The sequence below is a fragment of the Streptomyces sp. NPDC006208 genome (assembly GCF_040613775.1).
GTDB lineage: Bacteria > Actinomycetota > Actinomycetes > Streptomycetales > Streptomycetaceae > Streptomyces.
On sequence record NZ_JBEXSW010000024.1, the window covers coordinates 1 to 112,108 of the forward strand.

Consider the following 112,108-nt stretch of genomic DNA (forward strand, 5'->3'; position numbering starts at 1 on the left):
CGGCGCTGCCCGGCGACCCAAAGCCCCACCGGCCGCAGAGGAAAGACGCCCTGCCCGGCAACGACCGGAGGCCCGCAAAGCACGGCTCCCCGCCGAGAACGACCGGCGGCCCGCGGGCGGGCGACCTCGTGAGGGGGACGGGGTCGCGCGGAGAGGGGTGCCCGGATGTGACGGGACGTCAGGCATCATGGGAAAGCAGTCCGGGTCGCCTCGCACCTCGGCGGCAAACGCGCGATGGCCGGCCAGCTCCCCAGCTGACCGGCCAAACGCTGCCGTCCGCCGCACCCCCGTCCCCACGGGGTTGTTGGCCGGATGTCCCCGACCCGGACCGCTCTTCCGGGTCCGGGGCGCCCTTCAGCGCCCCAGCATCACGCCCACGGACGACGCCTGTGTGACCACCGCATCCCAGCCGCCGAAGACGACCACGAGCAGGGCCGCGAGAGGGAGGACCATGGCCGTCGCCACCAGCGGGTGGCGCCTGCCGGACGGGCTGACGCCGAACGCGGTGAAAGCCCTGCGTCCTTGCGTGCGGATCATCGTCCGCGAAGCCGTGTCCGCCATGGTCCTTCTCCTGTCGTGGTTGGCAGCGGCGGGTGTCTGACCTCGGGGGACGAGTGCTGCACCCGCCGCTTGACATCAACATTAGGGAAACGACAATCCCCGGGCGTCATGCCCGAGTCCCGATTACCGGGCCTCCCGGAGGATGAGCCGTCAACCGGCGGCGTACTCCCCTGGGTGGAGACGCGGTCGCGGGACTTGGGGTCTTCCCGGAGGGGACACTCAGTCCTCCGAGGCGTCGTCGCGCGGAACGGGTTGTTCCACCAATGCCAGGACCCGGTTGGCCATGAACCGCGCCGTGCGCACCACTGATCCGGAACGCGTGACTTCGCTCACTTCGACCACCCCTCTGCGCACCGCCGTCTCGACCCGCCGGCCTGCCCTGCTTGCCACCACTTCGTAGGTCCGAGTGGTGTCTCCCGCGTCCACCACTATCTCCACGCGGTCACCCTTCATCGATCCAATCCCCCTTCTGCGACTGACCGTTGAGATCTCGCACGGGTCCGGGGCGCTGGATCCGCCGTCCCCTGACCACTCCTCAAGTTTCGCACCCGGCACTGACAATCGATGGAATCGCGAGGGCGCGGCCTATGAGCACACCGGCGCGCCGATACGTAAGCTGTGCCACGTCAAGCGACGGCGACCGGGCAGCGGGGTGGGGCACCCCACCGTAGGTAGGGGACGGACATGGCGATGATGCGGCTCCGGCGCGAGGACCCGCGTGTTGTCGGTTCGTTCAGGCTGCACCGGCGCCTCGGCGCGGGGGGCATGGGTGTCGTCTATCTGGGATCCGACCGCCGTGGGCAGCGGGTCGCTCTCAAGGTGATCCGGCCGGACCTGGCCGAGGACCAGGAGTTCCGGTCGCGGTTCGCGCGCGAGGTGTCGGCCGCCCGCCGTATCCGCGGTGGCTGCACGGCGCGGCTGGTGGCCGCCGATCTGGAGGCGGACCGCCCCTGGTTCGCCACCCAGTACGTGCCCGGCCCCTCCCTTCACGACAAGGTGGCCGAGGACGGCCCGCTGCTCGCCGCCGAGGTGGCCGCGATCGGCGCGGCGCTGTCCGAGGGGCTGGTGGCGGTGCACGAGGCCGGTGTGGTCCACCGGGACCTGAAGCCCTCCAACATCCTGCTGTCCCCCAAGGGCCCCCGGATCATCGACTTCGGTATCGCCTGGGCGACGGGCGCCAGCACCCTCACCCATGTCGGCACCGCGGTCGGCTCCCCCGGCTTCCTTGCCCCCGAACAGGTCCGGGGTGCCCTCGTCACCCCGGCCACCGACGTCTTCGCGCTCGGTGCCACGCTCGCATACGCGGCAACCGCCGACTCCCCCTTCGGACACGGGAGTTCGGAGGTCATGCTGTACCGGGTCGTACACGAGGAGCCGCACCTGTACGGGGTGCCCGACGCACTGGCGCCACTGGTGTCGGCGTGTCTGGCGAAGGACCCGGAGGAGCGGCCGAGCACGCTGCAACTGTCCATGCGGCTCAAGGAGATCGCGGCCAGGGAGACGCACGGCCTGACGGAGGCGCGCCCGCCCGCCCAGCGGGACAGGGAGCGGGAGCGTGTCGAGCCGGCGCGGCCGACCGCACGCTACGCGGAGCGCGCGGACCGTACGGAGCGCATGGAGCGGCGTACGGGAGGCTCGTCCGTGCCCCGTCCGCAGCCGTCGTCGCGCCCCAGCGGCTCACGGCCGCAGCCTGCGCGCAACACCAGCCGTCCGAACGGCCGTCCGGGCACCAGACCGGGGGTGCGCACCACGTCGGCCGGACGGCGGCCCGCCAATCCGCGGCTGCTGCGTCAGCGCATCGTGGTGTTCTTCGTCGTCACGCTGATCGTGGCGCTGGGCATCGCCGCCGCCCAGCAGCTGTAGACCGGGCAACGCCTCAGGACCCGGGGCGACCCGTCGCCACCGCGTAGAACGCGACCGCCGCGGCCGCGCCGACGTTGAGCGAGTCCACGCCGTGCGCCATCGGGATGCGCACCCACTCGTCGGCGGCCATCAGGGCCTTGGTGGAGAGGCCGTCGCCCTCCGCGCCGAGCATGAGGGCCACTCGCTCGAGCCGGTGCGGTGCGGCCTCGTCGATCGCCGCCGCCTTCTCGTCGGGGGTGAGGGCGAGCAGCTTGAAACCCGCCTCCCGGACCGCTTCGAGCCCCTTGGGCCAGGTGTCGAGACGGGCGTACGGGACGGAGAACACCGCGCCCATGGAGACCTTGACCGAGCGGCGGTAGAGGGGGTCGGCGCAGTCGGGTGACAGGAGCACGGCGTCCATGCCGAGGGCGGCGGCGCTGCGGAAGATGGCGCCGATGTTGGTGTGGTCGTTGACCGACTCCATGACGACCACCCTGCGGGCCGTACGGAGCAGTTCTTCGGCGGTCGGCAGCGGCTTGCGCTGCATGGAGGCGAGGGCGCCCCGGTGCACGTGGTATCCGGTGACCCGTTCGGCGAGGTCGGGGTGGACCGCGTAGACAGGGGCCGGGACCTCGTCGATGACGTCGCGCATGACATCGACCCACTTGGCGGACAGGAGCATCGAGCGCATCTCGTATCCGGCCTGTTTGGCACGGCGGATGACCTTTTCGCCCTCCGCGATGAACAGGCCCTCGGCGGGCTCGCGCTTGCGGCGCAGCTCGACGTCGGTCAGGCCCGTGTAATCGCTCAGGCGCGGATCGTCGGGGTCCTCGACTGTGATGAGATCGGCCACAGGGTGATACTGCCTTCTTCGGAGTGGGGTGCCAACGGCTCGCGCCGAGATCTGTAACCGCTGGTTACTCGGTCCGGTCCGCGCGGACGCCGACCACATCGCCGACGACGATCACGGCCGGCGGCCGCACGTCCTGCGCCTTCACGGTCTCACCGACAGTGGCGAGGGTGGCGTCCACGCGGCGCTGGGCCGCGGTGGTGCCCTCCTGGATCAGGGCGAGGGGGGTCTCCGGAGCCTTGCCGTGGGCGACGAGGGCCGCGGCGATCGCGCCGATCTTGTCGACGCCCATGAGGATGACGAGGGTGCCGGTCAGCTTGGCCAGCGACTCCCAGTCGACGAGCGAGCGGGGGTCGTCGGGGGCGACATGGCCGCTGACGACGGTGAACTCGTGGGCGACACCGCGGTGGGTGACCGGGATTCCGGCGGCTCCGGGCACCGAGATCGAGCTGGAGATGCCGGGCACGACGGTGCAGGGGATACCCGCCTCGGCGAGCGCCTGGGCCTCCTCCATGCCGCGGCCGAACACGAACGGGTCGCCGCCCTTGAGGCGTACGACCGCCTTGCCGGCCTTCGCGTGCTCGATCAGCGCGTTGTTGATGGCCTCCTGGGCCATGAAGCGCCCGTAGGGGATCTTCGCGGCGTCGATCACCTCGACGTGCGGCGGGAGTTCGTCGAGGAGGTCGCGCGGGCCGAGCCGGTCGGCGATGACGACATCCGCCTCGGCAAGAAGCCGGCGCCCGCGCACGGTGATCAGGTCCGGGTCGCCGGGGCCGCCGCCGACGAGGGCGACGAACGGGGCGCGGCTGCGGTGGTGGGGTGCGGCGAGGCTGCCGTCGCGCAGGCCTTCGACGATCGCGTCGCGGACGGCGGCCGAGCGGCGGGGGTCGCGTCCGGTGAGGACGGCGACGGTGACACCCTCACTGCGGCCGGTGGCCGGTGTCCAGGCGGTGGCGGCCTCGGCGTCGTCGCTGCGTACGCACCAGGTCTTGGTGCGGTCGGCCTCGGCGGAGGCGCGGGCGTTGGCCTCAGAGTCGCTCGTGGCGACGAGGGCGTACCAGGCGTCGGTGATGTCCCCGTCCTCGTACCGCCGCCGGGTCCAGGTGATCTCTCCGGATTCGGCCATCGCCTCCACGGAGGGGGTCGCGGAGGGCGAGATCAGGGTGACGTCGGCGCCGGCGGCGATGAGCGCGGGGAGCCTGCGCTGGGCGACCTGGCCGCCGCCGATGACGACGACGCGCCGCCCGGAGAGGCGGAGACCGACGGGGTAGGCGGGGTGCTCGGCGTGCTCGGCCATGGCGGTGCGGCTCCTCGTGCAGGGCGGTACGTGCGGTACGTATTGAGGCCGCTGCGGCGGTGAAGCGGCTGGTGGGGAGAGGGTAAGGGGCCCTGTGGACACCTTAAGGGTGCGGGCATTTTCCCTGCCCTCCCCCTGCGGCCTGGAGGCCGTGGAAGGTGCCCCGTCCCGTTCCCCGGCGCATCGTCCGGGGGACCGCCACGCGGCTGGCCTTGCCCGGGGTCGGGCAGGTCCAGACCGACCGGCGGTCGAGGACACTCTCCCTACGCCCTGCAGGCTGGGGAGGTACCCCCACCTCAGGCCGTACGGGTGCGGGGGCCTGCCCCCGGACACGGGACGGGCCGGGTGGGGCACAGCTCCACCCGGCGGAGAGTTACTTCTCCGTCACACCCGCCGAGTCGAAGGTCGCGACCTCGTGCATCGCGCGGGCCGCGCTCTGCACCAACGGGAGTGCGAGCAGGGCTCCGGTGCCCTCGCCGAGGCGGAGGTCCAGGTCGACAAGCGGGCGCAGGCCCAGCTTGTTGAGGGCCGCGACATGGCCAGGCTCCGCACTGCGGTGGCCCGCGATGCAGGCGGCCAGCGCCTCCGGCGCGATCGCGCGGGCGACCAGCGCCGCGGCGCCGGCGCTGACGCCGTCGAGGACGACCGGTGTACGCAGGGAGGCTCCGCCGAGGATGAAGCCGACGAGCGCGGCGTGCTCCAGGCCGCCGACCGAGGCCAGTACGCCGAGGGGGTCGGCGGGGTCCGGCCGGTGGAGTTCGAGTGCGCGGCGGACCACGTCCACCTTGCGCGCGTGCATCTCGTCGTTGATGCCCGTGCCCCGTCCGGTGATCTCCGTCGGGTCCGCGTCCGTGTAGACCGAGATCAACGCCGCCGAGGTGGTGGTGTTGGCGATGCCCATCTCACCTGTGAGCAGTGCCTTGTTGCCGGCGGCAACCAGGTCGCGGGCCGTCTCGATGCCGACCTCGATCGCGGCGAGCGCTTCCTCGCGGGTGAGCGCGGGACCGGTCGTGAAGTCGGACGTACCCGGCCTGACCTTGCGCGGCAGCAGGCCGGGGGTGGCGGGCAGGTCTCCGGCGACGCCCACGTCGATCACGCAGACCTCGGCGCCGACCTGGTTGGCGAACGCGTTGCACACCGCGCCGCCGCCGAGGAAGTTGGCGACCATCTGGGCCGTCACCTCCTGGGGCCAGGCCGTGACGCCCTGGGCGTGCACGCCGTGGTCGCCGGCGAAGATCGCGACGGCCGCGGGCTCCGGGATCGGCGGCGGGCACATCCGGGACAGACCGGACAGCTGTGCGGAGATGATCTCCAGCATGCCGAGCGCACCGGCGGGCTTGGTCATCCGCTTCTGGCGCTCCCAGGCCTCGCCGAGCGCCTTCGCGTCCAGCGGGCGGATGTTGGCGACGGTCTCCTGAAGCAGGTCGTGCGGCTCCTCTCCGGGCAGCGCCCGTCGGCCGTACGTCTCCTCGTGGACGACCCACGACAGCGGGCGGCGCTTGGACCAGCCCGCCTGCATCAGCTCGGGGTCCTGCGGGAACTCGTCGACGTAACCCACGCAGAGGTACGCGACCACCTCGAGGTGCTCGGGCAGGCCGAGGGCACGGACCATCTCGCGCTCGTCGAAGAAGCTGACCCAGCCGACACCGAGGCCTTCGGCGCGGGCGGCGAGCCAGAGGTTCTCGACGGCGAGCGCCGACGAGTACGGCGCCATCTGCGGCTGTGTGTGGCGGCCGAGGGTGTGGCGGCCTCCGCGGGTCGAGTCGGCGGTGACGACGATGTTGACCGGCGTGTCGAGGATTGCCTCGATCTTCAGTTCCTTGAACTGCTTGGCCCGGCCCTTGGGCAGCGACTTGGCGTACGCCTCCCGCTGGCGCTGGGCGAGTTCGTGCATCGTGCGGCGCGTCTCGGCGGAGCGGATGACCACGAAGTCCCACGGCTGGGAGTGGCCGACGCTCGGCGCGGTGTGCGCGGCCTCGAGAACGCGCAGCAGCACCTCGTGCGGGATGGGGTCGCTGCGGAAGCCGTTGCGGATGTCGCGGCGCTCGCGCATCACGCGCAGTACGGCTTCGCGTTCGGCGTCGTCGTACGCGGGAGCGGGGCCGGCGTCACCGTCGGGGGCCGGGGGGTCCTCGGCCTCGGCTTCCGGTGCGGCCTCGGAAACGGCGCCCGGCACGGTCTCGGACACGGCGGCGTCCGGTGCCGGCTCGGCTTCCGGTGCGGCCTCGGGCACGGTCTCGGCGGCTGGTTCGGGTGCCGGCTCGGACACGGCGGCGGGCTCCGGCGCCGGGCCCGCGACGGCCTCGGAAACGGGCGCGGCCTCGGTAGCGGGGGCGGCCTCGACCGGGACCTGTGTACCTGACTCGAGATCGGCCACAGGCTCTGCCGCAGCCACGGCCTCAGGCGCGGGCGCTGCTTCGGCCACAGGCTCTGCGGCGGCCATGGCCTCAGGCGCGGGCCCTGCTTCGGCCACTGCCTCAGGACCGGGCACGGCCTCGTCCACCGGCACGGGCACGCCCTCCGGCGCGACCTCGGGCTCCGGCTCCGGCGCGGCCTCGGCCACCGGAACCTCCGCCTCGGTCGCGGCGGTGGTCGCGGTCGCATCCACGAACTGCGGGACCTCTGCGGCGACGGGCTCCGGCTCCGGCGCCTGCTCGGCGGGCCGCTCCACAGCGGACGGGACCTCAGCGGTTTCGGCGGCGAGGGGTGCCGCTGTCTCCGCCACCGCGAGCGGGACCTCCGAGTCGCCGACACGCGGCGCCGGTACGGTCGCCTCGACCGCAGACTCGGCGGCTGCCACGGGCTCCGGCTCGTCGTGGGGCACGACCGTTTCTGCTCCGAACGGCGGCTGCGGGTCCCACGGAATCCCGGCCTGCGGCGGAATTTCACCGAGCTGCGGCCCCGGCAGCACCGCGGCGTCGTCACGCGGCCCGTCGAGGTACTCCAGGCCCATCGTGGGCGGTGCCGGGTTGTTGCGTACGACCATGGCGTGCGGCGGCGTGTCGGCCGGGCCGCGGTCGGCGAGGGAGCGCACGACACCGCCGGAGTTGTCGGGTACCGGAGGGCCCATGTGCAGCGGCCTGCGGGCGGGCGGCGGGGTGGGCATGGCGGAGGTCGCGGCCGCCGGCACTCGTACGGCTCCGAGGTCGACGGCGCCCGAGTCGCGGCCGCCTGCCTCGTGCGCTCCCCTTTCGTGGACGGGCGTCTCGTGGACGGGCATCTCCTGCGCGGCCTGCACGGGAGCCGGCGCCTCGGGGCGCGCCGGCTCCGCCGCGACCGCATCGGTCAGCGGGTCGGGGGCGACGCCCGGCATCACGGACATGGTGCCCTGCGCCTGAAGCAGCGGCTCCGCCGTGTATCCCGACATCTCGGGTGCGACCGGGGGCTGCTGAGCCTCGAACGCGACGTCCGGGGCCGACGGGGCCACGGGAGCTCCCGGAACCGCGTGTGCCACCGCCACGAACTCGGGCGCGGCCGGCGCTGCTGCGTCGGGCCCGGCCGGCTGGGCCGGCTCCGGGGCGACGGGCTGCATGTCCGGCGCGGCCATGGACTGCGGCCCCGCCGTCTGCGCGGGCGCACCGAGCCGGTCCAGCGCCGACTGTGCGGATCCTGTCAGGCCTTGCATCTGAAACTCCGGCTGGTACGCGGTGCTGTGGTACTCGCCGCCCTGGACGTCGGCCGCGTGCCCCGACGCCGCGTACTGCTCGGCGAGCGGTGCACCCGGCAGACCCGGCAGCTGCCCTGTCGGCATCTGGGTCACGGGCGCCCCGGGGGGCATCTGCTGGGGATCGCTCCAGGCGCCTTGCGCACCGGGCATCAGCAGCAGGTCGTCCTCTTCGGGACTGTGCTCGGAGGGGTCGAGGTAGGTGTACGCGCCGGGAGCGGGGATGCCCGGCTGCTCCACCATGCCTGCGTTCTCCGGCAGCCCCTCGCCCGGGATCTGGCCGGTGTCAGTCATGCGCGTACCCCTCGCCCATCGGTTGCTCCTTCGCCCATCGCCCAGGGCGCCCGATCGCGTCGCACCTGACGCCCGTCAACAAGAACGAGCGTGTGCGCCGCGCGGCACGATTGACCCACGGACCCCAAGCAATTGTCGCCGTCGTTCGCCACCGCGACAGTGAGATCCGCCGCGGTCCGCTGTGGGCTGCGCCACGTCGCGCGACCCCCCGGTTTCGACGTACCACATCCTGGGGCCAAAGCGACCCCCTTTTCCGGACATTGACGAACGAATCGACGAACGCCGGGGCGCGGTACAACGATCGGCCAGCCTACCTCGGACCGTCCTGCGACACGGGGCGGGGGCGCGGGTCGGACTGCCGGCCGCAGAGCAGGAAGACGACCGACCGCTCCCGTTCCGACCAGGCGGCGGTGTCCAGTTCGACGGACTGGAGCAGCGCGCATTCGACCGTGTACCCGCCGGCCACCAGGGCGGCGCCGACGGCCTCCGCCTCGTCTCGGGTCGAGGCGTGGGTGACGATGCGCTCCGGCCGCCGGTCGGCGACGGCCGTGACCACGGGTACTCCCCCGCCGCCGATCCGTACGACATCGGGCTCGGGCAGCCGTTCCAGCACGTGGGGCGCGCGTCCGTGCACCACCTGGAGCTGGACGCCGAGGCGCCGGCCCGCCGCCTCGGTCCGGGTGCAGGCGTCGGGGTCGTTGTCGACGGCGATCACCGCGGCGCCGAAGCGGGCCGCTTCGGCGGCCAGCGCGCCGCCGCCGGAGCCGATGTCCCACACCAGATCGCCGACACGGGGCCCGAGCCGTGCCAGCTGGGCGGCGCGCAGCCCGGCCCACTCGCCCTCTCCGGCCGTGGCGGCCGCCGCCTCGTCCGGGGGCAGGGCCCAGCCGCGCGGGGCGGGCGGAAAGCCGGGTTCGCGGCCGGCGATCCAGCCACCGGTGACGGTGCCTCCGGGGCTGCCGCTGCCTCCGATGACGATGACGACATTGGGGTCGCGCCACACATGGTCGACGACCTTGTCGGAGGTGAGGACGGTGACCTGCTCCCGTTCGGTGCCCAGCTCCTCGCAGATCACGAAGGTGCGGTGGACACCGTCGAGCAGCAGGGCGAGTTCTGCGGGGCCCGCGCCCGGGGAGGTGAGGACGGCGACCTTGGTGTGGGCCCGGCACACATTCACGGCCCGCCGCAGGGTCCGGCCGTGGGCGACGACGATCTGGGCGTCGTCCCAGGGCATGCCGGCCCTCGCGAAGGCTGCGGCCACGGCGGAGACGGCGGGGACGACCTCGACCTCCAGACCGTGCTCGGGGGCGCGCAGGGTGCGGACGACACCGAAGAATCCGGGGTCGCCGTCGGCGAGGACGACGGCGCTGCCGCGGTGTCCGGCGATCCTCCGGGCGGCGAGGTCGACGCTGCCGAGCCGGATGCGCTCGGCGCGGGGGGGCACCTCGGGCAGCGCCAGATGGTGGGCCGCTCCGGCCACCAGGGTGGCAGCGGTCAGGGCGGACCTGGCCGCCTGGGTGAGCGGCGAACCGTCCCAGCCGATCACCGTGACCCGGTCGGCCATCGTCGTCAGTCTCCTGGAGTTGTCGCAGGTCGGGGCTCCCGCGGACGCGGGCATGGCGAGCGTACCTGGAGTAGGGGTGACAGGGCCGGGAGCGGGGGTGCCGGGCGGCGTTCCGCCGGGGCGGGTCAGTTCCAGTCGGTGAAGGAGGCGTAGCCCGCCTGCGCCATCGGGTCCACGGCTCCGTCGAGGTCTTCGGGGAGCAGGCTCCAGATGATCAGGTCGGTGCGGATCTCGGTCCACGGGGCGCCGGGGTCGTTGTCGGGCCGGGTGCGCACGATCCAGGCGTTGCGCAGCACGCCCTCACTGATGCAGCCGATCTTCTGGGCGACCTGCTGGGAGGCGGTGTTGTCGGCGGCCGTGCGCAGCTCGATGCGCTCGAACCGCTGGGTGCGGAAGAGCCACCGGGCGACCGCGAGCACGGATTCGGTGGCGTACCCCTCACCGCGTGCCCAGGGCGCGGTGACATAGGCGACCTCGGTGGCGAGGGTGCGCCAGTCGGTGTTCCGCAGATGGACCGTGCCGACGAGCCGCTGGGTGAGGAATTCGGTGACGGCGAGGACGATGCCGCGGCCTTCCGCGCGTTCTGCAGGAGCGATCCTGCGCACCCAGTCCTCGGAGTCCTGCGTCGTGTACGGGTGGGGAACGGAGGTCCAGGCGGTGACCAGTTCGTCGTTCATCATCTCGGTGTGCGCCGCGATGTCGGCCTCCTCGAAGGGGCGCAGCACCAACCGCTCCGTGCTGATGGACACGTCCGGGAAGGTGGTAGTCATGCGCAGCTCCATGCCGAAGACCGTGAGACAAGGGTCGTAGCCGTAAAGGCACAGCATGCAACATCATGTGGCAGGTGTGCATGGCCGGGTACCGGTACGCCGAGGCCCCGCGCACCATGGTCGGTGTGCGGGGCCCGCGTCAAGTGCCGTGACAGCGGCTTTACTTGAGAGTCATGCCGGGCGGGAACCTTACTGCGCGGCACCGAAGGCCGGGATGACCGAGCCCTTGTAGGTGTCCTCGATGTACTGCTTCACCTCGGGGGAGTTGAGGAGCTCCGCGAGCTTCTGCACACGGGCGTCCTTCTCGTTGCCCTTCTTGACGGCGAGGAAGTTGGCGTACGGGTTGCCCTCGGCCTTCTCCAGTACCAGGGCCTCCGTGGCGGGCTCGAGTTCGGCCTCGATGGCGTAGTTGCCGTTGATGACCGCGGCGTCGACGTCGTTCAGGGCGCGGGGCAGCGTGGCGGCCTCCAACTCCTTGAACTTCAGGCCCTTGGCGTCCTCGATGTCGGAGAGCTTGGCGTCGGCGCCGGCGCCGTCCTTGAGGGTGATCAGACCGTTGTCGGCGAGGAGCGCCAGCGCGCGGCCCTCGTTGGTGGTGTCGTTGGGGACGGCGACGGTCTGGCCGGCCTTGATGTCCTTCAGCCCCTTGGCCGACGCGGAGTAGAGGCCGAGCGGCTCCAGGTGGACATCGGCGACCGGAACGATGGTGGTCTTGTTCTTCTTGTTGAAGTCGTCGAGGTACGGCTTGTGCTGGAAGAAGTTGGCGTCGACCTGGCCCTGCTGGGTGGCGGTGTTGGGCAGGACGTAGTCCGTGAACTCCTTCACCTCGAGGTTGAGCCCGGCCTTCTTCGCCAGGTTGTCCTTGACGTAGTTCAGGATGTCGGCGTGCGGCGTCGGGGAGGCGGCGACGACGAGCGCCTTGGACGCGTCGGCGTCGGCGTTGGCGCCGGATCCGGACGCGGCGCCCGGGTCGGAGGCCGTCCCGCAGGCGGTGAGGCCGAGAGCAAGGGCGGCGGTGGCGGCGGCAGCGGCGGTGAGCTTGGTGTTCTTACGCACGAAAAGTGCCTCTTTCTTGTGTGGAACGACGCCCGGACAAGGAGTGCGGGCCCATGGGGAGTGAGGTCTGGAGTCAGCTCGCGGTGCGGCCACGGCGGGCCAGCAGCCGTACGACGCCGTCTCCGATCAGCTGCACCGCTGTGACGATGGCGATCAGGATGACGACGGTGACGAGCATGAACTGGGTCTCGAAGCGCTGGAATCCGTAGGTGACGGCCTTGGATCCGAGGCCTTCGCCGCCGACCGCGCCGGCCATCGCCGAGTACCCGACGAGGACGATCACCGTGGTGGTGACGGCGGAGACGAGCGAGGGCAGGGCCTGCGGGAGCAGCACCTTGCGGATGATCGTGGGGATGGAGCCGCCCATGGACTGGACGGCTTCGATCAGCCCGTGGTCGACCTCCCGGACGGCCGTCTCCACCAGCCGGGCGAAGAACGGGACGGCTCCGACGGCCAGCGGCACGATCATCGCGGTGGGGCCGATGAAGGTCCCGACGACGAGGGTGGTGAAAGGGATCAGCGCGATCAGCAGGATGATGAACGGCAGTGAGCGGCCGATGTTCACGATCACACCGACGGCCTTGTTCACCGGTGTGTTCTGCAGCAGTCCGCCCTTGTCCGTGAGGACGAGCAGCACGCCGAGCGGCAGTCCCCCGATGACGGTGACCAGGGTGGACCACAACACCATGTAGAGGGTGTCGACGGTGCCCTGGCTGAGCAGGGGCTGCATCTCCGACCAGGTCACTTGGCGGTCTCCTTCGTGAGTACCGGACCCTGGGCGGGCAGGGTGATCTTCTCGGCGGGTTCGTCGCCGTCAACGACGTCGACCTGGAGGCCCTGCTCGCGCAGGAAGCCGACGGGGACGACGTTCTCCTCGTAGCGGCCGGGCAGTTCGATACGCATCCGGCCGATCTGCTTGCCGCCGACGGTGTCCATGGCGGCACCGAGGATCGATATGTCGATGTTGTAGGTACGCGAGAGCTGGGAGATCACCGGCTGGGTGGCGGCCTCGCCGTGGAAGGTGACGTCGATGACCGTGCGGTCGGGGCCGGAGGCCTCACCGCCCACCGGGAAGAGCTCGTCGGCGAGTTCGGAGCCGGGGGTTGCGAGCAGTTCGCTGACCGTGCCCGATTCCACGATCCGGCCCTTCTTCATCAGGGCGGCGGAGTCACAGATCGTCTTGACGACGTCCATCTCGTGCGTGATGAGGAGCACGGTCAGGCCGAGCTGCCGGTTGAGGTCGCGCAGCAGCTGGAGGATCGAGCGGGTGGTCTCGGGGTCCAGTGCGCTGGTCGCCTCGTCGGAGAGCAGGACCTTGGGGTCACCCGCGAGCGCCCTCGCGATGCCGACGCGCTGCTTCTGACCGCCGGAGAGCTGGGCCGGATAGGCCTTGGCCTTGTCGGCGAGGCCGACGAGGTCGAGCAGTTCGAGGGCCTTGCGGGAGCGTTCTGCGCCGGAGACGCCGAGAATCTCCAGGGGCAGCTCGATGTTGTCCTTGACTGTGCGCGAGGACAGCAGGTTGAAGTGCTGGAAGACCATGCCGATACGGCTGCGCGCCTCGCGCAGTTCCCTGGAGGCGCGGCGGCCGCGCCCGGCGAGCGCGGTGAGGTCCTGGCCGGCCACGGTCACGGTGCCGGCGGTGGGGCGCTCGAGGAGGTTGACGCAGCGGATGAGCGAGGACTTTCCGGCTCCGCTCTGACCGATGACTCCGAAGACCTCGCCCTCACGGACGTGGAGGTCGACGCCGTCCAGGGCGGTGACTTCGCGGGTTCGGGACTGGTGGGCCCGGTAGATCTTCGTCAGGCCCGTAGTGGTGATCACAGGGTTTCCGTCACTGTCGAGTGCACGGCGAGGTGTCCGCCGGGCACGGGGCATTTCTTCGTTCGGACAGTCGGCGCAGGAGGGCCGGTCCCGGCTCATGGCCGGGGGCGGCGTGTGCGCGGGGGCAGGCCGGTTCCGATGCGTTCCAGGTGGAGCTTCGGACGCGGCGCGGCTGTCGGTCTCGCTTCGGGGCGCGAGGCTCAGGCAGGGGCCCTCAGAAGGCGCACATTCGACACAGACAACGAGCACCGGGCGTCGTGATCGCCTCGGTCGCAAGGGTGCGGCTGCTCGTCCTGGTCATGGCGGCAAGTAAAGCAGACTGCATGCTGAACCTATCTCCGGTGTCCGTATACCGGACGCCGGATGTGCAGTATGTGGACGGATCACTCCGCTGTGGTGATCTCCACGCCATCCACCGTGGCCTGCGCGGACACGGACGAGAGGTCGGGGACGACGATGTCGGCGATCAGTGCCGACGCGGCGTGCGTTGTGGTCAAGGCCACGGTCGTCATACCGGCGGCCCGCCCCGCGGCGAGGCCGGCCGGCGCGTCCTCGAACACGACACAGCGGGCCGGGTCCACGCCCAGGAGCCGGGCGGCGCGGAGATACGGCTCCGGGTCGGGCTTGCCTCGGGTCACGTCGTCGGCGGCGATCATCGCCTTGGGCCGTATGCCCGCCTCCTCGAGGCGGGCCTCGGCCAGCCTGCGGGTCGCAGAGGTGACGACGGCCCAGCGGTCGGCGGGCAGCCGGCCCAGAAGCGCGGCGGTTCCGGGCAGCAGCTGCACTCCCCCGGCGACGTCCTCGACCTCCAGTTGCTCGATGCGGGCCAGGGCTTCGGGGACCACAGCGGGGGGCAGCAGGTCGGCGGCTATCTCCACGGCCGGCCGGCCATGGAGTTCGATACGGGCGAAGTCCTCCGCCGTGATGCCGTACTCGTGCGCCCATCGGGTCCAGCAGCGGTTCACCGACTCCATGGAGGAGACAAGGGTTCCGTCGTTGTCGAACAGGAGCGCTTCGGCGTGGATCTTCATGGTTCCCGACCCTAGGCCAACCCGAGGCGCGGCCTGGTGTCCGGCCCCCTGCGCACCCGGGGCCGGGCGCATCCGGCCCTTCGGCCCGTAATACTCTCGGAGCCATGCTTGACGCCCTGACGGTCGCGGTCGCCGTGGCCGCGACCGCCCTCACCGCGTGGTGCGGCTTCGCCGCCTTCCGCGATCAGCCCACCAAGGACTGGCACTTCATCGGCATGGCCGTGGTGTCGGTGCTCGCCTTCGCGCAGCTGGTGGTGGGGATCGTGCAGCTGGCGAGGGGCGAGAAGGCCGACGAGGGCACCGCGATCTTCCTGGCCTACCTGATCGGGGCCTTCGCCGCAGTGCCGGCGGCCGGCTTTCTGTCGCTGGCCGAGCGCACACGATGGGGATCGGCGACGGTGGCCGCCGGCGCGGTGGTGCTGGCGGTCCTCGAAGTACGCCTCTACGACATCTGGGGAGGCTGACGATGCCGGAGCCGCTCACCGACGGGACGCAGCAGCGGAACGGGCAGAGCGACCGCCCGGAGCGGGCCAGGCTGGTCGGGGGCCCGGGGCTGCTGCTGGTCTGGCTGTACGGAGTGATGTCGGTCGGCGCGGTGTCGCGCTCCGTCTACCAGATCCTGACCGACTTCGGCTCGGCCCCCCTGGCCCATGTGCTCTCCGCGGTCGCGGCCGTCGTGTACGCGTTCATCACCTACACCCTGGTGCGCGGCGGGGAGGCGGCCCGCAGGGCGGCGCTGGTGTGCTGCGCCGCCGAGCTCGCGGGCGTACTGATCGTCGGGACCTGGACCGTCCTCGATCCGTCGGCGTTCCCCGACTCGACCGTGTGGTCCACGTACGGGATGGGCTACCTCTTCATCCCGGTGCTGCTGCCGGTCACGGGCATGCTGTGGCTGCGCCGGGCGCGCAGCCTCGGGGCGTAGCGGCAGGGAGGGTCAGGCGCTGGCCGCGTATGCAGCGGCGGCGGCGTCCTTCTCCAGCGTGACGAGGGTGAGCCGGGGTCCGACCTGCTCGCTGGACACGGGGACGTAGCCGCGGCTGCGGTACAGCCGCAGATTGCCCTCGCTGCGGTGTCCGGTGAACAGCTGGAACCGCTTGGTGCCGGCGTCCCCGGCGAAGCGTGTCTCGATCGCGTCGAGCAGCCGGCCGCCCAGGCCGTGGCGCTGCATCCGCGGATGCACGATGAGCTTGGCGATCCGCGCGGTGCCGGTCTCGTCGACCCTGGCACGCACGGAGGCGACCACTTCGTCCCCGAGCTTGGCCACCAGGGCGTGCCCCTGGGCGATTTCGGCCGTGAGGTCGGCGAGCGACTGGGTGAGGGGCTCGATCCCGTAGTCGCCGTAGAGCTCGGCCTCACTCTGATAGCACAGATACTGCAGCTTGAGGATGTGCTCCGCATCGTGCTCAGCTGCCGCTGAGATGGTCACGCTCATGCCCATGTGCGCATGCCTCCCGCTCACCTGTCCCGCCGGTTGTCTACCGCTCCTTTCCCAAATGTTCAGGAGCTGCAACCTCTGCCGCGAGCATTCTGCGCAAACATCCCAGGCAGCGGGAACGCATGGGCCCCAGACTGCCTTGTGAGATTCCCAACGTCCCTGCGATTTCCCGGTAGGTGGGGTCCTGCGGGGACAGCATCGCGGTCAGCAGCCGGGGGCAGTTCCCGGGGGTGCGGGCCACCGCGGCACGCAGTGTGCGCCGCCGCTCCGCGCGGAGCACGGCCCGCTCCGGGGTGCAGGCCGGGTCGCCGGCGCGATCGGTGGACGGGTCGGTGGTGTAGGGCAGTTCACGCGCGGCCGTGCGGCGGGCGCGTCGCGCCTCCGCCCGTACCGCCGTCTTGACCCAGCGGGCGGTGTCCGGCGGCGGCCCGTCCCCGTCGAGCCGTTCCAGCAGCCGTACCCATACGGCCTGTTCCAGATCGTCCGGTTCGAGTGCGGTGCCGGGGGCCTCGGCCGTGGCCTCGGCGCTGACCAGTGGGCCGAGTGCGCTGACGACATGGGCGGAGGTGCCGACGGCCGGGACGGGGAGCTCATCGAGAACGGTCATGCCCCGCGGGACGTGCCGTCGAGGGCGCTCGGTTGCCCGGCGACGGCACAGTCACCCGTACGGGCGGCGGGTGACCGTGCCGTGGACGCTCGGCGCCCTCGTCGGGACTCAGCCGCGGAAGTCGGCGGCCGCCAGCAGTCCGGTGTCCGGATTGTCGGTGAAGATCCCGTCGATCCCGGTCTTGAAGTACACCTCGAGCGCACCGAACGCGTCGCCGTACGCGTTCGGGTCGGTGCCGCGCCGGAAGTCGGCGGGCAGGAAGCTGTTCTCGTTGCGCAGGGTGTACGGGTGCAGGATCAGACCCTTCGCGTGGGCGTCCCGGACCAGGGTGGTCGGCTCGGTGAGCCTGCCGGTCGCGTCCTTGGGGATGATCAGATCGAGCAGCGGGCCGATTCCCTGTGCGAACGAGGCGATCCACTTCAGCCCGTCGGGCTTGACCAGGTCGGCGACCGTGCGCGGGTCGCCCGACTCACGGAAGTCCCACGGCCGGTCGTCCGGGGTCCACAGCAGGACCACGCGCGGCGTGTCGACGAGCCCGGCCATGCGCTCCATGCTGGTCGGCTCGAAGGACTGCAGGAACTGCGGGGAGTTCGCGCGGTGGCGTCCGTAGCGGCGAAGCAGCCTGGCGAGCCGCTCCTCGAGGCCGAGACCGAGACCCCGGAAGTAGGTGGGGTGCTTGGTCTCCGCATGCAGCCAGACCGGAGCGCCGCGCCGGCGGCCCTCCTTCTCGGCCCAGCGCAGCACCTCCTCGAAGGTGGGCACGGCCCAGCGGCCGTCGTAGAGGGTGTTCTCCTGACGGGTTCCCGGGATGCGCTCCTTGGCGCGCAGCGTCTTCAGCTCGGCGAGCGTGAAGTCCTCGGTGAACCAGCCGGTGATGCTGACGCCGTCCACGGTCTTGGTGGCCTTGCGGGAGGCGAACTCCGGATGGTCGGCCACGTCGGTGGTGCCGGTGATGTCGTTCTCGTGACGGCATACGAGATGGCCGTCCTTGGTGGGCACCAGGTCCTGCTCGATGACATGGGCGCCCATGTCGAGGGCGAGCTGGTACGCGCCGAGCGTGTGCTCGGGCCGGTAGCCGCTGGCTCCGCGGTGGGCGATGACCGTCGGCACGGGCAGATCCCGGTACGACGGCCGGTGGCCTCCGTGGCGCTCACCGGCCGGTGACGCCTGTGCCGTACCCGCCCCCGCACCGACCCCTATCGCGGCGGTGCCGAGAACCGCGGCTCCCAGTACGCTGCGCCGGCCCGGACTGCTGCTCGCACCCTGTGTCATCGAGTTCCTCCGTGTGATGTCCCGCACCTGTCAGGCGGAGGCCTGATGGTAGGCAACTACGCCTTACCTACGGCGGATCCTGGGCCAACACCGTGAAAACACGGGTCAACACTGCGTATCTCCTGCGTGAACCCGACGTGCGAGGGGGTATGACCCGCGAGTATCGTCCTCACCTGCATGGACTTCTCGGCCGCCGCACACTGTGCCGGCCGTGGACCTCCCGCCGGCCCCTGATTGATCCGTCCCTGACACCGGAGGACCCGTTGTCCCGCTTGTCGCTCATCAAGGCAGTGCTCGGGCCGATCCTGCGCCTGATGTTCCGGCCCCGCGTGGAAGGCGTCGAGAACATCCCCGGGACGGGAGCGGTGATCCTCGCCGGCAATCACCTGACCTTCATCGACTCGATGGTCCTGCCGCTCGTGTGCGACCGGCCGGTCTACTTCATCGGCAAGGACGAGTACGTCACCGGCAAGGGCATCAAGGGCCGGCTCATGGCCTGGTTCTTCACCGGCGTCGGCATGATCCCGGTGGACCGCGACGGCGCGAACGGCGGTGTGGCCGCGCTGATGACCGGCCGACGCGTCCTGGAGGAGGGCAAGGTCTTCGGCATCTACCCGGAGGGCACCCGCTCCCCCGACGGCCGGCTCTACCGCGGCCGTACGGGCATCGCGCGGCTGACGCTGATGACAGGTGCGCCGGTGGTGCCGTTCGCGATGATCGGCACCGACAAGCTCCAGCCGGGCGGCGCGGGTCTGCCGCGCCCGGGCCGGGTGACGGTCCGCTTCGGCAAGGCGATGGAGTTCTCCCGGTACGAGGGGATGGACCGGGACCGCTATGTGCTGCGCGCCGTCACGGACTCGGTGATGGCCGAGGTGATGCAGCTGTCCGGCCAGGAGTACGTGGACATGTACGCGACGAAGGCCAAGGCTGCGTAATCCCCGCGTGGGACCTGAGGTGGCCCCCGGTGCCGTGTGCACCGGGGGCCACCTCGTTGTCCGCGTCAGTGCTCGATGCCGACCGTGTCAGTGCTCGATGCCGTCGGCCAGCTTCTGGCCGCGCAGCAGGAACCAGGCGGCGACGGCGGTGGTGAGCAGTACCGCCGCGCCGACGCCCGTGGCGAGCCGCAGCCCGTCCACGAAGGCGTCCTGGGCGGCGGTGATCAGCTCCGCGCCCTGCTGCTGCGGCAGTGCGGCTGCCGCCTCGACGGCCCCGCCGAGCGACTCGTGCGCGGCGGATGCCGGCCCGGCCGGCACACCGGCCGGGGTGGCGAAGTCGCGGTAGGCGCCGGTGACGATCGAGCCGAGCAGGGCGATGCCGAGGGCCGCTCCGAGTTCGTACGCCGTCTCGGACACCGCGGAGGCGGATCCCGCCTGCTCCTTGGGGACGCTGGAGAGGATGACGTCCGCCGTGACGGTGAACGAGAACCCGGCGCCGATTCCGACGACGAGCAGGGCCGCGCCGAGCAGCGGGTAGCCGGTGGACCGGTCGACCAGGGTCATCACGGCCAGAGCGATGCCCACGGCGGCAAGGCCCGCGGCCACCACGGACCGGACGGAGAACCGCCGGGCGACCGTACCCGCCATCAGACCGGTGACCACCGCGCCGATGGCGGCGGGCAGTTCCGCGAGCCCGGCCTCGAACGGCTGCCGTCCCTGGACCAGTTGCAGGAACTGGGACAGGAAGAACACCAGGCCGGACAGGCCGAGGATGGTCAGCAGATCCGCGAGGACCGCGCCGGAGAAACCCGGGTGCCGGAACAGCCGCATGTCGAGCAGCGGCGCCGGAAGCGTGAGCTGCCTGCGGACGAATCCGTACAGGGCGACGGCACCGATCAGGGCGGCCACGCCGGCATCCAAGCCCGGCCCATGGGTGGCGGCCTCCTTGATGGCGTAGACGATGCCGACCACACCGATGAGGGACAGCACGACACTGATGAGGTCCCAGGGCCCGGCGACCCGGTTCTTGGACTCGGGCAGCAGCCTGATGCCGACGATCACCAGCACCGCCATCACGGGCAGGTTGATCAGGAAGACGGAGCCCCACCAGAAGTGCTCGAGCAGAAAGCCGCCGACGACGGGGCCCACAGCCGCGCCGGCGGAGGCCATCGCGCCCCAGATGCCGATGGCGAGGCTGCGTTCCTTCGGGTCGTGGAAGATGTTGCGGATCAGCGCCAGCGTGGACGGCATCAGGGTCGCTCCCGCGACACCGAGCAGCGCCCGGGCGAAGATCATCATTTCGGGGCTGGTGGCGTACGCGTTGAGCACGGAGACGGCACCGAAGGCGACGGCCCCGGTCAGCAGCAGCTTCTTGCGGCCGATCCGGTCTCCGAGGCTGCCCATGGAGACGAGCAGGCCCGCGATGACGAACGAGTAGATGTCGCCGATCCACAGCAGCTGCGTGCCGGTCGGCTGGAGGTCCTCGCTGAGGAACGGGGTGGCGAGGCCGAGCACAGTGGCGTCGACGGCCACCAGCAGAACGGCGAGCACCAGGACAGCGAGCGCCAGCCAGCGCCCGGGGCGGTACAGGATGTCATCCGTCCCGCTCGTACGCTGGACGGTACTGCTGGTCATTTCTCCACACTCCGTCGTGCTCCGCCGAGCAGCAGCTCGGCGATCATGTACTGGAAGTCCTTCTTGGCGACCCGGCCGTCCATCACGGCCCAGGCGCAGCTGCCCATGAGGCCGTAGAGCGCCTCGGTGAGCCACGCGGGTGTGAGGTCGATGCGGAACTCGCCCTGTTCCTGGCCGCGCCGGAACAGCGCCGAGACCCGGGCGTCGAGCCGGGACCAGCCCTCGTTGACCTGGTCGCCCTCGAACAGCTGGTTCTCGGTGACGAGGAAGGCCAGCAGATCGGCGGCGGGCTCCATCTCGGCGATGAGCCGCCGCAGCGCGTCGCTCGCGCCGCCCGTCTCGAGACCGGCCCGGTCCAGGGCGGCCTCGAACTCCTGGATCCCGAACTGCTCCAGCGCCTTGACCAGCGCGTCCCGCCCGGCGAAGTGCCGGTGCAGGGTGGCGCGGCCGATACCTGCGGCCCGGGCGACCTCGTCCATGGTGGCGGTCGACCGACGGGACAGCAGGGCGGCGGCGGTGCGCAGCACGTGTTCACGATCCATGGCCATGAGACAACCATACCTCATGTGAGACACTGATGTCTCATTCAATGCATGAGTGTCCCACTGTTGCCGCAGATTCTCAGGCTGCACCACCGGCGGCGTCCGCTCTCGTCGAGGAACAGCCACCCGCACTCCGGGCCGGGGCAGGCACGGACCGTGAAGCGCCTCGGGTCTGCCAGCAGATCCGCGGCGCTGCGGGCGACGCACCACAGGGGCAGCAGCAGGCCGGCGGAGGGGGTGGTCCGCCAGCGGCCGAGGCCGTCCTCGCCCCGGGTGAACACAGCGGAGCCGGCGGCGTCCTCGGCGACAGAGGCCACCGCTGCGAAGGCCCGGACATCGTCCGGGTCGGTCAGACAGGTGTACAGCCGACTGCGGAATTCCCGGGCCCGCTCCAGCACGGCAGCGGCCTCGGTAGGGTGCTCGGCCGCCTGCCTGAGCAGCCCTGCAACCACCCATTCCTCCGCCAGACCGTGATGGCCGGCCCACACGGCGAGCGTGGCGTAACGGCGCAGCCAATCCGAGCCGGGTCTCTTCGGGCCGCCCCAGCCGGCGTACGTGTTGCAGAACTCCAGCGCGGGATGCCCGCTGGTGATCCAGGGCAGCCACTCGTCGCCCACCCGTACCGCGTGGACGGGCACGGACGGCAGGATCAGCCCCGGATCCGCGCGCAGAATGCGGTCGTGCAGGGTCGCCAGTTCCGGGCCGGGCTCGATGCCGAGTCCGCCCACGAGCGCCTGGCGCGTGCGGCGGTACAACTGCAGGGCATCGGCCTGTCGGCCGCTGCGGTACAGCGCGGTCATCTGGACCGCGACCAGTCGTTCGCGCTCGGGGTGGAGCGGGACCAGCGACGTCAGATCCGCCACGACGCGGTCGTGCAGCCCCAGGCTGAGCTGCGCATCGGCGCGCTGCTCGAACGCGGACAGCCGCAGCTCCTCGAGCGGGCCGCCGAGCCGGTCACGCAGGGGCCCGTCGGCAACATCGGCGAGCAGTGGGCCGCGCCACAGACCGAGCGCCAGGTCGTAGAGGCGCACACGGTGCGCCCGGTCGCCCGCCGCGGCGGCCTGCTGGACAAGGCTGCTGAACTCGCGGGCGTCGATCTCGTGGGTGCCGGGCCCGACGCTGTAGCCGTCGTGCCGGGTCTCGACCTCGAGGCCGTACGGGGCCAGGGCGGCACGCAGGCGGCCGATGTAGGTGTGGACCGTTCCCCTGGCGGCGGCCGGCGCATCCCCGTCCCACAGGAGGTCGATGAGGCGCGCGGTGGTCACCACGCGGCCCGCGTGCAGCAGAAGGATCGACAGCAGACAGCGCTCCTGGCGGCGGCTGCCCACCAGGACCCGCTGTCCGTCGTGGCGGGCCTCGAAAGGTCCGAGCAGCTGGAACTCCATGGCTGCGGCGAGCCTAACCGGGCGGGGCGGGCCGGTCCCAGCCGTGGTGAGTCTGTGGTCAGGGGACCCGGAGAGGCTCGGGCCGACACATCACCCCTCTCTTCAGGGAGACATCGTGCGACGAACTGTTGTTGCTCTCACGGCACTTGCCGCCGCGGCCCTCGGCGCCGCTCCGGCTTCGGCATCGGCATCGGCATCGGCCGGCAGCGATGCGGGCTGGGAACCCGCGCCGTCGACGCCGTGGGACGTCGCTGCGGGCGTGCGCTGCGATTTCCCCGTGCACGGTGAGCCGATCGTGGACGAGGTGGTGCAGCGCGTGCTCTCCACTCATCCGGACGGCTCGGCGAAACTGGTCGCGTACAAGGGCGACCTGGTCATCAGGGTCACGAACACCGACACCGGTGACTTCTACGACGCCGACGCGAGCGGCTCGGCGCTCGTCGACCACGGCACCGACGGCTCCCAGTTCTGGACCGTGCTCGGTCCCGTGCTGGTGGGCGTCGGCGAGGGGCGCGGGAACCTGCCGCGCAGCCTCTACATCATCGACGGCGCGTACACGATGGACATCAGCCCGACCGGGTACAAGACCGTGACCATGGCGCATGGTTCGCGCACCGACATCTGCGAGCAGATCGACTGAGGCGGCCCTGGCCACGCCCGGTGGCTCGGGAAGTCAGCGCGGCGAGCAGTTCCAGCGCTGCGGCAGTCAGCATCGCCGAAGGCAGCGAGCGGGCGGCGGCCCGGCGATGCCCGCGCCGACCGCGAATCCGGTGAGCTTGAGGCTCGCGCCCGTGGTGAAGACCTGGGCGCGCAGCCGCTCCGGCGCTTCGTGGTGGCGCACCGCGAACAGAGCGGTCAGGCGGGGGCCTTCACCGATTCCCGCCGGCAGGACCGCCGGCACGAGCAGCACCGGATGCACGGTGGCCGCCGGACACCAGGCTGCGCACAGCACGACCGCGCCTGCCGTGGTGACGTCGTCGGGGCGCAGCAGTTGGGGACGGCGGGCGTACAGGGCGTTGGCCGCGAGCGCCGGCAGGGCGATGCCGGAGAGCAGTAGCGCGCCGTGCTCCGGTTCGCCGAAGGCCGCCGCCGCGAGCAGCGGACTGCACGCGACCAGCATCCCCTCGGCCGAGCAGGAGATCACTGATGCTGCCGTCACCCGTGCCAGGGGGCCGCTGCGGACGACGGCGCGGATGCCGGACGCCGGGCAGGGTCCCCATGACCTCGGAATCCTGCACGCCCTGTGGACCCTGCGCGACGCCTCGGAGCGCGAACCCCGTTACGGGAAAAGGATTCCGGAAGTCGGCTCGCGCTCACGCTCACCACAACCAGACGCAGGAACAGTGCAATGAGCCCAGCCGTTGTCACCCAAAGGCCTCAAGGCAGTTGCCGCGACGGATCCGGATGAGGCCGACGGCGTGGGCGTACACGGGGCGTTGTCGCTTCGCGAGGAGGTTGTTCTTCTGCCCGGACGACAAAAGGCAAGGAGAGTACCCACTCCTTGCCACTCTTAACTTATAGCGCACTGGGGGGCTTGCGGCAAGACCCGGGTCGTACCGCAGAATCGCCGACCGAAGCCAGAACCTGCGGAAGTGAGAGTCGCGAAATGCGTGTGGTGTTGTCGACGTACGGGTCGCGCGGAAGCGTCGAACCGATAGCGGGACTCGCGGTGCGGTTGCGGGAACTCGGCGCGGAGGTGCGGGTGTGCGCGCCGCCGGATGAGGAGTTCACGAAGCGCCTGGCCGAGGTCGGCGTGGAGATGGTGCCGACCGGCCGGCCGGTGCGCCCGCTGGTGACCACGGTGACGCCGGGGTCGGCGGTGGGCCTGGCGCAGCGTGCGGCCGAGTTGATGGCCGCGCAGTTCGGCACGGTCGCCGCGGCGGCCGAGGGATGCGATGCGCTGGTGGCGACCGGCCCATTGCCGGCCACGTCAGGCGCGCGGTCTGTGGCCGAGAAACTGGGCATCCGCTACATACACGTAAGCCACCAGCCGGTCAGCCTGCCGTCGCCGCACCGCCGCCCGCCCGCGCGGCGGGGCCGGCCGTTGCCACCGGACATGACCGACAACCGGGCACTGTGGGACCTGGACGCCCAGATCGCGACCGCGATGTTCGGCGAGATGCTCAACACCCAGCGGGCGTCGATCGGCCTGCCACCGGTGGACAGCATCCGCGACTACGCTTTCACCGACCAGCCGTGGCTGGCGACGGACCCGGCCCTGGACCCGTGGCAGGAGACGCCAGACCTCGATGTCGCCCAGACCGGCACGTGGGTCCTGCCCGACGAACGCCCGCTCCCGGCCGAGTTGGTGGCATTCCTGGACGCCGGCACACCACCGGTGTACGTGGGCTTCGGCAGCACCCCCCTGAGCACCCCGAAGGACGTCGCCCGGGTGGCCGTCGAGGCGATCCGGGCGCAGGGCCGCCGCGCGGTCGTGGCCGGCGGCTGGGCCGACCTGGCCCTGATCGACGACCAGGACGACTGCTTCGCCGTCGGCGAGGTCAACCAACAGGCACTGTTCCGCCGGGCGGCCGCCGTCGTACACCACGGCGGCGCGGGCACCACGGCGACCGCCACCCGGGCCGGCGCGCCTCAGGTGGTGGTACCCCAGGGGGCGGACCAGCCGTACTGGGCCGCCCGGGTGGCCGACCTGGGCATCGGCGCGGCACACGACGGCCCCACCCCGACCTTCGAGTCCCTGTCGGCCGCGCTCAAGACGGCCCTGACCCCCGAGACCCGTGCACGAGCGACCGACGTGGCCGGCACGATCCGCACCGACGGAGCAACCGTGGCCGCGAAACGGCTGCTCGACGCGATCAGCCGAGACAGGCCGCCCATGTCCGTGTGAACCACACGGGATCGTCGAGCCAGGACCCGTAACGCAAGAACCCGCGAACCCTGGCGACCTGAACCGACAACGGCCATGGGGTCCACGTCAGGCGGAGCGTTGCTCGTCATGGCCACCTGGTCCCTCACGCCGGGTCAGACGCCTTACTGCGCGCAATGGCTGCAAGCGGCCTCAGATCGGAGCTTTAGAAGTGAACCCCCTGACCACCAGCGCGTTCGACCTTCCCGACCACCTCTCTCCCAAGGCCGACCCGACGCTGACCGGCGGCGACGAGCAGCACTTCGCGGCCATCGCGGAGTGCCTCGAGCAGTCGATCGCCGAGCTGTCCGATCACCTCGATGCCGCGCGCAGGGCGCCCGGCGGCCTTGGCCGGCAGGCGATGGACCGGGACATGGAGGTCCACCGGCTGACCGCTCGCCTGCGAGCACTGCGTCGCTTCGGTCTGGACCTGTGCCTCGGACACATGGTCGGCGCCGACAACCCCGAGCCTGTCTACGTCGGACGACTCGGCCTCACGGACAGTACGGGTCGACGGCTGCTGCTCGACTGGCGCTCCCCCGCGGCTGAGCCGTTCTTCGGAGCCACCCACGCCAACCCGATGGGTCTGGCAAGCCGCCGCAGGTATCGCTGGACCCGCGGCCGGATCAGCGACTACTGGGACGAGGTGTTCACCGCGGACGGGTTTGCCGGGCACGCCGCGCTCGACGACCAGTCCGCCTTCATCGCCAGCCTGGGCAGTAACCGGTCGGCACGGATGCGAGACGTGCTCGGCACCATCCAGGCCGACCAGGACGCCATCATCCGCGCGGGATCCCGCGGCGCTCTCGTCGTCGACGGCGGTCCGGGTACGGGGAAGACCGTCGTCGCTCTGCACCGCTCCGCCTACCTCCTCCACTCCGACCCCCGTCTCGGTCACCGCCGGGGCGGCGTGCTGTTCGTCGGTCCCCACCGGCCCTACCTGGCCTACGTCTCCGACGTCCTCCCCAGCCTCGGAGAGGAGGGCGTGCAGACCTGCACCCTGCGGGACCTCGTCGCCGAGGGAGTCGAAGCGACGATCGAGGCCGACCCGCACGTGGCCCTCCTGAAGTCGTCCGCGACCATGGTGAAGGCGATCGAGACGGCCGTCAGGTTCTACGAGGAGCCGCCCGCCAAGGGGATGACGGTCACGACCCACTGGTCCGACATCTGGCTGAGCGCCGACGACTGGGCCGTGGCGTTCGAAGCAGCAGAACCCGGTACTCCGCACAACGAGGCGCGCGACCAGATCTGGGAGGAGCTGCTCACGATCCTGGTGGACAAGCACGAGGGCGACGACATCTCGCCCGACCTGCTGCGCAAGTCGCTGCTGCAGAACAGGGAGCTGCTCTCGGCCCTCAACCGCGCGTGGCCGCTGCTCGAAGCGGCTGACCTCGTCGGAGACCTGTGGTCGGTCCCCGCCTACCTGCGGAAGTGCGCTCCCTGGCTCAGCCGCGATGACGTGTCGAAGCTGCAGCGCGGAAATGCCCAGGCCTGGACGGTGTCCGACCTGCCGCTCCTGGACGCAGCACGGCAGCGGCTCGGCGACCCGGAGGCATCACTGCGCAAGCGTCGGCACGAGGCCTCTGTCACCGCCGAACGCGAGCGCATGGCCGGCGTCATCGACAACGTGCTCGAGGCCGATGCCGACGGTGAAGGCGCGGTGACGATGCTGCGCGGACAGGACCTGCGGGACACGCTGGTCGACGAGACCGCACCGCCCGGCACCGAACCGGACCTGCTCGCCGGCCCGTTCGCGCACATCGTCGTGGACGAGGCTCAGGAACTGACCGACGCGGAGTGGCAGATGCTGCTGCTCCGCTGCCCGTCCCGGAGCTTCACCATCGTCGGGGACCGAGCCCAGGCCAGGCACGGGTTCACGGAGTCGTGGCAGGAACGGCTCGAGCGGATCGGGCTCGACCGGATCAACCTGGCCTCCCTGAGCGTCAACTACCGGACGCCGGAGGAAATCATGGCGGAAGCCGAGCCGGTCATCCGGGCGGTGCTCCCGGACGCCAACGTGCCGACCTCCATCCGCAGCGGCGGCGTCCCCGTGCTGCACGGGTCTGCTTCGGATCTGAGCTCGATCCTCGACACGTGGCTCGCCGCACATGCCGACGGGATCGCCTGTGTCATCGGCGATCCCGCATTCCGGACGACGTCCCGCGTCCGGTCGCTGACCCCGGAGCTGTCGAAGGGACTCGAGTTCGACCTGGTCGTCCTCATCGACCCCGAGGCGTTCGGCAACGGCATCGAAGGAGCGGTCGACCGCTATGTCGCGATGACCCGAGCGACCCGGCAACTCGTCATCCTCACGAGCTCCTGACGCCGGCCGGACGAACGCCCGCTCCCGGCCGGGTCGGTGGCTCACCAGGCACTGTTCGGCCGGGTTGCCGCCGTCGTGCACCGCGGCGCGGGCACAACGGCGGCAGCCGAGTCTCGACCGGTCCGTCGGGGGTCAGTTCTTCGCGGTCGCCCACGCGTGCTGGACCGCCAGGTCCGCCTTGATCTCGGCGAGCTGGACGACGACGGCGGACGGGGCCGTGCCGCCACGCCCGTTGCGCGAGGCGAGCGCGCCGGGGACGTCGAGCACGGTGCGCACCTCGGGCGTCAGGTGCTCGGAGATCTTCGCGAACTGTTCGTCGGTGAGCTGGTCCAGCTCGATGCCGTGCTGCTCGCACTCCTTGACGCACTCGCCGGCGACCTCGTGCGCGACCCGGAACGGCACTCCCTGCTTGACCAGCCATTCGGCGATGTCGGTGGCGAGCGAGAAGCCGGCCGGGGCGAGCTCCTCCATCCGCTCCCGGTTGACCGTGAGGGTCGCCATCATCCCGGTGAACGCCGGGAGCAGCACCTCGAGTTGGTCGCAGGAGTCGAAGACCGGCTCCTTGTCCTCCTGAAGGTCGCGGTTGTACGCGAGCGGGAGCGCCTTCAGCGTGGCGAGCAGGCCGGTCAGGTTGCCGATGAGGCGGCCGGACTTGCCGCGCGCGAGCTCGGCGATGTCCGGGTTCTTCTTCTGCGGCATGATCGACGAGCCGGTGGAGAAGGCGTCGTGCAGGGTCACGAAGGAGAACTCCTTCGTGTTCCAGATGATGATCTCCTCGGCGATCCGGGAGAGGTTCACACCGATCATCGCGGTGACGAAGGCGAACTCGGCGACGAAGTCACGAGAGGCCGTGCCGTCGATGGAGTTGCCGACGGAGCCGTGCTCGAAGCCGAGGTCACGGGCCACCGCCTCCGGGTCGAGGCCGAGCGAGGAGCCGGCCAGCGCGCCGGAGCCGTACGGGGAGACCGCCGTCCGCTCGTCCCACTGCCGCAGCCGCTCGGCGTCCCGGGACAGCGACTGGACATGAGCCAGGACGTGGTGGGCGAACAGCACCGGCTGGGCGTGCTGGAGGTGCGTGCGACCCGGCATGGCGACGTCCGGGTGGGTCTCGGCGAGGCCGACGAGGGCGTCCTGCAGCTCGGCGATCAGGCCACCGATGATCCGGGCGTGGTCGCGCAGATACATCCGGAAGAGCGTGGCGACCTGGTCGTTGCGGGACCGGCCGGCGCGCAGCTTGCCGCCGAGGTCGGGGCCGAGCCGCTCGAGCAGGCCGCGCTCGAGTGCGGTGTGGACGTCCTCGTCGGCGATGGTGCCCACGAAGGAGCCGTCGGCGACATCGGCTTCGAGCCGGTCGAGGCCGGCGAGCATGCGCGTCAGCTCGTCCTCGGTCAGCAGGCCCGCCTTGTGCAGCACCCGCGCGTGGGCGCGGGACCCGGCGATGTCGTACGGCGCGAGACGCCAGTCGAAGTGGACCGACGCGGACAGCTTCGCCAGCGCCTCGGCGGGACCGTCCGCGAAACGGCCGCCCCAGAGCCGTACGTCACCGCTGTTGCTGCTCACTTGCTCTGCTCCTCAAGACGGGTGATGTGCGACCTCCCCCGGGCCCCGCGGGCCTGGGGGGACCTCCACCTCACCGTAGCGGTGAGGAGGCGGTTGCGGGGCCGGCTGTTACGCCAGGTCCCGCTTGGCGGCGATCTTCTGGGACAGGCCGAAGATCTCGATGAAGCCCTGCGCCTTGGACTGGTCGAACGTGTCGCCCGAGTCGTAGGTCGCCAGGTTGAAGTCGTACAGCGAGGAGTCCGACTTCCGGCCGGTGACGACCGCGCGGCCACCGTGCAGGGTCATCCGGATGTCGCCGGTGACGTGCTGGTTGGCCTCGTCGATGAAGCCGTCCAGGGCCCGCTTGAGCGGGGAGAACCACAGGCCGTCGTAGACCAGCTCGCCCCAGCGCTGCTCGACCTGCCGCTTGTAGCGGGCGAGCTCGCGCTCGACGGTGACGTTCTCCAGCTCCTGGTGGGCGGTGATCAGCGCGATCGCGCCCGGGGCCTCGTAGACCTCACGGGACTTGATGCCGACGAGCCGGTCCTCGACCATGTCGATCCGGCCGATCCCCTGGGCGCCGGCCCGCTCGTTGAGCTGCTGGATCGCCTGAAGGACGGTGACAGGCTTGCCGTCGATGGCGACCGGGACGCCCTCCTTGAAGGAGATGACGACCTCGTCCGCCTCGCGGGGGGTGGCCGGGTTCGAGGTGTACTCGTAGATGTCCTCGATCGGCGCGTTCCAGATGTCCTCCAGGAAGCCGGTCTCGACGGCCCTTCCGAAGACGTTCTGGTCGATGGAGTACGGCGACTTCTTGCTGGTGGCGATCGGGAGCTGCTTCTCCTCGCAGAACGCGATCGCCTTGTCCCGCGTCATGGCGTAGTCACGGACCGGGGCGATGCACTTCAGCTCGGGGGCGAGGGCGACGATGCCGGCCTCGAACCGCACCTGGTCGTTGCCCTTGCCGGTGCAGCCGTGGGCCACGACCGAGGCGTCGTGCTTCTTCGCGGCGGCCACGAGGTGCTTGACGATGGTGGGCCGGGAGAGGGCGGAGACCAGCGGGTAGCGGTCCATGTAGAGGGCGTTGGCCTTGATCGCCGGAAGGCAGTACTCCTCGGCGAACTCGTCCTTGGCGTCGGCGACCTCCGCCTCCACCGCACCGCAGGCGAGCGCGCGCTTGCGGATGACGTCCAGGTCCTCGCCGCCCTGGCCGACGTCCACGGCAACGGCGATGACCTCGGCGCCCGTCTCCTCGGCGATCCAGCCGATGGCGACGGAGGTGTCCAGACCGCCCGAGTAGGCGAGTACGACGCGCTCGGTCACTGGTTTCTCCTTCGGTGCATTCGGTGATGGGTATAACTATGCAATCCACCGTATGTTTTGTCAATGCACACAGGAAATGCGCTGGTGAGGCGTGACCCTGCGGACCTAGGGTCCCGAATGACGAGTCGTGGGGGAGCGCATGGACGCAGGGACGACATGGGACGCGAGAGCGGGGCAGGAGGCAGCGCTGCACCTGCTTCGGGGCGCCCGGGCGAGTGACGTCCTCGACTGGACCAACCCCGCCGCCTGGACAGCCCTGGACCAGGGGGTCCGCAGCGTGTCCTGGCACCGCCGCGACCTGGCCGCCCGGATCAGGGCCCGGCCCGAGACCGCGCTGTGCCACCCCGACGGGCGGATCCGGGAGGCCGCCCTCGCAGAGAAGCCGGACACCCCTGCGCTGCTGCCTCTCGTGGTGATCCGCTGCGCCGACTGGGCCGAACCCGTACGGAGGCGCGCACGCCGGATGCTCGCGGAGGCGCTGGAGTCCGCGCCGGAGCACACGCTGTGCCTACTGACTCCCCTGGTGCTGCGGGTGGGCCGGCGCGAGCAGGGAACGTGGGCGCGGGAGTTGTTCGTGGAAACGCTGCGGACGTCTCCGTACCCGGCGCTTCCCCGGCTGCGCGACAGCACGGACACCGCGACGCGGCGGCTCGCCGCCCGCATCACCGTCGACCACGGGCTGCTCGGCGCCCCGGAGCTGGCGCGGCGTGCCGTCGACGACCTGGACCCGGTCCTGTGGCGACTGTGGTCGGACGCCGCTCTCGCGGCGATGGCCGCCGATGCAGTGGACGACGAGGCCGTCGACATCCTGCTCGGTGCCAGGGCTCCGCTCGTACGTTCCGCCGGGGTTACCGCACTACGGCGGGCGGGACGGGCACGGGAGGCGGTCGCACACCTCACCGACCGGGCCGCACTGGTACGCGCCTGCGCACGCTGGGTCGTGCACCAGAACGGCGGGGACCCGCGCCCGCAGTACGTGGAGCTGTGCACGGACCCTGCCACCGTGGAGCCCTTCGCAGTGTCGGGGCTCGCCGAGTGCGGGCACCGCGAGGACGCGGCACTGTTGCGGCCCCTCCTGACCCACCCGGTCGCCGGAGTACGTGCCCAGGCCGTCGGAGGACTTCGGCAGCTGGACTCCACACCTGTCGAGGCACTGCGTCCGCTGCTGGACGACCCGTCGGCGGCGGTGGCACGTGAGGTGACCTGGGCGCTGCTGCCGCACGCACGCCGCCTGCCGGCAAACTGGCTCGGCGACCGGCTCTCCGCGTGGCGCCCCACGCACACACGCCGGGCCGCCTTCCGGCTGCTGAAGGCGCAGGGCGGACTGAGTGAACTGAGCGCGGCAGTGGCGTTGTTGGCCGACACCGACCCCCGGCTGCGCCGGTGCGCCGAATCCGCCGTGCAGCAGCGGCGCTGGCTGGACGAAGTTCCGCGGGGCGACGCCGCCGTGGACGGGTTGCTCCGGCAGTGCACCCATTTGTTCAGCGACTACGTGATGAGCGGAATGCGGAGCCGTGTCGGCCTCAGCGCGTGAACGCCCGGCCGGGCGGCCGGACGGGGCCGATAATGCAGCCATGGGGAAGACGTATGAACGCATAGAGGGCCGGATCCGCGAATTCATCGAGCAGCAGCCGGTCTTCTTCACGGCCACCGCGCCGCTGTCCGGAGACGGACACATCAATCTCTCGCCGAAGGGGCGCAGCGGGACGCTCGTCGTCGTGGACGCCTCGACGCTGGCCTACATCGACTTCGGCGGCAGCGGGGCCGAGACCATCGCCCATGTGCGCGAGGAGGGCAACGGGCGCATCACACTGATGTGGTGCGCGTTCGCCGGGCCGCCGAAGGTGCTGAGGGTGCACGGTCGCGGCGAGGCGATCTTCCGGGACGACCCTCGTTGGTCCGAGTGGATCGGTCACTTCGAGGAGGTCGACGGCCCGAGCGCCCGCGCGATCATCGTCGTCCGCGCCGTGCGGATCAGCGACGCCTGCGGTTTCGCCGTGCCGTTCATGGACTACCGCGAGGAACGCACCCAGCATGCCGAGCACTTCGGCCGCAAGACGGACGAGGAGTTCGCGGCGTACTGCGAGAAGAAGGAGCATGTGGCCGTGAGTCTGGACGGGCTCCCCGCCCTCCCGCTGCCGCTGCCCGCCCGCACCGACTGAAGCGCACTCCCCCGCCCGCCCCGCGATCCTGCACCCGAGCGGCGCAGCCCGGGAGGTGGGCAAACCGCGGCGGGGCTTAGCATCGTGAACCATGCGCCTCCGTCCTGCACTTGGCATCGTGCTGCTGTTCCTGCTCGCCTCGGGTTCCGTCGCGGCCGCGCCCGACCCCGTTCCCGCGCCCCTGCCCGCCCGTATGGCGGACACCGGCGGCGGCAGCCAGCTGATTACCGCCGAGGCCCCGGGCCCCGGGTCCACGACCGGGAAGGTCACCTGGTGGGACCGCCGTCCGGACGGGCAGTGGGTGGCCGCCGGTTCGACGGACGCCCGCTTCGGTGCGAACGGCCTGGTCGAGGGCGACAGCCGCAAGCAGGGCACCTCCACGACACCGACCGGGCTGTTCGGCATGCCGTACGCGTTCGGGATCAAACCGGCGCCCGTCGGCACCGACTACCGGTACCGCAAGGTCACCGAGCGCTCCTGGTGGTGCCAGGACAACGCGGCCCGTACGTACAACCGCTGGGTGGAAGGCCTGCCCAGGGACTGCCGGGGCACCGAGTCGGAGCACCTGGTGTCGTACACCACGCAGTACGCCCACGCCCTCGTCATCGGCTTCAACTACGACCGTCCTGTGCGCGGCCGGGGTGCCGGCATCTTCCTGCATGTCAACGGGCGGGGTGCGACGGCCGGTTGTGTGTCCGTACCGGAATCGGCCATGGTGAAGATCCTGGCCTGGGCCGACAGGTTCCGCCATCCGCACATCGCGATCGGAACGGCCTCCGGACCCACGGCCATCACCCGCTACTGACGCACAGCCGGCCCACAGCTGACACGAGCGCCACACAGATTGAACTCCTGGAGGCTCGTCTCCGTATCCACCTGAGCGATACGGAACAGCCGAGGAGCAGCGGTGGCGATGATTCAGAGCGGTCGGGCCGCCAGGCGCCAGACCATGCGCGCGATCCGGCCCAGGCGCAACCCGGCAGTGATGCTGCTGGGCCTTGCCTGGGCGGGCGCGGCGGCAGTGCTGTGGCTGTGGTGGCAGAACACGGCCGTGGTCGGGATGAACACCGCCGAGTGGCTGATCGGGGCGGGCCGGATCACCGGCCTGCTCGGCGGGTACATGATCGCGCTCGTGGTGCTGCAGATGGCGCGCGTGCCCGCGCTGGAACGGGGCGTGGGTTCCGACCGGGCGACCCGCTGGCACGCGATGAGCGGCCGGTATGCGATCAGCCTCGTCATCGCGCATGTCGTCCTGACCGTCTGGGGCTATGCCGTTCAGGCCCGTACCGGTGTCGTCGAGCAGACGGTCACCGTCGTCCTCGACTTCCCGGAAATGATCAAGGCGGCGATCGGCACGACACTGCTGCTGGTGGTCGGCTTCGTCTCGGCCGGCGCGATACGCCGCCGGATGCACTACGAGACCTGGTACTACCTCCATCTGCTCACCTACGCCGCGGTGTACCTGACCTTCTGGCACCAGTTGGCCACCGGCGCCGAGTTCGTGGCGAACCCGACTGCGCGAACGGTCTGGTACGTCCTGTACGCGGCGGTCGGTGCGCTGCTCGTCTGGTACCGGGTCCTGGCGCCCGTGCGGCTGAACCTCAGGCACCGGATGCGGGTCGAGTCCGTGGTGGACGAGGCGCCTGGCGTGGTCTCCGTGCTGATCAGCGGGCGGCGGCTGCACCGGCTCGGTGCCCAGGCGGGCCAGTTCTTCCGCTGGCGGTTCCTCACCAAGGGCCTGCGCTGGAGCGCCAATCCGTACTCCCTGTCCGCCCCTCCCCGCCCTGATCTGCTGCGTATCACCGTCAAGGCCGTCGGCAAGCACAGCACGGCCCTGTCCGAACTTCAGCCCGGGACGCGGGTCTGGGCGGAGGGTCCGTACGGCGCGATGACCGCCGGCCGGCGGAGCCGGAACAAGGTGCTGCTGATCGCCGGCGGAGCCGGCATCACGCCACTGCGGGCGCTGTTCGAGACGCTGCCCGGCGGTCCCGGGGATCTGACCCTGCTCTACCGGGCCGGCAAGACCCAGGATCTGGCGCTGTGGAGCGAACTGCGGGAGATCGCGGACGCCCGCAGCGCGCGGCTGATGTACGCCGTGAACGGGCCGGACGGGGCGCGGCCCGAGATCACGACCGAGCGCCTCACACAGGTGCTGCCCGACATCGATCAGCACGACGTCTACCTCTGCGGGCCGCCCGGTCTGGCCGAGGAGTCGTACAACGCACTGCGCGCGGCGGGCGTGCCCTCCCGCCGTATCCACCACGAGTCGTTCGAGATGTGAGGCCGTCCCTTGAAGAGGAAACATCCGCTGCGCCGGATCATGATCGGCATCGCAGGCACCACGTCGGCCGTCGTCCTGCTGCTCGCACTGAAGCAGCCGGGCACCTCGGTGGCCGGCTCCTCGTCGCAGGCCGGCGGCGTGCCGCCGGCCGCTTCGGCGTCCGCGGGGAGCGGGCTGGAGGCAGCCGGCGGTCAGACGGTACTGGGGGACGTGGCCGAGACCCAGTACGGGCCGGTACAGGTCCAGCTGACCCTGAGCGACGGCAGGATCACCGCGGCCACGGCCGTGAAGGCTCCCGGCTCGGACGCCAACAGCCGGAAGATCGCCGCCAGCGCCGTACCCAAACTCAACCAGGCCGTCGTCGCCGCGCAGAGCGCACAGATCGACGCCGTCTCCGGCGCCACGTACACGAGCCAGGGCTACATCAAGTCCCTGCAGAGCGCCATCGACAAGGCCGAGGCGGCGGGGGCGGAGGAGAACAGCTCCGGGGAGGGAGCCGGCGCAGGGGCCGCATTGCCCGGACCGGACGCAGGGGCCGGCACCGGCGGGTCAGGGGCCGGGTCCGGCACGGGCGACGCCGACGCCGGGTCCGGAGATGCCTCGGGCACCGGCGGGGTCGGGGGCTCGGAGCCCGCGGCGCCCAAGACGGTTGTCGGCGCTGTGGCGAGCACCCAGTACGGCGATGTCCAGGTGCGGATCACCGTCAGCGGCGGCAGGATCACCGCGGCCGACGCCGTCAAGGCACCCGACTCGGACGCCAACAGCCGGAAGATCGCCGCCAGGGCCGTGCCCGAGCTCAACCAGGCCGCCGTCGCCGCGCAGAGCGCACAGATCGACGCCGTCTCCGGCGCCAGCTACACGAGCGAGGGCTACATCAAGTCCCTGCAGAGCGCCATCGACAAGGCAGGTCTGTGAAGGCCGACGGGGCGCGGCTGCGCCATGTCGAGCACTCGATGGGCACGGTGTTCTCGTTCGACGTCCGCGTCGCCGCCGAGAGCGACACCTCACGGGTACAGGCCGCACTCGCCGCCGCCGTGGGGAGCCTGCACCACGCCGACGAGACCTTCTCGACGTATCGCGAGGACAGCCAGCTGAGCCGGCTGTCCCGGGGCGAACTCTCACTCGGCGACTGCGTCCCGGAGATGGCCGAGGTGCTCCAGGGATGCGAGGAGGCCGAGGCCGAGAGCGAAGGATGGTTCACCACCCGGTACGCGGGCGGTCTCGACCCGACCGGCCTGGTCAAGGGCTGGGCCGTGCAGCGCGCGGTGCGCATGCTCGCCTCCTCCGGCGCGGATGCGGTCTGCCTGAACGGCGGCGGGGACATCCAGCTGTACGGCGGCCCTTGGCGCGTGGGAGTCTCCGACCCTCTGCGTCCCGGAGGACTGGCAACGGTGATCGAGGCTCACCGGAGTCTGGCCGTGGCCACATCGGGTCCTGCTGAGCGCGGCTGCCACATCCTCGACCCGCACACCGGGCGGCCACCGGCCGCCGGCATCGCCTCAATGACCGTCGTCTGCCCCGGGCTCACCCGGGCGGACGTCCGCGCGACGGCCGCGTATGCGATGGGCGACCGGGCCCGCGCATGGCTGGAGGAGCTGCCCGACACGGAGGGCTTCGCGGTCACGGCCGACGGCAGCACGTGGCAGACCAGCGGGTTCGCCCGCCATACGGCGAAGCTGGCGGCATGAGGCGGGGACGCTGTCGCCCGTCCGGCCTGATGACCACCCTGTCGTGAACCCCGACTGCGCCGGTTTGTTCGGGCCCGGCGGGCGGACCGCGTGCTCAGCCCGCGGCGCCCGACAGCCCCGAGGGGCAGCCTGCCGCTGGACCGCCCGGCCGCTGAGGACGGTCGGGCCTTGGCCGCACGCGCCGGGTCACCCGTGGCGTGTGCGGCGCGAAGTGCTCACGCGCCCGGGATCGACCACGTGCGGCAGCAGGAGCGAGGCGAAGAGGGCAGCCTCGGGACAGGCGACCGCCGGCTTGAGTTCGGCCGATCCGAGCTCTTGCTGCATGGCGGCCGGCCTTGACCTTGCGACGACCACCCGGTTTCGTTGGCCTGCCGCCGCGGACCGTTCCGGCGGCACGGCGGTCGCACGGCCCGTCGGACCCGACGGCCCGGCCCGGCGGCCGGCCTTGACCTTGCGACGACCACCCGGTTTCGTTGGCCTGCCGCCGCGGACCGTTCCGGCGGCACGGCGGTCGCACGACCCCTCGGACCCGACGGCCCCGCCCGTCGACGCGTCGGCCACTCTCCGTCCTGACGGACCCGACGACCCGCCCGCCGTCCCGTGCGGTCACCCGCCCCGGACCGTCCGGCCCGAGGCGGAGGAACTGTTCCGCACGCGGACAGCCGCAGGGCGGGGCAGGCCCCGCCGGCCCCGGCCGGGGTGCCCTGTCAGCGGTCGTTCTGGGCCAGGCGCAGCAGATGGTCCGCGAGCGCCTGTCCGCCCTGGGGATCACGGCTGATCAGCATCAGCGTGTCGTCGCCCGCGATCGTGCCGAGGATGTCGTGGAGTTCGGCCTGGTCGATGGCCGAGGCCAGGAACTGGGCCGCGCCCGGCGGCGTACGCAGGACCACGAGATTCGCCGAGGCCTCCGCGGAGATCAGCAGTTCACCGGAGAGGCGCCGCATGCGCTCCTCCTTGGCCGACTCACCGAGCGGGGCCTGCGGGGTGCGGAAGCCGCCCTCACTGGGTACCGCGTAGATCAGCTCGCCGCCGGTGTTGCGGATCTTCACCGCACCCAGCTCGTCGAGGTCGCGGGAGAGCGTCGCCTGGGTGACGTTCAGCCCGTTGTCCGCGAGGAGCTTCGCCAGCTGGCTCTGGGAGCGCACCGGCTGCCGGTTGAGGATGTCCACGATCCGGCGGTGGCGAGCCGTGCGCGTCTGCGGTACGGCCGGGCCGCTGTGCTCGGTGTCCTGGCCCTCGGTCATCGTCGTCTCATTCTCCGGGTCGCCCTTCGCCGTCGCTCGCACTGCTCGTCTGGAGGATGCCTGGAAGCGCCCCGAGGAACGCATCCACCTCCGCGTCCCCGATCGTCAGCGCGGGCATGAGCCGTACGACATCGGGCGCGGGGGCGTTCACCAGGAAGCCGGCATCCTGGGCCGCCTGCTGCACCTGGGGTGCGTGCGGCCCGGTGAGCACGATACCCAGCAGCAGACCACTGCCACGGACATGGGAGACCAGCGGGTGTCCCAGACCCTCGATTCCGTCGCGCAGTTTCTCGCCGAGCCGCTTGACCTCGTCGAGCAGGCCGTCGGTGGCAAGGGTGTCGATGACGGCGAGACCGGCGGCACAGGCCACGGGGTTGCCGCCGAACGTGGTGCCGTGCTGACCGGGCTTCAGCAGCTCGGCGGCCTCGCCGAAGACCACGGTGGCGCCGATGGGAAGACCGCCGCCGAGTCCCTTGGCGAGGGTGACGACATCGGGCTCGACGCCCTGGTGCGCCTGGTGTTCGAACCAGTGGCCGCAGCGGCCGATGCCGGTCTGCACCTCGTCGAGGACCAGCAGGGTGCCGGTGGCCCGGGTGATCTCCCGGGCCGCCTCCAGATAGCCCTTGGGCGGGACGACCACGCCGTTCTCGCCCTGGATAGGCTCGATGATCACCAGCGCCGTCTCCTCGGTGACGGCGGCCCGCAGCGCCTCGGCATCGCCGTAGGGGACGTGCGTGACCTGGGCCGGCAGCGGCAGGAACGGCTGCTGCTTGGCGGGCTGGCCGGTGAGCGCGAGGGCGCCCATGGTGCGGCCGTGGAAGCCACCGGCGGTGGCGACCATGTGCGTACGGCCCGTCAGCCGGCCGATCTTGAAGGCGGCTTCGTTGGCCTCGGCGCCCGAGTTGGCGAAGAAGACGCGGCCGGGGCGGCCGAACAGCTGGATCAACCGCTCGGCGAGCGCGACGGGCGGCTCGGCGACGTACAGGTTGGAGACATGGCCGAGGGAGGCGATCTGGCGGGTGACGGCCTCGACGACGGCGGGGTGGGCGTGGCCGAGCGCGTTCACGGCGATGCCGCCGACGAAGTCGGTGTACTCGGTGCCTTCCGCGTCCCAGACCCTGGCGCCCTCACCACGGACGAGGGACAGTTTCGGCGTGCCGTAGTTGTCCGTCATCACGCCCTGCCAGCGCTGCGTGAGTTCCTCGTTGCCGCTCATCAGTCCCCCTGTCCGTCCGGCACGACCATCGTGCCGATGCCCTCGTCGGTGAAGATCTCCAGCAGGATCGAGTGCTGGACCCGGCCGTCGATCACGCGGGCGGTGTTGACCCCGTTGCGTACGGCGAACAGGCAGCCCTCCATCTTGGGGACCATGCCGCTGGAGAGGTCGGGCAGCAGCTTCTCGAGTTGCGTGGCGGTGAGCCGGCTGATCACTTCGTCGCTGTTCGGCCAGTCCTCGTAGAGGCCCTCGACATCGGTGAGGACCATGAGGGTCTCCGCGCCCAGCGCCGCAGCGAGTGCCGCAGCAGCCGTATCAGCATTGACGTTGTAGACATGTCCGTCGTCCTGTGAGCGGGCGATCGAGGAGATGACCGGGATACGTCCGTCGGTGAGCAGCGCCTCGATGGCGCCCGTGTCGATCTCGGTGATCTCGCCGACCCGGCCGATGTCGACCAGCTCGCCGTCGATCTGCGGCTGGTGCTTGGTGGCGGTGATGGTGTGGGCGTCCTCGCCGGTCATACCGACGGCGAAGGGGCCGTGCTGGTTGAGCAGGCCGACGAGCTCGCGCTGGACCTGGCCGGCCAGCACCATGCGTACGACATCCATGGCTTCGGGTGTGGTGACCCGCAATCCTGCCTTGAACTCGCTCACCAGCCCGTGCCGGTCGAGCTGGGCGCTGATCTGCGGGCCGCCGCCGTGCACCACGACGGGCTTGAGGCCGGCATGGCGCAGAAAAACGACGTCCTGCGCGAAGGCGGCGTTCAGCTCCTCGTCGATCATGGCATTGCCGCCGAACTTGATGACGACGGTCTTGCCGTGATGACGGGTCAGCCAGGGCAGCGCCTCGATCAGGATCTCGGCCTTGGGCAGCGCGGTGTGCTTCCGCGTCGTGTTCGTCATGAGCTGTAGGCGCTGTTCTCGTGGACGTAGTCGGCGGTGAGGTCGTTGGCCCAGATGACGGCGGACTCGGACCCGGCGGCCAGGTCGGCGGTGATCTTCACCTCGCGGTAGCGCATGTCGACCAGCTCCCGGTCCTCGCCGACGCTGCCGTTCTTGCAGACCCAGATGCCGTTGATGGCGACATTGAGCTGGTCGGGGTCGAAGACGGCCTGGGTGGTGCCGATGGCGGAGAGCACTCGGCCCCAGTTGGGGTCCTCACCGTGGATGGCGCACTTGAGGAGGTTGTTGCGGGCGATGGAGCGGCCCACCTCGACGGCGTCGTCCTCGGTCGCGGCGTTGATCACCTCGATACGGATGTCCTTGCTCGCGCCCTCGGCGTCACCGATCAGCTGCCGGGCCAGGTCGTCGCACACGGTCCGCACGGCCTGGGCGAACTCCTCGTACCGCGGCGTGATCTCGCTCGCTCCGGAGGCCAGCAGCAGCACGGTGTCGTTGGTGGACATGCATCCGTCCGAGTCCACCCGGTCGAAGGTCGTCCGGGTGGCGTCCCGCAGCGCCTTGTCGAGGGTGGCCGGTTCGAGGTCGGCGTCGGTGGTGAGGACGACGAGCATGGTGGCGAGGCCGGGGGCGAGCATGCCGGCGCCCTTGGCCATGCCGCCGACGGTCCAGCCGTCCCCTGTGGCGACGGCGGTCTTGTGGACCGTGTCGGTGGTCTTGATGGCGATGGCGGCCTTCTCGCCGCCGTGCTCGCTGAGCTGGGCGGACGCCTTCTCGATGCCCGGCAGAAGCTTGTCCATCGGCAGCAGGACGCCGATCAGGCCGGTGGACGCGACCGCGACCTCGCCGGCGCTGTGGCCCAGCACATCGGCGACCTTCTCGGCGGTGGCGTGGGTGTCCTGGAAGCCCTTGGGCCCGGTACAGGCGTTGGCGCCACCGGAGTTGAGGACCACGGCGGTCACCTCGCCGCCCTTGAGGACCTGCTCCGACCACAGGACGGGCGCGGCCTTGACGCGGTTGGAGGTGAACACGCCCGCGGCGGCGCGACGGGGCCCGTTGTTGACCACGAGGGCCAGGTCCGGATTCCCGCTCTCCTTGATCCCGGCAGCGATGCCGGCCGCGGTGAATCCTTTCGCTGCGGTCACGCTCACTGTGCTTCTCCGTTCTCTCCCGGAGCTGACGCCTGGGAGGTGCCCCCGTCTCCGCCCGCGCGGCTCCGGGATGTGGGCATCGTCATCGACTGCGGACCGGTGGCTGCGCGCGCGTCGCTCACGGGGCAACACCGGTCATGGGAAGACCTGCGCTCTCGGCGAACCCGAGGGCGATGTTCATGCTCTGCACCGCGCCGCCGGCGGTGCCCTTGGTGAGGTTGTCGATGGCGCTGATCGCGATGATGCGACCGGCGGCCTCGTCGTGGGCGACCTGGATCTGCACGGCGTTCGATCCGTAGACGGACGCGGTCGCCGGCCACTGTCCCTCGGGCAGGAGGTGGACGAACGCCTCGTCCGCCAGCGCCTTCTCGTACGCGGCCCTCACGTCCGCGGCCGTCGTGCCCGGCTTCGCCTTGGCGGAGCAGGTGGCGAGGATGCCGCGGGCCATGGGCGCGAGCGTGGGCGTGAAGGACACGGTGACCGGCTCCCCCGCGGCCGCGCTCAGGTTCTGGATCATCTCGGGGGTGTGCCGGTGACCTCCGCCGACGCCGTACGGAGTCATGGAGCCCATCACCTCGGACCCGAGCAGATGCGGCTTGAGCGCCTTGCCGGCACCCGAGGTGCCGGACGCGGCGGTGATCACGGCCTCGGCCTCGGCGAGTCCGGCCGCGTACGCCGGAAAGAGCGCGAGCGAGACGGCGGTGGGGTAACAGCCGGGGACCGCGATGCGCTTGGACCCCTCCAGCGCGCTGCGGGCACCCGGCAGTTCGGGGAGGCCGTACGGCCAGGTACCGGCGTGCGGGGAGCCGTAGAACCGCTCCCAGTCACCCGCGTCCTTCAGCCGGAAGTCGGCGCCCATGTCGATGACGAGGACGTCGTCGCCGAGCTGCTCCGCGACCGCGGCGGATTGGCCGTGCGGCAGGGCGAGGAAGACGACGTCATGGCCCGCGAGTGCCTCGGGGGTGGTCGGCTCGAGCACCCGTCCGGCGAGCGGGAGCAGATGGGGCTGGAGACCGCCGAGCAGGCGGCCCGCGTTGGAGCCACCGGTCAGGGCGCCGATCTCGACCTGGGGGTGGGCGAGGAGCAGCCGGAGCAATTCCCCGCCCGCGTAGCCGCTGGCCCCTGCCACTGCTGCTCGTACCGTCATCGGACCTCCTCCTCGATGGCATGACTATACGCAACCATGCAGATCTATGCAATCACGCCGCCGACCGTCTCGGCGAGGCCGCTGTGACCGAGACGCTTGGTTGACGGGCGAGCGCGCCCGTGGCGGATCTTGGTCCCGTAACGCCGTTCTTGGTCCCGTAACGCCGCGTGGTGATCAGTTCCGAAGCGTGGCCCTGTTGCCGGTCGGGGGGTGCCGCTGTGGAGCTCGTCCTGGCTCAACCTGGTCGAGCGGTGGTTCGCCGCGCTCACCTGCAAGAAACTCCGGCGCAGCGTCCACGGCTCCGTCCCCGCCCTCGAACGCGACATCCGCGCCTGGATCAAGGACCGGGACACCGGCCCCCGCCCCTACGTAGGGCACAAGACCGCCGGGCAGATTCTCGACAGCCTCGCCAGTCACTGCCGCCGCATCAACGGCCCAGGACACCAGGGCCGGCGCCGCGACCTTTTACGACGCGGTCGGGGGCGTTCGTGGCGCGGGTCAGATGGTGAGAGCGGGCCAGGGGACGTCGGTCTCGACGGGGGCGGTGTAGTCGACGCCGGGGACAGAGAAGCCGTAGAGGCGGCGGACTTCGTCGCTGAACCAGTCGAGGTCGGCGAGTTCCGGGATGGTGTCACTGGTGGCGGTGCTCCAGCGTTCGGCGACGGCGTTCTGCACGGCGGGGGCAAGTTCCCAGGTGTCGAGGCGGACCCGGCCCTCGTCGTCGAGGTCGAGGGGCCGGGCGCCGGTCAGTTGGTCCCACAGCTCCACCAGTTGACCGATCGGGGCCACCATGGCGTCGCCGAGGACGCCGCGCAGCAGCCCGACGTACAGGGCGATGCCGGGGACGGCGGTGGAGGACTGGGTGACGGCAGCGGCGTTGACCGAGGTCACGGCCCGGCCGCCCACGGTCTTGCCGAGGCGCTCGTCCAACGTACGTGCGGTGGCTTCCAGATGGGACTTTGCGGCGCCGATGGTGCCCTGCCGGTAGATCGCCGCAGTGAGTGGCGAACCGATGTAGGACAGGGCGGCGGTGGCGAAGCCGTCGGCGAGCAGGGACCGGTCGGCCAGGAACGTGATCCACCGTTCCCAGTCGGTGCCGCCCATCACCGCCACGGTCTGCTCGATGTCGTCGCCCTCGGCCGGCGCGATGGTGACCTCCCTGACCTCCGGGGCACCGTACTCGTCGAAGACGAGAGTCTTGGTGGTGTACGGCGAGCCGACCGGCTTGAGGACCGAGGCATACACGGTGCCGATGTCCGGGTCGGTGCGGCGAGGCGCGGCCACCGAGTAGATCAGGAAGTCGAGCCGCCCCCCGAACCGCTCGGCGAGGAGGTCGGCAACCTGCTCCTTCATCGCGTCACCGAACGCATCGCCATTGAGGAAGACCATGTCCCGCCCGTGCTGTTGGGCGAGCCGGGCGGTGGCGGCGGTGCGATACCAGCCTGCCGTGCCGGTGCGCCGCGCGGGCGCCTTCTCGAAGCACACACCGATGCCACGGATACCGACACGGGCCAGGCCCGCGATCGTAGCGGCCAGGCCATACCCGGCGGACGAGCCGACGACCAGGGCCACCGGCCCGTCGCCCCCGGCGGTGAGGGGGGCGGGGACGGCCTGCCACATCTCGTCCACCAGCTGTCGGCAGCCGCCAGGATGGGAGTCGAGGAACAGGAAGCCCCGGCTCTTGGGCGCAATGACGCGTTCGCTCACGGTGTGGTGTCCCAGGTCTCGTCACGGGCAAGGACGCGGCGGCCGCCTCGGCCACCCCGCCCTGCAAGTCTGCGGCCGTGCGGAAGAACACGGTGATCTTGACCGGCACAACGATGTCCAGCCGGGCTTGGAGGATTCCCACTAGCTCCGGCCGGGACAGCCGACGGCACCCAAGGTCCTACCCCGCGGAACAGGACCGGACCTGCCGACCGGCAGGAAGGTCGCGGTGAACCTCTGTTCAGCGTCGGCGAGTTGCGCACGCGTCACATCAATCCGTGGCCCTACGGATGACACAAGATCGCCGACCAGATCCTCGAAAGCCTCCTCGGTGCCGGTTCAGATACCGGTCGCTCGGGCCGAGCGGGGCTGAGTGCGCAGGGCAGGCAGCCGGGCACAGTCTTCAGATTCGGCCAGGCCCTCGCCCAGGGCCAGGAGCGAAAGGAGCTGCACCGGGCTGCCGGCTGTGGCCGCAGCCTCCAGTTTGTGGTGGCCGTCGAGGAGGAAGTGCGTCAGGCCCCAGTGCTGGTAGTGGTCGGCCGGCAGGCCGACGGCGGGTTCACACACATCCAGTGTGGAGACCGCCACAGCCGTCGGGACCGTTCCCCGGCCCATGAGTTCGACGTACTCCTCGACACGCTCCCTCGCGTTCCACGCCGGGGGAACCATGGGCACGACGAACTCATAGAGGTGAGCGGAGGCGTCGACTGCGGTCTCGAAGGTCCGGTAGTACGGCGTGTGCGGGTATTCCGGGAGGCCCCAGAACTGGTCGAGCCCCCACGTGGCCACCTGCTCGCCGCTGAAGTAGTCGCCTTCCTGGCCGGGGACAACCAGACGGGGCTCCACGCGGAGCAGCACCGGAAGGTACTCGCCCTCCGGCAGCAATGTACGGAACGCATCGATCACGCCGCCGTCGTCCGGATCGGCCAGTGCGCCGGTGAGCCGCTCCTGCACGCTCTCCAGCGACAACTTCTGCCTGGCGGTCTCCAGCCGGCGGAACAGCAACGGGCACGTTCCGCACCAGAAGCTGAGTTCGAAGGTGGGTTCCCCGTCGACCACGAGCAATCTGCGCCCCGGCCCGCCCCGGGCCTCCCGCTGCTCCGCCTCGAAGCGCAGCCGCGCCTCCGGGGCCGGGACGCCGAGCCTGCGCGGCTCGCCCAATTTGATCATCACGGACCGACCGTATGGGACGCTGCGGATCGGCACCGACCACTGAGCGCGCATCTGACCGGCCGGGGGCCGACTTCGGCACTCAGTCACAAGGCCGCGAAGCTGAAGGCGGAGGTCACAGCGCCCTCTCGTTGAGCGCCTCCCGGCCCCACCCGGAAGGCGCTCAGCCCAGGACCCGCTGCAACATGACTCAGACCAGTTCGGGCTGCGGTTCGCGTCGCGGTTCCGGCAGATGCGCCGACGCGGCCTTCCGTTCCCACAGCTTGGTGGTCCGTACGTAGCCGTAGATCACCGAGGTCATCGCCAGAATGAGCAGCGGCCCGAACACCCACGGATGTCCGGCCATCTCCACCGACAGATAGCGATACGACGCCAAGAGCGCAGCGAAGACCGCGGCGCCGTAGACGACCAGTTGGATTCCCGCCCGGTCCCAGCCGCGGTCGAGCGAGCGCAGCGCCGCTTCGATCGTGAGCGTGAACACCACGCCGGCGACGATGTCCGCGCCGTAGTGGTAGCCGAAGCCCAGCGTTGCGCCGAGCGTGGCGACCAGCCAGAACGCGCCCAGGAATTGCAGAGCCCGCGGGCCCTTGCGGGAATGAATGAAGATCGCGGTGGCCCACGCCGTGTGCAGGCTGGGCATGCAGTTGCGCGGGGTGATCTCGTCGAAGGGCATCGGGCGCGGGGTACCGATCGGCGGCGGTGTGTCCGGCCACAGGTTGGCCATCGCCCACTGCCCCCCGTCGGCGCCGTAGGCGAAGACCGGTCCGACCACCGGGTAGATCATGTAAATACCCGGCCCGAGCAGGCCGATGACCAGAAAGGTGCGCACCAGATGATGGCCCGGGAAGCGGCGCTCGACCGCCACGTTGCGCAGCTGGTACAGCGCGACGATGACCGCGGCCACCGCGAGCTGAACGTAGACCCAGTCGAGAACGTGGGCGCCGACATTGCCGGTGGCCGCGACGATCCGGCCTACCATCCACGACGGGTCACCCAGCGCGTGATCGGCGGTTGCCACGTACTGGTCGAGCACCGTCGGGCGGGTCTTCGACGTGATCAGCAGCCAGGTGTAGCCGGTCTTACGGCCGGCCACCAGCAGCAGGGCCAGTCCGACGCCTTTCAGCAGCAGGGCACGGTCCCGGCCGGTGCGGCGCGTGACGGCGATGACGGCACAGGCCAGAGTCACCCACAACGCGCCGTTGCCGACCATCATCTTGGCGTCGACCGCCCACCGCACGAGCCAGAAGACGCCGTCGATGCCGATCGCGGCGCCGACCGCGATGAATCGCTGCCGCCAGGTGAGCACCACCATCATCAACGCCATACTGGCGTACAACACCGTCCCCGATTGGGGAGCGAAGATCACCTCTCGCGCCTGGGTGGTGATCGGCCCCGACACGCCGTACCGACGCGCGGCAATCTCCAGTGCAATGAGGAATCCGAGGGCCACCGCACTCACCGCGACCCACAGCATGACGCGTGGTTGACGCCACCCGGCCAACCTAATTCTGCCGCCTATTCGCGAAAACACCCGCGTTACCCTAGATGTCAATTTTTCAGCCGATTTGTCATATTTCAATGTGATCGTTGTGAGCTCGAACATGTTAGCGGAGCAGGCGGGTTTCGCCGATCACAGGTACGCCGAATTCAGCGTTCGGCTCCCTTTGCCCGCAACCACGGCGGACATGGAACGCCGCGTTGAGGGGCGTTCGCTGTGGAGGTCGGCGGCCGCCCCCGGGGCGGCGCCTCCGCACGAAGCTGCGGCTCCACGGCCGACGGACGAGCCTGGCCGCCCCAACCACGCCCGCGATGGTCCCTGTCCTCCTGCACGGTTGGAATCACGCCCGGCAGCGCTGTCTCGCGGGACGGTGACCGGCGCGTGGGGCCGGGACGTTCTGGCGGCAAATTCGTGTGCTTCGGTGGGCAGGGCCGCGTTATGGTCGCCCGCATGAACGTCAACGGCCCGAGCACCACCGCAACCGCGCGAGCGACCAGCTCGCCGGTTGCCGCCGCCTGACTTTCCCCTCTCCCCGGCGACCGGAAACGGTCCGTCGGTAGTGCCGTGGCGCCCCTGTCTTCGGTCGGACGACTGAACGGTCCCGTTCTCCGGTGCCTCCCCCGCTGTGATGCGAAGGAGTCATCCCGTGAACACGGAACAGCTCGTCAGGACGTTCGTCGAGTACTTCGAAGAACGTGACCATCGCCGGATCGTCGGCTCGACGCTGCTGCCACCACCTGGCGACCCCGTGCTCTTCACCACCTCCGGCATGCACCCCCTCACTCCGTACCTGGAGGGCCGCCCCCATCCGCTGGGCAGGCGGCTGGTCAACGTGCAGCGCTGTCTGCGCACCACGGACCTGGAGGAGATCGGCGACGCCACTCACCTGACGGTCTTCGAGATGCTCGGCACCTGGTCGCTGGGCGACTACGGAGGCCCGCTCAGTCTCGACTGGGGATACGGGCTGCTCACCGAGGGACTCGGTATCGATCCTGGCCTGCTGCACGCCACCGCCTATGCCGGCGACGACCGGACCGGACCGGACACCGCTTCGCTTCAGCTGTGGCAGGACCGCGGCGTCCCCGTTGAACTCACCGTGGAGGACAACTGGTGGTCCAACGGACCTGTCGGACCGTGCGGTCCCGACTCGGAGATCTTCTTGTGGAGCGGTGACTGCCCGCCGCGGTCGACACCCACCCGCGACGACCGGTGGGTGGAGGTGTGGAACCACGTGATGATGAGCCACCACCGGCTCGACGACGGTTCCCTCGTGCCTCTTCCCCAGCGCAACGTCGACACCGGACTCGGCCTGGAGCGGCTGGCCTCACTGCTCCAAGGCAAGTCGTCCGTATTCGAGTGCGACGTTTTCGACCCCTGGCGCCGCCTCGTGCCGACCCTGTGGCCCCTGGAAGAACCGTCGCTGCGTCTGGTCTGCGACCACCTGCGCTCGGCCGTCGTGGTGCTCGGCGACGGCGTGCGCCCGGCCAACACCGGACGGGGCTACGTGCTGCGACGCCTGGTGCGACGAGTGCTCACCGTGCTGTGGCGGGACGATCCCTCGCGTGGTGTCGAAGACCTGCCGAACGAACTGGTGCAGCACACCCTGGACCACTTCCGGCAGGACATGCGTCCAGGCGACGTGCTTCGGATGTTGCTCGAGGAGGAGCGCCGGTTCCGTCGGCTCCTGGAGCGCGGCCGCCAGGTGCTCGCCCGACCCCGGTTCCAAGGCCCGCTGACCGAGGAGGACTTCCACTACCTCCACGACACCCATGGTCTGCCACGCGACCTGGTCACGAGCCTGCGGCAGGGGTGACGACACAGGTGCAAGCGGGCTCGGCAGGACAGGCAGCCATGGAGGAGGCGCCGCCGGCTAGGGTCGCTGCAGCAGTCCCCTCTCCAGGGCCACCACCACCGCCCGCGTCCGGTCGTTCACGTCGAGCTTGGCGAACAGGCGCAGGAGATGGGTCTTGACCGTGGCCTCCGTGATGACGAGGCGTTTGCCGATCTCGGCATTGGTCAGGCCGTCGGCCACGGCGTTGAGGACGTCGGTCTCGCGTGCGGTCAGCGGCTCCTGCGCCGGGCGGCGCATGCGCGCGATCAGCTTCTCGGCCACACGGGGGGCGAGGACGGTCTCGCCGCGTGCCGCTGAGCGGATCGCGTCGGCGAGCTGTTCGCGGGTCGTGTCCTTGAGGAGATAGCCGATGGCGCCGGCCTCCACTCCGCGCTCGATGTCCTGGTCGGTGTCGTATGTCGTCAGGATCAGGACCCGGGTGTGCGGGTATCGGGCGACGATTTCGGCTGTCGTCCCCACACCGTCGAGCACCGGCATCCGCAGGTCGATGAGCGCGACATCGGGGTCGTACCGCTCGACGAGTTCGAGGGCCGCCCTGCCGTCTCCCGCCTCCCCGACGATCTCGATGCCTTCCTCACCGGCGAGCAGGGCAATCACGCCCGCCCGCATCACGGTGTGGTCGTCCACGACGACCACCCGGACTCGTCCGCCGGTCATCCTGTCACCCCCCTCCCCTTGTCGCTGTCCTCGTCGCCGTCCTTCGGCGTCTCCATGGGAAGCACCGCCAGGACCCGCGTGCCGTCGCCGACCGAGCTGGTGACCATCAGCCGGCCGCCCAGTTCCGCCAGGCGTTTGCGCATCCCGTCGAGCCCGAAACCCGTCGATTCCTCCGGGACGAGACCGGTGCCGTCGTCGGTGACCTCCAGCTCCACCCGGTACGGCCGGAGGGTCAGGATCACCCCGACCGTGGACGCGTGCGCGTGTTTGCGGACGTTGGCCAGGGACTCCTGGGTACAGCGCAGCAGCGCGATCCGGGTCTGCTGGTCGCACGCCACGTCCGCCAGGTCGGCGATCACCGTGAGCCCCGTGTCCTCCGCGAAGCGGTCGAGGATGCGGCGCAGTGTCTGCGCCACGGAGCCGGCCGCCGCCCCGCCCTGTTGCTGTGCCGAGCCCACCAGCTCCCGTGCCTCGGCGAGGTTCTCACGGGCCGTCGACTCGATCGAGCGCAGTTGCTGGGCGCTGCGTGCCGGATCGGAGGCGAGTCCCGCCCGGGCCGCCTCCGCGAGCACGACGATCGACGCGAATCCCTGCGCAAGGGTGTCGTGGATGTCCCGCGCCATCCGCTCCCGTTCGTCCGCCGCCCCCTGACGCTTGTGCGCCTCGGAGAGCTCCGCCTGAGTCCGCCCCAACTCGACGATCAGTCGGGCCCGTTCGGTGCTCTGCGCGACCACCGAGTGCGCCCACAGCCCGATCAGGACCCCCACGGCCACGACGATCAGGGTGGACACCAGCGTCTCGCTGAAGAACTCCAGTGACCAGCCCTGCCGGGACCAGCTCCCCGCCAGCGTCGCGGCGGCCGCCAGCCCCAGGAACCCCATGGAAGCCCTGGGGGTCCGCCCGAACATCCAGTAGTGCGGCAGCGTCACCATGAACAGTGCCGCATAGCTGCTGCGCAGGTACGCAAGCCCGCCGAGCGCGAGCACGAGCACGGTGAGATAGACGTGCGGCCGTACGACGGAGTGGTCGGGGAAGCGATCCAGGAGCGCGTAGCAGAGCACCACGCAGCCGAGCATCGCGAGCGCCCAGTACCTGCTCCCGCCGGGCCGGTCCATCGCGGCGAGCCCGACCGCCATCGCGGCGAACAGTACCCAGCACACCGCGTTCCATCGGCGCAGCGAAGCGGACCAGAAGACGTCGGCGGAGGGCCCGGCAAGAGCAGTCATATCGATCAACGTACGTCAACTGCCGGTTTTCCATGGGTCGCTGCTCGGCCGGGCACGGCCGAGGCACGTCGCGCCGCACGTGACGGCCACCAGGTGGCCTCGCCGAGCAGGAGCAGGGCCGACGGCAGGATCATGATCCGGACGACGAAGGCGTCGAGCAGCACGGCCGCCGCGAGGACGAAACCGATCTGCTTCATCTCGATGATGTGCAGGAAGACGAAGCTCACGAAGACGGTCGTCATCACGACCGCGGCACTGGTGACCACGCTCGCCGACCTGCGGATCCCGTCGAGCACGGCCTGCCGCGTGGGGACACCGGCGAGCGCGGCCTCCCTGATCCGGCTGACCACGAACACCTGGTAGTCCATGGAGAGTCCGAAAAGGATCACAAAGAGGAAGAGCGGGACGCGCGACCCGATCGAACCTGTGGATCGGAAGTCCAGCAGCCCCTCGGCCCAGGTCCCCTGGAAGACGAGGACGAGCAGCCCGAGCGCGGCCGCGGCCGACAGCAGGTTCAGTACGACACCGATCAGGCCGAGCACCGCTGAACGGAAGACGTACACGGTCATCACGAACGTCACGAAGAGCAACGCCCCGAGCACCAGCGGGAGTTTGCTGTTCTGGTGGGCCGGATAGTCGGCGTACCGGGCGACGTCACCGCTGACGCCGTACTCCGCGCCCTCGATCGGGCCGACGGTGGTCGGCAGGTAGTCGTTGCGCAGGTGGTCGAGGGAGTCGTAGGCCTGAGGGGAGTTGCCGAGATGCGGCACCTTCAGCCGCAGGACGCTGGTCCGGTGGTCGGCCGATGTCGTGATCCGCGAGCCGTCGGCGAAAAGCGGGTCGCTGTCGGCGAGTTCGGCGAGCCTGCGCAGTGCCCCGTCGACCTCTTGGACGCGCGAGGCGTCGGCGCGTACGACGATGTCGTGCGTGACCCGTTGCTCAGGGAAGGCCTTGTTGAGGCGGTCGTACACCTGCATCGCACGGATCTCGCGGGAGTGTGTGTCCCGGCTCATCTCCGTGATCTTCAGCCCGGCCAGCGGAAGGGCGAGGGCGAGCAGGGCGAGGACCGAGACGCAGAGCGTGGCGAGGGGATGCCCGGCGGCGGGCCGCAGCAGCGCCGTCCAGATGCGGCCGCCACCCTCGCCGCGTGTCCACCGGGCCGGTTTCCCGCGCTCCGCCCGGCGCCGTGCCTTGCGTTCCGCCCGCTTACCGAGCACGGCCAGCAGTGCGGGCAGCGCCGTCAGGGAGCTGGCCACGGCGACCAGGACGACCACGACGGTGCCGGTGGCGAGCGAGGAGAAGATCACGTCGGAGGCCAGATACAGCGTCGCGGTAGAGGCGACGACCGCCAGCCCCGACACCACGACCGCACGGCCCGACGTGGCCGCCGCCAGCTCCACCAGCGCCTCGGTGCTCAGCCGGCCGCCGCTGCGGGCCCGCTCCTCGCGTTCCCGTTTGAGGTAGAAGAGTGTGTAGTCGACGCCGACCGCGAGACCGATCATCAGGATGACGTTCGTGCCGACCCCGGCGTCGGGGGAGAGATGCGAGGCCACCATCGACAGGCCGATCGCCGCCGCAATCGACGACAGCGCGAGCAGCAGCGGCACTGTGGCCATGACGACCGAACCGAAGACGACCAGCAGCGTGACCAGCGTGACCGGAAGCGTGATCTTCTCGGACAGCGCCAGGTCCTCGCCGCGCTGCTGTTCGACCCCCTTGCTGATGGAAGGGCTTCCGGTCTCCTCGAGCAGTAGCCGGGGGTGGGACTTCTGGACGGCCTCGGTCTGTGCGACCAGTGCGTCGACCTTGTCCTTCGCGTCCCGCTCCTCGCCCTTCAGCGCCACCTCGACCATGACGATCCGGCCGTCGCCCGACCACAGCGGGGCGGCCACGCCGGCAACCTCGGGCAGTGCCTTCATCCGGGCCGTGAGGTCCCGCGCGGCCGCTTCGGCGGCCTGCTTGTCGAGGGCGCCCGACCGGGCGGAGATCAGCACCTGCTCGGTGGAGCGGCGCTCCAGACGCCCCTCGGCCGCCATGGCCTCGGCCCGGCCTGCCTCGCCGACGCGGTAGTCCGCCGTCTTGGCGCTGCTGGTGCCGACGGCTCCACCGACGACCAGGCACAGCATCACGAACACAAGCCATCCGGCGACCGCCCGCCAGGGGTGCCGCGCACTCCGGCGCGCCATACGTACAGTGAGTGAGTTCATGCCCAAAAGTCTTGTTGAGCAGGGCAGTTGGCGGACAGAGGTGTCAGGTTGAACCTGCCGTCCACCGATCGGTGGACCCGGGGGTGGGGAAACCCCCCGCAGGCGGCCGGCCGGGCGGTGTCAGCCGCGTTCATTCGACCGGGTCGGCAGACGCCGGTCGCGGGCGGTCCCGGGCCGGTCGACGTACAGGTCGCGGGCGGCGTCGTTGAGGGAGGTGTAGCGGGTCATGTCCTGTTCGTCGGCCGACAGGGCGTCGGAGGCGCCGGAGGACGCGGTGCTGCTCACGTCGCCGAGAAGGTGCTGCCCACCGTCCCGGGGTGGGCTGCCGACAGGTGACGGCCGCCGGCAGCGCCCTGGCGTGTGCGCCGGGGTCGGGGCGCAAGGGCATCGCCTGCTCCGTCGCCTCCATCGTCACCCGGCCCCGCACGCCGCGATCGACGAGATCAGCCCAGGCGCATCGAGCCCCGCACCGGGGGCGGCAGCGGCCGACCGGGGCGGCGTCCGCTGCCGTGCGATGCTGGTGCACGTGACACTTGAGGACCTCGTCAGGCTGCGCCGCGCTCGGGACGTGATGGACCGCGACTACGCGCGGCCGCTGGACGTTCCGGCGCTGGCCGCCGTCGCCCTCATGTCGGCCGGGCACTTCTCCCGCAGCTTCCGCGCCGCTTTCGGTGAGACGCCCTACAGCTACCTGATGACCCGCCGTGTCGAGCGGGCCAAGGCGCTGTTGCGGCGGGGCGACCTGAGCGTGACGGAGGTCTGCTTCGCCGTCGGATGTACCTCACTGGGGTCGTTCAGCTCGCGCTTCACCGAGTTGGTCGGCGAGAGCCCGAGCGCGTACCGGGCCCGCCGCCACGAGGCGGGCGCCGCGATCCCGGCGTGCATGGCCAAGATCCTCACGCGACCGCCCAGGAGCGGCGAACCGGTCAGGATCGGAGAAGCGGAATCCGCCGCCGCCTCGTAGCGTCGAAGCCATGAACATCAAGCTCTCACAGTGCTTCATCGCAGTCGACGACCATGACAAGGCGCTCACCTTCTACCGCGACGCCCTCGGCCTGGAGGTGCGCAACGACGTCGCGTTCGAGGGGATGCGCTGGTTGACCCTCGGGGCGCCCGCGCAGCCGGACGTGGAGATCGTCCTCGAACCGCCGCTCGCCGACCCCAACGCCTCGCCGGCCGACAGGCAGGCGATGGCGGAACTGCTGGCCAAAGGCATGCTGCGCGGTGTGATCTTCTCCACCGACGACTGCGACGCCACCTTCGAACAGATCCGGGCCGCCGGCGGCGAAGTCCTCCAGGAGCCGGTCGACCAGCCCTACGGCGTCCGCGACTGCGCCTTCCGCGACCCGGCCGGCAACATGCTCCGCTTCACCCAGCCCCGTACGCGCTGACCCCTCATCGAAGGTCCGGTTCGCCTGCGCCTGCGACAGTGCCCGGCCGATGACTGCGGAGCCTGCAACTCAGCGGCGGGCGCAGGCGATCCGGCTCCTTGACCCGCATGCGTGATGGTGCGTCCCCGTCCGGCGGGACTCGCCAACGGAAGCGTTCAGCCCGCGCCGCCGGCGTGCGGCAGTGGCGCAAGCGGGTCGGAGCCATCCACACATGGGAACTCATGCTCGATTTCCTGCGCATCGACGTGCGCCCGTGACGGTGGCGGCCGACCCTGAACACAAGGGGTCCCGCTGAGCAGCGCCCGGCTCGCACTCCTGGCCGGCGCATGAGCTCGGACCGAACTGGAAGGTGCACGTCGCAATGAAGACACCCCCGATCGTTTCGCTGCAGGACTGGGAGGCCGCGCGCGAGCAGCTGCTTGTGGAAGAGAAGGAGTTGACCCGCGCCCGTGACGCACTGGCCGCCAAGCGACGGCGGATGCCGTGGCTGGCGGTGGAGAAGGCGTACGAGTTCGACGGACCCGAGGGCAGGGCGAGCCTGCTCGACCTGTTCGAGGGGCGCCGTCAGCTGATCGTCTACCGCGCCTTCTTCGAGCCCGGGGTGTTCGGCTGGCCTGACCACGCTTGCCGCGGCTGCTCCATGGTCGCTGACCACGTCGGCCACCTTGCCCATATGAACGCCCGCGACACCACGCTCGCCTTCGTCTCGCGCGCGGCGCAGCCGGACATCGGGCGCGTGAAGGCGCGGATGGGCTGGTCGATGCCCTGGTACACGATCACCGACGAGTTCGACACCGACTTCGGCGTGGACGAGTGGCACGGCACGAACGCGTTCGTCCGCGAGGGCGACAGAGTGTTCCGCACCTACTTCATCAACGCCCGCGGCGACGAGGCGCTGGGGAGCACCTGGAGCTACCTCGACATGACTGCGCTCGGGCGGCAGGAGACATGGGAGGACTCGCCCGAGCAGTATCCCCAGACCCCGCCGTACGAATGGTGGAACTGGCACGACGAATACGGCGACGCCGAGCCGGCGGAGGAGTGGCGTGCCCAGACTCGCCGAGGCCCACGGGGCCGGAGTGACTGAGCCCTGCATCCGGCGGCCGAGCGGTCCGGTCGGCTGTGGAGGACTCACCCGGGTCGCGGCGGGCCAGGGACCGCAGGGCCCGGCGTTCTGCGGCCCATGGGGGGGCACGGGTGGGCTCAGCCGGAACCGCATGTGCCACCTCGCTGCACGCCGGTGGCCACCGTGACACCACGACGGACCGGGCCGACACTGCCGACGCAGCACCGCCGACCGCCGAGCTGACCTTGATGACGCCTACGGCGACGGCAACGGCCGACGGCTCGGCGGTGGGCGGGGGTGTGTTCTCGCTGCCGCGGAGCTTCGCCCAGGAGACAGGTGTCGCCGGGGCCGCGGGCGGGGGCGGCAGGCACTGCATGACCCACCCCCTGATCCGTGAGCCGGTGGCGTTCTGAGCGAATTCCGTCTCTGCTGTCGATCCGGCGGGAAGCCGTTCGTGTAGAGAGTGAGACAGGGGCGGGCCGGATGCCACCCCGCGGAGGAGGAGCGTCATGCAGCAGTATCTGCTCAGCATCTACCAGCCCGACGGCGAGCCGCCGGGGCCCGAGGTGCTGGATCCGATCATGCGCGATGTCGAGGCCCTGAAAGCGGAGCTCAAGGAGGCGGGGGCCTGGGTGTTCTCGGGCGGACTCCATGCGCCGAGCACGGCCACCGTGCTGCGGCTGAAGGGTGAGGAGGTGCTCACCACCGACGGCCCGTATGTCGAGGGCAAGGAGCACCTCGGCGGTTTCACCGTCATCCAGGCCCCCGATCTCGACGCGGCGCTGGAGTGGGGGCGCAAGCTCGCCCGGGCGATCACGCTCCCGATCGAGGTGAGGCCGCTGCAGCACGACCACGTCTGATGCCGTCCGGCCTGCCCGAGATGCCCGCAGCTGCGGTCGAGCGTGTCTTCCGCGAGGAGTACGGTCGCGCGGTCGCCGTCCTGGTCCGGGTCTTCGGTGACATCGACATCGCCGAGGAGGCGGTCCAGGACGCGTTCGCCACGGCCCTCGAACGCTGGCCCACGACCGGGCTGCCGCCGAGCCCCGCGGGATGGATCATCACCACCGGGCGCAACCGGGCGATCGACCGCCTTCGCCGGGAGGCGTCCCGCGCCGACCGGCACGCCCAGGCCGCCCTGCTGCATGCCCACGACCACGACGGCGAGGAGGAGGGGCCGGTGCGCGACGAACGGCTGCGTCTGATCTTCACCTGCTGCCACCCGGCGCTCGCCCCGGCCGCCCAGGTCGCCCTGACCCTGCGGCTGCTCGGCGGTCTCACCACCGCCGAGATCGCCCGGGCGTTCCTGGTCGCCGAGCCCGCCATGGCCCAGCGTCTGGTCCGCGCCAAGGGCAAGATCCGGGATGCGCGGATCCCCTACCGGGTGCCCGGCGAGGCCGAACTGCCCGACCGGCTGCCCGCCGTGCTCGCCGTGGTCTACCTGATCTTCAACGAGGGGTACGCGGCGGGCTCGGGCGACCGGCTCGTACGCGAGGACCTGTGCGTGGAAGCGGTACGCCTCGGGCGGCTGCTGGCCGCCCTGATGCCCGACGAGCCGGAGGTGACCGGTCTGCTCGCACTGATGCTGCTCACCGAGTCCCGCCGCGCGGCGCGGACGGGCCCGGGCGGCGAACTGGTGCTGTTGGCCGACCAGGACCGGGGCCGGTGGGATGCCGCTCTGATCGCCGAGGGGCACACGCTGGTACGGCGGTGCCTGCGCCGCGGGTGCCCGGGGCCGTACCAGATCCAGGCGGCGATCAGTGCCGTGCACAGCGAAGCCTCGGCGGTCGCGGAGACGGACTGGGGGCAGATCCTGCGGCTGTACGACCAACTGGCGTCGATCGCGCCCAGCCCGGTCGTGGCGCTCAACCGCGCCGTCGCGGTGGCCGAGGTCGAGGGCCCGGCCACCGCGCTCGGCCTGGTCGACGGTCTCGGCTCCGCGCTCGACGGCTTCCATGTCTTCCATGCGGTCCGCGCCGATCTGCTGGTGCGCCTGGGCCGCAGGGCGGAGGCGACGACGGAGTACGACGCGGCGATCGGGTGCGCGGGGAACGCGGAGGAGATTGCCTTCCTGCGCCGCAGGCGGGACGGGCTGCGGGAAGCACCGTAGCCCAGGAAAGGCCTCCAGGATTGCCAACAGCCTGGTGAGGAGGCCGGGTTACCCTGTCGCGCATGTCTGTTTCCCTCAGCACGGCCGCCCGCCGGCTGCTCGATGCGCCGAACCCCGCGGTGCTGGCCACCGTCCTCCCTGACGGGAGCCCTCAGACCTCCGTGGTCTGGATCGCCAGGGACGGCGACGCCCTGGTCATCTCCTCCGAGGCGGGCCGCCGCAAGGACCGGAACATCGCGGCCGACCCACGGGTGAGCGTGACCGTGTACGACCTCGAGGACCCGCTGCAGTACGTGGAGGTGCGCGGCACCGCAACGATCACCGAGGACGCGGGACGCGAGCTCGCGGTCCGGCTGGCGGAGCAGTACGAGGGCCCGGGTGCGGGCGCGGAGTACCTGGAGCTGCCGCCGGAGGTCGTACGGATCGTCATCCGCATCACGCCCGAGCGGGTGGTGGGAACGGCCGCGTGATGCCGCGCGGCCGGGGCGTCACGCCGTCGCCTCCAGGCGCAGGCTCCAGTGACCGGAGAGGCCCGTGAGGGTCACGGTCGACAGCGGGCGCACGTCCACCGCCCAGTAGGTGGCCGGCGGCAGCCTCAGGGCGTACACCAGGGCCGCTCGGACGACCGCCGGTTCGGTCACGGCGACGATGGTGCCGCCGTCGTCGGCGGGGCGGGTGTCCAGCCAGCTCCCTATGCGTCCGATGAACGCGAGCAGCGGCTCGCCGCCGTGCGGCGCCGAGCGCGGGTCGGCGAACCACGCGTCGACGGCGGCAGGCTCGCGGGCGGTCACCTCGGAGAGCGTGAACCCGCGCCAGCGGCCCATGTCGCAGTCCCGCAGCGCGGGCTGGGCCATGGGAAAGAGGCCGAGCGCCTCGCCGGTCGCCCGGCTGCGGGGGGTCGGCGAGCAGTACCGCAGCTCGGCGGCGCTCAGCGGCACAAGGGCGTGCGCGGCGAGCCGCACCTCCTGCCAGCCCACCAGGTCCAGTGGACGGTCGTCGTCGAACCGCTCGGCGAGCAGCGAAGAGCTGCGCGCGGCGGCGACCAACGTGACCCTCACACTCATGGCGTGATGGTGAACGGGAACGCCGCGCAGGTCAAGAGTCACTTGAAGGCGATCTGCAGCCAGTTCCCGGGGTTGCCGACCACCTGGAATCCGACCTTCTCGTACACACCGTGAGCGTCGTCGGTGGTGAGCAGGATCCGGTTCAGCCCGAGCGGCGCGAGATGGTCACGCACCGCGGCGACGAGGGCGGTGCCCAGGCCCGTCCCGCGGGCGGACGGGTCGACGTAGACGTCGCAGAGGTAGGCGAAGGTGGCCCCGTCCGTGATGACGCGCGCGTAGGCGACCTGCTCGCCCGAAGCTGTTTCGTACGCGCCGAAGTTGAGCGATCCGGCGATGGCGAGGTCCTGCCGCTCCCGGCTGCGGCCGAGTGCCCAGTAGGCATCGCTCGAGAGCCAGTGGTGCACCCGGGCCGCGTCGAGGCGGCCCGGGTCGGCGGAGATCGTGTAAGGGCCATGGGTCGTCTCACTCATGGCGCGACAATCGCATGACCGGTCGCCGGCTGTCACGCTCAATGATCCCGGCCGGGGGCAGGCGGCGGCCGTCGGTCGTCACGGCCGGTGTCCTGGCCCCGGGGCAGGTCAGGGGTCATGCCGGCCATTCGTCGCACGCCGTCCGCAGCCGGCGCACCCCCTCCTCGATCTCGGCCGGGCCCGCGACGCCCGCGAAGCTCAACCGGATGTGTCCGGCGGGGGGTTCGGCGCAGAAGTAGGGGCGGCCGGGGGCGACCGCGACATCCGCCCGGAGGGCGGCGGCGACAAGGGCACTCTCGTCCATGGCGTCCGGCAGGCGCAGCCACAGGTGGTGGCCGCCGGACGGGATGTGCGGCAGGGACAGTTCGGGCAGGTGCATCCGCAGTGCCGCGGTCATGGTGTCGCGGCGGCCCTTCAGCTCGGCGGCCACACGGCGCAGATGGCGGTTCCAGGCCGGGGCACCGACCAGTTCCAGGGCCGCTTCCTGGAGCGGGCGGGGGACGAAGAAGGTGTCGACGACATGGATGGCCCGCAGCCGCTCCAGCACCGGACCGCGGCCGGCGAGCATGCCCACGCGCAGGCTGGGCGAGGTCGCCTTGGTGAGCGAACTGACGTGGACGACCACTGCGTCGGGGTCGTCGGCGGCCAGGGGTCTGGGCAGCGGGCCGGCGTCCTCGTGGACCAGGCGGCGCGCGAAGTCGTCCTCGATCACGAAGGCTCCGGCTTCGCGGGCGATGCGCAGCACCTCGGGGCGGCGCTCCGGGGCGAGGACTGCACCGGTCGGGTTCTGGAACAGCGGCTGGCACACGAACACACGCGCTCCGGTGGCGCGGAACGCCGCGGCAAGGAGGTCCGGGCGCACACCGTCGGGGTCCACGGGGACGGGCACCGGTCGCAGCCCCGCGGCCCGGGCGATGGCGAGCATGCCGGGGTAGGTGGGTGATTCGACGAGGACGGGGGCGCCGGGCGGGGCGAGGGCGCGCAGCGCGGTGGTCAGGGCCGACTGGCCGCCGGCGGTGACCAGCACATCGGCCGCGCCGACGGTGCCGCCGACTCCGCGGGCGAACCACTCGCGCAGTTCGGGCAGCCCGTCGGTCGGCGGCCGGCCCCAGGCCCCGGGGCGGCGTCCCGCGCGGGCCAGCGCGCCGGCCATGGCCCGTTCCGGCTGGAGCGAGGGATGCAGGTAGCCGCCGTTGAACTCGACGACTCCCGCGGGTGGCGCGGCGAGCGTGACGAGCACGCCGGACGCGTCGACCGCGCGCGGCACGACTTCGGTCGCCGCGTCCGCGCTGAGGGTGACCTCCTGCCAGGAGGTGTCCCCCGGTGGTGGGGTGTCGGTGCGGGGCCGGGCCCGGAAGGCGCCTGCGCCGGGTCGCGTGACGACCAGACCTTCGGCGGCGAGCTGGGCGAGAGCACGGGAGACGGTGACCGGGGAGACCCGGTAGCGCTCGACCAGCGCCCGGCTGGACGGCAGCTTCCCTCCTGGCGAGTAGCGGTCCAGTTCGCTCTTCAGCGAGTTCGCCAGTTCCGCCACACTGCTACGCTCTTGCATGACAGCACAGGATAGCGCTACTCCCACCACCTCGATAGCGGTGAGCAGTGGCACCCTTCTCGCCGCGCTCGGCGTCGTCGCCTTCTCGCTGACCTTTCCGGCCACGGTCTGGGGCATGGAGAGCTTCGGCCCCTGGTCCCTGGTCGCCGTACGCAGCGTGCTTGCCGCCCTGGTCGCGGGCGGTTTCCTGCTGGCGCTGCGGGTGCCGGTCCCCCACCGCGGGCACTGGGCCCCGCTCACCGTCGTCGCAGGCGGCGTGGTGGTGGGCTTCCCGCTGCTGACGACGCTCGCCCTGCAGACCTCCACCTCCGCACACGCCGCCGTGGTGGTGGGACTGTTGCCGCTGACCACCGCGGCCTTCGCCGCCCTGCGCACCCGCCGCCGTCCCTCCCGCACCTTCTGGGCCGCGGCGCTCGCCGGTGCTGGCGTGGTGCTCGCCTTCACCGTCCAGCAGAGCGGTGGTGCGCTGCACACCGGTGACCTGTATCTCTTCGGCGCGCTGCTGGTATGCGCCGCCGGCTACACCGAGGGCGGCCGGCTGGCCGCGGTGATGCCGGGCTGGCAGGTGATCGGCTGGGCGCTGATGCTGTGCCTGCCGCTCGCCGTCGCCGGATCGGCCGTCGCGCTCGCCTACGAGCCGGTGCGCCTCGGGACGCACGGCGTGATCGGCGTGCTGTGGGTCGCGGCCGGCTCGACGTTCTTCGGTCTGTACGTCTGGTACCGGGGGATGGCGCAGATCGGGATCGCGAAGGCCAGTCAGCTTCAGCTGGCCCAGCCGCTGCTCACTCTCGTGTGGTCCGTGTCCCTGCTCGGCGAGCGGCTCTCCCCGGCTGCGCCGCTCGCCGCGGTCGCGGTGCTGGTGTGCATCGCCGTCACCCAGCGCACCGGCGGTTGAAGGGGCAAACGACCACGGGCGGAGCCGGAGGTGCAACTCGTGCCCCCGGCCGTAGACTCGAAGTCAGGCACGACCAACCTCTCCGAGGAGGTCACTCCCAGATGCAAGCGAACGTGGGCGACAAGCTGCTGATGCACGGCAGGATCGTGGGACAGCACGACAAGGTCGCCGAAGTCGTCGAGGTGCTGGGCCCTGAGGGCAACCCCCCGTTCCGCGTCCGCTTCGAGGACGGGCACGAGGCGCTGATGTCCCCCGGTCCCGACACCGTCGTACGCCACGAGCAGACCTGATCAGCTCGGGGGTCTCACCCGGGTCGGATAGTGGTCGGCGACCACCTTTGCCATCGCCCCGGTCGGGTCCGTCATGACCTCTTTCGCCGAGAAGAAGCAGTGGCCGCGGACCGTCGCGTACCGCCGGGCGAAGGTGAGGTGCCTGGACAGCTCCGCCGGATCCTGCCAGGGCGCGGGCTGACCGGGCATGCCCGCCTTGTACAGCGCTTCGCCGATGTACAGCTCGACGCCGGTCCCCCGGGCGACGTCCGCCCACCAGGGAACCAGGGCCGCATAGTCGGCGGCCTGGAAGCCGATGTTCCAGTAGACCTGCGGAACGACATAGTCGATCCAGCCCTGCCGGACCCATGTGCGGGTGTCGGCGTGCAGGTCGTCGTAGGTCTGGACACCGGCGGCCGTCGCCGAGCCGCGCGGGTCGGTCGCGGAATTGCGCCACACGCCGAACGGGCTGATCCCGAAGCGGACGCCGGGCTTGGCCTTGGTGATACGGGCGGCCATCTCGCTCACCAGCCGGTCGATGTTGCTACGCCGCCAGGAGGCCTTGTCCGGGTGTCCGGCGCCGTAGCGGGCATAGGTGGCGTCGTCCCGGAAGACCTGTCCCGCGACGGGATACGGGTAGAAGTAGTCGTCGAAGTGCACCGCGTCGACGGCGTACCGGCTGACGGCGTCCATCATCGCGTCCTGGACGAAGCGGCGGACCTCGGGGATGCCGGGGTTGTAATACAGCTTGCCGCCGTACGGCAGGATCCAGCCGGGGTGCCGCCGGGCGGGGTGGTTCGGGACCAGCAGTGAGGGGTCGGTGTGGTTCGCCACCCGGTAGGGGTTGAACCAGGCGTGCAGCTGGAGACCGCGGCGGTGGGCCTCGGTCACCGCCGTACCGAGCGGGTCCCAGCCGGGATTCCTGCCCTGGACGCCGCTCAGATACTGGCTCCAGGGCTCGTACGGGGACGGCCACAGCGCGTCCGCCGTAGGCCTCACCTGGAAGATCACCACATTCAGCCGGCGGGCGACCGCACTGTCGAGGTGGGCGAGCAGCTCGGCGCGCTGCGCCGCTGCGCTGAGGCCGGGCGCCGACGGCCAGTCCCGGTTGCCGACCGAAGCCAGCCACATCCCGCGGAATTCGCGCCGTTCGGCCCTGGTGCGCGGCGGTGCGACGGCCGGCCGGTCTGACGCCGCGGCCGCATCCCCCGTCGCCGCCAGCGCGGACAGCGCCCCGGCGGCGGCTGCCACGAAACCCCTTCGCCCGATACGTGCCATATGACTGACCCCTGCCCACTCGATGTGCGCCGTCGTGACTCTCCGTATTCAAGCAGCATGCCCGGACCTGGCGGCCGGACACGCATACTCCCGGAGTAACGTCATGGGGTCGGGGCGGGCACCGGAACCATACGGGGACCCCGCCGCACGAGTATCAGCGAAAGGCACGAGGTGACGGACTCAATGGCCGATATTGCACGCGTCGGAGTGGTGGGCTGCGGCCAGATGGGCGCGGGCATCGCGGAGGTGTGTGCCAGAAGCGGCCTCGAGGTGAAGGTCGCCGAGACCACGGGCGAGGCCCTGGAGATCGGGCGTACCCGCCTGCACAACTCCCTGTCCAAGGCCGCCGAGCGCGGCAAGATCACCGAGGCGGAGCGCGACGCGACCCTGGAGCGCCTCACCTTCACCACCGACCTCGGGGAGTTCGCCGACCGCGATCTCGTCATCGAGGCCGTCGTGGAGAACGAGCAGGTCAAGACGGAGATCTTCCAGATTCTCGACCAGGTGGTGACCCGCCAGGACGCGATCCTGGCCTCCAACACCTCCTCGATCCCGCTGGTGAAGCTCGCCGTCGCGACCTCGCGCCCCGACCAGGTCATCGGCATCCACTTCTTCAATCCGGCACCGGTCCAGAAGCTGGTGGAGCTGATCCCGGCGCTGACCACGTCCGAGGAGACCGTCAAGCGGTCCGAGGCCGTCGTGCAGCGCGTGCTCGACAAGCACCCGATCCGCGCCCAGGACCGCTCGGGCTTCGTGGTCAACGCGCTGCTCATCCCGTATCTGCTCTCCGCGATCCGGATGTTCGAGTCGGGCATCGCCAGCCGTGAGGACATCGACAACGGCATGGAGATGGGCTGCGCCCACCCGATGGGTCCGCTGAAGCTCTCCGACCTGATCGGCCTGGACACGGTCGCCTCGGTCGCCGACTCGATGTACGCCGAGTTCAAGGAGCCGCTGTACGCCGCTCCCCCGCTGCTCCAGCGGATGGTGGACGCGGGCCGGCTCGGCCGCAAGACGGGATCCGGTTTCTACCCGTACTCCTGAGCGCCTGACGCCCGCTCCTGATTCACACGGGGTGCGAGGGGCGTGCCCGCATATGCCGTGCGCACACGCTCCCGCTCCCCGAGCAGGGAGGGTTGACTCGGACCCGCTCAGTCAAGGGTCCGCCGTACACCCCCCGAACAGGAGCGACATCCGTGACAACCGACGCTGATCACTTACTGGCCGTCGAGGAGTTCGCAGAACTGCGCCGCAGCCTCGATGTCGGCCTCGCCCGGATCGACGGCCGGCTGGAGCTTCTCGCCCAGCGCAACGGCCAGATCGACCGGGACCTGACCGATCTGGCCGCGCGCGTGGGGGCACTTGAGCATGCCCGGTGGCCGCTGCCCGCCGTTGCCGCACTGACCGCGCTCGGAGCACTGGCCGTCGCGGTGTGGCAGGCGCTCGGGCCGTAGGCGCCTCGCCTCCCCTGCCGCGCCCGCCCCGTCCGATCAGCCCTGCCGCGCCGACCCCGTCGGATCAGCCCAGCCGCAGATGGTGCAGCATCAGCAGCCCGGCCGCCATGTTGGCGGCCGGGACCTCGCCGCGCGCGATCATGTCGGGCACCAGTTTCAGGGAGATCCACTCCCGTCGGGAGGACTCGAAGTCGTCCTCGGGGTGGCCCATGTACGTGGCCTCGTCGGCGACGTAGAGATGGTGGCGCGCGTCCGTGAGCCCGTTGGACGGCTCCACGGTGAGCAGATGCCGGAGGGGGCCCGGCCGCCAGCCGGTCTCCTCCTCCATCTCACGGGCGGCGGCGGCCGCGATGTCCTCGCCGTCCTCGACGACACCGGCGGGAAGCTCCCAGCCCCAGCTGTCCGTGATGAACCGGTGCCGCCACAGCAGCAGCACCTCGTTGGCCTCGTTGACCGCGGTCGCGACGGCAACCGGACGCAGCCGGATCAGGAAGTGGTCCAGATGCCGGCCGTCGGGCAGCGCGACATCCGCGAGGTTGACCCTGAACCAGCGGTTCTCATACACAGTGTGTTCGCTTAAGTTTGTCCACTGCACGTGTGTGCCACCTTCCGACAAGTAGGTGGCAACATCGCAGCAGGACTACGGTCACAGGGGAACGCGCAGTGCCCCGTCGATGAGCTCGGCCGCTTCCTCGGCGTCGGCGCAGCCGCTCGCCGCGAGGGCCCGCCGCACGGCACGCAGCCGGTCGCGCAGCCGCTGCGACTCCATCCCCCGCGCCCGCTCCACCATCTCGGCCGCCGTCCGTGCCGCCCGGTCCATCTCGCCCGCGCGCATCTCGATCTGGCTCAGCATCGCGAGCCGGTGCACCCGGCCGCGGTCGTGGGCCGGGGTGCCGACGGCTGCCGTGGCATGTTCCCGAGCCTCCGTCAGATCACCGAGGCTGAGCAGCGCTTCGGCCACCTGGACATTCACCAGTCCCGGTTGCACGTACCCCGTCTCGTCCGGTTCATGGCCCGGGCGGATCCGCTCCGCCTCGGACTCGGCGCAGTGGATGCATCGCAGCGCGCTGCTGCTGTCACCCAGGTGTGCGTACGCCTTCGCCTGCATCGCGTACAGGTCCGCGGACAGCGCCGGCGTGATCTGGTGACCGGCAGCCCGCAGCGCCGCCTCGGCGAACGCCACCGCCTGCCGGTACTCGCCCATGTACAGCGACTGGTTGACCAGCAGCGCGATCACATAGGCGCCAAGTCCCCGGTCGCCGCTGGCCTTTGCCAGGCGCAGTGCCTGATGGAAGTAGCGCTGGGCGAGACCGTGCGCGTCGGAGTCGTACGCACAGATGCCCGCCACCGCCACCAGCCCGCCCGTGGCACGGTGCAGTTGACGGCCGAGTGCGTCGCTGTAGGCGCCGCGCAGCAGGGGTGCGGTCTCCGCGTTGAGGAAGCCGACGACACGCGCACGGACGGCGACACCGCCGGCCTTGCGGTACATCAGCTCGTAGTGCGCCCGCGCGGCACGCAGCATCTTGATGTCGGCCATGCTGACCCGGGTCGTGCCGCTGCGCGAGACATCCGCGTCCTCGGGCGGGTTCTCCCACTCCCACACGGGCATCACGGCGGGGGTGCCGGTGACGGCCGGCGCCCCGACGATATGCGGCCGTTGCTGCTCGTCGGAGCGCCACAGGGCTGTTGCGCGGTCCACGAATCCGGAGAGCGAGGAGGCGCCCTGTGGCGACGGCCGGCCGGGCGTGGCAAGTCCGATGTCGCCGAGCGTGATCACCCTGTGCAGCCGGCCGGCGAACACCTCGCAGATCAGGTCGGGCACCTGGCCGCGCGGGCGCTGGCCCTTCAACCACCGTGCCACGGCCGTGTGTTCGTACCGCAGCGACAGGCCTCTGGCCCTGCCCGCATGGTTGACGCGGGCGGCAAGTCCGGCGTGCGAGATGCCCGCTTCGTCGAGCAGGGCGTCGAGCAGGGTGTTGGGCTGCATGGGCACCCTCCGGTGACTCGGTCCGCTCAGCGTAGTAGAGGACGATTCGCACGGGGTGTGAAACAAGTGCGCTTTTCTGTGCCTTGCGTACGCTGCCGCTGCGCGGTGCGCGCCGGTTGACTGAAGGGCCTCTCACAGAGGCGGCCGGGCCGCCGGCTCCCCCTCGTACAGTGCGGCGGCCCCGATCGCGTCGTCTGCCCTGCTGATCTGCCCGACACTCCGCGGCAGGGCGGGCGGCGCCGGCCGTCGGCAGTCCCACTCCTGCCGAACACTGCACACGGCTGCGGAGAGCTATCGATTGGAGGGTTCCGGTCGGGTACGGCGCAGGGCGGTGTCACCGGTCTGCGCCGATGCCCGTGTGCGGTCGTCGCGCAGCACCAGCAGCACCACATCGTCGGCGATCCGCCCCCGGCGGGGGCGGCTTCCGGCCCGCACACGCGTGAGGGGCGCATCCACGCGTGGCGGATGCGCCCCTCATCGGCGAACGGCCGCTCAGGCCCCGCGCAGCACCGCGCCGGTGCGCTCGGCGGCGAGCGCGACGGCGGCGTCACGGGCGGCCGACGCCTCGTCGACCGTCAGCGTGCGGTCCGCGGCACGGAAGCGCAGCGCGTACGCCAGGGACTTCTTGCCCTCGCCCAGCTGCTCGCCGGTGAAGACGTCGAACAGCCGGATGGACTCCAGCAGTTCGCCCGCGCCCTCGTGCAGTGCGGCTTCCACATCGCCGGCGGGCACGTCCTCTGCGACGACCAGCGCGACGTCCTGGGTCGCCACCGGGAAGGTGGAGATCCGCGGAGCCTCGACGATGCCCCCGGCCTGCTCCAGCAGATCGAGCTCGATCTCCATGGCGCAGGTGCGCTCCGGCAGGTGCAGCTGCTTGACGACCCGCGGGTGCAGCTCACCGGCATGGCCGATGAGCGTCTCCTCGCCGTCGACGGTCGCGAACAGCGCGGCGCAGCGCCCGGGGTGCCACGGCGCGTGCTGGTCGGCCCGCACGGTCAGCTCGACACCCGCTTCGCGGGCGAGCAGCCTGCCCGCCTCGATCGCGTCCGCCCATTCGGCGGGCCTTCCCTTGCCCCACCAGCCGGCCTGCTCGCGGGCGCCCGCGAGGACGACCGCGGCGCGGCGCGGCTGGCGCGGCAGCGCCGAGTCCAGCTCGGCGATCTGCGCGTCGGTCGGGCGGCGGTCGACCGGCAGCACCACGGCCGGCTTCTCGTCGCCGGTCGGCCGGAAGACCAGTCCGGTCTCGAACAGCGCGAGGTCGTGGCTGCCACGGCCGTTGTTGCGCCGCAGTGTGGCGAGCAGGCCGGGCAGCAGCGTGGTGCGCAGCGCCGGTTCCTCGTCGGACAGCGGGTTGGAGAGCCGGACGACCCGGCGACGGGCGTCGTCCCCGTCCAGGCCGAGCTGGTCGAAGACCTTCTCGGCGATGAACGGATAGTTCGGCGCCTCGACGTAGCCGGCGCCCGCGAGCGCCCGGCCGACCCGCCGGTGCAGCCGCTGGCGTGCGGTCAGACCGCGGCCGGACGGCGGTGTGGGCAGCGTGGACGGAAGGTTCTCGTACCCCTCGAGCCGGATGACCTCTTCGGCGAGGTCGTTCGGCTGGGCGAGGTCGGGGCGCCACGACGGCACGGTGACGACCAGCTCGTCCTGCCCGTAGACGTCGCAGCCGACCTCCTGGAGGCGGCGTACGACGCTCTCGCGGCCGTAGGCGACACCCGCTACGCGGTCGGGGTGGTCCGCCGGCATGGTGATCGTACGCGGCGCGTACGGCGCGACGACCTCGGTGACGCCGCCGTCGGCGGTGCCGCCGGCGAGCAGCACCAGCAGATCGACGGTGCGCTGCGCGGCGGCGGCCGCGGCCAGCGGGTCGACGCCGCGCTCGAAGCGCTTGGACGCCTCGGAGGACAGCTTGTGCCGGCGCGCGGTCCGGGCGATGGCGACCGGGTCGAAGTGCGCGGCCTCGATGACGACCTCGGTGGTGGCCCCGGCGGTGTCGTCGTGGTCCGCGATCTCGGTGTTGGCACCGCCCATGACGCCCGCGAGGCCGATCGGGCCGCGGTTGTCGGTGATGACCAGGTCCTCGGCGTCCAGGACGCGCTTGGCCCCGTCCAGGGTGGTGAGCTTCTCGCCGGGCTCGGCGCGGCGCACCCCGATCGGCCCGTCGAGACGGGAGCGGTCGTAGGCGTGCAGCGGCTGCCCGAGCTCCAGCATCACGTAGTTGGTGATGTCGACGGCGAGCGAGATCGGGCGCATCCCGGCCTTCTGCAGCCTGCGCTGCAGCCAGATCGGGGAACGGGCCTCGGGCTCCAGGCCGACGACGGTGCGCGCGGTGAACCGGTCGCAGCCGACCGGGTCGGAGACGTTGACCACGTGTCCGTACGAGTTCGGGCCGGGCACGTCGAGCAGCGCCGGGTCGCGCAGCGGCAGACCGTAGGCGATGGCGGCCTCGCGGGCGACGCCGCGGATCGACAGCGCGTAGCCCCGGTCGGGGGTGACCGCGATGTCGAGGACCTCGTCGACGAGCTCGAGGAGCTCGATCGCGTCGGTGCCCACCTCGTACTCGGGCGGCAGGACGATGATGCCGCCGCTGCCGTCGTCGCCCATGCCGAGCTCGTCGCCGGAGCAGATCATGCCGTGTGAGGTCTTGCCGTACGTCTGGCGCGCGGCGATCGCGAAGTCTCCGGGCAGTACGGCGCCCGGGAGGACCACGACGACCTTGTCGCCGACGGAGAAGTTGCGCGCGCCGCAGACGATCTCCTGCGGCTCACCGCTGCCGTTGGCCTGGCCGACGTCGACGGTGCAGAAGCGGATGGGCTTCTTGAAGCCCTCCAGCTCCTCGATGGTCAGCACCTGGCCGACGACGAGCGGGCCCTTCAGGCCTGCGCCGAGCCGCTCGACAGTCTCGACCTCGAGGCCGGCGGAGATGAGCTTGGCCTGGACGTCGCGGCCGGTCTCCGTCTCCGGCAGGTCGACGTACTCCCGCAGCCAGGAAAGCGGGACCCGCATCAGATCTCCATCCCGAACGGCCGGGTGAACCGGACGTCACCCTCGACCATGTCTCGCATGTCTTCGACGTTGTGGCGGAACATCAGCATTCGCTCGATGCCGAACCCGAAAGCGAATCCGCTGTACTTGCTGGGGTCGACGCCGCAGGCCGTGAGCACCTTCGGGTTGACCATGCCGCAGCCGCCGAGCTCGATCCAGCCCTCGCTGGAGCAGGTGCGGCAGGGGCGGTCCGGGTTGCCGACGGACTCGCCGCGGCAGACGTAGCAGACCATGTCCATCTCGGCGGACGGCTCGGTGAACGGGAAGAAGTTCGGGCGCAGCCGGGTCTTCATGCCCTCGCCGAACAACGCCTGGACCATGTGGTCCAGGGTGCCCTTGAGGTCCGCCATGGTCAGGCCCTCGTCGACGGCGAGCAGCTCGACCTGGTGGAAGACCGGGGTGTGCGTGGCGTCCAGCTCGTCGGTGCGGTAGACGCGGCCCGGGCAGATGACATAGACGGGCAGCTCACGGTCGAGCAGGGAGCGGATCTGCACGGGCGAGGTGTGCGTGCGCAGCACGACGCCGGAGCCCTGGCTTCCTCCTGCCGAGTCCTCGGTCTGGGTGGTGTCGCCACTGCCCTGCACGAAGAAGGTGTCGTGCTCGCCGCGGGCCGGGTGGTCGGTGGCGATGTTGAGCGCGTCGAAGTTCAGCCATTCGGTCTCGACCTCGGGGCCTTCGGCGACCTCGTAGCCCATGGCCACGAAGACGTCCTCGATGCGCTCGGAGAGCGTGGTCAGCGGGTGGCGGGCACCGGCCGGGATGCGGTCGTAGGGCAGCGTGACATCGACCGCCTCCTCGACGAGCACCCGGGCATCGCGCTCGGCCTCGAGCTCGGCCTGCCGGGCGGCGAGCGCCTTGCTGACCTGGCCGCGGGCCTGGCCCACGCGCTTGCCGGCCTCGGCCTTGGCCTGCGGGGGCAGTGCGCCGATCTCACGGTTGGCGAGCGAGAGGGGTGAGGTGCCGCCGGTGTGCGCGACCTTGGCGTGGGCGAGCGCCTCGAGGGAGTCTGCGGCGGCGAAGGCGGCGAGCGCCTCGTCCCGCATGCGCTCGATCTGTTCCGGTTTCAGTGCCTCGACCTCAACGGGGTCGTACGACTTATTGGGTGCGGACATCTCTTCCCGTGCTTCCGATGGGCTGGCTGGGGACCCCGCACGTCGACCAAGGACGACCGAGGACGCAAAGGTGCCAAAGGTCGAGTCTAACGGGGTATGGGGAGGCGAATGAGCCCGCGGGCGGCTCGGGCGATCTCTACTGGAGATATGCCGGAGTGCCGACGGGCAGGATAAATCGGAACTCGGCGCCGCCGCCGGCCCCTCGGCCGACGGTGATCGTCCCGCCGTGCGCCTCGACGATGCCCTTGACGATGTAGAGGCCGAGACCGGTGCCACCGCGCTTGCTCCCCCGCCAGAAGCGGGTGAAGACACGGCCCATCGACTCCTCGGGGATGCCGGGGCCTTCATCGCTCACGGTGACCGCCGTGCCTTTCTCGTCGTTCTTCGCCGCGGCCGGCGCCACCTCGATGGTGACGGTTCCCTCGCCGTGGCGCACCGCATTTTCCAGCAGGTTGCCGAGTACCTGGTCGATCTTGTCGGGGTCGGCCCACAGGTCGGGCAGCTGCTCCCGGATGCGTACGAAGAACCGGTCGGGAGCCTGGCCGCCGGCTATGTGGGCCTGGACGTGCCTGCTGACGGCCGCGGGCATGTCGACGGGCTGGCGGCGCACCTCGAGCCGTCCGGAGTCGATCCGCGAGATGTCGAGGAGCTCGGCGATCAGCCGCGTGACACGGTTGGCGTCGGCGTCGACGGTCTCCAGCATCAGGCGCTTCTGGTCGTCCGTGAAACGCTCCCATTTGGCGAGCAGCGTCGCGGTGAAGCCCTTGACGGAGGTCAGCGGCGAGCGCAGTTCGTGGGCGACGGTGGCGATCAGTTCGGCGTGGCTGCGTTCGGTACGGCGCCGGGCCTCGGTGCCGCGCAGAGTGACCACGAGCCGGCGCAGCGGGCCGGTGGGGACGTCGCGTACATAGCGTGCGGAGACGAGGACCTCACGGCCGCCGGGGAGGAGCAGATTGCGCTCCGGCTGGCCGACGCGGGTGGCGAGTCCGCCGTACGGATCGGTCAGGGTCCACCAGCGGCGGCCCTTGAGATCCTCCAGCGGCAGCACACGCTCGAGCGGCAGTCCGATGGCGTCGGCCCGGGCGACGGCGGTGATGCGTACGGCGGCGGCGTTGAAGCAGACGACGTGGCCGGTCTCGTCGGCGACGACGAGTCCGTCGGGAAGGTCGTCGGGGTCGATCCCGGGCAGCTCGGGACTGCCGGATCGGCGCAGGAGAGCCGCCTGCGCCTGGGTCGGCCTGCTGGTCCCGACGGTCATATCCCCGTACCCCACCTCTCCGCTGCCGAGTGGGCCCCCGAGCCCGCCACCCTACTAGCTCCTTGTGACGGAGCGGACCCCCTGAGCGAGTGGTCCGCTCAACGGGTGGCGCCGCCGGCTCGCTGGGCTCGTGCTGAGGCGTAGAGACATACGGCGGCGGCGGTCGCCAGGTTCAGGCTCTCGGCCTTTCCGTGGATCGGTACGCGCACGACGGCGTCGGCCAGCGCACGGGTCTCCTCGGGCAGGCCCCAGGCCTCGTTGCCGAAGATCCACGCGGTGGGGCCGCCCATGGTGCCGGCGTCGAGCTCGGCATCGAGGTCGCGGTCACCCGCGCCGTCGGCGGCGAGGACACGGACCCCGGCGTCCCGCAGGCCCCGCACGGCCTGTTCCACGGGTACACCGACGGCCACCGGCAGATGGAAGTGCGAACCGACCGATGCCCGCACGGACTTGGGGTTGTACAGATCGACGGAGGCGTCGGTGAGCACGACGGCGTCGGCGCCCGCGGCGTCGGCGCAGCGCAGCACGGTACCGGCGTTCCCGGGGTCGCGTACGTGGGCGAGTACGGCGACGAGCCGGGGGCGGGCGGCCAGGATGTCCTCGAACGGCGAGTCGAGGAACCGGCAGACGCCGACCAGACCCTGCGGGGTGACGGTCTGGGAGACCTCGGCAAGCACGCTGTCTGCGGCGTGATGCACCCGGGCGCCGGTGGCGCGGGCGGCCTCGACGATGTCCGCGTAGCGCTCGGCGGCCTCGACGGTGGTGAACAGCTCGACGAGCGTGGCCTCACCGCCGGGCCCGCGGTGGGCGACGGCCTCGCGCACGGCCTGCGGCCCCTCGGCGATGAACAGCTGGTCCTTCCCGCGGAAGTTGCGCTTGGCGAGCCGCCGAGCGGCGGCGACACGCGGGGAACGCGGGGAGATCAGCTCGGGGGTCGGCATGTGCCTGCGGCTCTCTGACTCGGTCCGGGCCGGGGCCCGGATACGGGGGTGCCCCCGCCCTGGCGGCCGACGGGGGTTCGGGGGGCCACCCCCGAGAACAACACCAAACGTGACCGGACCCGCAGGCCGCGCGGCCTGCGGGTCCGGTCACATCCGGATCAACGGACCCGTCAGGCGGCAGCCTTGGGGGCGTTGACGTCGCTCGGAAGCGCCTTCTGGGCAACCTCGACGAGCGCGGCGAACGCGTTGGCGTCGTTGACGGCCAGCTCGGCCAGGATCTTGCGGTCCACCTCGACGTTGGCGGCCTTCAGACCCTGGATGAGGCGGTTGTACGTCATGCCGTTCTGGCGGGCAGCGGCGTTGATGCGCTGGATCCACAGCTGACGGAAGTCGCCCTTGCGCTTCTTGCGGTCGTTGTAGTTGTAGACCAGGGAGTGGGTGACCTGCTCCTTGGCCTTGCGGTACAGGCGCGAACGCTGACCGCGGTAACCGCTGGCCTGCTCGAGGATCGCCCGGCGCTTCTTGTGGGCGTTGACTGCCCGCTTGACGCGTGCCACTTGTTTAACTCCTTGTAGCGGGGCCGTGGTCTGTGGTCACACGGCCCGGAAACGAATAGGTCCCGGTCTCGGCGTCCCGTCCCCCGCAGTGGGGACGGCGGACGTCACTTGCCGAGAAGCTTCTTGATCTTCTTGGCGTCGCCCGGAGCCATCTCAGCGTTGCCGCTGAGGCGACGCGTCAGCGTGGACGGCTTGTGCTCGAGCAGGTGGCGCTTGCCGGCGCGCTCACGGAGCACCTTGCCGGAGCCGGTGATCTTGAAGCGCTTCTTGGCACCGCTGTGCGTCTTGTTCTTCGGCATCGCGCCGTTATCTCCTCATCAGTGGCGCTCCCCCGGTGGGTACACCGGACAGCGGGAGCGTCAGATCTTGGTTTGTGGATTCCGGGCAGGACCCGGGGCCGCCTGGATGGCAGCCCCAGTGGTCAGGCCTCGGAAGGTGTGTCGGAAGGTGCCTCGGCCGGAGCTTCGGCGCTCTGGTCCGCCGACTCTCCCGGCTGGCGTCCGGCCTTGCGGGCGGCCTGGGCCTCCCGGGCTTCGGCCATGGCCTCGGTCTTCTTCTTGTGCGGGCCAAGAACCATGATCATGTTCCGGCCGTCCTGCTTCGGGTTCGACTCGATGAAGCCGAGGTCCTCGACATCCGAGGCGAGACGCTGCAGCAGGCGGAAGCCGAGCTCGGGGCGGGACTGCTCACGACCACGGAACATGATCGTGATCTTGACCTTGTCGCCCTGCTTGAGGAACCGAACGACGTGACCCTTCTTGGTGTCATAGTCGTGCGGGTCGATCTTCGGCCGGAGCTTCATCTCCTTGATGACCGTGTGCGCCTGGTTCTTGCGCGCCTCACGGGCCTTCATGGCCGACTCGTACTTGAACTTCCCGTAGTCCATGAGCTTGCACACGGGCGGACGGGCGTTCGCCGCGACCTCGACCAGATCGAGGTCGTACTCCTGCGCAAGCTCCAGGGCCTTGGCAAGCGGAACAATCCCGACCTGCTCGCCGCTGGGACCGACAAGTCGCACCTCGGGAACGCGAATTCGGTCGTTGATGCGGGGCTCGGCGCTGATGGATCCTCCTAAGTAGCACCACACGACCGCCTGGCAGACAGCCGCGTAACGTCTGTTTCAACGGACCAACCGCACCGGAACACGAAAAATGCCCCGGACGGGACACAGGCGGATGCTCCTTGGAATACCGGAACACCGCCGCGGTCAACCGCGGGGCGCACATCGGGCGACTCCATCGTCCGTACGGAACGATGGGCGCCGCCTGACCGGTGACCCGCCGCCCTGAGAGCGGCCAGGTGGGAGATCGGAGCCTCCACTTGTGGGCTGGGCACGCAGGTGTCCAGCCGGTCGTCACACAAGGTTAGCAGCTCCCGGCGGAAGGGGCTAACCGGTGGCCGCGGCGGTGGCCCGGGCGGCGGGGCATATCGTGTGCGTCATGAGTGACGCGACCTCCCCCCAAGAGTCCTCCCCCGACGAGGCCCCCGATTTCGACGCCATGACCCGCGACATCGCCGAGGTCCCCGCCGTCGAGGTGATCGTCACGGTCGCGGTCAATCTGATGAGCGCCGCCGCCGTGAAGCTCGGTCTGACCGAGGACGCCGAGGACCACAAGGACCTGGACGAGGCCCGCAAGCTGGTCCATGCGCTGGCCGGTCTGCTGGACGCCGGCGCCACCGAGATCAGCTCCTTCCACGCGGCGCCGCTGCGTGACGGACTGAAGTCGCTGCAGCTGGCGTTCCGCGAGGCGTCGCTCGTGCCGGACGAGCCGGGCCAGGGCCCCGGCGAGAAGTACACAGGCCCGGTCTACGGCTGACCCGCCCGGCCAGGCCCTGTCCGGGCGATCTTCGAGGATCAGCCTGCGGCGTGGTCGGCTGCGTGGGGTCCCCCAGGTCCGACAGGGCCGAGGCATGGGGTCTCCCCAGGTCCGACAGGGCAACACAGCGAGGTGCCGCAGCTGTCGCCGCGGGCCCGACAGGATCGCCCGGACAGGGCCTAGACGCGGACGAACAGGGGCTCGCCCGGAGGGGTGGCCTCGGCAGGCAGCAGTGCCAGGTCGAGGCCCCGCACCAGGCGGGCCCTCAGTACGTCGTCGGCCGCCAGCGCCGCGGCGATGCGCCGGCCGGCCTCGGCCGGGACCGCGTCCGCGGCGAGCACCAGCGCGAGCGTGCCGTCCGTGTCCCGGCCACGGACGAGATGGGCCCGCAGCACCGTCGGCTCGGCGGCGACCGCGTTCCGTACGGCGCCGGTGACGGCCGGATCGGCCAGCGGGTCGGTGCTGGTGCGGCCTTCGGCGAGCGCGAGCAGCGCCCGGCCGGCCAGCTGGTACGGAACGGGCCCGGCCAGGTCGATGACGAGGGTGTCCGCCTTCTCGTGCGCGGCGGCCTGGAGCGCCTGGTGCAGCGGCACGGCCACCGGGCGGGCCTCGGGGTTCCAGCGGGCGAGCGAGGCGATCGACGTGAAAGCGGGCAGGGCCCGGCGGTCGCCGGCGGTCAGCGTGGGAACGGCCATGTCACTGGTCTTCTCGCGGCGCAGGCCGTTCTCGTCCTCCTCCACCTCACCGAGTACGGCGACGACGGGGACGAGCAGCCGCGCGCCCTTGAGCGCTTCGAGCACCGGTTCTTCGGCCGAGCTGTCCTCGGCCCAGGCGGCGAGTGCCGCCTCGAGGGCCGGGTCGGCCGTGCCGTCGTCGTCGGAGAAACCGGGGTCGGGAATGTTCTTGAGCGCCACGCGTCGAGCCTAACCTCCTGTCCATGAGTGCCAGCGTCTCGGTCGCCGTCCTGCGCGCGGGGAGCGGCGAGCCCTTGGTGTACGGCGACGAGCGGACGTATCCGTGCGCCAGCATCGTCAAGATCGCGATCCTCGCGGCGCTGGAGGAACCGCTGCCCGAGCAGGAGCGGGAATGGGCCCGGGCCATGATCGTGAGCAGCGACAACGACGCCGCGACAGCCTTGTGGGAGCGGATCGGCGGGGCGGCCGGGCTCGATGCGGCCCTTGCGCGCCTGGGGCTGGGCGAGACCGTGGCGGACCGGGCATGGGGCCTGACCCGGACGACGGCACGCGATCAGCTCACCCTGCTGCGGGCGGTGTTCGAGGGGCACCACGCGTATCTCCGGTCCCTGATGGGGCAGGTGGTCCCAGGGCAGGACTGGGGCGTGTCGGCGGCGGGCGCTCCGTGGGCGCTGAAGAACGGCTGGATGCCGATGCGTGCGACCGGTCTGTGGGTCGTCCACTCGGTGGGACAGGCGGGCGGCAGCCTGATCGCGGTTCTCTCGGACGGTCATCCGACGAAGGAGTCGGGTGTCGCGTGCGTCGAGGCGGCGGCGCGGGAGGCGGTGATGCGCGCCGAACGGTGAGAACGCCGCGGGCCCCTACCGCGTACGGCTGCTGCGTCCGCCGCGCCAGAGCGCGACGGCGGCGGCGAGCATCAGGACGCCGAGGCCGCCCGCGACCGGGGCGAGTACGCCGGTCGGTGAGTCGTCCTCGTCCGCGGGGGTGGGTCCGGGGCCGAAGTACTGCTTCGCGTAGCCCGCGGTCGCCGTCCCAGGCTGCGCGGGGCGCAGCTCGGCGCCCGCCGCGAGGGCCGCGGTGGGGTCGACCAGGCCGTGTCCCCGGGAGTCGTCACGGCCGCCCGTGGGTGAGTTGCGGGCGGTGTCGCTGAGGAGCTTCTTGATCTGGGCCGGGCTCAGGTCCGGGTGGGCGGACCTGACCAGGGCGACCGCTCCCGACACGAAGGCGGCGGCCGCGCTGGTGCCCCAGCCCTGGTAGTAGCGGCGGTCCGGGTGGGCGATCACGATGTCGACGCCGGGTGCGCTGACGGTGGCGTACCAGCGACGGGTGGAGAAGGCGGCGTGGGTGCCGAAGCGGTCGACGGCCGTCACCGCGATCACCCCGGGGTAGGCGGCGGGGTACGAGACGTGGTCGCCCTTCTCGCCGCCGTTGCCGGCCGAGGCGACCACGACGGCGCCCTTGGAGAGTGCGTACTGCACGGCGGCGTCCTCGCCCGCATCGGGGTGCGCGGACTTGCTGTCGTCGCCGAGGGAGAGGTTGATGACGTCGGCACCGTGGTCGGCTGCCCAGCGGATGCCCTGGGCGAGAGCGGTGCCACGGGTCTTGCGGGCGCGGTCGCGGCTCTTGTCGCCGCCTTCGAGGATGACCCGGACGGGGAGGATCTTGGCCTCGGGGGCGATGCCCATGACCCCGGACTCATTGCCGAAGCCATGACCGTGGGCGGCGATGATCCCGGCCATGGCCGTGCCGTGGTGGGCCCAGGCGCGGTCGCCGCGCTCGGCCCCGAAGCCGATGAGGTCCTTGCCGGGCAGGACCGATCCGGCCAGGTCCGGATGCTGGTCGTCGACGCCCGTGTCCAGGACCGCGACGGTGATGCCCTTTCCCTTGGTGGTCTGCCAGGCCTCCTCGGTGTGCAGGGCCTCGAGGCCCCACTGCTGGGCCCGGATCGCATCCGCGTGGGCCGGTGTCGCGGGCAGCAGCGCGAAGGAGACGGCGGCGAGGAGGGCGGCGACGCGGTGGCGGCGGCGGGTCATTCGGGCTTCTCCGTCGCGGCTGCGGTGAAGGCGGTGCGCAGCCGGGTCTTTACGGCGGTGGCGATTCCGTCGGCATCGTGGCCGAGGCCGGCCTGCGCGGGCGCGGAGGTCGCGCCGGCGGCCTTGGCCTCGTCGGCGGGCTGGGGGTCGGTGACGGTACGGCCGTCGACGAAGCCGGACACGGCGTAGACCACGACGGGCGCCTCGGTCATCACGTCGACGGTCCAGCTCGCACGCTGCTTCTTGCCGAACTTCGCGGCGACGGTCTTCTCGGCTCCCAGCGCCCGGGGCATCAGGTCGGTGCGCTCCCCGAGCGACTGCGCGGTGAACCGGTCGTCCAGAGCCCGCATGCCCTGCTTGTCGGCCTTGGTGAAGACCATGCCGACCGTGGTGACGCTGGTGGCGGTGGCGTCGGTGTACGTGGCGCGCAGCACGCGGGAGCAGCCGACCGGCTCCAGCGTCTTGACCAGCAAGGGGTCCAGGGCGGTGGCGCAGCCGCCGGCGGGTGCGACGGCGACCCGCGTCCAGACCCGGTCGGCGCCGCCGGGGCCCGCGTCGGTGCCCTTGAGCGTGCGGGGGAACAGAGCTTCCACGGGGACGCTGTGCCAGAGCGAGCCGGCCTCGGCGTACGGGTCGCCGGTGGCGGAGTCCGCGCTCGAACTGCCGGTCAGCCAGCTGCCGGTGACCGCGCCGCCGATCAGCCCCAGCCCGAGCACGACGCAGGCGACGGCGCTGACGGTGCGTGCGGGGTGCCGGGTGCGTACGGGCCGCAGCCGGGTGGTCATCTCGGCGGGCGTCTCCGGCGGAGCCCAGGCATGGACGGGTGGCCGGGGCGCGCCCGGCCGCGGCGTCATGTCGACGGTGCCGACGGGCCTGCGGCGGGCTTGCGGCGGGAGCGGTGGCCGGGGCGGCGGGGTGCCGGCCCCGCCGATCGGCCGCAGGCGCGTGGTGGTCTCGGCGTCAGGGATGTCGGAGCCGGATCCCGTCGGCGTGCTCGGCGGGGCCCACGGCGCGGTGGCCTCTGCCCTGGCGGCCGGGTCCGCGGTGGGCCGGGCAGGCGGGACCTGAGGGACGCGGGTGGGCGGTGCGGTGGGGGCGGGCGGCACCGACCGTGCCGCCTGCCCGGGCGCGCGAGCGACGGAGGCGCGAGGCGCGGTCGAGGGGCCCGGCTCGGCACGGGACACGGGCGGGGCCGCGGGCGGCGCCGGGGGTCCGCCGGGGTGCGGAGCGTACGGCGCGGGCCGCGGGGGTGCGGCGGGCGCTTGAGCGTCCTGTGCGGCGGCCTGTCCCGCCGCCGGGGCGGACCTCGCCGGGCGGGCCTCAGGGGCCCGCGGCGCTGACGGCTCAGGGGTGGTGGCGGACGGTCTCGGCGACGGCGCGCGATCGGGGGCCGCAGGCGCGGCAGACCGGTGCGGAGGCGCAGGCGTACGCCCGTCGAACCCACCCTCACGCGTCACGGACGCGGACCGGGGCGACGTATCCGAAGCGGACACGCGCCCGGGCGCCGCAGGCGCGGGTGCGCCAGGGGTGGACCGATCCCGAGCGGACGCCGCAGGCGCGGGTGCGGAACTGTCCGGAGCGGACGCCACGGGTGCGGAGCGGTCCGGAGCGGACGCGGCAGGCAGCGTCGGACCGTGCGGGGCAGATGAGGCGGGCGGGCGCGGCGTCGCCGGGCCGGGCGTCGGGCCGGGCTCCCGGGGCGTGACACGCGCCTGCGGCTGGGGCGGCACCGTCTGCGTGGCCCGGTCCGGGGCCGGGTCCGTGTGCCGGTCCGGGTGTACAGCCTGGTTCGACGAGGCGGGTGGCGTGTCCCCGTCCGCGGCCGGCGGCTCCATGGGCTGGAAGGCGTCCGAGATACGCGACGGCGACGGGCGCTGTGCCTCCGTGCTCATTCCGCCCCCGTTCCGGTTCACGTTCGCCGACGGATCACCCTTCGGGGCAGGCCCGTTCGCCACTGCGTGCCCGTCACTCTAACGGGCTCGGCCGAGGTCGTCGGCCACGCGCCCGCAGGTCCGGTGGATCTGCCCAGAACATCCCCTACCCCGGGGTATTCCGGTCTGGCAAGCTCAGGCCATGACCCGCTTCGACAGGGCCACCGCCCATCTCGACGCCCCGCTCGCCCTCGTCGATCTCGACGCATTCGATGCCAACGCCGCGGATCTGGTGCGCAGAGCGGGCGGCAAGCCCATCCGGGTGGCCAGCAAGTCGGTGCGCTGCCGCGCACTGCTGGAGCGGGTGCTGGCGATGGACGGGTTCGCCGGGATCATGTCGTTCACGCTCGACGAGTCGCTGTGGCTCGCGCGCGCGGGTTTCGACGACGTACTGCTGGCGTATCCGTCGGCGGACCGTTCGGGCTTCGCCGAGCTCGCGGGCGATGCCAAGCTCGCCGCGGCCGTGACCGTGATGATCGACGACCACGCGCAGCTCGAACTCATCGACGGTGCGCGGGCGGGCGGCACGGAGGAGATCCGGGTGTGTCTGGAGCTGGACACCGCGCTCCAGCTCCTGGGCGGCCGGGTACGGATCGGTGCGCGGCGCTCTCCGCTGCGCGAGCCCGCCCAACTGACCGAGCTGGCCAGATCCGTCGTCCGCCGGCCCGGTTTCCGGCTGGTGGGGCTGATGGCTTACGAGGGGCACATAGCCGGGGTCGGCGACTCGGTCGACGGATCTCCGCTGCGCTCACGGGCCGTACGGCTGATGCAGAGTGCGGCCCGCAAGGAGCTCGCCGCGCGGCGGGCCGCTGTGGTGCGGGCTGTACGCGCGGTCGCGCCCGGCCTGGAGTTCGTGAACGGGGGCGGCACGGGCAGTGTCCAGCACACCGCCGCGGAGGACGCGGTGACCGAGATCGCCGCGGGCTCGGGTCTTTACCTCCCGCGGCTCTTCGACAACTACACCTCGTTCAGCGGTCGTCCTGCCGCTCTGTTCGCCCAGCCCGTGGTGCGGCGCCCCGGTGTGGGCGTGGTGACCGTGCTCGGCGGCGGCTACCCCGCGTCGGGCGCGGCCGGCAAGGACAGGCTGCCGGTCCCGTATCTCCCCGAGGGTCTGCGCTACGACCCGCAGGAGGGCCCGGGCGAGGTGCAGACCCCGCTGCTCGGTTCCGCCGCCGACGACCTGCTGATCGGTGACAAGGTGTGGTTCCGGCATGCCAAGGCCGGGGAGATGTGCGAGCGGTTCGACACGCTGCATCTGATCGAGGGTGACCGGGTCACGGGCACCGCCCCCACCTACCGCGGTGAGGGCCTCACCTTCCTCTAGCGCGTTCCGCCGGCGCGCTACCTGCCGGAACGCGCTCGGTCGCGTACGGCGGCCGTGGTCTCATGCCCGCGGGACAGCGCCTCCCCGACCGCTCGGCGACCTGTGTTCCCCGCTGCTCCGAACACCGTGAGCCACGTGAAGGGGTCCTTCTTCCCTGTCCCGTGTCTGCTCGGCCTGTGTCTGCTGGGCCGGTATTCGCCGGCGCTGCCGGCGGCCCTGGGCCGCGACGAGCGCGGCGAGGACGACGAGGCCGCCGACCACCTGAAGGGGGGTCAGTCGCTGGCCGAGTACGAGCAGGCCCAGCGCGGTGGCGACGAGGGGGCTGAGCAGCCCCAGGAAGGACACGCCCGTCGGGGACAGCGCGCGGATCCCGCGGAACCACAGGGCGTACGCGAGGGCGGCGCCGATGAGCGAGAGATACGCGTACCCGGCCAGATTCGCCGCCGTGAGCGTCGTGGGCGGCGGTCCTTCGACGGCCAGGGCGACCGGGAGCATCAGCAGTCCCCCGGCGACGAGTTGCCAGCCGGTGGTGGCGAGCAGCGGCGCGGGCGAGGGCCACCGCTTCGCCAGAACGATGCCCGCGGCCATCACGAGTGCCCCGCCGAGTGCCGCAGCGACCCCGAGGCCGTCCAGCCGGGCGTCCGCCCGCAGCACGAGCAGGCTCACTCCGCCCACCCCCGCGACTCCCGCGAGCGCCGTGCGCAGCGACAGCCGCTCACCGAGGAGCGCCGCGGACAGTCCTGCCGCACACAGGGGTTGCACGGCTCCGACGGTGGCCGCCACCCCGCCCGGCAGGCGGTAGGCGGCGACGAACAGAAGCGCGTTGAAGACACCGATGTTGAGCGCGCCGAGCACGAGGGCCCGGGACCACCACACGCCGTGCGGCAGTCGCCGGGTGATGGCCATGAGCAGCAGTCCCGCGGGCAGTGCCCGGACGACCGCGGCGAGCAGGGGGCGGCCGGGCGGCAGCAGTTCCGTGGTGACGAGGTAGGTGGTGCCCCAGATCGCGGGCGCCAGCGCGGTCGCCGAGGTGATTCTCAACTGGTTACTTAACACTAAGCGAATGTATCTCATCACTAAGGAAGTGGCTAGGCTGGAGCCATGGCAGACCATGTCGATCTCGTTCTGAGGCAGTGGGGAGCACAGCGCCCCGATCTGGACGTGTCACCGATGGCGGTGATCGGCCGGCTCTCGCGGAGCTCACGGCTGATCGGTGGGGAACTGGCCCGCACGTTCGCGGCGCACGGGCTGGACGCGGCATCGTTCGACGTGCTCGCCACGCTGCGGCGCAGCGGACCCGCGCACCGGATGACACCCGCCGCACTGACGCGGTCCGCGATGGTCACATCGGGCGCCATCACCCAGCGCCTGGACCGCCTGCAGGCCCGCGGCCTGGTGACCCGCACGCCGAGCGAGTCGGACGGCCGGGTCGTGCACGTGGCACTCACCGACGAGGGCCGCGAACTCATCGACCGGGCCCTGCCGGACCACATCGCGACGGAGAACAGGCTGCTCGCCGGGGTCAGCGGCTCCGGGCGCGCCGCACTCGCCGCGGCACTCCGCTCGCTGCTCGAGTCGCTCGGGGACACCGTTCCCGAGGAGCGGCATGGTTATGAGAATGAGTTTTGCGAAATTCCCGTGGAGTCTGTCGCGGCGGGGACACAGCCCGTGCGTGTCGAGTACGACGGTGAGCGTGGCTCGGGTGCCCGGCCCGAACTGGAGAAGGCTCTCGCGCTTCTGCGCGGGATCAGGCGGACCGCACCCGACCAGCAGGTGGTTCTCGCCGTGCCGGACCTGCGGGCCCTCGCGCGCGGCACCGGCGAGCTGGCCGCGATCGCCGACCGGCTGCGCGAGTACGGTGTGCGGCTGGAGATCCAGGCCGGGCCGCTGAGCGGCGTCCATGACCCGGCCGAGCCGGGGACCACATTCTTCGCGGTGCTGGCGGCGGCCGCCCAGCTGGAGCAGCACCGGCCCGCTGATCACGAACAGGGAAAGCCGACGGGCGGGGCGGAACCGCAGCCGGAAGGGGACGCCGGGGAAGGCCCGCGGCCGGAAGCGGCGGCCGGGCCGGGCCGGGCCGCCCGCGGCGGGCGGCCGAAGGTGATCGACGACGCCATGCTCGCGCGCGCCCGCGCGCTGCGCGAACAGGGCGTGCCGGTGGCCGAGATCGCCGGACAGCTGACCGTCACCACGGGCCGGAACGCGGGCCGCAACCCCTCGGTCGCGTCGCTGTACCGGGCGCTGGCGCAGTCGGACACGCGCCCCGACCAGACGCCGTGACCTCCGGGCCCGTAGGCCCGTGATGCCCGGAGCGGGTCGCCCGGTCCGGCATCCGCCTGCTGCGCTACCGCGGGCCGATGCTGCTGCCGACGCCGCCACTCGTCGCGTCCCCGACCGGGCGGATGCTCGCGACGATCTTGTCCATCTCGTCGAGTTCCGGCGCGTCGGGCCCCGCGTCGAAGGCGAGGCGGACCATGACCAGCGCCTCTGTACCCACGGTCGAGGGGAAGACCACCGACTGGACATAGCCCCCGGGGCCCTTGCCGGTGATCACACGCCAGCGCACCAGATGACCCGCCCTCCCCCCGACCGCGATGGTGCGCTGGTCGAGCACGGTGTGGGAAGTGATGCCGCCGTGGACGCTGTTGCCGATGGCGTCCTCGCCGTACACCTCGTCGGCCGCCCGTTCGATGTCCTTCTCCGCCACCGCCTTGGCCGAGGTGCCGTCCGCCTGGGGCGCCGTCAGGGACGAGACCCGGCCATGACGGCAGAGCGGCGAGCCTCCGCCGGGACATTCGTACGTCTCGGCGGTGTGCATCGTCGTGCCCTGGTCGAGGGAGCTGTTGGACTTCTCCCAGCCCTCGGGGACGGGCATGGTGATGCCGTTGAACTGGTCGACGAGTTCGGCCGCGTCCCCGCCGTCCGAGGGGGACTCGGAGGCGCCGTCCTCGGGGTCGTCCGTCGCCGTGACCGTCGGCGTGACGGAGCCCGTCGCCTCGGGCGTGGATCCGTTGCCCTTGCCGAGGAGCACGGCACCGGCGGCGACCGCCGCCACGAGCACCACCCCCGCCGTCGCCAGCGCGAGCGTGTGCGTGCTGCGGGACCTGGCGCCGGTGCCCGGCGTCGCCGCAGGCCGGTGCAGGGGCACGGCCGGTGCCCCGAAGCCGACGCCGTGCGGCCGGCCCTGCGGCGACCCCGCCTGCGGTACCGGCCCCGGTGCCTGGGCCGCACGGGAGTGCGCGGTCCAGGCGGTCCCGTCCCACCAGCGTTCGGTGGCCGGCGCGTTCGGGTCCGGGTACCAGCCTGGGGGTCCCCCCACGCCACCAGGCGTAGGGGGAGGGGTCGTCATGCTCATCCGGCCACCCTAGAGGCGGCGGCGGTACGGCCTACAGCGGGGTGACGTACGCGCCCGAAATACCACCGTCGACCAGGAAGTCCGTGGCGTTGACGAACGACGAGTCGTCGCTGGCCAGGAACGCGACCGCCGCCGCGATCTCCTCCGCGTCCGCGAACCGGCCGACCGGAATGTGCACCAAGCGCCGGGCGGCGCGCTCCGGGTCCTTCGCGAACAGCTCCTGGAGCAGCGGGGTGTTGACCGGCCCCGGGCACAGCGCGTTGACGCGGATGCCCTCGCGGGCGAACTGGACGCCCAGCTCACGCGACATGGCCAGCACACCGCCCTTCGAGGCCGTGTACGAGATCTGGGAGGTGGCCGCGCCCATCCGCGCCACGAAGGACGCGGTGTTGATGATGGAGCCCTTGCCCTGCCGCCGCATGTAGGGGATGGCTGCCTTGCAGCACAGGTACACCGACGTCAGGTTGACCTCCTGGACGCGCCTCCAGGCCTCCAGCCCGGTCTCGAGGATCGAGTCGTCGTCCGGCGGCGAGATGCCGGCGTTGTTGAAGGCGATGTCGACGGAGCCGTATGTGTCGAACGCGGTCTTGAACAGAGCCTCCACCTGCTCGGCGTCGGTGACATCGACGCGTACGAAGATGCCCCCCACCTCGTCGGCCGCGGCCTTGCCCGCGCTCTCGTCGATGTCGCCGCAGACGACATGGGCACCCTCGGCGGCAAGGCGGCGCGCCGTGGCCAGGCCGATGCCGCTGCCGGCACCGGTGATGACGGCGGTGCGGCCCACCAGGCGGCGGCAGATGTTCTCGGTCTCGGTCATGGTGGTTCAGGCCTCCGTGCTGATGAAGACGTTCTTGGTCTCGGTGAAAGCGGTGAGGGCGTCGGGGCCCAGCTCGCGGCCGAGGCCGGAGCTCTTGTAGCCGCCGAACGGCGTCCAGTAGCGGACGCTGGAATGGGAGTTGACGGAGAGATTTCCGGCGGACACAGCCCCGGACACGCGCAGCGCACGTCCCACGTCACGGGTCCAGATGGAGCCCGAGAGGCCGTAGTCGGTGGCGTTGGCGAGCCGGATCGCGTCCGCCTCGTCGTCGAAGGGCAGGACGGCGGCGACCGGCCCGAAGATCTCCTCGGTGGCGGCCGGACAGGCGGGGTCGACGCCGGTGAGGACGGTCGGCGGGAACCAGAAGCCGGGCCCGGCGGGTGCCGAGCCGCGGATCGCCTGCGCGCCGTCGGGGACGTAGGAACGCACCTTTTCCAGCTGGGACTTGGAGATCAGCGGGCCCATCTGGGTCCGCTCGTCGGCCGGGTCGCCGACGACGACCGACTCGATCGCGGGCGCGAGGAGTTCGAGGAAGCGGTCGTGGACGGAGCGCTGGACCAGGATGCGGGTGCGGGCGCAGCAGTCCTGGCCGCTGTTGTCCAGGAAGGACATCGGGGCGGCCGCGACGGCCTTCTCCAGGTCCGCGTCGGCGAAGACGATGTTGGGGCTCTTGCCGCCGAGTTCGAGTGTCACCCGCTTCACCTGGTCTGCGCAGAGCGACATGATCTGCTTGCCGGTCCGGGTGGAGCCGGTGAACACGATCTTCGCCACGCCCGGGTGGCGCACGAGCGCGTCGCCGGCGATGTCGCCGCGCCCCGGCAGCACCTGGAACAGATGCTCCGGAAGTCCTGCCTCCAGGGCGAGTTCGGCAAGGCGCAGCGCCGTGAGCGGGGTGGTCTCGGCGGGCTTGAGGATCACCGCGTTGCCGGCGGCGAGTGCAGGGGCGGTGGCCCAGGCGGCGATCGGCATGGGGAAGTTCCAGGGCGCGATCACACCGATGACGCCGAGGGGTTCGAGGATCGTGATGTCGAGGCCGCCGGGTACCGGGATCTGCCGGCCGTTCAGCCGCTCCACTCCCCCGGCGGCGTAGTCGAGCAGATCGCGGACATTGCCCGCTTCCCAGCGGGCGTTGCCGATGGTGTGGCCCGCTTCGCGGACCTCGAGCGCGGCGAGTTCACCGATGTGGCCGTCGACGACGACGGCGAAGCGGCGCAGCACTCTGGCGCGGTCGGCGGGCGCTGCGGCGGACCAGACGCGCTGGGCAGCGGCGGCCCGGGCGACGGCGGCGTCCACGTCCGCGGGGGTGGCGCCGGGGACGGTCGCCACGACCTCCTCGGTCGCGGGGTTCAGCACATCGAGTTCGTACGGCTCTGACACGTGGTGCCTCACATGCGTTCGAAGGAGCGGCGCAGCTCCCAGTCGGTCACCGCGGCGTCGAAGGCTTCGAGCTCGACCCGCGCCATGTTGCGGTAGTGCGCGACGACTTCGTCGCCGAAGGCGGCCTTGGCGAGGGCGCTGTTCTCCCAGAGCTCGGCGGCTTCGCGCAGGGTGGTGGGCACATGTTCGTAGTCGGCGGCGTAGGCGTTGCCCGGACAGGCGTCGGGCAGTTCCAGTTGCTGCTCGATGCCGTACAGGCCGGCCGCGATCAGGCCCGCCACGGCGAGATGCGGGTTGACGTCCCCGCCGGGCAGCCGGTTCTCGAAGCGCATCGAACGGCCGTGGCCCACGACGCGCAGCGCGCAGGTGCGGTTGTCATGGCCCCAGGCGACGGCGGTGGGGGCGAAGGAGCCGGGCTGGAACCGCTTGTAGGAGTTGATGCCCGGGGCGTACAGCAGCGAGAAGTCGCGCAGCGCGGCCAGTTGGCCGGCGAGGAAGTGGCGCATGACGGGCGACATGCCGCCGGGTCCGTCGCCTGCCATGACGCTGCGGCCGTCGGCGTCCTGGAGGGACAGGTGGATGTGGCAGGAGTTGCCTTCGCGCTCGTTGTACTTGGCCATGAAGGTGAGCGAGACGCCCTCCTGCGCGGCGATCTCCTTGGCTCCGGTCTTGTAGACGGCGTGCTGGTCGCAGGTGACCAGCGCCTCGTCGTACTTGAACGCGATCTCGTGCTGGCCGGGGTTGCACTCGCCCTTGGCGGACTCGACGGTCAGGCCGGCGGCGGCCATCTCGTTGCGGATACGGCGCAGCAGCGGCTCGATCCGGCCGGTGCCGAGGACCGAGTAGTCGATGTTGTACTGGTTGGCCGGGGTGAGTCCTCGGTAGTTGCGGTCCCAGGCCTGCTCGTAGGTGTCCTTGAAGACGATGAACTCGAGTTCCGTGCCGACGTGCGCCGTGTAGCCGTGCTCGGCGAGACGCTCCAGCTGGCGGCGCAGGATCTGGCGGGGCGCGGCGACGACGGGCGATCCGTCGTTCCAGGCGAGGTCGGCGATGAGCAGTGCGGTGCCCTCGTTCCAGGGCACGCGGCGCAGCGTGGTGAGATCGGGATGCATGGCGAAGTCGCCGTAACCGCGCTCCCAGGACGACATTTCGTAGCCGTCGACCGTGTTCATCTCGGTGTCGACGGCCAGGAGATAGTTACAGCCTTCGGTGCCGTGTTCCAGCACCTCGTCGAGGAAGAAGGGTGCGGCGAACCGCTTGCCCTGGAGCCGCCCTTGCATATCGGGGAAGGCCAGGACAACTGTGTCGATCTCGTCGTTCGCGACGAGGGCGCGCAGCTCCTCGACGGCGAGCGGGGGTTTGCGGTCTGCCACGGGGTTACGCCTCCTTGGATCAGCCGGGAGTCATAAGGTATTGCTGAAGACCATTGCTTGGGAAGGGGAAACGGCGAGGTGGCGAAGACAAGTGGGGCGACGGGCGAACCGACCGACCGGCTCACCCCTGTACTGCGGCCCGTCCGCGCGGGCAACGGCTTCGAAGAGGCGCTGGAACAGATCCTCCAGTTGCTGCGCCTCGGCCTGGTCCCCGCCGGCGGGCGGCTGCCGGCGGAGCGCGAGCTCGCCGAGCGCATGGGGATCAGCAGGGTCACCCTGCGCGAGGTGCTGAAGGTTCTCACCGACCAGGGCCTGGTGGAGAGCAGGCGCGGCCGATACGGCGGCACGTTCGTGCTGCACCGGCCGGACAGTCACGGCGAGGACGAGCTGCGGCGGCGGGTGGCGGGCGTGGACGTCGAGGACACCCTGCGCTTCCGCGAGGTGCTGGAGGTCGGGGCGGCCGGGTTGTGCGCGGCGCACGGACTGGGGGACCAGGACGCACAGCGCCTGCGTACGGCGCTCGCCTCGACGCACGACGCACCGCTCGCGGACTACCGCAGGCAGGACACGCTGCTGCATCTGACCCTGGCAGAGCTCTCCGGGTCCCCCTCGCTGACGGCGCAGTACGCCGCGGTGCGGGCGACGCTGAACGATCTGCTGGACTGCATCCCGTTGCTCGTGCGGAACCTGGAGCACTCGCAGCATCAGCACGCGGCGCTGGTGGAGGCAGTGCTGGACGGCGATCCGGACGGGGCGCGCGAGGTGATGCGCGAGCACTGCGAGGGCACGGCGGCGCTGCTGCGCGGCTTTCTGGTCTGAGCGCGGCGGCCGGCCACGCGGGGCGCGACGCCCGCGCCGAGCCCGGCCGTCGGCCGATCCGTAACCTCGCATTTACGCACGGGGCTTGCGCAGCCGCCTTGGCTGCCGCAATGGTGTCCGCACAAACCTTTGACCTCTGCCAGGAGCGACCCATGGCTGAAGGCACCACTTCGCGCACCCCGTCCCCCGCACCCCCCACGGACAAGATCGTGGGGGACGCCTATCTGAACCGGCGCACGCTGCGCAGGGGCAGCGCCGGCTGGCTCCTGCTGACCGGCCTCGGCGTTGCCTATGTCGTCTCCGGCGACTTCTCGGGCTGGAACATCGGTCTGTCCAAGGGCGGATTCGGCGGCCTCGCCATCGCCACCGTGCTGATGGGCGCCATGTACGCCTGTCTGGTCTTCGCGCTCGCCGAACTGTCGGCGATCCTGCCGACGGCCGGAGGCGGCTACGGCTTCGCCCGGCGCGCTCTCGGCACCTGGGGCGGGTTCCTGACCGGCACCGCGATCCTGATCGAGTACATCCTCGCGCCCGCCGCCATCTCGATCTTCATCGGCGACTATGTCGAATCGCTCAAGCTTTTCGGCCTCGAATCGAGCTGGCCGGTCTATCTCGCCTGCTTCGTCGTCTTCATAGCCATCCATCTGTGGGGCGTCGGCGAGGCGCTGCGCTTCAGCCTGGTGGTGACGGCGATCGCGGTGGCGGCGCTGCTGATCTTCGCGGTGGGCGCCTTCACCGACTTCCAGGCGGGCAGCCTTGACGACATCCCGGTCGACAAGGACGCGTTCGGCGCGAACTCCTGGCTGCCGTTCGGCCTGCTCGGCATCTGGGCCGCGTTCCCCTTCGGCATGTGGTTCTTCCTCGGTGTGGAAGGCGTGCCGCTCGCCGCCGAAGAGGCGAAGGACCCGGTGCGCTCGATGCCGCGCGCGCTCGCGCTGTCGATGGGCATCCTGGTGCTGCTGGCCGTGATCACCTTCTTCGCGTCGACCGGCGCACGGGGCTCCGCGGCCATCCAGGATGCCGGAAACCCGCTGGTCGTGGCGTTGCAGGGAGACGGCGACCCGACGCCGCTGAGCCGCTTCGTCAACTACGCGGGCCTCGCCGGCCTGGTCGCCTCCTTCTTCTCCCTGATCTACGCCGGGTCCCGTCAGCTGTTCGCCCTGTCCAGGGCCGGCTATCTGCCGCGCTTCCTGTCGCTCACCAGCCGCCGCAAGTCGCCCTATCTCGGGCTCGTGATCCCCGGCGCGATCGGCTTCGCACTGGCGGCCGGCACCGGAAGCGGGATGCGGATGCTGAACATCGCGGTGTTCGGCGCGACCATCAGCTACGCCCTGATGGCGCTGTCGCACATCGTGCTGCGCCGCCGCGAGCCCGACCTGCCCCGCCCGTACCGGACCCCGGGCGGCATCGTCACCTCGTCCGTCGCTTTCGTCCTGGCACTGTCCGCGCTGGTCGCGACGTTCCTGGTGGACAAGGACGCCGCGTTCATGGCCCTGGGCGTCTACGCCGTCGCCCTCGCCTACTTCGCGATCTACAGTCGGCACCATCTGGTGGCACGCGCGCCGGAGGAGGAGTTCGCCGCGCTCGCGGCCGCCGAGGCCGAGCTCGAACGAGACTGACCGGATCGATCAGGAACGGAGTCACCGTGTCCGTGCCGCTCATCGGCATCAGCACCTATCTGGAGTCCTCGGCCCGCTGGGGCGTGTGGGACCTGCCCGCCGCGCTCCTGCCCACCGGGTATCCGCACCTGGTCCGGGCGGCGGGCGGCCTGGCCGCGATGATCCCGCCGGACGACCCGGCGCGCGCCGATGCGGTGGTGGCGCGGCTGGACGGCCTGGTCATCGCCGGCGGACCGGACGTGGAGCCCGCACGGTACGGCGCGGAGCGCGAGCCCCGCACCGGACCGGCGGCCCAGGAACGGGACGCCTGGGAACTCGCCCTGATCCGGGCCGCCTTGGCGTCCGGTACCCCGCTGCTGGGCATCTGCCGCGGGATGCAGCTGCTCAACGTGGCCCTGGGCGGCACGCTGGTCCAGCACATGGACGGGCACAGGGAATCAGTGGGCGTGTTCGGGGAGCACACGGTGAAACCTGTGTCGGGCACGCTGTACGGGCGGATCGTGCCGGAGGAGACGCCGGTCCCGACGTACCACCACCAGTCGGTGGACCGTCTCGGCACGGGTCTCGTGCCGAGCGCTCACGCGGCGGACGGCACGGTCGAGGCCGTGGAACTCCCGGGCGGCGCTTGGGTGTTGGGCGTGCAGTGGCACCCGGAGATGGGCGAGGACGTCCGGGTGATGGCATCCCTGGTGGCGGCGGCGAGCGGCTAACGGCGGGGGCGCCGGCCCTCCCCGCCCTCCCTCTACGGCCTGGGGGTACCTCCCACAGCCGCCAGGCCGTAGAGGGAGGCCGTGGGAAGTACCCCATCCCGTAACCGGGGCAAGCCCCCGGAGCCCGGCACGCCCTGCGGCCGTGGGAGTACCCCCGCCCCGCAAGCGGGGGCTTCGGCCCCGGACCGGCACGCCTGGCAGGCGTGATTTCGGGGCTCCGCCCCGGACCGCGCGCCTCCAGCTCCCCGAGACTTCGTCAAACCCCCACCGGCTGAATCTGCCGACGGCACGTCCGGCCCGTCCGGCGATCGAGGACTCTGCCGAAGGCCGCCCGGGGTCCGGGGGCTTGTCCCCGGTTACGGAACGGAGGTGCCTCGGCGGCCGTAGGGGGAGGACGGGGTGCGGAAAAGGCCGCGCAACGGCCCCCACCCGTCGCGCCCGGCACCCGCCCCTCACCCCGTCGACGACCCCCGCGTCAGCCCCAGCAGATCCCGCGCGGGCCCGGTCGGCCGGTGCGACTGGGGCCAGACGGCCCGCAGATCACGCTCCAGCCGTACCCCCTCCACCGGAATGCGGGTCAGCCGTCGTGATGCCAGCTCCTCGGTGACCGCCAGTTCGCTCAGCACCGCCGGCCCTGCCCCGCTCACCGCCGCCGCCTTCACCGCCGTGGTGGAGGCCAGCTCCAGCAGCGGTTCCGCCAGTCCGCCGTAGGAGGACAGGGCCGAGTCGAGCACCTGACGGGTGCCGGAGCCCCGTTCGCGCAGTACGAGCGGCACGGCCGCCAGCTCGGCGGGCGTCAGCGGGGCACGCCGCCGCCGCGCCCAGGCGTGTCCTGGCGCCGCGACCACCAGCAGCCGGTCGTGTCCGACGACCGTGCCGTCCAGGCCGTCGGGTACGGACAGTCCCTCGACGAAGCCCAGGTCCGCCTCGCCGTCGAGCAGCTGCTGGGCCACCGTCGCCGAGTTGCCTGCCAGCAGCGAGACCGCGGTGCCGGGGCGCTGAGCCCGCAGTGCGATCAGCCAGCCGGGCAGCAGATACTCGGCGATCGTCATGCTCGCGGCCACCCGCAGCCGGGAGTCGCGCCGCCCTCGCAGCGCCTGCGCCCCGGCGTCGAAGGCCTCCGCGGCCTCCACGATCCGCCGCGCCCAGTCGGTGACGAGGGCCCCCGCGTCGGTGAGCCGGGAGCCACGCGGCGAGCGGTCGACGAGTGCCACGCCCAGCTGGCGTTCCATCGAGCGGATCCGGCTGCTGGCGGCGGGCTGGGTGATGCCGACCTCGCGCGCCGCACGCCCCAGGCTGCCGTGCCGGGCGACGGCGAGGAGCAGTTCCAGCGCGCCCAGGTCGGGCACCCGGTGGTTGAGCGGCACACGTTCCTCATCACTCATAAAACCAGCTTATGGGTGCATAGGGAGAAGGTTCCTGGTGGGGCCACTCTGCCTTGGCCACAGTGTGCGCATGGTCACCGTCGCCCCACCCCGCGCCGAGCTTCGCGCGCCCGCTCGCACCCCGGAGGCCGTCGCGCTGCGGCCCTTGAGACATCTCGGTCCGAACTGGTACGCGACGGTGATGGGCACCGCGATCGTGGCGAGCGCCGGCGCCGCCGTGCCGCTGGACTTCCCCGGCTTCGCGGCCGCCCGGACCGGGGTGTGGGCACTGTCCGCGGCGCTGCTGGCCGCCGTGCTCACGGCCCGCACGGCACACTGGGTCCTCCATCGTGATCAGGCCCGCGCCCATCTGCTCGATCCGGCGGTCGCGCCGTTCTACGGCTGCCTGTCCATGGCGCTGCTCGCCGTCGGCATCGGCACCCTCACCGTCGGCCGCGGCGCGCTCGGCGAGCAGGTGGCGCTGTCGGCTGCCGTGGTGCTGTTCGTGGCGGGCACGGTCATCGCTCTGGTGGCCGCCGTGGGCGTGCCCTGTCTGATGATGGTGCGCCACCAGGTGAGCCCCGGCAGTGCCTCGCCTGTGTGGCTGCTGCCGGTGGTCGCGCCGATGGTCTCCGCGGCCTTCGGGCCGCTGCTGATCCCGTTCCTGCCGACGACAGGCCAGTGGCGCGGGACGCTGCTGCTGGCGAGCTACGCACTGTTCGGCATCAGTCTGCTGGCCACACTGCTGATCCTGCCGGTGGTCTTCGCCCGGCTCGTCCACCACGGCCCGCTGCCGCTCGCGCTCAGCCCCTCGCTCTTCCTCGTTCTCGGACCGCTCGGCCAGTCGACCACCGCCGTGAACAAGCTCGCGGATGTCGCGCCGGTCGCGATCGAGGCGCCGTACGCATCTGCGTTCTCCGCGTTCGCCGTCGTCTACGGCGTGCCGGTGATGGGTTTCGCGCTGCTGTGGCTGGCGCTGGCCGGTGCGATGGTGCTGCGGGCGGCCCGCCTCGGGATGCGTTTCACGATGACCTGGTGGGCCTTCACCTTCCCGGTCGGCACCTGCGTGACGGGCGCTGCCACCCTGGCGCACCACACAGGTCTGGCCGTCTACGAGTGGCTCTCCCTCGCCCTGTACGCGTTCCTGGTGACGGCCTGGGCGGTCGCCGGAAGCCTCACCCTGCGAGGCCTGCTGCGCGGAGAGCTGCTCGCAGCGCCGCGCTGAGCACCTGCGGGGCAGTCACCAACGAGGGGCCGTACCAGGTCAGATGCCTGCCGTCGAGGAAAGAGGCCGGCAGGCCGGGGAACGCCTCGGGACCGTCGTCCGGGCCGAAGGCGTACGGCTCGTCGGGCAGGGCGACCAGATCGGCGCCGCTCGCCCGCAATTCCTCCAGCGGGATGCGGGGGTAGCGCTCCTCGTGGTCCGCGTACACATTGGCGACGCCGAGCCGGGCCAGCAGATCGCCGGCGAAGGTGTCGCGGCCGAGCACCATCCACGGCCGCCGCCAGACGGGCACCACGGCACGCAGCCCGGTCAGCGGCGTGATCCGCGACCAGGCCTGCTGTGCCTCGTCCAGCCAGCGGGGCCGTGGCAGCGCGCATCCGGTCACCAGCACCCGCTCCAGTTCGGTGAACGCCTGGTCCAGGTCGCGCACCTCGGTGAGCAGCACCTCGACGCCCGCGTCCCGCAGGGCGGCCAGGTCGGGTGCGCGGTTCTCCTCCTCGTTCGCGATCACCAGATCGGGCCGCAGCCCGACGACGGCCGGCACGTCCGGGTTCTTGGTGCCGCCGATCCGTACGACATCCAGGTCGGCCGGGTGACTGCACCAGTCGGTGGCGCCGACCAGCAGTCCGGGGCCGCTGACGGCGACGGCCTCGGTCAGCGAGGGCACCAGCGACACGACACGCACCGGGGAGCCCTTCAGCCGCGCGGGTCGCCGGAGGCATCGACGTGTTCGGCCACCGCGACGACGAGGATGCGGGTGTCCGGTGCGGTGGCGCGCCACCGGTGCCGTACGCCGCCGGACAGGAACAGCGAGTCGCCGCGCCCCAGCCGGTAGGCCCGGCCCTCGGCCTCCACCTCCACGGCACCGTCGGCGACGTACAGCAGCTCGTCGTTGCGGTGCTTGTACTCGCGCCCGGTGTCCTGCTCGCCGCTGAATTCGAGGGCGTGCAGCTGATGCTGTCCGCGCACCAGCCTGCGGATCCGGGAGCCGGGGCCGGGCTGCGGACGGGCGTCGTCGCCGGCCCGTACGAGATCGACGGTACGCGCCGCGTCGGACGCGGCCAGCAGCAGGCCGGCCGTGGTGTCCAGGGCGTCGGCGACCCGCTGCAGCGAGCGCATGCTGGGCCGGGCCCGCTCGTTCTCGACCTGGCTGAGGAACGGCACGGACACTCCGCTGCGCGCCGAGACGGCGGCAAGCGTGAGGCCGAGGGCGCGCCGGCGTCTGCGCACGGCCGCGCCCACGCGGAGAGGCTCTTTCCTCTCCTTCGCGTCCTTCGCGTCCTTCGCGTCCATGGGCCGGGCTCCCCTCCCCTGGGTCCTGTCTCACCTTACGCAGCATCCGGCCGCGGGGACTCACCGAGCGCAGGAGTACACGGGTGGCACGGCCGCAGCATGGGGCCTCGGGCACCGCAACGGAAAGGGGTGGGTCCCGCCATGTGGCGGGACCCACCCCTTTCGGCCGTCCGGGAGGACGGTCATGGGCCGTCAGTGCGGAGCGAGCCGGTCCGCGAGACCCGGGTTCTCGTTCAGCCAGGCCCGGACGGCGTCCTGCTCCTTGCCCTTGCCGGTCTTCTGGATCTGCGCCTCGAGGCCGGTGAGCTGCTTCTCGGTCAGCTTGAAGTTCTTCAGCCACGTGCCGACTTCGGGGTTGTCGGCGGCGAAGCCCTTGCGCGCCAGCGTGTGCACCCCGTCGCCCTTGCCCCAGGTGCCCTTCGGATCCTTGAGCTTCTTCAGGTCATAGGCGCTGTAGGCCCAGTGCGGCGACCACAGGGTGGTGACGATGGGCTCCTTCTTGTCGTACGCGCGCTTCAGTTCGGCGAGCATGCCGGGCGTGGAGCCGTCGACGATCTTGTACTCCCCCTCGAGGCCGTACTCCTTCAGCACCTTGTCCTTGAGGATGCCCATCATTCCGGCGCTCGGCTCGATGCCGACGATCCGGCCCTTGAACCGGCTCGAGCTGCCCTTGAGGTCCTCGAGCGAGTCGACGCCCTTCATGTAGGCGGGCACGGACAGCTCCAGCGAAGTGGGGCCGTACCAGGCGCCCAGGTCCTCCAGCTTGTTCCCGTACTTCTTCCAGTACTGGGCGTGGGTGACCGGGAGCCAGGCGTCGGTCTGGAAGTCGATCTGGCCGCCGGCGAGGCCGGTGTAGAGCGCTCCGGCCTCCAGCTGCCGGGCCTCGACCTCGAAGCCGCGCTTCTCCAGCAGTTCCTTCCACAGGAAGGTGGAGGCGATGCCCTCGTCCCACGGGATGTAGCCGAGCGAGATCTTCCTGCCCTTGCCGATGTCCGCGCCGCCGGACGCGGCGGTCTGCGCGGCGCCGCCGAAGATGCCCATGCCTCCCGCGACCAGCGCGAGGACGACGATGCCGACGACCGCGACCGACGCCTGCGGACGGTACGTCCAGATCTTCGCGCCGCCGGTGACGGCACGTGCCTTGGCCGGCGCACGGCGGCCGAGCGGTGAGACCTGGCGGCCCAGGGCCCCGGTGATCCGGTCCAGGTACATGGCGAGGATGACGATGGAGATGCCCGCCTCGAAGCCGAGACCGATGTCGACATTGCCGATGGCCCGGTAGACGGCGCCGCCGAGGCCGCCGCCGCCGACCATGCCGGCGATGACCACCATGGACAGCCCCAGCATGATCACCTGATTGATGCCGGCCATGATCGTCGGCAGGGCGAGCGGGAGCTGGACACGCAGCAGCGTGTTGCGCGGTGTGGTGCCGAAGGCCTCCGCGGCCTCGACGAGCTCCTCGTCGACCTGCCGGATGCCGAGTTCGGTCATCCGTACGCCGGGCGGCAGGGCGAAGACGATGGTGGCGATGATGCCGGGCACCACACCGACGCCGAAGAAGATGATGCCGGGGATCAGGTAGACCATGGCCGGCATGGTCTGCATGAAGTCCAGGACCGGCCTGGTCACGGCGCTGACGGCCGCGGACCGGGATGCCCAGATGCCGAGCGGCACCGCGATCGCCAGAGTGACGAGCGTGGCGACGAGCACCAGCGAGAGTGTCGACATGGCGTCGTCCCACAGATCGACGGAGTCGATCAGCGCAAAGCCGGCGAAGGTGAGGCCGCCCGCGATCAGCCCGCGCAGCCACCAGGCGACGACGGCGAGGATGCCGCCGAAAAGCAGCGGCTCGGGCGCCAGGAGCGCGGCCTCGATGCCGTCGTACATACCGGTGACGAGCGAAGTGATCGCGTCGAAGAGCCAGGAAAGGTGGCTCTGGAGCCAGTCGACACCGCTGTCGACCCAGGCGCCGAGAGGAAGCCTAGGCACGGGCCACCTCCTTCGCCGCGGCACCGGCCCGGTCGGCGGCCTCGGTCTGCGCGGGGATCCCGGTCGTGTCGGCGGGGCTCATCGGCTCGCCGAGCACGGCCAGCAGGCGCCCCCTGGGCACGACACCGGTCAGCTCACCCTCGTCGTCGACGACGGCGACGGCGTGACCGCTGTCGGCGCAGGGCGTGAACAGCTCGATGATCGGAGTCCGCTCCTTGACGGTGGCGGGCGCCGCGGCAAGCACGTCCGCCGCGGAGCGCAGCACCTTGCCGCTGTCGGTCCTCGTGCCGTACACGGTCTCCGGAGCGGCCATGATCGCGCCCGCGGTGAGCACGCGGGAACGGTCGACGTCCTGGGTGAACGAGGCGACGTAGTCGTTGGCCGGGGTGACCAGGATGTCCTCGGCGGTACCGAGCTGCACGATCCGGCCGTCGCGCATGACGGCGATCGAGTCGCCCAGGCGCATGGCCTCGTTGAGGTCGTGGGTGATGAAGACGATGGTCTTCTTGAGCCGCTTCTGCAGGTGAAGCAGCTGATCCTGCATGTCGCGCCGGATCAGCGGGTCCAGGGCGCTGAAGGACTCGTCCATCAGGAGCAGATCGGCGTCCGTCGCGAGCGCCCGGGCGAGGCCCACGCGCTGCTGCATGCCGCCGGACAGCTCGTCCGGCCAGGAGTTCTCCCAGCCGGCGAGGCCTACCAGCTCCAGTGCCTCGGCGGCGCGGCGCGCCCGCTCGTCGCGCGGGACGCCCTGGACCTCGAGGCCGTAGCCTGCGTTCTCCAGCACGCTGCGGTGCGGGAACAGCGCGAAGTGCTGGAAGACCATGCTGATCCGCTTCGAACGCACCTCGCGCAGGTCGCGAGCGCCCAGCGCGGTCAGATCGCGGCCGTCGTAGAGCACCCGTCCCGAGGTCGGCTCCAGCAGTCCGTTGAGCATGCGCAGCAGCGTGGACTTGCCGGATCCGGACAGACCCATGACGACGAAGATCTGGCCGGGCTCGACGGTGAAGGACGCGTCGATCACCGCGGCGGTCGTGCCGTCTGCGCGCAGCTCGTCGCGGCCGGCGCCGCCCTCGAGCCTGGTCACCGCTTCGTCGGGTCGTCTGCCGAACACCTTGTACAGGTGCTCGGCCTGGAGCCTGGACACATACACCTCGCGCATAGAACGGAAAACAGCCCGCCACCCCCGCCCGGCGAGCTGTGGAGCGGGTCGGGATCTGCCCGTTTGCCCGATGCAATGGTTGAAATCGCTACGGGATCCGCTCCGGGCTCGCGCCTGCCCTGGGCCCCTGGGGGCAAACACGAAGGTGATCCACCTCACGGGTGCGCCGCGACGGGCGGGCGCTCTGTGACTGTCGGTGGCGTGCGGCATCATCAGGGTTGTGACGCGACGCCTGATGCTCCTCGACACCGCTTCCCTCTACTTCCGGGCCTATTTCGGGGTCCCCGACTCGGTCCGGGCTCCTGACGGCAGCCCGGTGAACGCCGTGCGCGGGCTGATGGACTTCATCGCGCGGCTGGTCCAGGACCACCGGCCGGACGATCTCGTCGCCTGCTGGGACAACGACTGGCGGCCCGAGTGGCGGGTCGAGCTGATTCCGTCCTACAAGGCGCACCGCGTCGCGGTGGAGACCGAGCAGGGCCCGGACGTGGAGGAGGTCCCCGACACGCTCTCGCCGCAGGTCCCGGTCATCGAGGAGGTGCTGGCGGCGGTCGGTATCGCTCGTATCGGCGCGGACGGTTACGAGGCGGACGACGTGATCGGCACCCTCACCGCACGCGCCGAGGGCCCGGTCGACATCGTCACCGGCGACCGTGACCTGTTCCAGCTGGTCGACGACGCCCGCGGGCGTCGGGTGCTGTATCCCCTCAAGGGCGTCGGCACCCTCCAGACGACGGACGAGGCGTGGCTGCGCGAGAAGTACGGCGTGGACGGGCCCGGATATGTCGATCTGGCGCTGCTGCGCGGCGACCCCAGCGACGGGCTGCCCGGCGTGCCCGGCATCGGCGAGAAGACCGCAGCCAAGCTGCTCGACGCGTACGGCGACCTGGCGGGGATCATGGCCGCCGTCGACGACCGGACCTCGAAGCTCACCCCGTCGCAGCGCAAGCGGCTGGACGAGGCCAGGGACTATGTGGCGGTCGCGCCCAAGGTGGTCCGGGTCGCCACGGACGTACCGCTGCCCGACTTCGACCCCTCGCTGCCCGCCGAGCCGCGCCACCCGGCGGAGCTGGACGCGCTCGCCGCGCGGTGGGGACTCGGCGGGGCCGTGGTGCGGCTCCGCTCCGCACTCCAGCACTGAGAGGTGCTAGCTTAGGCAAGCCTAAGCAGCGATATTCCGGGGAGAGCGCCGTGGCAGACCGACCGGCACGCAAAGCACCGAAGGCACACGAGGCCAAGGTGGTGCGCACCGAGCGCATCACTCCGCACATGGTGCGTGTCGTCCTGGGCGGTGAGGGTCTGGCCGCGCTCGAGCTCGGCCGGTACACCGATCACTACATCAAGCTGCTTTTCGCGCCCGAGGGCGTGAGCTACCCGGAGCCGTTCGACATGGACCGCATCCGTGAGGAGCTCCCGCGCGAGCAGTGGCCGGCCACTCGCGCCTACACCGTGAGGCAGTGGGACCCGGCCCACCTGGAGCTGACGGTCGACTTCGTGGTCCACGGCGACGAGGGCCTGGCCGGGCCGTGGGCGGCACGCGTGCAGGCCGGTGAGACGGTGCGCTTCCTGGGCCCCGGCGGGGCCTACGCCCCCTCCCCTGCGGCCCACTGGCATCTGCTGGCGGGCGACGAGAGCGCGCTGCCCGCGATCGCCGCGTCGCTCGAGCGGATGCCGGCAGGCGCGGTCGTGCACGCCTTCGTCGAGGTCGCGGGCCCCGAGGAAGAGCAGAAGATCGTCTCTCCGGACGGGGTGGAGATCACCTGGCTGCACCGCGGTGACCGGGCGCCGGGCGAGGCGCTGGTGGCGGCGGTAACGGCGCTGGAGTTCCCCGAGGGGGAGGTCTGCGCGTTCGTCCACGGCGAGGCGGCCTGTGTGAAGGAGCTGCGCCGTCAGCTGCGGGTGGAGCGGGGTATTCCGCGTGAGCAGTTGTCAATCTCCGGCTACTGGCGCCTGGGTCAGACGGACGAGGCCTGGCGTGCGGCCAAGCGCGAGTGGAACGACCAGGTGGAACGGGAGCAGGAGTCGGCCGCCTGACGACCCCTCTCTTCCTGGCTCCCCGGCCGGAGTCGGCCGGGGAGCCTGGTCGGTACCGGGATCCGGCCGCCGAAGGCAGCCGCCGGCCCACCTGGAGCTGGTGCCGGCGCTCCTGCTGTCACCGATCGGTCTGCTCGTCCTCCTGCCGCTGCGCGTTGCGGCGTCGGCGCGTCCGGCAAGGTCGACGACGCCGATTCCTACCGTGACGGCAACGACGACAGCGACGCCGGAGCGGGGCAGGCACAGGACCGGGACCCACACAGGGTCGGTCCATGGCACGATGCGGCCACCCGGACCAATCCATCGGGCCTTCGGCTCCGAATGCGTCGTGAGAGGTGTCCGGACGTGCCGTCCGACCCGTGGAGGAACACCGCGTGAAAGAAGCCGTACAGATAGGCGGCCCCGCCTCGGCCGGTCCCGATCTGCAAGAACTGCTCGCCCTGGTTGCCAGGGGCGACCAGGGCGCTTTCTCCCGGTTGTACGACGCGGTCTGCGGACCGGTCCTGGGCCTGATACGCGCCGTGCTGCGCGACCCCGCCCAGTCGGAAGAGGTGACACAGGAGGTGCTGATCGAGGTCTGGCGTACCGCCGTGCGCTACGAGCCGTCCCGCGGCTCGGCGATGACCTGGATCCTCACCCTCGCCCACCGCCGGGCCGTGGACCGGGTCAGGTCCGCCCGTGCCGCCACCGACCGCGAGCGGCGGGCCGCTCTGCTGGACCAGGGCCGCGCCTACGACGAGGTGACCGAGGAGGTGGAGGCCCGGCTGGAACGCGAACAAGTGCGGCGCTGTCTGCAGGGCCTGACCGAACTGCAGCGCCAGTCCGTGACGCTCGCCTACTACCGGGGACTGACCTACCGGGAGGTTGCCGAACTGCTCGCCGTGCCGCTGGGCACGGTCAAGACACGACTGCGTGACGGGCTCATCCGGCTGCGCGACTGCCTGGGGGTGAGCGCATGAACTCCGCCGATCTGCACACATTGACCGGCGCCTATGTGCTGCACGCGCTGGCACCCGACGAAGAGGCCGAGTTCGAGCAGCATCTGCGGGCGTGTCCGCCGTGTTCGCTGGAAGTACGCGAACTGGCCGCCACCGCGGGCCGGCTGGGCTCGGCGGAGTACGTCACGCCACCCCCGGAGCTCAAGCACCAGGTGATGGCCCGCGTGGGCGCCGAACGGCAGGACCGCCCCCGGGTCACCCGGCAGGCGCACCGAGGCGTGGTGCGCCGCGGCCGTGCGGTGTCCCGTTTCGCGCTCGCCGCCTGCATGGCCGTGGCGGCAAGCCTCGGCGGGGCGGCCGTCTGGCAGCACGACCGGGCCGAGGACGCCCGCGCCCAGGCGCAGCGCGCGCAGCGCACGGCGACCGAACTCGCCGCCGTACTCGCCGCGCCGGACGCCAAGGTGAGCACGGGGCCGCTGACGGACGGGGCGACCGGCACCGTCGTCGTGTCGCGCAGCCGCAACCGCGCGGCGTTCTATGCGTCGGGGATGCCGAAGCCGCCGCAGGGCAAGGTGTACCAGCTCTGGTTCGAGGACGGCGGCACGATGCGTTCGGCAGGGTTGATGGAGCTGACCGCCACGTCCGGCGCCGTGCTGATGGAGGGTCCGGTCAACTCCGCGTCCGGCATGGGCGTCACCGTCGAACCGGCGGGCGGCTCCCGCCGGCCGACCTCGGCTCCGCTCGCCCTGATGCGCCTGCCTTCCTGATCCGGCCTGCGGCCCGGTCCACCGCCGGTCCGGTCCACGTATGCACGACCAGCCGGCGCGGCGCACCGCCGGCTGGTCGTCCCGCTGTTCGTACCGGCCCGCAGTGCCCGCCGCTCCGCTCGTCGGCGGGTACGGAGGAGCACCGACCGCGCGGGCGACCCCGGCCCCGCCCGCACGGACGCCGGCGGCCCCGGGCCGTGCCGACCGACCCGGCCCGGGGCCTCTCAACCGCCCGTCCGTCAGCGCCGCTTCGGCGGACGCAGCAGGAAGCCGCTTGTGCGGGCCACGTACTCCGCGAAGCCGGGGCGGTCGGCCATGTGCCGTTCCAGCAGCGCCTTTCCGCTGCCGCTGATCAGGAGGTAGCTCATCACCAGGGGGCTCACGACGACCGCTGCGGCCACCGCCCGCTCGTCGCAGACGACCATGAACAGTCCCCACCACACGCAGAAGTCCCCGAAGTAGTTCGGGTGCCGGGTCCAACCCCACAGCCCCCGGTCCATGACGCGGCCCCGGTTCGCCGGATCGGCCTTGAACCGGGCCAGTTGCCCGTCCCCGACCGCCTCGAAGAGGAATCCGGTCAGCCACAGCGCGCAGCCGGCCCAGCCGATCACGCCGACGGGCCCGGTGACGTACTGCGCGGCCTGCACCGGCAGCGAGATCAGCCATACCAGCGCGCCCTGGAGCAGATGCACCATCCGCAGGGCGTACAGCGTGCGACGGCCGGGCGCCTTGGCGAGCAGTGCCTCGTACCTCGGGTCCTCGCCGTGCCCTCGTCCGCGCCGGGCGATGTGCGCGGCCAGCCGCAGTCCCCACACCGCCGTGAGCACAGTGACGAGCAGCCGCCGCCCGTTGTCCCCCTCCCCCGCCGACATCGCGTACCCGACCACCGCGACGGCCGTGAAAGCGATCCCCCACGCCACATCCACCCCGCGGTGCACTCCGGTGCGCAGCGCGACGGCGAAGGCGAGAAGCATGACCGCGAGAGCGGCGGCCGCGGAAGGGCCGAGACCCTGCGCGAACGCCGCCCACGCAAAGCCGCTCACCGCCGGCAGCCCTCCACGTGCCCGTCGCTCAATGTCGCGCACCTCCCTCGGTCGACCCGGCCGGTGGACCGCACCGCCTGGACCGGGCCGGCGCCCGTGCCCCGCTCCTCGTACGCAGGCCGGCCGGCCACCGGACACCACCGCCGCACCGGCGTGGTCACGCCGCCTCCCCCTTCGTCAGCAGCAGCTGCTGCACATCCAGGTAGCCGGACCTGAAGCCGGCTTCGGAGTAGGCGAGGTAGAAGGTCCACATACGGCGGAAGACCTCGTCGAAGCCCAGGGCTTCGACCTCCTCGGCGTGCTCGGTGAACCGTTCGCGCCACAGGCGCAGCGTCTCGGCGTAGTGCGGCCCGAAGCCGTCGCGAGCGGCCGTCGTGAGGCCGGTGCAGCCGGCGACGATCTGCTCGATGGCCTCGGAGGACGGCAGCTGTCCGCCGGGGAAGATGTACTTCTGCACCCAGGTGTAGGTGTCCAGGGAGGCGAGCATCCGGTCGTGCGGCATGGTGATCGTCTGGAGGGCGATCCGCCCGCCGGGTGCGAGCAGCCGGTCCAGCGTCTGGAAGTACCCGGGCCAGAACTCCGCTCCGACGGCCTCGATCATCTCCACGCTGACGATGGCGTCGTAGCGGCCGAGCACCTTGCGGTAGTCGCGCAGCAGTACGGTCACCCGGTCCTGGAGGCCCGCGGCCCGGACGCGCTGCTGCGCCAGCGCCTGCTGCTCGCGGGAGAAGGTGACGGTCAGGACGCGTGCGCCGCGCTGCGCGGCGCGGATCGCCAGCTCGCCCCAGCCGGTACCGATCTCCAGCAGCTGGGTGCCCTGGCCGACCTGCGCCAGGTCGAGCAGCCGGTCGATCTTGCGGTGCTGGGCCGCGGGCAGCAGCTGCCGCTCGGCCGGGAAGCCCCGGAAGAGCGCGGAGGAGTACGTCAGGGTCTCGTCGAGGAACAGCGCGAACAGCTCGTTGGACAGGTCGTAGTGATGGCTGACGTTGGCCTGCGAGCCGCTTGTCGTGTTGCGGTGCCGCGCCGGCCTGCGCGGCGCCCAGGCGCCGCGCAGCCGCTGCAGCGGGCCGGGCACGAGCGTGGCGGCGTTCTCGGCGAACACGGTCAGCAGGCCGACGAGGTCGGGGGCCTCCCATTCACCGGCCATGTAGGACTCGCCGAAACCGAGCAGCCCGCGGGCGCCGATCCGGCGGAAGAAGGCCGCCGGGTCCCGTACGTCCATCAGCGGTCCGCCGTGGCCGATTGTCTCGCGGCCGGCGAGGCGCACCCGCACCGGGAGCCCGCCGAGCGCGTGCCTGACAAGGCGTTCCGCGACGGCCGTGCGCAATTTGGAGGCCCTCGGCAGGCGGGCCGGCCCTGGCCGGCGCCGAAGGTCGACGGACGCGGTTCGCGAGGACGCCGGGGAGACGGACACGCTCACTTCACACCCTCCTGGGGCAGATGGCGGGGACGGGGTTGGACCGGGAGTTTGCGCAGGAACAGACGGATGCCGTGGAACCGGATTCCGGCGGACACGGCGAGGGTCGACAGGGGGTGCGCCAGTGCGGCGCGGAGCAGGGCGCGGGCGGTGGCCGGGCGGCGCTCCCCGCGTACGGTCGCGGTGAACGGGCAGGCGCCGTCGCGCTCCAGATGGACTGTCAGCTCCAGGCGTTCTTCCGGCTCAGGCAGCCGCATCCGGTAGCCGCCGTCCACCGGGAAGAACGGGGAGACGTAGAACTCCTTGTCCACGAAGGCCCGGTGGCCTGCGTCGGGGCGCAGCAGGTAGCAGTGGCGCTCACCGTAGGTGTTGTGCACCTCGGCGACGACGCAGAGCGGACGGCCGTCGGAGGCAGCGATGTCATGGGTGTGCGCATGCCCGCCGAGCCGGGGCTGTGCCTCGTCGAGCGTGACCTCGTGGCGACGCTGCAGAACGTACGCCGCGGTGAGGCCCGAAACTCCGCCGCCCACCACGGCCGTACGCCGCGGTTGCCCTGTCATTCCCGCTCCTTCCCGGCCGGCATGGAGCCGTCCCGCACCCGTCATTCGGCGCACGGGGCCGGTCGGATTGGTCCGCGTCAGATCTTTCTTCGCCGAAGGTTCGGGGGCGCCGCCCCGGGGGCGCCTCCGGGCGGGCCCGCGGGCCCGCCTACGCTGGATCGATGCGGCGTTCGGAGCGTGTGATCGGCACGGTGGTCGGCTCGGCGGTGGGCGACGCCCTGGGCGCACCCTTCGAGTTCGGCGAGCGCGGTGTGTTCCGGGCCCGATTCCCGGACGGCGTCGCCACGATGTGCGGTGGCGGCGGCTGGGACCCGGGCGAGGCCACGGACGACACACAGATGGCGGTGCTGGTCGGCGAGTCACTGCTGGAGCGCGGCGGTCTGGACCCGGCCGACATCTTCGCGCGCTTCCAGCGCTGGGCCGCGGGCGACCCCAAGGACATCGGGCTGCAGACGGAGGACGTGCTGACGAACGGCGAGCCGTGGGACCTGGCCGCCGCACTGCACTTCCAGGTCACCGGCCGGGCCGCGGGCAACGGCTCGCTGATGCGCGCATCCACCTCGGCCGTCCGTTTCGCGGGGACCGGCCGCGATGCCACGATGGCGGCGGCCCGGCGGATCGCGGCGCTCACCCATGGCGACCGCGCGGCCTGGGAGGGCACGGCGGTCTTCCACGAGTTGGTACGGGTGGCTCTGGACGGCGCGGACCCACTGGCCGCGATTCCGTCGGCGCTGGCCCAGGTCGACCCGGCTCACCGGACGCGCTGGGCGACGGTGCTCGCCCCCGAGTGGCACCCGGACGACGCGACGGAGTTCAACGGGGCGGTGTGGCCGTGCCTGGGGTCGGCGCTGTGGGCGCTGCGCACGACGGCGACCTTCGAGGGTTGCCTTGGCGCGGCGATCGACCTGGGCGGTGACACGGACACGGTCGCGGCGGTCGCGGGGGCACTGGCGGGCGCGGTGTACGGCGCGGGGGCGATCCCCGAGCGCTGGACCGGCCTGCTCCATGTCCCGCTGCCCGGCTACCCCGGCCGGGTGCTGCGCCTGGCCGAACTCACCTCACTGGCAAAGGCGCTGGCTGCCTGAGCCTCCTATGACGGGGAGGCGATGCCCACGATCCGGAGCGCGGCGTCGGCGGTGGCTTCGGCGAACCGGGCCACGGACCGGCGCGGATCCGACCGGTGCACCAGGATCACGCCCTCGATCAGACCGAACACGAGATCCGTACGGAGTGCGCGCTCGGCCTTGGTCAGCGCGGCGCCCTCCGGTGTTGCTGCCAGCAGCAGCCCGTACGCGGCCTTGAGCTCCGCCCGGACCCGGCGGAAGATCTCGAAGCGTTCCCCCTGCACCTCGGGGAGGAGATACAGCGCGCCCAGGTTGTACGGCCCGCCGCAGAGCAGCTTCACGTCCGAGCGGCACAGCTCCCACAGCCGCGTCCGCGCCGGCCGTCCGTCGTCGGCGAGCAGTTCGCGCGCCAGGGTCAGGGAGGGGGTGACGGTCGACTCGAGGAGCTCGGCGAGGATGTCCTCCTTGCCGCTGAAGTAGTGGTACATGGAGGCCTGGCGCATGCCCGCGCTCTCGGCGACCGCCCTGGTCGAGGTCGACGTGTAGCCCTGCGTGGTGAACAACTCCGCTGCTGCGGCAAGCAGTTCGTCACGAGCGGACAGTCCGCTGTCCGGCCGTTTGATCGCGCGCGGCCGTCCGACCTTGCGTCCCGTGGTGGTGCTCATACAAGCGATCGTCGCACATCGGCATCCGGCCAAGATCGGCATCGCCGCCGGGCCACGGCCCTGCCCTGGCGCGCTGGACCGCATGGACAGCCCCTGGCACCCGACGGATGATGGACAAAAGTGGTGATAGGTATGAAAGGTGTGGTTCACCATGTCCGAGCACCCCGACTGCGCCCTGGTACGCAGGGGTTACGTAGCGTTCGTCGAGGGCGACCTGAAGACGATCGAATCCCTGATGACGGCCGACGTCGTCCACCACGTACCCGGCCATCACCCGCTGTCCGGGCATCACAAGGGCCGCGAAGCCGTCCTCGACCTGTACCGGCGGCTCGGTGAGGAGACCAACGGAACCATGCAGGTCCAGCTCGAGGCCGTGCTCGCCGACGGTCGCGGGCACGTCATGTCCTTCCACACGTCCAGGGCCGACCGGGGTGACCACGGCCTGGAGATCCGCCAGGGCCTCTTCTTCACCATCGTCGGGGGCAAGATCACCGACATCGACGAATGCACCGAGGACATCGACGAGGAGAACCGCTTCTGGGGTCCGCCGGCCATGTGACCCTGCCCCTCGTCCGACACCGCCGGCCGGCGCATCGAACAGCCGACCCTGGTCACCGCGTAGCAGCGGTACCAGGGCCGCGTCGTGCCCGCGGGGCGCCTCGGCCCGGCGGCCCGGTCAGCCGACCGAGCTGTACGCCACCACACCCCGCAGCAGCGCGTCGACCGCCTTGCGGGCGTTCTTCGCGACCGTGCTGTTCTCCCGCGGCGCGGCGGCCGCGATCTGGCCCAGCACGTCGATGACCTGCTTGCTCCAGCGCACGAAGTCGCCGGCCGGCATCTCGGCCTCGCGCAGCACCTCGTCGAGCCCCTTGTCCGAGGCCCACTGGTAGGCGGCCCAGGCGAAGCCGAGATCGGGTTCGCGCTGCCCGACCCCCTCCGTCTGATTGATCTTGAATTCCTCCTCCAGGGCGTCCAGCCGGCCCCAGATGCGGACCATCTCGCCGAGCGCGGCCTTCGCCTTGCCGGCCGGCACCTTGGGCGGCACCGCATCATCGGCCTGCCGCGCCTCGTACACCAGCGCCGAGACGCACGCGGCCAGTTCGGCAGGGTTCAGTCCCTCCCACACCCCGTCGCGCAGACACTCGCTGGCCAGCAGGTCCAGCTCGCCGTAGAGCCGGGCGAGCCGCTTTCCGTGTTCGGTGACCTCGTCGGCGCGCAGATAGTCCAGCTCGGTCAGCAGCGCGACGATCCGGTCGAAGGTCCGCGCGATCGTGTTCGTACGGCCCTCTATACGGCGTTCCAGCTGATGTGTGTCGCGCTGCAGCCGGTGATAGCGCTCCGCCCACCTGGCGTGGTCCTCGCGCTCGTCGCAGCCGTGGCAGGGGTGCGCCCGCAGCTCGGCACGGAGCCGGGCGATCTGGCGGTCGTCCGCCGCCGGGGCACGGTTCCTGTGGTGCCGGTCGGGCACGATGTGACCGGCCTTGGTGCGCAGCGCCGAAGCGAGATCGCGGCGCGACTGCGGGGAGCGCGGGTTGAACGACTTCGGGATCCGCATCCGCTCCAGCGCCTCGACCGGCACCGGGAAGTCGATCGATGCCAGCCGCTTGACCTGCCGCTCCGCGGTGAGCACCAGCGGCCGCGGGCCGTCGTGGTACTCCAGTCCGCGATGCCCGTTCGTCCGGCCCGCGGGCAGCCCGGGGTCGAGCACGAGGGCGAGGCCCGCGAACTTGCCCGTCGGGACATGGATGACATCGCCCGGCTTGAGCTTCTCCAGGGACGTGGCCGCGGCGGCCCGGCGCTGGGCGGCACCCTGCTTGGCCAGCTCCGTCTCCCGGTCCTTGAGGTCGCGGCGCAGCTGCGCGTACTCCTCGAAGTCCCCGAGGTGGCAGGTCATGCCCTCCCGGTAGCCCTGCAGGCCCTCTTCGTTGCGCTGCACCTGGCGGGAGATGCCGACCACCGACTTGTCCGCCTGGAACTGCGCGAACGACGTCTCCAGCAGCTCGCGCGAGCGGTGCCGGCCGAACTGCTGCACCAGATTGACCGCCATGTTGTACGACGGCTTGAAGCTGGAGCGCAGCGGGTAGGTGCGGGTACCCGCAAGACCGGCGAGCGCGGTCGGGTCCATGGCGCGCTGCCACAGGACCACCGCATGGCCCTCCACGTCGATTCCGCGCCGTCCTGCCCGGCCGGTCAACTGGGTGTACTCGCCCGGGGTGATGTCGGCGTGCTGCTCGCCGTTCCACTTGACGAGCTTCTCCAACACCACCGATCGGGCGGGCATGTTGATGCCGAGGGCCAGGGTCTCGGTGGCGAACACGGCCTTCACCAGGCCCCGTACGAACAGCTCCTCGACGACCTCCTTGAAGGTCGGCAGCATGCCGGCGTGGTGGGCGGCGATACCGCGCTCCAGGCCTTCCAACCACTCGTAGTAGCCGAGGACATGGAGGTCCTCACGGGGGATCGCGGCGGTGCGCCCCTCGACGATCCGGCGCACCTTCGCGCGCGCCTCCTCGTCGTTGAGCCGCAGACCTGCGTACAGGCACTGCTGCACGGCGGCCTCACAGCCCGCCCGGCTGAAGATGAACGTGATGGCGGGCAACAGCCCTTCGGCGTCCAGCCGGTCGATGACCTCGGGCCGCCCCGGCGTCCAGATACGGCTGCGCTGACGCCGCTCACGCTCCCGGTCCGCCTCGCGCACCATCTTTCCGCGGCGCCGGTCCCGCGGGTTGTAGGTGCGCTGGTTCTCCATCCGGGCCAGCCGCACGAGATCGGGGTTGACCTCGCGCCGGCTCGCGCCGCGGCCGCCGTGGTCGGTCCCCTCCTCGAAGAGGTCGTACATCCGGCGGCCTGCCATGACGTGCTGCCACAGCGGGACGGGCCGCTCCTCGGCGACGATCACCTCGGTGTCACCGCGGACGGTGTCCAGCCAGTCGCCGAACTCCTCCGCGTTCGACACGGTCGCGGAGAGCGAGACCAGGGTCACCGACTCGGGGAGGTGGATGATCACTTCCTCCCACACCGCGCCGCGGAAGCGGTCGGAGAGGTAGTGCACCTCGTCCATGACCACATGGCCGAGGCCGAGCAGCGACTGGGAGCCCGCGTACAGCATGTTCCGCAGCACCTCGGTGGTCATCACGACCACGGGCGCCTCGGAGTTGACACTGTTGTCGCCGGTGAGCAGGCCCACCTTCTCGGGGCCGTAGCGCCTCACCAGATCCGCGTACTTCTGGTTGGACAGCGCCTTGATGGGCGTGGTGTAGAAGCACTTGCGACCCTGGGACAGGGCGAGATGGACGGCGAATTCGCCGACGATGGTCTTGCCTGAGCCGGTGGGTGCGGCCACGAGCACGCCCTTGCCCGCCTCCAGGGCCTGGCAGGCCTCGATCTGGAAGGGGTCCAGGTCGAATTCGTACATCGCGCGGAAGGGGGCCAGCGCAGTGGCCTCCTCGGCGGCGCGGATGCGGGAAGCGGCATAGCGCTCGGCGGGAGAGAGGTCCTCGGTCATCTTGTTCATGAGCCTACCCGTCCCCTGTGACAGTCAACGGATCTTTAATTGACCGGGGCACCTACCAGGGCGGATACCCCGTCCCGTACGCACGAACGGCCGGGTGCGCGCTCCGTGCGCCCCGGCCGCCGGCCTGCCTGCAGGTCAGGTGACGTCGTCGTACCCGTTGAGCCGGTGACTGCGCGCGTCCACCTCGCCGGTTGCCTGCTCGGGCAGGGCACGCGAAGCGGGGACTGTCTCCGCCGCACCGAGCGAGGAGGGCGTCAGGTCGAGCTCCGAGGCCTCGTCGTCGTCGAGTCCGGCGTCGGGGTCGTTGCGCCGCCGGCGCTTGTCGTTGAGCAGCGCGAATCCGACAGCCATGAAGTAGAGCAGGATGATCGGCCCGGACAGCGCGATCATGCCGAGCGGGTCGGTGGACGGAGTGGCGATCGCGCCGAAGACGAAGATGCCCATGACGGCGCCGCGCCACCAGCCGAGCATCCTCCGGCCGGTCACGACGCCCGCCGCGTTCAGCATGATCAGAATGAGGGGCAGCTCGAACGAGAACCCGAAGATCAGCACCATGCGGACGGAGAAGTCGAGGATCTTGTCGACCTCGAGGAAGTTCGCCGCGGTGTCGGGGGTGATGCTGAGCAGCACCTTCATGCTCACCGGCATGATCAGGAACGCGAGGTAGGCCCCGGCCGCGAAGAGCGGAACGGCCGCGCACGAGAAGAGGTAGGTGTACTTCTTCTCGTTCTTGTGCAGGCCCGGCGCGACAAAGGCCCACAGCTGGTAGAGCCATACAGGACAGGACACGAGGATGCCCGCCATGAGGACCACCTTCACCGTGGTGGTGAAGGGAGACAGCAGGTCGTTGTACGCGATGGTGGCGCACTTGCCGCCGGTCTCCAGAACGCCCTTCTCACAGGCGGGTACCGGCGACGCAAGAAGATCCATCAGCTCCTGGCTGTAGAACGCGGCGGCCACGGACGCGATCACGATCGCCAGCATCGCCTTCGCGAGCCGGTTCCGGAGCTCACGCAGATGGTCCGCGAGCGGCATGCGCCCCTCGGGGTCCTTCTCCTTCTGCTGTGTGCGGGCAGACTTGAGCAACCCACGTCCTCATCTCGTGCGGCAGGCCATGATCACGGCCTTGGGGTCAGCGCTGGTGGGTGTCGGTGGGCTCGTTCACGGGGCGAGCGCTGGTCACATCGCCGGGAGCCGCCTGGATGGTGCGGGGAGCGGGCTGGTCCTGCGCCGGGTCCTTGGGCTCGGCCGGGGTCGCCGCCGGCTGCCCGTCGGACTTCATCGCCTTGGCCTCGCTCTTCAGGATCCGAGCCGACTTGCCCAGCGAACGTGCCATGTCGGGAAGCTTCTTGGCCCCGAACAGAAGGAGGATGAGCAGCGCGATGATGATGATCTCGGTGGGCCCGATCTGACGGAACATAACTGTGTCTACCTTCTCACCGAGGCGGCTTGGGGCTCTGGTCTGCCGATCACGGTGGACTGGTGTCCGAGCCGCGACCGGCTGCGATCGTAACTCGCACGGGTAAACGCCGGGCAATCCCCGTGCATACTCCCGTCAGCGGTCGGCGCCTCATCACCGGTGCCGCCACCAGCAGCGTACCCCTCGGGTCTGTGCCGCAGCAGGGTGCGTGCGCGATCGCGGACAACGCTGTCAGCGCGCTCCCGCGCCCGGCTCCGGACGTGCTGCGCACGGCCTCAGCGCAGTGCTTCGCCTGTGCGCGCAAGATCCGTGGCCGCCCGCTCCAGATCCTCCGCGGCCCTGTTGATGCGCTCCGTGGTGCGGGAGACCTCGCGGCCGAGCCGCTGGGCCTCGATGAAGACCCTGATACCGAGCACGCCGAGTACGGCGATGCCGAGGAAGCCGAGGGCGATGGCGAGCATGGGCCAGAACATGCGCAGAGCCTAGACCGTTCCGGAACCGTAAGGTCACATGCCGGTGTGCAGGCGCAGGGTCCGCACGCCGCCACCGGTGAGAAGTTCGACGATCCGCTCACCGGCGGGCTTGCGCACCGCGATGCCGCACTCGGGGCAGGTGAAGGAGTAGAAGGT

At 71.3% G+C, this 112,108-nt stretch carries 107 protein-coding genes and 1 pseudogene (1 of these 108 cut by a window edge); 39 read left to right on the top strand and 69 right to left on the bottom strand.

Translation table 11 applies throughout. The features are described from left to right. Nucleotides 1-354: 354 nt before the first annotated feature. Nucleotides 355-561, bottom strand: a complete 207-nt coding sequence (locus tag ABZ208_RS20530; RefSeq protein WP_328402751.1) for a hypothetical protein — start codon at nucleotides 559-561, stop codon at nucleotides 355-357. Between the two features lie 219 nt (nucleotides 562-780). Further along, on the bottom strand, nucleotides 781-1,014 hold the full coding sequence (locus tag ABZ208_RS20535; RefSeq protein WP_328402749.1) for a hypothetical protein: 234 nt from the start codon (nucleotides 1,012-1,014) through the stop codon (nucleotides 781-783). A gap of 231 nt (nucleotides 1,015-1,245) precedes the next feature. Between ABZ208_RS20535 and ABZ208_RS20540 the strand changes: the two genes are divergently transcribed. Beyond that, the gene (locus ABZ208_RS20540) at nucleotides 1,246-2,424 is read left to right on the top strand and encodes a protein kinase (RefSeq protein ID WP_356910896.1); all 1,179 of its coding nucleotides are present in this window, start codon (nucleotides 1,246-1,248) and stop codon (nucleotides 2,422-2,424) included. Nucleotides 2,425-2,437: 13 nt separating this feature from the next. Here ABZ208_RS20540 and ABZ208_RS20545 read toward each other — a convergent pair whose 3' ends face one another. From ABZ208_RS20545 to ABZ208_RS20585, 9 genes are all read right to left on the bottom strand, one after another. Further along, a complete protein-coding gene (locus tag ABZ208_RS20545; RefSeq protein WP_328402745.1) occupies nucleotides 2,438-3,256 on the bottom strand; it encodes an RNA methyltransferase in 819 nt (272 codons plus the stop codon). 64 nt (nucleotides 3,257-3,320) lie between these two features. Further along, complete coding sequence (gene cobA, locus ABZ208_RS20550) at nucleotides 3,321-4,550, bottom strand: uroporphyrinogen-III C-methyltransferase (protein WP_356910897.1); 1,230 nt, start codon at nucleotides 4,548-4,550, stop codon at nucleotides 3,321-3,323. Between the two features lie 373 nt (nucleotides 4,551-4,923). Further along, nucleotides 4,924-8,508: a nicotinate-nucleotide--dimethylbenzimidazole phosphoribosyltransferase gene (cobT, locus tag ABZ208_RS20555; RefSeq protein WP_356910898.1), complete on the bottom strand. Its 3,585-nt coding sequence runs from the start codon at nucleotides 8,506-8,508 to the stop codon at nucleotides 4,924-4,926. A 310-nt stretch (nucleotides 8,509-8,818) separates the two neighbouring features. Then, on the bottom strand, nucleotides 8,819-10,072 hold the full coding sequence (cbiE, locus tag ABZ208_RS20560; RefSeq protein ID WP_356911000.1) for a precorrin-6y C5,15-methyltransferase (decarboxylating) subunit CbiE: 1,254 nt from the start codon (nucleotides 10,070-10,072) through the stop codon (nucleotides 8,819-8,821). Between the two features lie 125 nt (nucleotides 10,073-10,197). Continuing rightward, entirely contained in the window at nucleotides 10,198-10,899 is a 702-nt protein-coding gene (locus ABZ208_RS20565; RefSeq protein WP_356910899.1) for a GNAT family N-acetyltransferase, read from the bottom strand. Nucleotides 10,900-11,031: 132 nt separating this feature from the next. After that, nucleotides 11,032-11,898: a MetQ/NlpA family ABC transporter substrate-binding protein gene (locus ABZ208_RS20570; RefSeq protein ID WP_356910900.1), complete on the bottom strand. Its 867-nt coding sequence runs from the start codon at nucleotides 11,896-11,898 to the stop codon at nucleotides 11,032-11,034. A gap of 73 nt (nucleotides 11,899-11,971) precedes the next feature. Beyond that, complete coding sequence (locus tag ABZ208_RS20575; protein ID WP_356910901.1) at nucleotides 11,972-12,643, bottom strand: methionine ABC transporter permease; 672 nt, start codon at nucleotides 12,641-12,643, stop codon at nucleotides 11,972-11,974. After that, on the bottom strand, nucleotides 12,640-13,719 hold the full coding sequence (locus ABZ208_RS20580; protein ID WP_356910902.1) for an ATP-binding cassette domain-containing protein: 1,080 nt from the start codon (nucleotides 13,717-13,719) through the stop codon (nucleotides 12,640-12,642). Before ABZ208_RS20580 ends, ABZ208_RS20575 begins: the two co-directional genes overlap by 4 nt. A gap of 383 nt (nucleotides 13,720-14,102) precedes the next feature. Further along, a complete protein-coding gene (locus ABZ208_RS20585) occupies nucleotides 14,103-14,750 on the bottom strand; it encodes an HAD-IA family hydrolase (RefSeq protein WP_356910903.1) in 648 nt (215 codons plus the stop codon). Nucleotides 14,751-14,854: 104 nt separating this feature from the next. On the opposite strand from ABZ208_RS20585, the gene ABZ208_RS20590 reads away from it, so the two are divergent. Together ABZ208_RS20590 and ABZ208_RS20595 are read left to right on the top strand one after the other, a co-directional pair. Beyond that, nucleotides 14,855-15,214 carry a hypothetical protein gene (locus tag ABZ208_RS20590; RefSeq protein WP_328402729.1) on the top strand — a complete coding sequence of 120 codons (360 nt, stop codon included), beginning with the start codon at nucleotides 14,855-14,857 and terminating at the stop codon, nucleotides 15,212-15,214. Between the two features lie 2 nt (nucleotides 15,215-15,216). Then, entirely contained in the window at nucleotides 15,217-15,672 is a 456-nt protein-coding gene (locus ABZ208_RS20595) for a hypothetical protein (RefSeq protein WP_356910904.1), read from the top strand. Nucleotides 15,673-15,684: 12 nt separating this feature from the next. Here ABZ208_RS20595 and ABZ208_RS20600 read toward each other — a convergent pair whose 3' ends face one another. The 3 genes from ABZ208_RS20600 to ABZ208_RS20610 form a co-directional block, all read right to left on the bottom strand. Then, nucleotides 15,685-16,188: a GNAT family N-acetyltransferase gene (locus ABZ208_RS20600; protein WP_356910905.1), complete on the bottom strand. Its 504-nt coding sequence runs from the start codon at nucleotides 16,186-16,188 to the stop codon at nucleotides 15,685-15,687. 37 nt (nucleotides 16,189-16,225) lie between these two features. After that, a complete protein-coding gene (locus tag ABZ208_RS20605; protein WP_356910906.1) occupies nucleotides 16,226-16,792 on the bottom strand; it encodes a sigma-70 family RNA polymerase sigma factor in 567 nt (188 codons plus the stop codon). 108 nt (nucleotides 16,793-16,900) lie between these two features. Next, nucleotides 16,901-18,064, bottom strand: coding sequence for a glycerophosphodiester phosphodiesterase (locus ABZ208_RS20610; RefSeq protein WP_356910907.1), 1,164 nt, complete (start codon nucleotides 18,062-18,064; stop codon nucleotides 16,901-16,903). A gap of 245 nt (nucleotides 18,065-18,309) precedes the next feature. Here ABZ208_RS20610 and ABZ208_RS20615 point away from each other — a divergent pair, with 245 nt between their 5' ends. Beyond that, a complete protein-coding gene (locus ABZ208_RS20615) occupies nucleotides 18,310-18,999 on the top strand; it encodes a lysophospholipid acyltransferase family protein (protein WP_356911001.1) in 690 nt (229 codons plus the stop codon). A gap of 87 nt (nucleotides 19,000-19,086) precedes the next feature. On the opposite strand, the gene ABZ208_RS20620 is transcribed toward ABZ208_RS20615, so the two are convergent. The 3 genes from ABZ208_RS20620 to ABZ208_RS20630 are packed head-to-tail and all read right to left on the bottom strand — an operon-like array spanning nucleotide 19,087 to nucleotide 22,561. Further along, on the bottom strand, nucleotides 19,087-20,634 hold the full coding sequence (locus ABZ208_RS20620; RefSeq protein ID WP_356910908.1) for an MFS transporter: 1,548 nt from the start codon (nucleotides 20,632-20,634) through the stop codon (nucleotides 19,087-19,089). Next, entirely contained in the window at nucleotides 20,631-21,182 is a 552-nt protein-coding gene (locus ABZ208_RS20625; protein WP_356910909.1) for a helix-turn-helix domain-containing protein, read from the bottom strand. The genes ABZ208_RS20620 and ABZ208_RS20625 overlap by 4 nt, the downstream gene beginning before the upstream one ends. 38 nt (nucleotides 21,183-21,220) lie before the next feature. Next, nucleotides 21,221-22,561 carry a BTAD domain-containing putative transcriptional regulator gene (locus ABZ208_RS20630; protein WP_356910910.1) on the bottom strand — a complete coding sequence of 447 codons (1,341 nt, stop codon included), beginning with the start codon at nucleotides 22,559-22,561 and terminating at the stop codon, nucleotides 21,221-21,223. Between the two features lie 115 nt (nucleotides 22,562-22,676). On the opposite strand from ABZ208_RS20630, the gene ABZ208_RS20635 reads away from it, so the two are divergent. Continuing rightward, nucleotides 22,677-23,201, top strand: a complete 525-nt coding sequence (locus tag ABZ208_RS20635) for a hypothetical protein (protein WP_356910911.1) — start codon at nucleotides 22,677-22,679, stop codon at nucleotides 23,199-23,201. Nucleotides 23,202-23,267: 66 nt separating this feature from the next. Here ABZ208_RS20635 and ABZ208_RS20640 read toward each other — a convergent pair whose 3' ends face one another. Further along, on the bottom strand, nucleotides 23,268-23,720 hold the full coding sequence (locus tag ABZ208_RS20640) for a hypothetical protein (RefSeq protein WP_356910912.1): 453 nt from the start codon (nucleotides 23,718-23,720) through the stop codon (nucleotides 23,268-23,270). A 447-nt stretch (nucleotides 23,721-24,167) separates the two neighbouring features. Here ABZ208_RS20640 and ABZ208_RS20645 point away from each other — a divergent pair, with 447 nt between their 5' ends. Both ABZ208_RS20645 and helR read left to right on the top strand, forming a co-directional pair. After that, nucleotides 24,168-25,409 (top strand): glycosyltransferase, encoded by a 1,242-nt coding sequence (locus tag ABZ208_RS20645; protein ID WP_356910913.1) that lies wholly within the window; start codon nucleotides 24,168-24,170, stop codon nucleotides 25,407-25,409. Between the two features lie 190 nt (nucleotides 25,410-25,599). Further along, nucleotides 25,600-27,750: an RNA polymerase recycling motor ATPase HelR gene (gene helR / locus ABZ208_RS20650; protein ID WP_356910914.1), complete on the top strand. Its 2,151-nt coding sequence runs from the start codon at nucleotides 25,600-25,602 to the stop codon at nucleotides 27,748-27,750. A 132-nt stretch (nucleotides 27,751-27,882) separates the two neighbouring features. On the opposite strand, the gene argH is transcribed toward helR, so the two are convergent. Next, entirely contained in the window at nucleotides 27,883-29,310 is a 1,428-nt protein-coding gene (gene argH, locus ABZ208_RS20655; protein WP_356910915.1) for an argininosuccinate lyase, read from the bottom strand. Between the two features lie 108 nt (nucleotides 29,311-29,418). After that, nucleotides 29,419-30,612 (bottom strand): argininosuccinate synthase, encoded by a 1,194-nt coding sequence (locus ABZ208_RS20660; protein WP_356910916.1) that lies wholly within the window; start codon nucleotides 30,610-30,612, stop codon nucleotides 29,419-29,421. A gap of 139 nt (nucleotides 30,613-30,751) precedes the next feature. Between ABZ208_RS20660 and ABZ208_RS20665 the strand changes: the two genes are divergently transcribed. From ABZ208_RS20665 to ABZ208_RS20690, 6 genes are all read left to right on the top strand, one after another. Beyond that, nucleotides 30,752-32,146 (top strand): HEAT repeat domain-containing protein, encoded by a 1,395-nt coding sequence (locus tag ABZ208_RS20665; RefSeq protein ID WP_356910917.1) that lies wholly within the window; start codon nucleotides 30,752-30,754, stop codon nucleotides 32,144-32,146. Nucleotides 32,147-32,186: 40 nt separating this feature from the next. After that, nucleotides 32,187-32,774: a pyridoxamine 5'-phosphate oxidase family protein gene (locus tag ABZ208_RS20670; RefSeq protein ID WP_356910918.1), complete on the top strand. Its 588-nt coding sequence runs from the start codon at nucleotides 32,187-32,189 to the stop codon at nucleotides 32,772-32,774. 91 nt (nucleotides 32,775-32,865) lie between these two features. Next, nucleotides 32,866-33,579, top strand: coding sequence for a L,D-transpeptidase family protein (locus tag ABZ208_RS20675; RefSeq protein WP_356910919.1), 714 nt, complete (start codon nucleotides 32,866-32,868; stop codon nucleotides 33,577-33,579). A gap of 108 nt (nucleotides 33,580-33,687) precedes the next feature. Next, on the top strand, nucleotides 33,688-35,055 hold the full coding sequence (locus ABZ208_RS20680) for a ferredoxin reductase family protein (RefSeq protein ID WP_356910920.1): 1,368 nt from the start codon (nucleotides 33,688-33,690) through the stop codon (nucleotides 35,053-35,055). A 39-nt stretch (nucleotides 35,056-35,094) separates the two neighbouring features. Further along, on the top strand, nucleotides 35,095-35,970 hold the full coding sequence (locus tag ABZ208_RS20685; protein ID WP_356910921.1) for an FMN-binding protein: 876 nt from the start codon (nucleotides 35,095-35,097) through the stop codon (nucleotides 35,968-35,970). Between the two features lie 38 nt (nucleotides 35,971-36,008). Beyond that, nucleotides 36,009-36,743 (top strand): FAD:protein FMN transferase, encoded by a 735-nt coding sequence (locus ABZ208_RS20690; RefSeq protein WP_356911002.1) that lies wholly within the window; start codon nucleotides 36,009-36,011, stop codon nucleotides 36,741-36,743. A 186-nt stretch (nucleotides 36,744-36,929) separates the two neighbouring features. Here the strand turns inward: ABZ208_RS20690 and ABZ208_RS20695 are convergent, their stop codons facing one another. The 9 genes from ABZ208_RS20695 to ABZ208_RS20735 all read right to left on the bottom strand — a co-directional run bounded on the left by ABZ208_RS20695 (nucleotide 36,930) and on the right by ABZ208_RS20735 (nucleotide 46,748). Then, the gene (locus ABZ208_RS20695) at nucleotides 36,930-37,067 is read right to left on the bottom strand and encodes a hypothetical protein (protein ID WP_356910922.1); all 138 of its coding nucleotides are present in this window, start codon (nucleotides 37,065-37,067) and stop codon (nucleotides 36,930-36,932) included. A 383-nt stretch (nucleotides 37,068-37,450) separates the two neighbouring features. Next, the gene (locus ABZ208_RS20700) at nucleotides 37,451-37,987 is read right to left on the bottom strand and encodes an arginine repressor (RefSeq protein ID WP_328402695.1); all 537 of its coding nucleotides are present in this window, start codon (nucleotides 37,985-37,987) and stop codon (nucleotides 37,451-37,453) included. Nucleotides 37,988-37,994: 7 nt separating this feature from the next. Next, on the bottom strand, nucleotides 37,995-39,203 hold the full coding sequence (locus tag ABZ208_RS20705; protein ID WP_356910923.1) for an acetylornithine transaminase: 1,209 nt from the start codon (nucleotides 39,201-39,203) through the stop codon (nucleotides 37,995-37,997). After that, the gene (argB, locus tag ABZ208_RS20710; protein WP_356910924.1) at nucleotides 39,203-40,105 is read right to left on the bottom strand and encodes an acetylglutamate kinase; all 903 of its coding nucleotides are present in this window, start codon (nucleotides 40,103-40,105) and stop codon (nucleotides 39,203-39,205) included. The genes ABZ208_RS20705 and argB overlap by 1 nt, the downstream gene beginning before the upstream one ends. After that, the gene (gene argJ, locus ABZ208_RS20715) at nucleotides 40,102-41,253 is read right to left on the bottom strand and encodes a bifunctional glutamate N-acetyltransferase/amino-acid acetyltransferase ArgJ (RefSeq protein ID WP_356910925.1); all 1,152 of its coding nucleotides are present in this window, start codon (nucleotides 41,251-41,253) and stop codon (nucleotides 40,102-40,104) included. Before argJ ends, argB begins: the two co-directional genes overlap by 4 nt. A 118-nt stretch (nucleotides 41,254-41,371) precedes the next feature. Next, the gene (argC, locus tag ABZ208_RS20720) at nucleotides 41,372-42,400 is read right to left on the bottom strand and encodes an N-acetyl-gamma-glutamyl-phosphate reductase (RefSeq protein WP_356910926.1); all 1,029 of its coding nucleotides are present in this window, start codon (nucleotides 42,398-42,400) and stop codon (nucleotides 41,372-41,374) included. A 498-nt stretch (nucleotides 42,401-42,898) separates the two neighbouring features. After that, nucleotides 42,899-44,107, bottom strand: a complete 1,209-nt coding sequence (fabV, locus tag ABZ208_RS20725; protein ID WP_356910927.1) for an enoyl-[acyl-carrier-protein] reductase FabV — start codon at nucleotides 44,105-44,107, stop codon at nucleotides 42,899-42,901. 336 nt (nucleotides 44,108-44,443) lie between these two features. Beyond that, entirely contained in the window at nucleotides 44,444-45,274 is an 831-nt protein-coding gene (locus ABZ208_RS20730; protein ID WP_356911003.1) for a hypothetical protein, read from the bottom strand. A 190-nt stretch (nucleotides 45,275-45,464) separates the two neighbouring features. Next, the gene (locus tag ABZ208_RS20735) at nucleotides 45,465-46,748 is read right to left on the bottom strand and encodes a phosphatase PAP2 family protein (protein ID WP_356910928.1); all 1,284 of its coding nucleotides are present in this window, start codon (nucleotides 46,746-46,748) and stop codon (nucleotides 45,465-45,467) included. Nucleotides 46,749-47,418: 670 nt separating this feature from the next. Between ABZ208_RS20735 and ABZ208_RS20740 the strand changes: the two genes are divergently transcribed. Beyond that, nucleotides 47,419-48,585 (top strand): alanine--tRNA ligase-related protein, encoded by a 1,167-nt coding sequence (locus tag ABZ208_RS20740; protein WP_356910929.1) that lies wholly within the window; start codon nucleotides 47,419-47,421, stop codon nucleotides 48,583-48,585. A 57-nt stretch (nucleotides 48,586-48,642) separates the two neighbouring features. On the opposite strand, the gene ABZ208_RS20745 is transcribed toward ABZ208_RS20740, so the two are convergent. The 4 genes from ABZ208_RS20745 to ABZ208_RS20760 all read right to left on the bottom strand — a co-directional run bounded on the left by ABZ208_RS20745 (nucleotide 48,643) and on the right by ABZ208_RS20760 (nucleotide 52,999). Then, nucleotides 48,643-49,281: a response regulator transcription factor gene (locus tag ABZ208_RS20745; RefSeq protein WP_356910930.1), complete on the bottom strand. Its 639-nt coding sequence runs from the start codon at nucleotides 49,279-49,281 to the stop codon at nucleotides 48,643-48,645. Beyond that, nucleotides 49,278-50,507 (bottom strand): sensor histidine kinase, encoded by a 1,230-nt coding sequence (locus ABZ208_RS20750; protein WP_356910931.1) that lies wholly within the window; start codon nucleotides 50,505-50,507, stop codon nucleotides 49,278-49,280. The genes ABZ208_RS20745 and ABZ208_RS20750 overlap by 4 nt, the downstream gene beginning before the upstream one ends. 5 nt (nucleotides 50,508-50,512) lie before the next feature. Further along, nucleotides 50,513-52,714: an MMPL family transporter gene (locus ABZ208_RS20755; RefSeq protein WP_356910932.1), complete on the bottom strand. Its 2,202-nt coding sequence runs from the start codon at nucleotides 52,712-52,714 to the stop codon at nucleotides 50,513-50,515. A 120-nt stretch (nucleotides 52,715-52,834) separates the two neighbouring features. Next, on the bottom strand, nucleotides 52,835-52,999 hold the full coding sequence (locus ABZ208_RS20760) for a hypothetical protein (protein ID WP_356910933.1): 165 nt from the start codon (nucleotides 52,997-52,999) through the stop codon (nucleotides 52,835-52,837). Nucleotides 53,000-53,228: 229 nt separating this feature from the next. Between ABZ208_RS20760 and ABZ208_RS20765 the strand changes: the two genes are divergently transcribed. The 7 genes and pseudogenes from ABZ208_RS20765 to ABZ208_RS20795 all read left to right on the top strand — a co-directional run bounded on the left by ABZ208_RS20765 (nucleotide 53,229) and on the right by ABZ208_RS20795 (nucleotide 57,748). Further along, nucleotides 53,229-53,678, top strand: coding sequence for a helix-turn-helix transcriptional regulator (locus ABZ208_RS20765; protein WP_356910934.1), 450 nt, complete (start codon nucleotides 53,229-53,231; stop codon nucleotides 53,676-53,678). Nucleotides 53,679-53,688: 10 nt separating this feature from the next. Continuing rightward, nucleotides 53,689-54,105 (top strand): VOC family protein, encoded by a 417-nt coding sequence (locus ABZ208_RS20770; RefSeq protein ID WP_328402671.1) that lies wholly within the window; start codon nucleotides 53,689-53,691, stop codon nucleotides 54,103-54,105. A gap of 361 nt (nucleotides 54,106-54,466) precedes the next feature. Continuing rightward, a complete protein-coding gene (locus tag ABZ208_RS20775; protein ID WP_356910935.1) occupies nucleotides 54,467-55,192 on the top strand; it encodes a DUF899 domain-containing protein in 726 nt (241 codons plus the stop codon). Between the two features lie 143 nt (nucleotides 55,193-55,335). Then, a pseudogene (locus ABZ208_RS20780) lies at nucleotides 55,336-55,521 on the top strand (hypothetical protein); the annotation flags it as partial. A 159-nt stretch (nucleotides 55,522-55,680) separates the two neighbouring features. Then, a complete protein-coding gene (locus tag ABZ208_RS20785; protein WP_356910936.1) occupies nucleotides 55,681-56,031 on the top strand; it encodes a YciI family protein in 351 nt (116 codons plus the stop codon). After that, on the top strand, nucleotides 56,031-57,278 hold the full coding sequence (locus tag ABZ208_RS20790) for an RNA polymerase sigma factor (RefSeq protein ID WP_356910937.1): 1,248 nt from the start codon (nucleotides 56,031-56,033) through the stop codon (nucleotides 57,276-57,278). The genes ABZ208_RS20785 and ABZ208_RS20790 overlap by 1 nt, the downstream gene beginning before the upstream one ends. A gap of 62 nt (nucleotides 57,279-57,340) precedes the next feature. Then, nucleotides 57,341-57,748 (top strand): PPOX class F420-dependent oxidoreductase, encoded by a 408-nt coding sequence (locus tag ABZ208_RS20795; RefSeq protein WP_356910938.1) that lies wholly within the window; start codon nucleotides 57,341-57,343, stop codon nucleotides 57,746-57,748. 18 nt (nucleotides 57,749-57,766) lie between these two features. Here the strand turns inward: ABZ208_RS20795 and ABZ208_RS20800 are convergent, their stop codons facing one another. From ABZ208_RS20800 to ABZ208_RS20810, 3 genes are all read right to left on the bottom strand, one after another. After that, on the bottom strand, nucleotides 57,767-58,342 hold the full coding sequence (locus tag ABZ208_RS20800) for a histidine phosphatase family protein (RefSeq protein ID WP_356910939.1): 576 nt from the start codon (nucleotides 58,340-58,342) through the stop codon (nucleotides 57,767-57,769). A 38-nt stretch (nucleotides 58,343-58,380) separates the two neighbouring features. Next, on the bottom strand, nucleotides 58,381-58,812 hold the full coding sequence (locus tag ABZ208_RS20805; RefSeq protein ID WP_356910940.1) for a GNAT family N-acetyltransferase: 432 nt from the start codon (nucleotides 58,810-58,812) through the stop codon (nucleotides 58,381-58,383). A gap of 115 nt (nucleotides 58,813-58,927) precedes the next feature. Continuing rightward, nucleotides 58,928-60,364 (bottom strand): PLP-dependent aminotransferase family protein, encoded by a 1,437-nt coding sequence (locus ABZ208_RS20810; protein WP_356910941.1) that lies wholly within the window; start codon nucleotides 60,362-60,364, stop codon nucleotides 58,928-58,930. Here ABZ208_RS20810 and ABZ208_RS20815 point away from each other — a divergent pair. Both ABZ208_RS20815 and ABZ208_RS20820 read left to right on the top strand, forming a co-directional pair. Continuing rightward, nucleotides 60,363-61,259, top strand: a complete 897-nt coding sequence (locus tag ABZ208_RS20815; RefSeq protein WP_356910942.1) for a DMT family transporter — start codon at nucleotides 60,363-60,365, stop codon at nucleotides 61,257-61,259. The two genes, ABZ208_RS20810 and ABZ208_RS20815, sit on opposite strands and share 2 nt — an antisense overlap. 101 nt (nucleotides 61,260-61,360) lie before the next feature. After that, nucleotides 61,361-61,549, top strand: a complete 189-nt coding sequence (locus ABZ208_RS20820; protein ID WP_356910943.1) for a DUF1918 domain-containing protein — start codon at nucleotides 61,361-61,363, stop codon at nucleotides 61,547-61,549. On the opposite strand, the gene ABZ208_RS20825 is transcribed toward ABZ208_RS20820, so the two are convergent. Next, the gene (locus tag ABZ208_RS20825) at nucleotides 61,550-62,806 is read right to left on the bottom strand and encodes a family 10 glycosylhydrolase (RefSeq protein ID WP_356910944.1); all 1,257 of its coding nucleotides are present in this window, start codon (nucleotides 62,804-62,806) and stop codon (nucleotides 61,550-61,552) included. A gap of 183 nt (nucleotides 62,807-62,989) precedes the next feature. Here ABZ208_RS20825 and ABZ208_RS20830 point away from each other — a divergent pair, with 183 nt between their 5' ends. Beyond that, nucleotides 62,990-63,850, top strand: coding sequence for a 3-hydroxybutyryl-CoA dehydrogenase (locus tag ABZ208_RS20830; RefSeq protein ID WP_328402645.1), 861 nt, complete (start codon nucleotides 62,990-62,992; stop codon nucleotides 63,848-63,850). A gap of 152 nt (nucleotides 63,851-64,002) precedes the next feature. Further along, nucleotides 64,003-64,260 carry a hypothetical protein gene (locus ABZ208_RS20835; protein WP_356910945.1) on the top strand — a complete coding sequence of 86 codons (258 nt, stop codon included), beginning with the start codon at nucleotides 64,003-64,005 and terminating at the stop codon, nucleotides 64,258-64,260. Nucleotides 64,261-64,324: 64 nt separating this feature from the next. Here ABZ208_RS20835 and ABZ208_RS20840 read toward each other — a convergent pair whose 3' ends face one another. From ABZ208_RS20840 to infC, 10 genes are all read right to left on the bottom strand, one after another. Then, nucleotides 64,325-64,855: an NUDIX hydrolase gene (locus tag ABZ208_RS20840; protein WP_356910946.1), complete on the bottom strand. Its 531-nt coding sequence runs from the start codon at nucleotides 64,853-64,855 to the stop codon at nucleotides 64,325-64,327. A 51-nt stretch (nucleotides 64,856-64,906) separates the two neighbouring features. Then, complete coding sequence (locus ABZ208_RS20845) at nucleotides 64,907-66,247, bottom strand: transcriptional regulator (protein ID WP_356910947.1); 1,341 nt, start codon at nucleotides 66,245-66,247, stop codon at nucleotides 64,907-64,909. 291 nt (nucleotides 66,248-66,538) lie between these two features. Further along, nucleotides 66,539-66,703 (bottom strand): hypothetical protein, encoded by a 165-nt coding sequence (locus tag ABZ208_RS20850; RefSeq protein ID WP_356910948.1) that lies wholly within the window; start codon nucleotides 66,701-66,703, stop codon nucleotides 66,539-66,541. A 36-nt stretch (nucleotides 66,704-66,739) separates the two neighbouring features. Beyond that, nucleotides 66,740-69,250, bottom strand: a complete 2,511-nt coding sequence (gene pheT / locus ABZ208_RS20855) for a phenylalanine--tRNA ligase subunit beta (protein WP_356910949.1) — start codon at nucleotides 69,248-69,250, stop codon at nucleotides 66,740-66,742. Then, nucleotides 69,250-70,401: a phenylalanine--tRNA ligase subunit alpha gene (gene pheS / locus ABZ208_RS20860; protein WP_356910950.1), complete on the bottom strand. Its 1,152-nt coding sequence runs from the start codon at nucleotides 70,399-70,401 to the stop codon at nucleotides 69,250-69,252. The genes pheT and pheS overlap by 1 nt, the downstream gene beginning before the upstream one ends. Before the next feature lie 136 nt (nucleotides 70,402-70,537). After that, the gene (locus ABZ208_RS20865) at nucleotides 70,538-71,659 is read right to left on the bottom strand and encodes an ATP-binding protein (protein WP_356910951.1); all 1,122 of its coding nucleotides are present in this window, start codon (nucleotides 71,657-71,659) and stop codon (nucleotides 70,538-70,540) included. Nucleotides 71,660-71,757: 98 nt separating this feature from the next. After that, the gene (locus tag ABZ208_RS20870) at nucleotides 71,758-72,600 is read right to left on the bottom strand and encodes an RNA methyltransferase (RefSeq protein WP_356910952.1); all 843 of its coding nucleotides are present in this window, start codon (nucleotides 72,598-72,600) and stop codon (nucleotides 71,758-71,760) included. Between the two features lie 170 nt (nucleotides 72,601-72,770). After that, on the bottom strand, nucleotides 72,771-73,157 hold the full coding sequence (rplT, locus tag ABZ208_RS20875; protein ID WP_328402627.1) for a 50S ribosomal protein L20: 387 nt from the start codon (nucleotides 73,155-73,157) through the stop codon (nucleotides 72,771-72,773). Nucleotides 73,158-73,261: 104 nt separating this feature from the next. After that, on the bottom strand, nucleotides 73,262-73,456 hold the full coding sequence (gene rpmI, locus ABZ208_RS20880) for a 50S ribosomal protein L35 (protein ID WP_328402625.1): 195 nt from the start codon (nucleotides 73,454-73,456) through the stop codon (nucleotides 73,262-73,264). A 122-nt stretch (nucleotides 73,457-73,578) separates the two neighbouring features. Further along, entirely contained in the window at nucleotides 73,579-74,244 is a 666-nt protein-coding gene (infC, locus tag ABZ208_RS20885) for a translation initiation factor IF-3 (RefSeq protein ID WP_356910953.1), read from the bottom strand. Between the two features lie 352 nt (nucleotides 74,245-74,596). On the opposite strand from infC, the gene ABZ208_RS20890 reads away from it, so the two are divergent. Further along, nucleotides 74,597-74,974, top strand: coding sequence for a DUF1844 domain-containing protein (locus ABZ208_RS20890; RefSeq protein WP_356910954.1), 378 nt, complete (start codon nucleotides 74,597-74,599; stop codon nucleotides 74,972-74,974). A 179-nt stretch (nucleotides 74,975-75,153) separates the two neighbouring features. Here the strand turns inward: ABZ208_RS20890 and ABZ208_RS20895 are convergent, their stop codons facing one another. Continuing rightward, nucleotides 75,154-75,888 (bottom strand): SseB family protein, encoded by a 735-nt coding sequence (locus ABZ208_RS20895; RefSeq protein ID WP_356910955.1) that lies wholly within the window; start codon nucleotides 75,886-75,888, stop codon nucleotides 75,154-75,156. A 23-nt stretch (nucleotides 75,889-75,911) separates the two neighbouring features. On the opposite strand from ABZ208_RS20895, the gene ABZ208_RS20900 reads away from it, so the two are divergent. Then, nucleotides 75,912-76,514, top strand: coding sequence for a serine hydrolase (locus tag ABZ208_RS20900; RefSeq protein ID WP_356910956.1), 603 nt, complete (start codon nucleotides 75,912-75,914; stop codon nucleotides 76,512-76,514). A 15-nt stretch (nucleotides 76,515-76,529) separates the two neighbouring features. On the opposite strand, the gene mycP is transcribed toward ABZ208_RS20900, so the two are convergent. Beyond that, nucleotides 76,530-77,702, bottom strand: a complete 1,173-nt coding sequence (gene mycP, locus ABZ208_RS20905; RefSeq protein WP_356910957.1) for a type VII secretion-associated serine protease mycosin — start codon at nucleotides 77,700-77,702, stop codon at nucleotides 76,530-76,532. Then, entirely contained in the window at nucleotides 77,699-78,808 is a 1,110-nt protein-coding gene (locus ABZ208_RS20910; RefSeq protein WP_356910958.1) for a hypothetical protein, read from the bottom strand. Before ABZ208_RS20910 ends, mycP begins: the two co-directional genes overlap by 4 nt. A 967-nt stretch (nucleotides 78,809-79,775) precedes the next feature. Between ABZ208_RS20910 and ABZ208_RS20915 the strand changes: the two genes are divergently transcribed. Further along, on the top strand, nucleotides 79,776-80,957 hold the full coding sequence (locus tag ABZ208_RS20915; protein WP_356910959.1) for an amino acid deaminase/aldolase: 1,182 nt from the start codon (nucleotides 79,776-79,778) through the stop codon (nucleotides 80,955-80,957). 60 nt (nucleotides 80,958-81,017) lie between these two features. On the opposite strand, the gene ABZ208_RS20920 is transcribed toward ABZ208_RS20915, so the two are convergent. Further along, on the bottom strand, nucleotides 81,018-82,013 hold the full coding sequence (locus tag ABZ208_RS20920) for an EamA family transporter (protein WP_356910960.1): 996 nt from the start codon (nucleotides 82,011-82,013) through the stop codon (nucleotides 81,018-81,020). A gap of 45 nt (nucleotides 82,014-82,058) precedes the next feature. On the opposite strand from ABZ208_RS20920, the gene ABZ208_RS20925 reads away from it, so the two are divergent. Then, nucleotides 82,059-83,237 carry a MarR family transcriptional regulator gene (locus ABZ208_RS20925; RefSeq protein WP_356910961.1) on the top strand — a complete coding sequence of 393 codons (1,179 nt, stop codon included), beginning with the start codon at nucleotides 82,059-82,061 and terminating at the stop codon, nucleotides 83,235-83,237. Between the two features lie 64 nt (nucleotides 83,238-83,301). Here the strand turns inward: ABZ208_RS20925 and ABZ208_RS20930 are convergent, their stop codons facing one another. The 4 genes from ABZ208_RS20930 to ABZ208_RS20945 form a co-directional block, all read right to left on the bottom strand. Beyond that, nucleotides 83,302-84,276, bottom strand: a complete 975-nt coding sequence (locus tag ABZ208_RS20930) for a DUF2510 domain-containing protein (protein ID WP_356910962.1) — start codon at nucleotides 84,274-84,276, stop codon at nucleotides 83,302-83,304. A gap of 67 nt (nucleotides 84,277-84,343) precedes the next feature. Then, nucleotides 84,344-85,129 carry a 3-oxoacyl-ACP reductase gene (locus ABZ208_RS20935; RefSeq protein WP_356910963.1) on the bottom strand — a complete coding sequence of 262 codons (786 nt, stop codon included), beginning with the start codon at nucleotides 85,127-85,129 and terminating at the stop codon, nucleotides 84,344-84,346. Nucleotides 85,130-85,135: 6 nt separating this feature from the next. Next, entirely contained in the window at nucleotides 85,136-86,506 is a 1,371-nt protein-coding gene (locus tag ABZ208_RS20940) for an aldehyde dehydrogenase family protein (protein ID WP_356910964.1), read from the bottom strand. 8 nt (nucleotides 86,507-86,514) lie between these two features. After that, on the bottom strand, nucleotides 86,515-87,879 hold the full coding sequence (locus tag ABZ208_RS20945) for a glutamine synthetase family protein (protein WP_356910965.1): 1,365 nt from the start codon (nucleotides 87,877-87,879) through the stop codon (nucleotides 86,515-86,517). 78 nt (nucleotides 87,880-87,957) lie between these two features. On the opposite strand from ABZ208_RS20945, the gene ABZ208_RS20950 reads away from it, so the two are divergent. From ABZ208_RS20950 to ABZ208_RS20960, 3 genes are all read left to right on the top strand, one after another. Further along, complete coding sequence (locus ABZ208_RS20950) at nucleotides 87,958-88,698, top strand: FCD domain-containing protein (protein WP_356910966.1); 741 nt, start codon at nucleotides 87,958-87,960, stop codon at nucleotides 88,696-88,698. Nucleotides 88,699-88,850: 152 nt separating this feature from the next. Beyond that, a complete protein-coding gene (gene eat, locus ABZ208_RS20955) occupies nucleotides 88,851-90,317 on the top strand; it encodes an ethanolamine permease (RefSeq protein ID WP_356910967.1) in 1,467 nt (488 codons plus the stop codon). A gap of 26 nt (nucleotides 90,318-90,343) precedes the next feature. Continuing rightward, nucleotides 90,344-91,027, top strand: coding sequence for a gamma-glutamyl-gamma-aminobutyrate hydrolase family protein (locus ABZ208_RS20960; RefSeq protein ID WP_356910968.1), 684 nt, complete (start codon nucleotides 90,344-90,346; stop codon nucleotides 91,025-91,027). A gap of 452 nt (nucleotides 91,028-91,479) precedes the next feature. On the opposite strand, the gene ABZ208_RS20965 is transcribed toward ABZ208_RS20960, so the two are convergent. After that, nucleotides 91,480-92,412, bottom strand: coding sequence for a LysR family transcriptional regulator (locus tag ABZ208_RS20965; RefSeq protein WP_356910969.1), 933 nt, complete (start codon nucleotides 92,410-92,412; stop codon nucleotides 91,480-91,482). Between the two features lie 70 nt (nucleotides 92,413-92,482). On the opposite strand from ABZ208_RS20965, the gene ABZ208_RS20970 reads away from it, so the two are divergent. Further along, nucleotides 92,483-93,616 carry a TDT family transporter gene (locus ABZ208_RS20970; RefSeq protein ID WP_356910970.1) on the top strand — a complete coding sequence of 378 codons (1,134 nt, stop codon included), beginning with the start codon at nucleotides 92,483-92,485 and terminating at the stop codon, nucleotides 93,614-93,616. Here the strand turns inward: ABZ208_RS20970 and ABZ208_RS20975 are convergent. The 4 genes from ABZ208_RS20975 to ABZ208_RS20990 form a co-directional block, all read right to left on the bottom strand. Continuing rightward, a complete protein-coding gene (locus ABZ208_RS20975) occupies nucleotides 93,567-94,301 on the bottom strand; it encodes a helical backbone metal receptor (protein ID WP_356910971.1) in 735 nt (244 codons plus the stop codon). The two genes, ABZ208_RS20970 and ABZ208_RS20975, sit on opposite strands and share 50 nt — an antisense overlap. A gap of 11 nt (nucleotides 94,302-94,312) precedes the next feature. After that, entirely contained in the window at nucleotides 94,313-94,909 is a 597-nt protein-coding gene (locus ABZ208_RS20980; protein ID WP_356910972.1) for a helix-turn-helix domain-containing protein, read from the bottom strand. 192 nt (nucleotides 94,910-95,101) lie between these two features. Next, entirely contained in the window at nucleotides 95,102-96,898 is a 1,797-nt protein-coding gene (locus ABZ208_RS20985; RefSeq protein ID WP_356910973.1) for an ABC transporter permease/substrate binding protein, read from the bottom strand. After that, complete coding sequence (locus ABZ208_RS20990; RefSeq protein WP_356910974.1) at nucleotides 96,891-98,057, bottom strand: glycine betaine/L-proline ABC transporter ATP-binding protein; 1,167 nt, start codon at nucleotides 98,055-98,057, stop codon at nucleotides 96,891-96,893. Before ABZ208_RS20990 ends, ABZ208_RS20985 begins: the two co-directional genes overlap by 8 nt. A gap of 235 nt (nucleotides 98,058-98,292) precedes the next feature. Here ABZ208_RS20990 and ABZ208_RS20995 point away from each other — a divergent pair, with 235 nt between their 5' ends. From ABZ208_RS20995 to ABZ208_RS21010, 4 genes are all read left to right on the top strand, one after another. Then, complete coding sequence (locus tag ABZ208_RS20995; protein WP_356911004.1) at nucleotides 98,293-99,198, top strand: 5'-3' exonuclease; 906 nt, start codon at nucleotides 98,293-98,295, stop codon at nucleotides 99,196-99,198. 50 nt (nucleotides 99,199-99,248) lie between these two features. Then, nucleotides 99,249-100,091 (top strand): siderophore-interacting protein, encoded by an 843-nt coding sequence (locus ABZ208_RS21000; RefSeq protein WP_356910975.1) that lies wholly within the window; start codon nucleotides 99,249-99,251, stop codon nucleotides 100,089-100,091. A 374-nt stretch (nucleotides 100,092-100,465) separates the two neighbouring features. Then, a complete protein-coding gene (locus ABZ208_RS21005; protein ID WP_328402568.1) occupies nucleotides 100,466-101,050 on the top strand; it encodes a sigma-70 family RNA polymerase sigma factor in 585 nt (194 codons plus the stop codon). After that, nucleotides 101,047-101,796, top strand: a complete 750-nt coding sequence (locus tag ABZ208_RS21010) for an anti-sigma factor (RefSeq protein ID WP_356910976.1) — start codon at nucleotides 101,047-101,049, stop codon at nucleotides 101,794-101,796. The genes ABZ208_RS21005 and ABZ208_RS21010 overlap by 4 nt, the downstream gene beginning before the upstream one ends. Nucleotides 101,797-102,035: 239 nt before the next feature. On the opposite strand, the gene ABZ208_RS21015 is transcribed toward ABZ208_RS21010, so the two are convergent. From ABZ208_RS21015 to ABZ208_RS21025, 3 genes are all read right to left on the bottom strand, one after another. Next, a complete protein-coding gene (locus ABZ208_RS21015) occupies nucleotides 102,036-102,839 on the bottom strand; it encodes a DUF1295 domain-containing protein (RefSeq protein ID WP_356910977.1) in 804 nt (267 codons plus the stop codon). 157 nt (nucleotides 102,840-102,996) lie between these two features. Further along, complete coding sequence (locus ABZ208_RS21020; RefSeq protein WP_356910978.1) at nucleotides 102,997-104,259, bottom strand: cyclopropane-fatty-acyl-phospholipid synthase family protein; 1,263 nt, start codon at nucleotides 104,257-104,259, stop codon at nucleotides 102,997-102,999. Then, a complete protein-coding gene (locus ABZ208_RS21025) occupies nucleotides 104,256-104,861 on the bottom strand; it encodes an FAD-dependent oxidoreductase (protein ID WP_356910979.1) in 606 nt (201 codons plus the stop codon). Before ABZ208_RS21025 ends, ABZ208_RS21020 begins: the two co-directional genes overlap by 4 nt. Nucleotides 104,862-104,977: 116 nt before the next feature. Between ABZ208_RS21025 and ABZ208_RS21030 the strand changes: the two genes are divergently transcribed. After that, on the top strand, nucleotides 104,978-105,901 hold the full coding sequence (locus tag ABZ208_RS21030; RefSeq protein WP_356910980.1) for an ADP-ribosylglycohydrolase family protein: 924 nt from the start codon (nucleotides 104,978-104,980) through the stop codon (nucleotides 105,899-105,901). Nucleotides 105,902-105,906: 5 nt separating this feature from the next. Here ABZ208_RS21030 and ABZ208_RS21035 read toward each other — a convergent pair whose 3' ends face one another. Then, nucleotides 105,907-106,545 carry a TetR/AcrR family transcriptional regulator gene (locus tag ABZ208_RS21035; RefSeq protein WP_328402556.1) on the bottom strand — a complete coding sequence of 213 codons (639 nt, stop codon included), beginning with the start codon at nucleotides 106,543-106,545 and terminating at the stop codon, nucleotides 105,907-105,909. 151 nt (nucleotides 106,546-106,696) lie between these two features. Here ABZ208_RS21035 and ABZ208_RS21040 point away from each other — a divergent pair, with 151 nt between their 5' ends. After that, the gene (locus ABZ208_RS21040) at nucleotides 106,697-107,104 is read left to right on the top strand and encodes a nuclear transport factor 2 family protein (RefSeq protein WP_328402554.1); all 408 of its coding nucleotides are present in this window, start codon (nucleotides 106,697-106,699) and stop codon (nucleotides 107,102-107,104) included. A 117-nt stretch (nucleotides 107,105-107,221) separates the two neighbouring features. On the opposite strand, the gene ABZ208_RS21045 is transcribed toward ABZ208_RS21040, so the two are convergent. From ABZ208_RS21045 to ABZ208_RS21065, 5 genes are all read right to left on the bottom strand, one after another. Beyond that, nucleotides 107,222-110,050 (bottom strand): DEAD/DEAH box helicase, encoded by a 2,829-nt coding sequence (locus ABZ208_RS21045; RefSeq protein WP_356911005.1) that lies wholly within the window; start codon nucleotides 110,048-110,050, stop codon nucleotides 107,222-107,224. Between the two features lie 144 nt (nucleotides 110,051-110,194). After that, a complete protein-coding gene (gene tatC / locus ABZ208_RS21050) occupies nucleotides 110,195-111,145 on the bottom strand; it encodes a twin-arginine translocase subunit TatC (protein WP_356910981.1) in 951 nt (316 codons plus the stop codon). A gap of 46 nt (nucleotides 111,146-111,191) precedes the next feature. Beyond that, nucleotides 111,192-111,479, bottom strand: coding sequence for a Sec-independent protein translocase subunit TatA (tatA, locus tag ABZ208_RS21055; RefSeq protein WP_328402550.1), 288 nt, complete (start codon nucleotides 111,477-111,479; stop codon nucleotides 111,192-111,194). Nucleotides 111,480-111,754: 275 nt separating this feature from the next. Next, nucleotides 111,755-111,952, bottom strand: coding sequence for a hypothetical protein (locus ABZ208_RS21060; RefSeq protein WP_356910982.1), 198 nt, complete (start codon nucleotides 111,950-111,952; stop codon nucleotides 111,755-111,757). 33 nt (nucleotides 111,953-111,985) lie between these two features. Continuing rightward, nucleotides 111,986-112,108 carry the 3' portion of a hypothetical protein gene (locus ABZ208_RS21065; RefSeq protein WP_328402545.1) on the bottom strand. The gene runs 132 nt beyond the window's last position, so only the last 123 of its 255 coding nucleotides appear in the window; its start codon lies off the right edge, out of view; its stop codon occupies nucleotides 111,986-111,988.

Bases quoted from the DNA above. Each gene is read 5' to 3' on its own strand.
- ABZ208_RS20530 (WP_328402751.1), bottom strand. From the start codon at position 561: ATGGCGGACACGGCTTCGCGGACGATGATCCGCACGCAAGGACGCAGG.
- ABZ208_RS20535 (WP_328402749.1), bottom strand. From the start codon at position 1,014: ATGAAGGGTGACCGCGTGGAGATAGTGGTGGACGCGGGAGACACCACT.
- ABZ208_RS20540 (WP_356910896.1), top strand. From the start codon at position 1,246: ATGGCGATGATGCGGCTCCGGCGCGAGGACCCGCGTGTTGTCGGTTCG.
- cobA (WP_356910897.1), bottom strand. From the start codon at position 4,550: ATGGCCGAGCACGCCGAGCACCCCGCCTACCCCGTCGGTCTCCGCCTC.
- cobT (WP_356910898.1), bottom strand. From the start codon at position 8,508: ATGACTGACACCGGCCAGATCCCGGGCGAGGGGCTGCCGGAGAACGCA.
- cbiE (WP_356911000.1), bottom strand. From the start codon at position 10,072: ATGGCCGACCGGGTCACGGTGATCGGCTGGGACGGTTCGCCGCTCACC.
- ABZ208_RS20565 (WP_356910899.1), bottom strand. From the start codon at position 10,899: ATGCTGTGCCTTTACGGCTACGACCCTTGTCTCACGGTCTTCGGCATG.
- ABZ208_RS20585 (WP_356910903.1), bottom strand. From the start codon at position 14,750: ATGAAGATCCACGCCGAAGCGCTCCTGTTCGACAACGACGGAACCCTT.
- ABZ208_RS20590 (WP_328402729.1), top strand. From the start codon at position 14,855: ATGCTTGACGCCCTGACGGTCGCGGTCGCCGTGGCCGCGACCGCCCTC.
- ABZ208_RS20595 (WP_356910904.1), top strand. From the start codon at position 15,217: ATGCCGGAGCCGCTCACCGACGGGACGCAGCAGCGGAACGGGCAGAGC.
- ABZ208_RS20600 (WP_356910905.1), bottom strand. From the start codon at position 16,188: ATGGGCATGAGCGTGACCATCTCAGCGGCAGCTGAGCACGATGCGGAG.
- ABZ208_RS20605 (WP_356910906.1), bottom strand. From the start codon at position 16,792: ATGACCGTTCTCGATGAGCTCCCCGTCCCGGCCGTCGGCACCTCCGCC.
- ABZ208_RS20610 (WP_356910907.1), bottom strand. From the start codon at position 18,064: ATGACACAGGGTGCGAGCAGCAGTCCGGGCCGGCGCAGCGTACTGGGA.
- ABZ208_RS20620 (WP_356910908.1), bottom strand. From the start codon at position 20,634: ATGACCAGCAGTACCGTCCAGCGTACGAGCGGGACGGATGACATCCTG.
- ABZ208_RS20625 (WP_356910909.1), bottom strand. From the start codon at position 21,182: ATGGCCATGGATCGTGAACACGTGCTGCGCACCGCCGCCGCCCTGCTG.
- ABZ208_RS20630 (WP_356910910.1), bottom strand. From the start codon at position 22,561: ATGGAGTTCCAGCTGCTCGGACCTTTCGAGGCCCGCCACGACGGACAG.
- ABZ208_RS20645 (WP_356910913.1), top strand. From the start codon at position 24,168: ATGCGTGTGGTGTTGTCGACGTACGGGTCGCGCGGAAGCGTCGAACCG.
- ABZ208_RS20665 (WP_356910917.1), top strand. From the start codon at position 30,752: ATGGACGCAGGGACGACATGGGACGCGAGAGCGGGGCAGGAGGCAGCG.
- ABZ208_RS20670 (WP_356910918.1), top strand. From the start codon at position 32,187: ATGGGGAAGACGTATGAACGCATAGAGGGCCGGATCCGCGAATTCATC.
- ABZ208_RS20675 (WP_356910919.1), top strand. From the start codon at position 32,866: ATGCGCCTCCGTCCTGCACTTGGCATCGTGCTGCTGTTCCTGCTCGCC.
- ABZ208_RS20680 (WP_356910920.1), top strand. From the start codon at position 33,688: ATGATTCAGAGCGGTCGGGCCGCCAGGCGCCAGACCATGCGCGCGATC.
- ABZ208_RS20685 (WP_356910921.1), top strand. From the start codon at position 35,095: ATGATCGGCATCGCAGGCACCACGTCGGCCGTCGTCCTGCTGCTCGCA.
- ABZ208_RS20690 (WP_356911002.1), top strand. From the start codon at position 36,009: ATGGGCACGGTGTTCTCGTTCGACGTCCGCGTCGCCGCCGAGAGCGAC.
- ABZ208_RS20695 (WP_356910922.1), bottom strand. From the start codon at position 37,067: ATGCAGCAAGAGCTCGGATCGGCCGAACTCAAGCCGGCGGTCGCCTGT.
- ABZ208_RS20700 (WP_328402695.1), bottom strand. From the start codon at position 37,987: ATGACCGAGGGCCAGGACACCGAGCACAGCGGCCCGGCCGTACCGCAG.
- ABZ208_RS20705 (WP_356910923.1), bottom strand. From the start codon at position 39,203: ATGAGCGGCAACGAGGAACTCACGCAGCGCTGGCAGGGCGTGATGACG.
- argB (WP_356910924.1), bottom strand. From the start codon at position 40,105: ATGACGAACACGACGCGGAAGCACACCGCGCTGCCCAAGGCCGAGATC.
- argC (WP_356910926.1), bottom strand. From the start codon at position 42,400: ATGACGGTACGAGCAGCAGTGGCAGGGGCCAGCGGCTACGCGGGCGGG.
- ABZ208_RS20730 (WP_356911003.1), bottom strand. From the start codon at position 45,274: ATGATCAAATTGGGCGAGCCGCGCAGGCTCGGCGTCCCGGCCCCGGAG.
- ABZ208_RS20735 (WP_356910928.1), bottom strand. From the start codon at position 46,748: ATGCTGTGGGTCGCGGTGAGTGCGGTGGCCCTCGGATTCCTCATTGCA.
- ABZ208_RS20745 (WP_356910930.1), bottom strand. From the start codon at position 49,281: ATGACCGGCGGACGAGTCCGGGTGGTCGTCGTGGACGACCACACCGTG.
- ABZ208_RS20750 (WP_356910931.1), bottom strand. From the start codon at position 50,507: ATGACTGCTCTTGCCGGGCCCTCCGCCGACGTCTTCTGGTCCGCTTCG.
- ABZ208_RS20755 (WP_356910932.1), bottom strand. From the start codon at position 52,714: ATGAACTCACTCACTGTACGTATGGCGCGCCGGAGTGCGCGGCACCCC.
- ABZ208_RS20765 (WP_356910934.1), top strand. From the start codon at position 53,229: ATGCTGGTGCACGTGACACTTGAGGACCTCGTCAGGCTGCGCCGCGCT.
- ABZ208_RS20770 (WP_328402671.1), top strand. From the start codon at position 53,689: ATGAACATCAAGCTCTCACAGTGCTTCATCGCAGTCGACGACCATGAC.
- ABZ208_RS20775 (WP_356910935.1), top strand. From the start codon at position 54,467: ATGAAGACACCCCCGATCGTTTCGCTGCAGGACTGGGAGGCCGCGCGC.
- ABZ208_RS20785 (WP_356910936.1), top strand. From the start codon at position 55,681: ATGCAGCAGTATCTGCTCAGCATCTACCAGCCCGACGGCGAGCCGCCG.
- ABZ208_RS20790 (WP_356910937.1), top strand. From the start codon at position 56,031: ATGCCGTCCGGCCTGCCCGAGATGCCCGCAGCTGCGGTCGAGCGTGTC.
- ABZ208_RS20795 (WP_356910938.1), top strand. From the start codon at position 57,341: ATGTCTGTTTCCCTCAGCACGGCCGCCCGCCGGCTGCTCGATGCGCCG.
- ABZ208_RS20800 (WP_356910939.1), bottom strand. From the start codon at position 58,342: ATGAGTGTGAGGGTCACGTTGGTCGCCGCCGCGCGCAGCTCTTCGCTG.
- ABZ208_RS20805 (WP_356910940.1), bottom strand. From the start codon at position 58,812: ATGAGTGAGACGACCCATGGCCCTTACACGATCTCCGCCGACCCGGGC.
- ABZ208_RS20815 (WP_356910942.1), top strand. From the start codon at position 60,363: ATGACAGCACAGGATAGCGCTACTCCCACCACCTCGATAGCGGTGAGC.
- ABZ208_RS20810 (WP_356910941.1), bottom strand. From the start codon at position 60,364: ATGCAAGAGCGTAGCAGTGTGGCGGAACTGGCGAACTCGCTGAAGAGC.
- ABZ208_RS20820 (WP_356910943.1), top strand. From the start codon at position 61,361: ATGCAAGCGAACGTGGGCGACAAGCTGCTGATGCACGGCAGGATCGTG.
- ABZ208_RS20825 (WP_356910944.1), bottom strand. From the start codon at position 62,806: ATGGCACGTATCGGGCGAAGGGGTTTCGTGGCAGCCGCCGCCGGGGCG.
- ABZ208_RS20830 (WP_328402645.1), top strand. From the start codon at position 62,990: ATGGCCGATATTGCACGCGTCGGAGTGGTGGGCTGCGGCCAGATGGGC.
- ABZ208_RS20845 (WP_356910947.1), bottom strand. From the start codon at position 66,247: ATGCAGCCCAACACCCTGCTCGACGCCCTGCTCGACGAAGCGGGCATC.
- pheT (WP_356910949.1), bottom strand. From the start codon at position 69,250: ATGCGGGTCCCGCTTTCCTGGCTGCGGGAGTACGTCGACCTGCCGGAG.
- pheS (WP_356910950.1), bottom strand. From the start codon at position 70,401: ATGTCCGCACCCAATAAGTCGTACGACCCCGTTGAGGTCGAGGCACTG.
- ABZ208_RS20865 (WP_356910951.1), bottom strand. From the start codon at position 71,659: ATGACCGTCGGGACCAGCAGGCCGACCCAGGCGCAGGCGGCTCTCCTG.
- ABZ208_RS20870 (WP_356910952.1), bottom strand. From the start codon at position 72,600: ATGCCGACCCCCGAGCTGATCTCCCCGCGTTCCCCGCGTGTCGCCGCC.
- rpmI (WP_328402625.1), bottom strand. From the start codon at position 73,456: ATGCCGAAGAACAAGACGCACAGCGGTGCCAAGAAGCGCTTCAAGATC.
- ABZ208_RS20890 (WP_356910954.1), top strand. From the start codon at position 74,597: ATGAGTGACGCGACCTCCCCCCAAGAGTCCTCCCCCGACGAGGCCCCC.
- ABZ208_RS20900 (WP_356910956.1), top strand. From the start codon at position 75,912: ATGAGTGCCAGCGTCTCGGTCGCCGTCCTGCGCGCGGGGAGCGGCGAG.
- mycP (WP_356910957.1), bottom strand. From the start codon at position 77,702: ATGACCCGCCGCCGCCACCGCGTCGCCGCCCTCCTCGCCGCCGTCTCC.
- ABZ208_RS20915 (WP_356910959.1), top strand. From the start codon at position 79,776: ATGACCCGCTTCGACAGGGCCACCGCCCATCTCGACGCCCCGCTCGCC.
- ABZ208_RS20925 (WP_356910961.1), top strand. From the start codon at position 82,059: ATGGCAGACCATGTCGATCTCGTTCTGAGGCAGTGGGGAGCACAGCGC.
- ABZ208_RS20935 (WP_356910963.1), bottom strand. From the start codon at position 85,129: ATGACCGAGACCGAGAACATCTGCCGCCGCCTGGTGGGCCGCACCGCC.
- eat (WP_356910967.1), top strand. From the start codon at position 88,851: ATGGCTGAAGGCACCACTTCGCGCACCCCGTCCCCCGCACCCCCCACG.
- ABZ208_RS20965 (WP_356910969.1), bottom strand. From the start codon at position 92,412: ATGAGTGATGAGGAACGTGTGCCGCTCAACCACCGGGTGCCCGACCTG.
- ABZ208_RS20970 (WP_356910970.1), top strand. From the start codon at position 92,483: ATGGTCACCGTCGCCCCACCCCGCGCCGAGCTTCGCGCGCCCGCTCGC.
- ABZ208_RS20980 (WP_356910972.1), bottom strand. From the start codon at position 94,909: ATGGACGCGAAGGACGCGAAGGACGCGAAGGAGAGGAAAGAGCCTCTC.
- ABZ208_RS20990 (WP_356910974.1), bottom strand. From the start codon at position 98,057: ATGCGCGAGGTGTATGTGTCCAGGCTCCAGGCCGAGCACCTGTACAAG.
- ABZ208_RS20995 (WP_356911004.1), top strand. From the start codon at position 98,293: ATGCTCCTCGACACCGCTTCCCTCTACTTCCGGGCCTATTTCGGGGTC.
- ABZ208_RS21010 (WP_356910976.1), top strand. From the start codon at position 101,047: ATGAACTCCGCCGATCTGCACACATTGACCGGCGCCTATGTGCTGCAC.
- ABZ208_RS21025 (WP_356910979.1), bottom strand. From the start codon at position 104,861: ATGACGGGTGCGGGACGGCTCCATGCCGGCCGGGAAGGAGCGGGAATG.
- ABZ208_RS21030 (WP_356910980.1), top strand. From the start codon at position 104,978: ATGCGGCGTTCGGAGCGTGTGATCGGCACGGTGGTCGGCTCGGCGGTG.
- ABZ208_RS21035 (WP_328402556.1), bottom strand. From the start codon at position 106,545: ATGAGCACCACCACGGGACGCAAGGTCGGACGGCCGCGCGCGATCAAA.
- ABZ208_RS21040 (WP_328402554.1), top strand. From the start codon at position 106,697: ATGTCCGAGCACCCCGACTGCGCCCTGGTACGCAGGGGTTACGTAGCG.
- ABZ208_RS21045 (WP_356911005.1), bottom strand. From the start codon at position 110,050: ATGACCGAGGACCTCTCTCCCGCCGAGCGCTATGCCGCTTCCCGCATC.
- tatA (WP_328402550.1), bottom strand. From the start codon at position 111,479: ATGTTCCGTCAGATCGGGCCCACCGAGATCATCATCATCGCGCTGCTC.
- ABZ208_RS21060 (WP_356910982.1), bottom strand. From the start codon at position 111,952: ATGTTCTGGCCCATGCTCGCCATCGCCCTCGGCTTCCTCGGCATCGCC.